The 111,516-nt window shown below is 73.6% G+C and carries 109 protein-coding genes, 1 tRNA gene, 1 other RNA gene, 1 pseudogene and 1 riboswitch (2 of these 113 only partly in view); of the genes and pseudogenes, 50 read left to right on the top strand and 62 right to left on the bottom strand.

All coding sequences use genetic code 11. The features are described 5' to 3' along the window. A protein-coding gene (locus tag ABIH81_RS16240; protein ID WP_349881123.1) for an LD-carboxypeptidase crosses the window boundary here: on the top strand, window positions 1-353 show its end. 577 nt of this gene lie to the left of the window's left edge; only the last 353 of its 930 coding nucleotides appear in the window; its start codon lies off the left edge, out of view; its stop codon occupies window positions 351-353. Between the two features lie 158 nt (window positions 354-511). Here ABIH81_RS16240 and ABIH81_RS16235 read toward each other — a convergent pair whose 3' ends face one another. Next, the gene (locus tag ABIH81_RS16235; RefSeq protein ID WP_349875795.1) at window positions 512-1,462 is read right to left on the bottom strand and encodes a virginiamycin B lyase; all 951 of its coding nucleotides are present in this window, start codon (window positions 1,460-1,462) and stop codon (window positions 512-514) included. Between the two features lie 180 nt (window positions 1,463-1,642). Between ABIH81_RS16235 and ABIH81_RS16230 the strand changes: the two genes are divergently transcribed. Further along, entirely contained in the window at window positions 1,643-2,164 is a 522-nt protein-coding gene (locus ABIH81_RS16230; protein ID WP_349875794.1) for a hypothetical protein, read from the top strand. Window positions 2,165-2,273: 109 nt separating this feature from the next. On the opposite strand, the gene ABIH81_RS16225 is transcribed toward ABIH81_RS16230, so the two are convergent. The 5 genes from ABIH81_RS16225 to glnA all read right to left on the bottom strand — a co-directional run bounded on the left by ABIH81_RS16225 (window position 2,274) and on the right by glnA (window position 8,675). Further along, the gene (locus ABIH81_RS16225; RefSeq protein WP_349875793.1) at window positions 2,274-2,645 is read right to left on the bottom strand and encodes a VOC family protein; all 372 of its coding nucleotides are present in this window, start codon (window positions 2,643-2,645) and stop codon (window positions 2,274-2,276) included. Between the two features lie 90 nt (window positions 2,646-2,735). Then, a complete protein-coding gene (locus tag ABIH81_RS16220) occupies window positions 2,736-5,762 on the bottom strand; it encodes an AAA family ATPase (RefSeq protein ID WP_349875792.1) in 3,027 nt (1,008 codons plus the stop codon). A gap of 332 nt (window positions 5,763-6,094) precedes the next feature. Next, a complete protein-coding gene (locus tag ABIH81_RS16215; protein WP_349875791.1) occupies window positions 6,095-6,787 on the bottom strand; it encodes a YafY family protein in 693 nt (230 codons plus the stop codon). A gap of 32 nt (window positions 6,788-6,819) precedes the next feature. After that, complete coding sequence (locus ABIH81_RS16210; protein ID WP_349875790.1) at window positions 6,820-7,245, bottom strand: DUF350 domain-containing protein; 426 nt, start codon at window positions 7,243-7,245, stop codon at window positions 6,820-6,822. Between the two features lie 80 nt (window positions 7,246-7,325). Continuing rightward, window positions 7,326-8,675, bottom strand: a complete 1,350-nt coding sequence (gene glnA, locus ABIH81_RS16205) for a type I glutamate--ammonia ligase (protein WP_121683520.1) — start codon at window positions 8,673-8,675, stop codon at window positions 7,326-7,328. Window positions 8,676-8,878: 203 nt separating this feature from the next. On the opposite strand from glnA, the gene ABIH81_RS16200 reads away from it, so the two are divergent. Then, window positions 8,879-10,639, top strand: a complete 1,761-nt coding sequence (locus ABIH81_RS16200; RefSeq protein WP_349875789.1) for an NAD+ synthase — start codon at window positions 8,879-8,881, stop codon at window positions 10,637-10,639. Between the two features lie 119 nt (window positions 10,640-10,758). Beyond that, window positions 10,759-11,604 (top strand): 3-methyl-2-oxobutanoate hydroxymethyltransferase, encoded by an 846-nt coding sequence (panB, locus tag ABIH81_RS16195; protein ID WP_349875788.1) that lies wholly within the window; start codon window positions 10,759-10,761, stop codon window positions 11,602-11,604. A 125-nt stretch (window positions 11,605-11,729) separates the two neighbouring features. Here the strand turns inward: panB and npdG are convergent, their stop codons facing one another. The 6 genes from npdG to ABIH81_RS16165 form a co-directional block, all read right to left on the bottom strand. Continuing rightward, window positions 11,730-12,428 (bottom strand): NADPH-dependent F420 reductase, encoded by a 699-nt coding sequence (gene npdG / locus ABIH81_RS16190; RefSeq protein ID WP_349875787.1) that lies wholly within the window; start codon window positions 12,426-12,428, stop codon window positions 11,730-11,732. A 66-nt stretch (window positions 12,429-12,494) separates the two neighbouring features. Then, the gene (locus ABIH81_RS16185; protein ID WP_349875786.1) at window positions 12,495-13,931 is read right to left on the bottom strand and encodes an RNB domain-containing ribonuclease; all 1,437 of its coding nucleotides are present in this window, start codon (window positions 13,929-13,931) and stop codon (window positions 12,495-12,497) included. 62 nt (window positions 13,932-13,993) lie between these two features. Further along, window positions 13,994-14,743, bottom strand: a complete 750-nt coding sequence (locus tag ABIH81_RS16180; RefSeq protein ID WP_349875785.1) for a histone — start codon at window positions 14,741-14,743, stop codon at window positions 13,994-13,996. A 78-nt stretch (window positions 14,744-14,821) separates the two neighbouring features. Continuing rightward, window positions 14,822-15,025 carry a hypothetical protein gene (locus tag ABIH81_RS16175; RefSeq protein WP_349875784.1) on the bottom strand — a complete coding sequence of 68 codons (204 nt, stop codon included), beginning with the start codon at window positions 15,023-15,025 and terminating at the stop codon, window positions 14,822-14,824. Between the two features lie 376 nt (window positions 15,026-15,401). Next, window positions 15,402-16,367 (bottom strand): hypothetical protein, encoded by a 966-nt coding sequence (locus ABIH81_RS16170; RefSeq protein WP_349875783.1) that lies wholly within the window; start codon window positions 16,365-16,367, stop codon window positions 15,402-15,404. Then, window positions 16,361-16,684 (bottom strand): PadR family transcriptional regulator, encoded by a 324-nt coding sequence (locus ABIH81_RS16165; RefSeq protein WP_349875782.1) that lies wholly within the window; start codon window positions 16,682-16,684, stop codon window positions 16,361-16,363. The genes ABIH81_RS16170 and ABIH81_RS16165 overlap by 7 nt, the downstream gene beginning before the upstream one ends. A 68-nt stretch (window positions 16,685-16,752) precedes the next feature. Here ABIH81_RS16165 and ABIH81_RS16160 point away from each other — a divergent pair, with 68 nt between their 5' ends. The 3 genes from ABIH81_RS16160 to ABIH81_RS16150 all read left to right on the top strand — a co-directional run bounded on the left by ABIH81_RS16160 (window position 16,753) and on the right by ABIH81_RS16150 (window position 18,885). Then, entirely contained in the window at window positions 16,753-17,820 is a 1,068-nt protein-coding gene (locus tag ABIH81_RS16160) for a crosslink repair DNA glycosylase YcaQ family protein (RefSeq protein WP_349875781.1), read from the top strand. 211 nt (window positions 17,821-18,031) lie between these two features. After that, the gene (locus tag ABIH81_RS16155; RefSeq protein WP_349875780.1) at window positions 18,032-18,403 is read left to right on the top strand and encodes a hypothetical protein; all 372 of its coding nucleotides are present in this window, start codon (window positions 18,032-18,034) and stop codon (window positions 18,401-18,403) included. Next, the gene (locus ABIH81_RS16150) at window positions 18,400-18,885 is read left to right on the top strand and encodes a roadblock/LC7 domain-containing protein (protein WP_349875779.1); all 486 of its coding nucleotides are present in this window, start codon (window positions 18,400-18,402) and stop codon (window positions 18,883-18,885) included. The genes ABIH81_RS16155 and ABIH81_RS16150 overlap by 4 nt, the downstream gene beginning before the upstream one ends. 130 nt (window positions 18,886-19,015) lie before the next feature. Here ABIH81_RS16150 and ABIH81_RS16145 read toward each other — a convergent pair whose 3' ends face one another. Continuing rightward, a complete protein-coding gene (locus ABIH81_RS16145; protein ID WP_349875778.1) occupies window positions 19,016-19,972 on the bottom strand; it encodes a threonine/serine dehydratase in 957 nt (318 codons plus the stop codon). Between the two features lie 203 nt (window positions 19,973-20,175). Beyond that, entirely contained in the window at window positions 20,176-20,571 is a 396-nt protein-coding gene (locus tag ABIH81_RS16140) for a VOC family protein (RefSeq protein WP_194801096.1), read from the bottom strand. Between the two features lie 64 nt (window positions 20,572-20,635). Between ABIH81_RS16140 and ABIH81_RS16135 the strand changes: the two genes are divergently transcribed. Then, window positions 20,636-20,866: a hypothetical protein gene (locus ABIH81_RS16135; protein ID WP_349875777.1), complete on the top strand. Its 231-nt coding sequence runs from the start codon at window positions 20,636-20,638 to the stop codon at window positions 20,864-20,866. A 57-nt stretch (window positions 20,867-20,923) separates the two neighbouring features. Then, a complete protein-coding gene (locus ABIH81_RS16130; protein WP_349875776.1) occupies window positions 20,924-21,631 on the top strand; it encodes an HAD-IA family hydrolase in 708 nt (235 codons plus the stop codon). 185 nt (window positions 21,632-21,816) lie between these two features. On the opposite strand, the gene ABIH81_RS16125 is transcribed toward ABIH81_RS16130, so the two are convergent. Further along, entirely contained in the window at window positions 21,817-22,071 is a 255-nt protein-coding gene (locus ABIH81_RS16125) for a hypothetical protein (protein ID WP_349875775.1), read from the bottom strand. A gap of 389 nt (window positions 22,072-22,460) precedes the next feature. Continuing rightward, window positions 22,461-22,869: RNase P RNA component class A (gene rnpB / locus ABIH81_RS16120), an RNA gene on the bottom strand. A gap of 250 nt (window positions 22,870-23,119) precedes the next feature. Between rnpB and ABIH81_RS16115 the strand changes: the two genes are divergently transcribed. After that, the gene (locus ABIH81_RS16115; protein ID WP_349875774.1) at window positions 23,120-23,881 is read left to right on the top strand and encodes a sulfite exporter TauE/SafE family protein; all 762 of its coding nucleotides are present in this window, start codon (window positions 23,120-23,122) and stop codon (window positions 23,879-23,881) included. A gap of 24 nt (window positions 23,882-23,905) precedes the next feature. Here ABIH81_RS16115 and ABIH81_RS16110 read toward each other — a convergent pair whose 3' ends face one another. Next, window positions 23,906-25,129 (bottom strand): MFS transporter, encoded by a 1,224-nt coding sequence (locus ABIH81_RS16110; protein WP_349875773.1) that lies wholly within the window; start codon window positions 25,127-25,129, stop codon window positions 23,906-23,908. 56 nt (window positions 25,130-25,185) lie between these two features. Between ABIH81_RS16110 and ABIH81_RS16105 the strand changes: the two genes are divergently transcribed. Continuing rightward, window positions 25,186-25,653 carry a MarR family transcriptional regulator gene (locus tag ABIH81_RS16105; RefSeq protein ID WP_349875772.1) on the top strand — a complete coding sequence of 156 codons (468 nt, stop codon included), beginning with the start codon at window positions 25,186-25,188 and terminating at the stop codon, window positions 25,651-25,653. A 55-nt stretch (window positions 25,654-25,708) separates the two neighbouring features. Here ABIH81_RS16105 and ABIH81_RS16100 read toward each other — a convergent pair whose 3' ends face one another. The 7 genes from ABIH81_RS16100 to ABIH81_RS16070 form a co-directional block, all read right to left on the bottom strand. Beyond that, window positions 25,709-27,361 (bottom strand): sodium:solute symporter, encoded by a 1,653-nt coding sequence (locus ABIH81_RS16100; protein ID WP_349875771.1) that lies wholly within the window; start codon window positions 27,359-27,361, stop codon window positions 25,709-25,711. Further along, window positions 27,361-27,603 (bottom strand): DUF3311 domain-containing protein, encoded by a 243-nt coding sequence (locus ABIH81_RS16095; RefSeq protein ID WP_349875770.1) that lies wholly within the window; start codon window positions 27,601-27,603, stop codon window positions 27,361-27,363. Before ABIH81_RS16095 ends, ABIH81_RS16100 begins: the two co-directional genes overlap by 1 nt. A 128-nt stretch (window positions 27,604-27,731) precedes the next feature. Further along, window positions 27,732-28,880, bottom strand: a complete 1,149-nt coding sequence (locus ABIH81_RS16090) for a bifunctional RNase H/acid phosphatase (RefSeq protein ID WP_349875769.1) — start codon at window positions 28,878-28,880, stop codon at window positions 27,732-27,734. Window positions 28,881-28,885: 5 nt separating this feature from the next. Then, window positions 28,886-29,623, bottom strand: coding sequence for a C4-type zinc ribbon domain-containing protein (locus ABIH81_RS16085; protein WP_349875768.1), 738 nt, complete (start codon window positions 29,621-29,623; stop codon window positions 28,886-28,888). Next, window positions 29,613-30,536 (bottom strand): Nif3-like dinuclear metal center hexameric protein, encoded by a 924-nt coding sequence (locus ABIH81_RS16080; protein ID WP_349875767.1) that lies wholly within the window; start codon window positions 30,534-30,536, stop codon window positions 29,613-29,615. The genes ABIH81_RS16085 and ABIH81_RS16080 overlap by 11 nt, the downstream gene beginning before the upstream one ends. Window positions 30,537-30,562: 26 nt before the next feature. Further along, on the bottom strand, window positions 30,563-31,144 hold the full coding sequence (locus ABIH81_RS16075) for a flavoprotein (RefSeq protein WP_349875766.1): 582 nt from the start codon (window positions 31,142-31,144) through the stop codon (window positions 30,563-30,565). Then, the gene (locus ABIH81_RS16070; RefSeq protein ID WP_349875765.1) at window positions 31,141-32,370 is read right to left on the bottom strand and encodes a helix-turn-helix domain-containing protein; all 1,230 of its coding nucleotides are present in this window, start codon (window positions 32,368-32,370) and stop codon (window positions 31,141-31,143) included. The genes ABIH81_RS16075 and ABIH81_RS16070 overlap by 4 nt, the downstream gene beginning before the upstream one ends. 248 nt (window positions 32,371-32,618) lie before the next feature. Between ABIH81_RS16070 and ABIH81_RS16065 the strand changes: the two genes are divergently transcribed. Then, complete coding sequence (locus ABIH81_RS16065) at window positions 32,619-33,290, top strand: bifunctional DNA primase/polymerase (RefSeq protein WP_349875764.1); 672 nt, start codon at window positions 32,619-32,621, stop codon at window positions 33,288-33,290. A 467-nt stretch (window positions 33,291-33,757) separates the two neighbouring features. Here the strand turns inward: ABIH81_RS16065 and ABIH81_RS16060 are convergent, their stop codons facing one another. From ABIH81_RS16060 to ABIH81_RS16040, 5 genes are read right to left on the bottom strand one after another with little or no spacing between them, the layout of a single operon-like run. After that, entirely contained in the window at window positions 33,758-34,483 is a 726-nt protein-coding gene (locus tag ABIH81_RS16060; RefSeq protein ID WP_349881122.1) for an FAD:protein FMN transferase, read from the bottom strand. 50 nt (window positions 34,484-34,533) lie between these two features. Beyond that, entirely contained in the window at window positions 34,534-35,133 is a 600-nt protein-coding gene (locus ABIH81_RS16055) for an FMN-binding protein (protein ID WP_349875763.1), read from the bottom strand. A 13-nt stretch (window positions 35,134-35,146) separates the two neighbouring features. Further along, the gene (locus ABIH81_RS16050) at window positions 35,147-36,562 is read right to left on the bottom strand and encodes a ferric reductase-like transmembrane domain-containing protein (RefSeq protein WP_349875762.1); all 1,416 of its coding nucleotides are present in this window, start codon (window positions 36,560-36,562) and stop codon (window positions 35,147-35,149) included. Beyond that, window positions 36,559-37,932 (bottom strand): DUF1501 domain-containing protein, encoded by a 1,374-nt coding sequence (locus tag ABIH81_RS16045; RefSeq protein ID WP_349881121.1) that lies wholly within the window; start codon window positions 37,930-37,932, stop codon window positions 36,559-36,561. Before ABIH81_RS16045 ends, ABIH81_RS16050 begins: the two co-directional genes overlap by 4 nt. A 14-nt stretch (window positions 37,933-37,946) precedes the next feature. After that, window positions 37,947-39,995, bottom strand: a complete 2,049-nt coding sequence (locus ABIH81_RS16040) for a DUF1800 domain-containing protein (protein WP_349875761.1) — start codon at window positions 39,993-39,995, stop codon at window positions 37,947-37,949. Window positions 39,996-40,451: 456 nt separating this feature from the next. Here ABIH81_RS16040 and ABIH81_RS16035 point away from each other — a divergent pair, with 456 nt between their 5' ends. Beyond that, entirely contained in the window at window positions 40,452-40,709 is a 258-nt protein-coding gene (locus ABIH81_RS16035; protein ID WP_013287797.1) for a DUF3040 domain-containing protein, read from the top strand. A gap of 51 nt (window positions 40,710-40,760) precedes the next feature. On the opposite strand, the gene ABIH81_RS16030 is transcribed toward ABIH81_RS16035, so the two are convergent. Continuing rightward, window positions 40,761-41,924 (bottom strand): SWIM zinc finger family protein, encoded by a 1,164-nt coding sequence (locus tag ABIH81_RS16030; RefSeq protein WP_349875760.1) that lies wholly within the window; start codon window positions 41,922-41,924, stop codon window positions 40,761-40,763. Then, on the bottom strand, window positions 41,921-45,277 hold the full coding sequence (locus ABIH81_RS16025) for a DEAD/DEAH box helicase (protein WP_349875759.1): 3,357 nt from the start codon (window positions 45,275-45,277) through the stop codon (window positions 41,921-41,923). Before ABIH81_RS16025 ends, ABIH81_RS16030 begins: the two co-directional genes overlap by 4 nt. Window positions 45,278-45,362: 85 nt before the next feature. Between ABIH81_RS16025 and ABIH81_RS16020 the strand changes: the two genes are divergently transcribed. Further along, the gene (locus tag ABIH81_RS16020; RefSeq protein WP_349875758.1) at window positions 45,363-46,223 is read left to right on the top strand and encodes a carbohydrate kinase family protein; all 861 of its coding nucleotides are present in this window, start codon (window positions 45,363-45,365) and stop codon (window positions 46,221-46,223) included. A 4-nt stretch (window positions 46,224-46,227) separates the two neighbouring features. Here the strand turns inward: ABIH81_RS16020 and ABIH81_RS16015 are convergent, their stop codons facing one another. Next, window positions 46,228-46,749, bottom strand: coding sequence for a DinB family protein (locus ABIH81_RS16015; RefSeq protein ID WP_349875757.1), 522 nt, complete (start codon window positions 46,747-46,749; stop codon window positions 46,228-46,230). 85 nt (window positions 46,750-46,834) lie between these two features. Between ABIH81_RS16015 and ABIH81_RS16010 the strand changes: the two genes are divergently transcribed. Beyond that, on the top strand, window positions 46,835-47,041 hold the full coding sequence (locus ABIH81_RS16010) for a hypothetical protein (protein ID WP_349875756.1): 207 nt from the start codon (window positions 46,835-46,837) through the stop codon (window positions 47,039-47,041). A gap of 9 nt (window positions 47,042-47,050) precedes the next feature. Here ABIH81_RS16010 and ABIH81_RS16005 read toward each other — a convergent pair whose 3' ends face one another. Together ABIH81_RS16005 and ABIH81_RS16000 are read right to left on the bottom strand one after the other, a co-directional pair. Next, on the bottom strand, window positions 47,051-48,196 hold the full coding sequence (locus ABIH81_RS16005; RefSeq protein WP_349875755.1) for a polysaccharide pyruvyl transferase family protein: 1,146 nt from the start codon (window positions 48,194-48,196) through the stop codon (window positions 47,051-47,053). Between the two features lie 82 nt (window positions 48,197-48,278). After that, window positions 48,279-48,857: a TetR family transcriptional regulator gene (locus ABIH81_RS16000; RefSeq protein WP_349875754.1), complete on the bottom strand. Its 579-nt coding sequence runs from the start codon at window positions 48,855-48,857 to the stop codon at window positions 48,279-48,281. Between the two features lie 92 nt (window positions 48,858-48,949). On the opposite strand from ABIH81_RS16000, the gene ABIH81_RS15995 reads away from it, so the two are divergent. Together ABIH81_RS15995 and ABIH81_RS15990 are read left to right on the top strand one after the other, a co-directional pair. After that, entirely contained in the window at window positions 48,950-49,525 is a 576-nt protein-coding gene (locus ABIH81_RS15995; RefSeq protein WP_349875753.1) for a dihydrofolate reductase family protein, read from the top strand. 41 nt (window positions 49,526-49,566) lie between these two features. Further along, the gene (locus tag ABIH81_RS15990) at window positions 49,567-50,499 is read left to right on the top strand and encodes a phosphotransferase (protein WP_349875752.1); all 933 of its coding nucleotides are present in this window, start codon (window positions 49,567-49,569) and stop codon (window positions 50,497-50,499) included. 131 nt (window positions 50,500-50,630) lie between these two features. On the opposite strand, the gene ABIH81_RS15985 is transcribed toward ABIH81_RS15990, so the two are convergent. Continuing rightward, entirely contained in the window at window positions 50,631-51,845 is a 1,215-nt protein-coding gene (locus ABIH81_RS15985) for an ROK family transcriptional regulator (RefSeq protein ID WP_349875751.1), read from the bottom strand. Window positions 51,846-51,984: 139 nt separating this feature from the next. Between ABIH81_RS15985 and ABIH81_RS15980 the strand changes: the two genes are divergently transcribed. Further along, entirely contained in the window at window positions 51,985-52,488 is a 504-nt protein-coding gene (locus ABIH81_RS15980; RefSeq protein ID WP_349875750.1) for a SigE family RNA polymerase sigma factor, read from the top strand. Further along, on the top strand, window positions 52,485-53,828 hold the full coding sequence (locus ABIH81_RS15975) for a hypothetical protein (RefSeq protein ID WP_349875749.1): 1,344 nt from the start codon (window positions 52,485-52,487) through the stop codon (window positions 53,826-53,828). Before ABIH81_RS15980 ends, ABIH81_RS15975 begins: the two co-directional genes overlap by 4 nt. A gap of 62 nt (window positions 53,829-53,890) precedes the next feature. Here the strand turns inward: ABIH81_RS15975 and ABIH81_RS15970 are convergent, their stop codons facing one another. Continuing rightward, window positions 53,891-54,739 carry a universal stress protein gene (locus ABIH81_RS15970; RefSeq protein WP_349881120.1) on the bottom strand — a complete coding sequence of 283 codons (849 nt, stop codon included), beginning with the start codon at window positions 54,737-54,739 and terminating at the stop codon, window positions 53,891-53,893. Between the two features lie 131 nt (window positions 54,740-54,870). Between ABIH81_RS15970 and ABIH81_RS15965 the strand changes: the two genes are divergently transcribed. Beyond that, window positions 54,871-55,329, top strand: a complete 459-nt coding sequence (locus ABIH81_RS15965; RefSeq protein ID WP_302907533.1) for a MarR family winged helix-turn-helix transcriptional regulator — start codon at window positions 54,871-54,873, stop codon at window positions 55,327-55,329. Window positions 55,330-55,403: 74 nt separating this feature from the next. Beyond that, a complete protein-coding gene (locus tag ABIH81_RS15960) occupies window positions 55,404-56,831 on the top strand; it encodes an MFS transporter (protein WP_349875748.1) in 1,428 nt (475 codons plus the stop codon). A 1-nt stretch (window position 56,832) separates the two neighbouring features. On the opposite strand, the gene ABIH81_RS15955 is transcribed toward ABIH81_RS15960, so the two are convergent. Together ABIH81_RS15955 and ABIH81_RS15950 are read right to left on the bottom strand one after the other, a co-directional pair. Continuing rightward, window positions 56,833-57,630, bottom strand: coding sequence for an alpha/beta fold hydrolase (locus tag ABIH81_RS15955; RefSeq protein WP_349875747.1), 798 nt, complete (start codon window positions 57,628-57,630; stop codon window positions 56,833-56,835). Window positions 57,631-57,687: 57 nt separating this feature from the next. Further along, window positions 57,688-58,272 carry an XRE family transcriptional regulator gene (locus ABIH81_RS15950; protein WP_349875746.1) on the bottom strand — a complete coding sequence of 195 codons (585 nt, stop codon included), beginning with the start codon at window positions 58,270-58,272 and terminating at the stop codon, window positions 57,688-57,690. Window positions 58,273-58,352: 80 nt separating this feature from the next. Here ABIH81_RS15950 and ABIH81_RS15945 point away from each other — a divergent pair, with 80 nt between their 5' ends. The 3 genes from ABIH81_RS15945 (at window position 58,353) to ABIH81_RS15935 (ending at window position 61,909) form a co-directional block, all read left to right on the top strand. Beyond that, window positions 58,353-59,318 (top strand): NAD(P)/FAD-dependent oxidoreductase, encoded by a 966-nt coding sequence (locus ABIH81_RS15945; protein ID WP_349875745.1) that lies wholly within the window; start codon window positions 58,353-58,355, stop codon window positions 59,316-59,318. 73 nt (window positions 59,319-59,391) lie between these two features. Beyond that, window positions 59,392-61,239: a glycoside hydrolase family 15 protein gene (locus ABIH81_RS15940; RefSeq protein WP_349875744.1), complete on the top strand. Its 1,848-nt coding sequence runs from the start codon at window positions 59,392-59,394 to the stop codon at window positions 61,237-61,239. Window positions 61,240-61,399: 160 nt separating this feature from the next. Next, a complete protein-coding gene (locus tag ABIH81_RS15935; RefSeq protein WP_349875743.1) occupies window positions 61,400-61,909 on the top strand; it encodes a DUF3592 domain-containing protein in 510 nt (169 codons plus the stop codon). Between the two features lie 25 nt (window positions 61,910-61,934). Here ABIH81_RS15935 and ABIH81_RS15930 read toward each other — a convergent pair. The 3 genes and pseudogenes from ABIH81_RS15930 to ABIH81_RS15920 form a co-directional block, all read right to left on the bottom strand. Then, a pseudogene (locus ABIH81_RS15930) lies at window positions 61,935-62,153 on the bottom strand (hypothetical protein); the annotation flags it as partial. Further along, window positions 62,150-62,329, bottom strand: coding sequence for a hypothetical protein (locus tag ABIH81_RS15925; protein WP_128138069.1), 180 nt, complete (start codon window positions 62,327-62,329; stop codon window positions 62,150-62,152). The gene ABIH81_RS15925 and the pseudogene ABIH81_RS15930, both read right to left, overlap by 4 nt. Window positions 62,330-62,799: 470 nt before the next feature. Next, on the bottom strand, window positions 62,800-63,996 hold the full coding sequence (locus ABIH81_RS15920; RefSeq protein ID WP_349875742.1) for a helix-turn-helix transcriptional regulator: 1,197 nt from the start codon (window positions 63,994-63,996) through the stop codon (window positions 62,800-62,802). A gap of 254 nt (window positions 63,997-64,250) precedes the next feature. Here ABIH81_RS15920 and ABIH81_RS15915 point away from each other — a divergent pair, with 254 nt between their 5' ends. Continuing rightward, window positions 64,251-64,457 carry a hypothetical protein gene (locus tag ABIH81_RS15915; protein WP_349875741.1) on the top strand — a complete coding sequence of 69 codons (207 nt, stop codon included), beginning with the start codon at window positions 64,251-64,253 and terminating at the stop codon, window positions 64,455-64,457. A gap of 290 nt (window positions 64,458-64,747) precedes the next feature. Further along, window positions 64,748-65,362, top strand: a complete 615-nt coding sequence (locus tag ABIH81_RS15910; RefSeq protein WP_349875740.1) for a hypothetical protein — start codon at window positions 64,748-64,750, stop codon at window positions 65,360-65,362. Window positions 65,363-65,603: 241 nt separating this feature from the next. Here the strand turns inward: ABIH81_RS15910 and ABIH81_RS15905 are convergent, their stop codons facing one another. The 7 genes from ABIH81_RS15905 to ABIH81_RS15875 form a co-directional block, all read right to left on the bottom strand. Beyond that, on the bottom strand, window positions 65,604-66,386 hold the full coding sequence (locus tag ABIH81_RS15905) for a transposase family protein (RefSeq protein ID WP_349875739.1): 783 nt from the start codon (window positions 66,384-66,386) through the stop codon (window positions 65,604-65,606). A 167-nt stretch (window positions 66,387-66,553) separates the two neighbouring features. Beyond that, window positions 66,554-67,483: a phosphotransferase gene (locus ABIH81_RS15900; RefSeq protein ID WP_349875738.1), complete on the bottom strand. Its 930-nt coding sequence runs from the start codon at window positions 67,481-67,483 to the stop codon at window positions 66,554-66,556. Window positions 67,484-67,857: 374 nt separating this feature from the next. Then, window positions 67,858-67,932 (bottom strand) — tRNA-Val (locus tag ABIH81_RS15895). A gap of 83 nt (window positions 67,933-68,015) precedes the next feature. Next, entirely contained in the window at window positions 68,016-68,483 is a 468-nt protein-coding gene (locus tag ABIH81_RS15890; RefSeq protein ID WP_349875737.1) for a peroxiredoxin, read from the bottom strand. Window positions 68,484-68,565: 82 nt separating this feature from the next. Further along, complete coding sequence (locus ABIH81_RS15885; protein WP_013287823.1) at window positions 68,566-69,000, bottom strand: DUF3052 domain-containing protein; 435 nt, start codon at window positions 68,998-69,000, stop codon at window positions 68,566-68,568. A 110-nt stretch (window positions 69,001-69,110) separates the two neighbouring features. Further along, window positions 69,111-71,591 carry a transketolase C-terminal domain-containing protein gene (locus ABIH81_RS15880; protein WP_349880985.1) on the bottom strand — a complete coding sequence of 827 codons (2,481 nt, stop codon included), beginning with the start codon at window positions 71,589-71,591 and terminating at the stop codon, window positions 69,111-69,113. Between the two features lie 62 nt (window positions 71,592-71,653). Beyond that, on the bottom strand, window positions 71,654-72,124 hold the full coding sequence (locus tag ABIH81_RS15875; RefSeq protein WP_349880984.1) for a MarR family transcriptional regulator: 471 nt from the start codon (window positions 72,122-72,124) through the stop codon (window positions 71,654-71,656). Between the two features lie 287 nt (window positions 72,125-72,411). Between ABIH81_RS15875 and ABIH81_RS15870 the strand changes: the two genes are divergently transcribed. Further along, a complete protein-coding gene (locus ABIH81_RS15870; RefSeq protein ID WP_349880983.1) occupies window positions 72,412-72,537 on the top strand; it encodes a hypothetical protein in 126 nt (41 codons plus the stop codon). Between the two features lie 41 nt (window positions 72,538-72,578). Here the strand turns inward: ABIH81_RS15870 and ABIH81_RS15865 are convergent, their stop codons facing one another. Then, window positions 72,579-72,983, bottom strand: a complete 405-nt coding sequence (locus ABIH81_RS15865) for a secondary thiamine-phosphate synthase enzyme YjbQ (protein ID WP_349880982.1) — start codon at window positions 72,981-72,983, stop codon at window positions 72,579-72,581. A 189-nt stretch (window positions 72,984-73,172) separates the two neighbouring features. Here ABIH81_RS15865 and aceE point away from each other — a divergent pair, with 189 nt between their 5' ends. Then, window positions 73,173-75,917 (top strand): pyruvate dehydrogenase (acetyl-transferring), homodimeric type, encoded by a 2,745-nt coding sequence (aceE, locus tag ABIH81_RS15860; protein ID WP_349880981.1) that lies wholly within the window; start codon window positions 73,173-73,175, stop codon window positions 75,915-75,917. Between the two features lie 144 nt (window positions 75,918-76,061). Here aceE and ABIH81_RS15855 read toward each other — a convergent pair whose 3' ends face one another. Then, the gene (locus ABIH81_RS15855) at window positions 76,062-76,508 is read right to left on the bottom strand and encodes an SRPBCC domain-containing protein (protein WP_349880980.1); all 447 of its coding nucleotides are present in this window, start codon (window positions 76,506-76,508) and stop codon (window positions 76,062-76,064) included. Between the two features lie 202 nt (window positions 76,509-76,710). Here ABIH81_RS15855 and ABIH81_RS15850 point away from each other — a divergent pair, with 202 nt between their 5' ends. From ABIH81_RS15850 to gltX, 3 genes are all read left to right on the top strand, one after another. After that, complete coding sequence (locus ABIH81_RS15850; protein ID WP_349880979.1) at window positions 76,711-78,024, top strand: GH1 family beta-glucosidase; 1,314 nt, start codon at window positions 76,711-76,713, stop codon at window positions 78,022-78,024. Continuing rightward, complete coding sequence (locus tag ABIH81_RS15845; protein WP_349880978.1) at window positions 78,021-79,298, top strand: MFS transporter; 1,278 nt, start codon at window positions 78,021-78,023, stop codon at window positions 79,296-79,298. The genes ABIH81_RS15850 and ABIH81_RS15845 overlap by 4 nt, the downstream gene beginning before the upstream one ends. A gap of 88 nt (window positions 79,299-79,386) precedes the next feature. After that, on the top strand, window positions 79,387-80,757 hold the full coding sequence (gltX, locus tag ABIH81_RS15840; RefSeq protein WP_349881119.1) for a glutamate--tRNA ligase: 1,371 nt from the start codon (window positions 79,387-79,389) through the stop codon (window positions 80,755-80,757). A 55-nt stretch (window positions 80,758-80,812) separates the two neighbouring features. Here the strand turns inward: gltX and ABIH81_RS15835 are convergent, their stop codons facing one another. Further along, a complete protein-coding gene (locus ABIH81_RS15835; protein ID WP_349880977.1) occupies window positions 80,813-81,418 on the bottom strand; it encodes a copper resistance protein CopC in 606 nt (201 codons plus the stop codon). Window positions 81,419-81,610: 192 nt separating this feature from the next. On the opposite strand from ABIH81_RS15835, the gene ABIH81_RS15830 reads away from it, so the two are divergent. Next, window positions 81,611-82,273 carry a hypothetical protein gene (locus ABIH81_RS15830; protein ID WP_349880976.1) on the top strand — a complete coding sequence of 221 codons (663 nt, stop codon included), beginning with the start codon at window positions 81,611-81,613 and terminating at the stop codon, window positions 82,271-82,273. Window positions 82,274-82,330: 57 nt separating this feature from the next. Here the strand turns inward: ABIH81_RS15830 and ABIH81_RS15825 are convergent, their stop codons facing one another. Next, window positions 82,331-82,666, bottom strand: coding sequence for a hypothetical protein (locus tag ABIH81_RS15825; RefSeq protein ID WP_349880975.1), 336 nt, complete (start codon window positions 82,664-82,666; stop codon window positions 82,331-82,333). Window positions 82,667-82,770: 104 nt separating this feature from the next. On the opposite strand from ABIH81_RS15825, the gene ABIH81_RS15820 reads away from it, so the two are divergent. The 5 genes from ABIH81_RS15820 to fabF all read left to right on the top strand — a co-directional run bounded on the left by ABIH81_RS15820 (window position 82,771) and on the right by fabF (window position 87,809). Then, window positions 82,771-84,045, top strand: a complete 1,275-nt coding sequence (locus ABIH81_RS15820; RefSeq protein WP_349880974.1) for a helix-turn-helix domain-containing protein — start codon at window positions 82,771-82,773, stop codon at window positions 84,043-84,045. A gap of 97 nt (window positions 84,046-84,142) precedes the next feature. Beyond that, window positions 84,143-85,312: an acyltransferase domain-containing protein gene (locus tag ABIH81_RS15815; RefSeq protein ID WP_349880973.1), complete on the top strand. Its 1,170-nt coding sequence runs from the start codon at window positions 84,143-84,145 to the stop codon at window positions 85,310-85,312. Further along, window positions 85,313-86,257, top strand: a complete 945-nt coding sequence (locus ABIH81_RS15810; RefSeq protein WP_349880972.1) for a beta-ketoacyl-ACP synthase III — start codon at window positions 85,313-85,315, stop codon at window positions 86,255-86,257. Between the two features lie 83 nt (window positions 86,258-86,340). Next, window positions 86,341-86,580 carry an acyl carrier protein gene (locus tag ABIH81_RS15805; protein WP_007072348.1) on the top strand — a complete coding sequence of 80 codons (240 nt, stop codon included), beginning with the start codon at window positions 86,341-86,343 and terminating at the stop codon, window positions 86,578-86,580. Between the two features lie 2 nt (window positions 86,581-86,582). Beyond that, entirely contained in the window at window positions 86,583-87,809 is a 1,227-nt protein-coding gene (gene fabF / locus ABIH81_RS15800) for a beta-ketoacyl-ACP synthase II (protein WP_349880971.1), read from the top strand. Window positions 87,810-87,898: 89 nt separating this feature from the next. Here fabF and ABIH81_RS15795 read toward each other — a convergent pair whose 3' ends face one another. The 3 genes from ABIH81_RS15795 to ABIH81_RS15785 all read right to left on the bottom strand — a co-directional run bounded on the left by ABIH81_RS15795 (window position 87,899) and on the right by ABIH81_RS15785 (window position 90,441). After that, window positions 87,899-88,120: a hypothetical protein gene (locus ABIH81_RS15795; RefSeq protein WP_013287840.1), complete on the bottom strand. Its 222-nt coding sequence runs from the start codon at window positions 88,118-88,120 to the stop codon at window positions 87,899-87,901. A 71-nt stretch (window positions 88,121-88,191) separates the two neighbouring features. Next, window positions 88,192-89,916, bottom strand: coding sequence for a glycoside hydrolase family 3 protein (locus ABIH81_RS15790; RefSeq protein ID WP_349880970.1), 1,725 nt, complete (start codon window positions 89,914-89,916; stop codon window positions 88,192-88,194). 33 nt (window positions 89,917-89,949) lie between these two features. Continuing rightward, a complete protein-coding gene (locus ABIH81_RS15785) occupies window positions 89,950-90,441 on the bottom strand; it encodes a DUF3145 domain-containing protein (protein ID WP_013287841.1) in 492 nt (163 codons plus the stop codon). A gap of 328 nt (window positions 90,442-90,769) precedes the next feature. Between ABIH81_RS15785 and ABIH81_RS15780 the strand changes: the two genes are divergently transcribed. Next, window positions 90,770-91,099, top strand: coding sequence for a hypothetical protein (locus ABIH81_RS15780; RefSeq protein ID WP_349880969.1), 330 nt, complete (start codon window positions 90,770-90,772; stop codon window positions 91,097-91,099). A gap of 37 nt (window positions 91,100-91,136) precedes the next feature. Here ABIH81_RS15780 and ABIH81_RS15775 read toward each other — a convergent pair whose 3' ends face one another. Then, window positions 91,137-91,766, bottom strand: coding sequence for a carbonic anhydrase (locus ABIH81_RS15775; RefSeq protein WP_349880968.1), 630 nt, complete (start codon window positions 91,764-91,766; stop codon window positions 91,137-91,139). 146 nt (window positions 91,767-91,912) lie between these two features. Here ABIH81_RS15775 and ABIH81_RS15770 point away from each other — a divergent pair, with 146 nt between their 5' ends. The 4 genes from ABIH81_RS15770 (at window position 91,913) to ABIH81_RS15755 (ending at window position 97,430) form a co-directional block, all read left to right on the top strand. Continuing rightward, the gene (locus ABIH81_RS15770) at window positions 91,913-92,827 is read left to right on the top strand and encodes an alpha/beta hydrolase (protein ID WP_349880967.1); all 915 of its coding nucleotides are present in this window, start codon (window positions 91,913-91,915) and stop codon (window positions 92,825-92,827) included. A 124-nt stretch (window positions 92,828-92,951) separates the two neighbouring features. Continuing rightward, window positions 92,952-95,069: an AAA family ATPase gene (locus ABIH81_RS15765; RefSeq protein ID WP_349880966.1), complete on the top strand. Its 2,118-nt coding sequence runs from the start codon at window positions 92,952-92,954 to the stop codon at window positions 95,067-95,069. A 91-nt stretch (window positions 95,070-95,160) separates the two neighbouring features. After that, window positions 95,161-96,075 (top strand): cation diffusion facilitator family transporter, encoded by a 915-nt coding sequence (locus ABIH81_RS15760; RefSeq protein WP_349880965.1) that lies wholly within the window; start codon window positions 95,161-95,163, stop codon window positions 96,073-96,075. Between the two features lie 143 nt (window positions 96,076-96,218). Next, window positions 96,219-96,349, top strand: a riboswitch (cyclic di-AMP (ydaO/yuaA leader). A gap of 4 nt (window positions 96,350-96,353) precedes the next feature. Continuing rightward, a complete protein-coding gene (locus tag ABIH81_RS15755; protein WP_349880964.1) occupies window positions 96,354-97,430 on the top strand; it encodes a hypothetical protein in 1,077 nt (358 codons plus the stop codon). Between the two features lie 28 nt (window positions 97,431-97,458). Here ABIH81_RS15755 and ABIH81_RS15750 read toward each other — a convergent pair whose 3' ends face one another. Together ABIH81_RS15750 and ABIH81_RS15745 are read right to left on the bottom strand one after the other, a co-directional pair. Then, entirely contained in the window at window positions 97,459-97,971 is a 513-nt protein-coding gene (locus ABIH81_RS15750; RefSeq protein ID WP_349880963.1) for an SRPBCC family protein, read from the bottom strand. Between the two features lie 41 nt (window positions 97,972-98,012). Next, window positions 98,013-98,372 (bottom strand): STAS domain-containing protein, encoded by a 360-nt coding sequence (locus tag ABIH81_RS15745; RefSeq protein WP_135241475.1) that lies wholly within the window; start codon window positions 98,370-98,372, stop codon window positions 98,013-98,015. Window positions 98,373-98,792: 420 nt separating this feature from the next. Here ABIH81_RS15745 and ABIH81_RS15740 point away from each other — a divergent pair, with 420 nt between their 5' ends. The 3 genes from ABIH81_RS15740 (at window position 98,793) to ABIH81_RS15730 (ending at window position 100,691) form a co-directional block, all read left to right on the top strand. Then, the gene (locus ABIH81_RS15740; protein WP_349880962.1) at window positions 98,793-99,197 is read left to right on the top strand and encodes a hypothetical protein; all 405 of its coding nucleotides are present in this window, start codon (window positions 98,793-98,795) and stop codon (window positions 99,195-99,197) included. 169 nt (window positions 99,198-99,366) lie between these two features. Next, a complete protein-coding gene (locus ABIH81_RS15735) occupies window positions 99,367-100,041 on the top strand; it encodes a BON domain-containing protein (RefSeq protein ID WP_349880961.1) in 675 nt (224 codons plus the stop codon). A gap of 95 nt (window positions 100,042-100,136) precedes the next feature. Continuing rightward, window positions 100,137-100,691, top strand: a complete 555-nt coding sequence (locus tag ABIH81_RS15730) for a DsbA family protein (protein WP_349880960.1) — start codon at window positions 100,137-100,139, stop codon at window positions 100,689-100,691. A gap of 7 nt (window positions 100,692-100,698) precedes the next feature. Here ABIH81_RS15730 and ABIH81_RS15725 read toward each other — a convergent pair whose 3' ends face one another. After that, window positions 100,699-103,407, bottom strand: a complete 2,709-nt coding sequence (locus ABIH81_RS15725) for a LuxR C-terminal-related transcriptional regulator (RefSeq protein ID WP_349880959.1) — start codon at window positions 103,405-103,407, stop codon at window positions 100,699-100,701. Window positions 103,408-103,562: 155 nt separating this feature from the next. On the opposite strand from ABIH81_RS15725, the gene ABIH81_RS15720 reads away from it, so the two are divergent. The 5 genes from ABIH81_RS15720 to serS all read left to right on the top strand — a co-directional run bounded on the left by ABIH81_RS15720 (window position 103,563) and on the right by serS (window position 109,006). Further along, window positions 103,563-104,006 carry a hypothetical protein gene (locus ABIH81_RS15720; RefSeq protein ID WP_349880958.1) on the top strand — a complete coding sequence of 148 codons (444 nt, stop codon included), beginning with the start codon at window positions 103,563-103,565 and terminating at the stop codon, window positions 104,004-104,006. Then, window positions 104,003-105,139 (top strand): alcohol dehydrogenase catalytic domain-containing protein, encoded by a 1,137-nt coding sequence (locus tag ABIH81_RS15715; protein WP_349880957.1) that lies wholly within the window; start codon window positions 104,003-104,005, stop codon window positions 105,137-105,139. Before ABIH81_RS15720 ends, ABIH81_RS15715 begins: the two co-directional genes overlap by 4 nt. 31 nt (window positions 105,140-105,170) lie before the next feature. Continuing rightward, window positions 105,171-106,346 carry a saccharopine dehydrogenase NADP-binding domain-containing protein gene (locus ABIH81_RS15710; protein WP_349880956.1) on the top strand — a complete coding sequence of 392 codons (1,176 nt, stop codon included), beginning with the start codon at window positions 105,171-105,173 and terminating at the stop codon, window positions 106,344-106,346. 31 nt (window positions 106,347-106,377) lie between these two features. Next, a complete protein-coding gene (locus ABIH81_RS15705; RefSeq protein ID WP_349880955.1) occupies window positions 106,378-107,505 on the top strand; it encodes a MerR family transcriptional regulator in 1,128 nt (375 codons plus the stop codon). Window positions 107,506-107,722: 217 nt separating this feature from the next. Next, complete coding sequence (gene serS / locus ABIH81_RS15700; RefSeq protein WP_349880954.1) at window positions 107,723-109,006, top strand: serine--tRNA ligase; 1,284 nt, start codon at window positions 107,723-107,725, stop codon at window positions 109,004-109,006. On the opposite strand, the gene ABIH81_RS15695 is transcribed toward serS, so the two are convergent. The 3 genes in view from ABIH81_RS15695 to ABIH81_RS15685 are tightly spaced (at most 16 nt apart) and all read right to left on the bottom strand, a layout consistent with a single transcriptional unit that may run on beyond the window. Then, window positions 108,993-109,928: a cytochrome c biogenesis protein CcdA gene (locus ABIH81_RS15695; protein WP_349880953.1), complete on the bottom strand. Its 936-nt coding sequence runs from the start codon at window positions 109,926-109,928 to the stop codon at window positions 108,993-108,995. The two genes, serS and ABIH81_RS15695, sit on opposite strands and share 14 nt — an antisense overlap. Beyond that, window positions 109,925-110,533 (bottom strand): redoxin family protein, encoded by a 609-nt coding sequence (locus ABIH81_RS15690; protein WP_349880952.1) that lies wholly within the window; start codon window positions 110,531-110,533, stop codon window positions 109,925-109,927. The genes ABIH81_RS15695 and ABIH81_RS15690 overlap by 4 nt, the downstream gene beginning before the upstream one ends. 16 nt (window positions 110,534-110,549) lie before the next feature. Beyond that, a protein-coding gene (locus ABIH81_RS15685) for an NADH-ubiquinone oxidoreductase-F iron-sulfur binding region domain-containing protein (RefSeq protein ID WP_349880951.1) crosses the window boundary here: on the bottom strand, window positions 110,550-111,516 show its 3' portion. 500 nt of this gene lie beyond the right edge of the window; the window shows 967 of its 1,467 coding nt (coding positions 501-1,467); the start codon falls outside the window, past its right edge; the stop codon is at window positions 110,550-110,552.

The following is a 111,516-nucleotide window of genomic DNA, read 5'->3' as shown; positions in this document are numbered from 1 at the left end:
TCACCGCGTCGATCGGCACCCCGGACATGCCCGACCTGACCGGGGCGATCCTGCTGGTCGAGGAGGTGCAGGAGCCGCCGTACAAGATCGACCGGATGCTCACGCACCTGCGCCGCTGCGGCGCGCTGGACGGGATCGCCGGGGTGGCGGTCGGCCAGTTCACCGAGTGTGCGGACGGCTGGGACACCACAGTCGTGGACGTGCTCACCGACCGTCTGGGCGACCTCGGCGTGCCGGTCCTCGGCGGCCTGCCCGTCGGCCACGGCCCCGGCCAGCTCACCGTCCCGGTAGGCACCCCCGCCGCCCTGGACGCCACCACAGGCACCCTCACCGTCACCCCCGCCGTCCGCTGACAGCTTTAGCCCCACCCGGCCCCGCCCGGTCCCCACCCCACCCCACCCCACCCCGCCCCGGCCCGGCCCGGCCCGGCCCGGCCCGTCGATCATGAAGTTGGCGGCGGTTTGGAGATCCACAACTGCCGCCAACCTCATGATCGACGCGGCACGGGCGATCAACGCGGTGCGGGCGGCGTGGGTGGGGTGGGTGGGGTGGGTGGGGTGGGTGGGGTGGGTGGGGTGGGTGGGGTTAGGTGGGCCACGGCGCCGATCTCCAGGGCGGCCCAGACCGCGCCGTCGGGGGTGACCGTCAGGCCGTGGGGTTCGGACGCCGGGGTCGGCAGGGCGTGGGCGGTGAGGTGGCCGTCGGGGTCGGCGTGCCCGATGCGGTTGGCGCCCCACTCGGTGAACCAGCAGCTGCCGGCCGGGTCCGCGACGATCGCGTGCGGGCGGGCCGCCCGGTCCGGCAACGGGATCTCGTCGATCCGCCCGTCCGGCGTGATCCGGCCGATCTGCCCGGCGGCGATCTCGACGAACCAGAGCGCGCCGTCACCACCCCGGGTGATGCCGACCGGTCCGGCCGCCTCGGTGGGCAGCGGATACACGGTCACCGACCCGTCCAGGCCGACCCGGGCGACCGCGTTCGCCTGGTTGAGCGTGAGCCAGAGCGCGTCGTCCGGCCCGGCGGCGAGCATCGACGGGAAGCCCTTCGTCACCGGCAGCGGGAAGGACGTGACCTCCCCGTCGACGCTCACCCGGCCGACCGTGTCGTCGCTCATTCCGGCGTACCAGAGCGCGCCGTCCGCACCCACCGCCAGCCCGCACGGGCCGCAGCCGGGCGGCAGCGCCACCGAGCCGGTCTCGCCGTCGACGGTGATCCGGCCGAGCCGGTCGTCGCCCGAGCGGGTGTACCAGAGCGCCCCGTCGGGGCCGCCGGCGATGATCAGCGGACGGCTGCCCGGCGGGTCGTCGCGGAAGGTCCGTACCTCACCGTCGAGGCCGAGCCGGGCGACGCCGCCGGAGCCGGCCAGCGTCAGCCAGAGTGCGCCGTCGGGCCCGACCGTGATCGAGTACGGCCCGGAGCCCGGCCCGGTGAGCGGGATCTCGCGGATGGCGGGCTGTGTCATCGAGTGGCCTTTCGTCGGGTTCGCCCAGCCTTGCGGGCGCTCCCGCGCTCCGGCAACACGAGTAAAGCGGGCTTTCCGGGCGGGATTGCCAGCTCGCTGACAGGTTCGCCACGGGTTGCCCTCAGTTCCGGCGACCACTGTCGGTGACGTCATCGCACCACCACCGAACAGGAGAATCGCATGATCCGCACGATGTCGAGGAAGCACCTGCTGGCCGGCCTGGCCGCGGCCGGTGTGCTCGGCGTCGGGATCGCCGCCCCGACGGTGGCGCTCGCCGACGACAAGAGCCCGAGCCCGTCTTCGAGCGCCAGCAGCACCACCGACCAGGGTGACGACCGCCGCCAGAAGCACGCCGACCGGCAGGCCGAGTTCGCCGCGGCGCTCGCCGGGGAGCTGGGCGTCTCGACCGACAAGGTCACCGCGGCGCTGGAGAAGCTGCACGAGCAGCGGCAGGGCGACCGCCCGGAGCGGCCCGAGCGGCCGTCGGCCGAGGACCGGCAGGCCGCGCTGAAGGAGCGGCTGAACCAGGCCGTCACCGACGGCAAGCTCACCCAGGAGCAGGCCGACGCGGTGCTCAAGGCCGCCGAGGCGGGCGTGTTCCCGGGCCCGGGCAAGGGCGGCCCGGACGCCAGGCCCGGCCACCACGGCAAGGGCGGCGACAGGGGCGCCGAGGCCGAGCAGGAGGGCCAGGGCGGCAACTGACGCGGTGGCCCCGCCACCCCTCACCGGCCGTTCCCTCCTCCTGGCCGGAGCCGAGCGGGGCCACCCCCGGTGGCGGTGCCCTCTCGGGCACCGCCACCGCACCGCGCTCTCAGCCCTCGGCGGGCGGGGTGAAGACGCCGAGCAGGTTGCCCGACGGGTCGCGCAGCCGGGCGTGCACCAGACCGGTCGGCGTGGTCACCGGTGCCGCCAGCACCGTGCCGCCGGCCGCCTCGGCGTGGCGGCAGGTCTGCGCGACGTCGGTCACCTGGGCGTAGAAGATCGCGTAGTTGTCGGTGGCGGAGCCGGTGCCCCGGATCGCGCCGCCGATCCCCCGCTCACCGCCGGCCGCCGTCTGCCGGTACGACCCACCCGGGCCGCCCTGCTCCTCGAAACTCCAGCCGAACAGCTCGGAGTAGAACCGCTGCGCCTCGTCCGGGCGGTCGGAGCCGATCTCGAACCAGGTCACGGGCGTGCTGGACATGCTTCCTCCTGCGATCCGCGCCGGCGGTCGCCGACGTCGTCGGGGATCAGCCTCGTACCGGACGGCGACAACGTCCCGTCGGTGTTTGGCCTACTCCACATCCGATCGATAGAGCAGCGGAGCCATCCGCTCCACCAGGTCCGGACGCGTGACGCCGTACCGTTCACGAAAGGCCGACAACTCGGCCTGGGACAGCGGAATCCGGCGGATGCCCAGTTCGTGCAGCAGGACCAGCACCTCGGCGATCGGAACCGTCAGCACTTCGGTTCGGGGTACCGGTCGATTGTCGAGCAGGCGGTCGACGAGGACGGCAAGCCGATCGTTGATCGTCTCGTTCGCGCCGAAAGTGGCAGGGATGGACCGGAACACCGCCTGGAAGAGATTCCAGTCGGTCTCCGCCTGCTCGCAGCGTGACAACACCTCCTCCCGCAGGCCGGCCGCAACCTCCGGATCACCGGCCAGCCGGTCGAGCAACAGTCGCAGGTAGGCGGCGGAGTCCTCGTCCGAGACCTCCGTCCGGTCGCGGGCCACCCTCGCGGTACGGAGATAGACCCGCTCGCGCTCCGCATCAGTCGCGGGCCGGACCGGCATGAGCCAGACGTCGGTCAGGGCGTGCGCCGGCGACCGGACCACTTCCGGCTCGGTGACGGTGAACGCCCCGAGCGCGCTCGGCAGCCTGTCGGACCACGGCTCCAGAGCGTGTGCGAGCACATCCTGATCCGCATCACAGGCCAGGTGCATGGACCGCCTGAGCCTCTTCAACCGCTGAGACGGCCAGACCGGGACCGCCTCGGCCGAACTCACACCGTGCGTCCAGCGGAGGTCCACGGCGGGGGGCACGCCGGGCCGGTCGCTCCAGCGGAGCCGGATGTCCCGATCAGCGCCGTCCCAGAACCGCTCCAGAGCCAGTGCGTCGCTCAGGCTGTCCCACTCCTCCGGCTCGAGTTGTGAGCGCCAGAGACCGACAAGAGCCTGCCAGGACCGGATCACGTCCGCCGCTGCCGGAAAGAGCGTCCGCCCGGTGACCTCGGGAGCGGCCACCAGTGCGAGCAGCAGCAGGTTGGCGGTGTACGCGGCGTGCCGCGACGGGATCGGTACCCGCCTCGGCCGGTAGTCGTCGAATCGCCTCGGCCCGCCACGATGAGGTGCGACGCGGAGCAGGCGAAGCGCGAGATCTGCCCACGCGCGGCGATGATCCTCGCTGGAGCCGTCCAGCCGCTCGGCCAGGAACGCGAGCACGGTTGCCCGTGTACTCAGCACGGCATAGGAGAGAAGCGCGTTGAGCAGGTCGTCGTCGATCCGGTCGCCGTCCCAGGAGAGACTGGCCGCTGCCTGCTTGGCCACCAGGTCGTCCACGATCTGGCCGATCAGCCGGGCCACCAGATACTCGCCGAAGGTCGCGTGCAGGAACTCGTACGTCTCGCGTCTGCGCTCGTCGCCGGACGTGCGCGCGCGGTGGATGAAGAAGAACCTGCCGAGCAGCCGCTCCGCGGCCAGGAGCGGTGTCCGCAGCCCGACGTCCTCCCGTGTCGTTCCGCCGAACGGCAGGACGGCCAGGTCCTGGTCGAGTTCGGTCTCGGTGGCCCACTGCACACGCCGGTTGAACATCGCGAACGCGACCACCGCCAGGCGGCACAGCTCCTCCTCGACGGCGAGCGCCAGGTCGCGGGCGGATGCTCCGTCCCGTTGCTTCACCACCTCGCGCCTGGCGAACCTGCGCAACAGCCGCTCGTACAGTTCGCCGCGGCTCAGCTCGCCGGCGCGACGCAGTTCGCTGCCTTCGGCGTCGTAGAGGGCGAGCATGAGCAGCAGCAGGGGTTGCTCGGCCAGCTCCCGGTGGCTCAGGACCGTGGCCGGGTCGAGATCACGCCGGCCCTCCGAACCGAACAAGACGGCGTTCGCGCGGTTCCAGATCCGGACCCACGTCCGCACCCGGACGCCGTCGAAGGGTTCCAGCCGGACGGCGACAGTGTCCGGTGGCGACTGGGCGCGGTCGGCCACGCTCGTGCGGCTGGTCACCAGCACGGCCACCGGCCTGCCCTGGTCCGCCTCGCGGCGCTGGAAGGCGGCGACCTTGAGCAGGTAGTCGGTCTGGCTGACGCCCGTCGCCTGGAGCAACTCGTCGAAGCCGTCCAGCAGCACCACCGGCAGTGCGTCGCCTGCGGACCGGGCCAGGGCCGGCCAGTCCAGACGTTCCCCGGTGTCCTTGCGGATGGCCTGCTCGATCTGGTCCTGGATCTCACCGGCCGTGAAGACGTCACGAAGGACCACCCGGACGACCAGGAAGTCAGCTGCCGGCAGTTGCGCGGCGATGATTCTCGTCAGCACCGACTTGCCGGAACCCGGTTGTCCCAGGATCAGCAACGGCGACCGGAGCGCGCCCGGAGACGTGAGGTGCACGACGAGCGACTGCCAGAGGTCGTCCCGGACCGGCTTGTCCTCCCACCACGTCTCATCGCTGGGCCGAGCGGCGTTGTCCAGCTCGGCGATGCGGCACAGCGGGGGGATGTATCCCTCACCCAGCGACGGCACCGTCAGTCCCGCCGGCACATCACCGGACGTGATGATGGGCCGGCGCAGGGCGGCGGTGTAGGCGGCGTTGAGTGAACTGCGGCGCTCGTCGGGAGCGCGGCCGGTGGAGAATTCGGCGAGGGCGTGACGCATCTCGTCGAGCCCGACGGACAGACGGCGAATCTCGCCACGGGTCGCCTCGTGCTCGTGCAAGGCTGCCCAGAAGGACACTTCGGGAAAGTCGGCCGCGAGCTGGGACAGCAGGTCCCGGTGCCGATTCACCGCGGACTGCGGCACTCGCGCCAGCATCGACTCGGTGAGATGCCACTGCCGGTCGGACAGCGCCTCGCCGGCGGACAGCCCTTTGAGGAACGAGAGGGTCGCCACGACCAGCTTCTGATAGAACTCGACGAGGCTCGCGGTATACGCCGCATAGGGCAGTTGCGGGCCCGGCAGGGGAGCCGCGGTGCCGAACAGGGCCGAGACGACATCGCCGGTCACCGCGCCGGCGCCGGCCAGGCTCAACTCCTCGGCCCCGCTCAGCCGCACGTCAGCCAGCTCTGACGGCAGGGCCGACTCGCCGAACGCCTCGAAGAACGCGGTCACCGCGATCACCGCGTGCGCGGCCTCCAGCCGCTGTGTCCGCCCGTACCGGGACAGCCCGGAGCGCTTCTCCGACACGCCGCGCACCAGCTCGTGGCCGAGCCGGACGAACTCCGCCTTGGCGTCGAAGATGCCGAGCAGCGCCGGCACCGGCACCGACGCGGCCAGCAGCACGCCGCCGGTCAGCTTGTCGAACCAGTCGACGACCTTGCTCTTCTCCCCGCCCAACAGGCGTACAGCGTCGGCGTAGCTGAGCGTGTCGGACACGCGCGTTCCTCCCCGGCGACGGCAGACCCGTCAGCCTCCCTCAGCCGAACCGGAAACGCTGTCGGGTTTCAGACCAGGCTGAGCGGGCGCACCCGGTCGACCGGCACGTCGAGGTCGCCGGGACGCAGCTCCCGGGTGACCGGCTCGGCCAGCGGACGCACCGAGCGGATCCGGTCGGTGCGGAAACAGCGCAGACCGTCGCGCAGCCGGCACCAGGCGACCAGATACCAGTGCGCCGAGTTACCCAGATAGGCCAGCGGCTCCACGTCGCGCGCCGAGTCGGCGCCGCCGCGGTCGGCGTACCGCAGGCGCAGCACCCGCCCGGCGGCGACCGCGTCGGCGACGGCGGACGGGACGGGCGTGCCCGGCCCGTCGCCGACCAGGTGCACCCGGCCGGCGAGCCGGTGCGCCTCGGCCACCGCTGCGGGCGGCATCACCGCGACCAGCTTGCGCAGCGCGGCGCCGGCCGCCGGGGCGAACGGGGAACCGCCGAGCCGGTGCAGCGCGACGGCCATCGCCACCGCCTCGGCCGGGGTCAGGTTGACCGGCGGCAACGTGCGCGCCCGGTCGACCACGTAGCCGCCGGTGCGGCCCGGCTCGGCCCAGATCGGCACCCCGGCGCCCTGCAACGCGGAGATGTCACGCTCGACCGTGCGGGTGCTCACCTCGAAGCGGCGGGCCAGCCAGCTCGCGCTGCGCGGGCGCGGCGAGACCGCCCGCAGCTCCTCGACCAGGGCGTAGAGACGGTCGGTGCGGTTCACCCCGGGAAACTAACCCCGGGGTACGACACCGCTCAGGCGATGCAGGCGCAGACGATAAGCGCGGCGCCGAAGTGGGTGGCGGCGCTGACCCGGGCCGCCGGGTGCGGCTCCTCCGCGGCGATGACGTCGCCGAGCCGGCCCGGGGTGAGCAGGTCCAGCACCAGGAACGCCAGCGCCATCACCAGCAGGCCGACCAGCCCGAACACCACTGTGGACGCGAGCCCCTTGGTGAACGAGCTGTAGCTGGTCAGCACGGCGGTGAAGACGATGCCGGCGATGCCGAGCTGGTTGGCGGCGAGCAGCAGCGCGGCGTTGCCGTTGCGGCGTACCCAGATCAGCTCCCGCAGCTTGCCCGGGGTGAGCAGGTCGACGAGCAGGAATCCGGCGGCCATCAGCGCCACCCCGACGATCCCGAACACGATGCTCTGCCACGCCCCGTCGAGCAGATCTAACAGCACCAACGCCTCCCCGGCTCACGCCGCCCGGCGGAGGTGCCGGCGCGGTGCCGCAGACGATAGCGGCACCGCGCCACAACGATCTAGAGCGACAGGTAGCGCTGCCGCTCGTACGGGGTGACCTCGCGGCGGTACTGCTCCCACTCGGAACGCTTGTTGCGCAGGAAGAAGTCGAAGACGTGCTCGCCGAGCACCTCGGCCACCAGCTCGGAACCGGCCATCACGTCGATCGCCTCGGCCAGGTTCTCCGGCAGCGCTTCGTACCCCATGGCGCGGCGTTCCGCGCTGCTCAGCGACCAGACGTCGTCCTCGGCGCCCGGGGGCAGCTCGTAGCCCTCCTCGATGCCCTTGAGGCCGGCGCCGAGCATCACCGCGAACGCCAGGTAGGGGTTGGTCGCGGAGTCCAGCGAGCGGACCTCGACCCGGGCCGAGTTCGGCTTGCCGTACGCGGGCACCCGGACCAGCGCGGACCGGTTCAGGTGACCCCAGCAGACGTACGCCGGGCTCTCGGTGATCCGGTCCGGCAGCGCCTGCGGGAACAGCCGCTTGTACGAGTTGACCCACTGGTTGGTCACGGCGGTGTACTCGCGGGCGTGGGTGAGCAGCCCGGCGATGAACGACTTGGCGACCTTGGACAGTTTCATCGGGTCGCCGGCGTCGTGGAACGCGTTGCGCTCCCCCTCGAACAGCGACAGGTGGGTGTGCATGCCGTTGCCGGGCTGGTCGGTGAACGGCTTCGGCATGAAGCTGGCCTGCACGCCGGTGGAGAGCGCCACCTCCTTCACCACGTGCCGGAACGTCATGATGTTGTCGGCGGTGGTGAGCGCGTCGGCGTAGCGCAGGTCGATCTCCTGCTGGCCGGGGGCGACCTCGTGGTGGCTGTACTCCACCGAGATGCCGATCCGCTCCAGCGCCAGCACGGCCTGGCGGCGGAAGTCCCGCGCCACGGCGTGCGTGGTGTGCTCGAAGTAGCCGCCGGTGTCCACCGGGATCGGCACCGAGCCGTCCTGCGGGCCGTTCTCCAGCAGGAAGAACTCGATCTCGGGGTGGGTGTAGAAGGTGAAGCCCTTGTCGGCGGCCCGGGAGAGCATCCGGCGCAGCACGTGCCGCGGGTCGGCCCAGGACGGGCTGCCGTCGGGCAGCGAGATGTCGCAGAACATCCGGGCGCTCTCGCCGCTGACCCCGCCCTCGAACGGGAAGACCTGGAACGTGGTCGGGTCGGGCATCGCCACCATGTCCGACTCGAAGACCCGGGCGAAGCCCTCGATCGCGGAGCCGTCGAACCCGATGCCCTCGTCGAAGGCCGCCTCCAGTTCCGCGGGGGCCACCGAGACGCTCTTGAGCGTGCCGAGCACATCGGTGAACCACAGCCGGACGAAACGGATGTCCCGCTCTTCCAGCGTACGGAGGACGAACTCCTGCTGACGGTCCACTTCCACCCCTCGTGACACGTACGTCCGCACCGGTCGGGCCGGCGCGGCCTGACCGCCCAGTTTCCACCGGGCTCGTTACGCCGACGTTACGCCCTCCCCGGCCGGCCGTCCCGCCGTGTCCGGGTGGCCGGGACGGCGCTCGGCCGCCCCGCTCTCCCGCGACCTGTCGGATTCGGCCCGGACGGCTGGGGGAAGATGGAGGCATGCCCACCCTGCGTCTCGCCCTGTGCCAGGTCAACCCGACGGTAGGCGACCTCGCCGGCAACGCCGGCCTGGTCCGCACGTGGACCCGTCAGGCCGCCGACGCCGGCGCCCAGCTCGTCCTGTTCCCCGAGCTGATGCTCACCGGTTACCCGGTCGAGGACCTGGTGTTCCGCCGCTCGTTCGTCGCCGCCTCCCGCGCCGCGCTGCACCGGCTCGCCGCCGACCTGGCCGCCGACGGCCTCGGTGACCTGCCGGTAGTGGTCGGCTACCTGGACGCGGACGGCCCCCCGCAGGTCAGTTCCGACGCGGAGCCGGGCAAGGGCGCCCGCAACGCGGCGGCGGTGCTGCACCGGGGCGAGGTGGTGGCCACCTACTTCAAGCACCACCTGCCCAACTACGGCGTCTTCGACGAGGACCGCTACTTCGTCCCCGGCGACACGCTCACCGTGGTGCGCGTGGGCGGGGTGGACGTGGCGCTGACCATCTGCGAGGACCTGTGGCAGGCCGGCGGCCCGTTCGCGGTGGCCCGCCAGGCCGGCGTCGGGCTGGTGCTCAGCATCAACGCCTCGCCGTACGAGCTGGACAAGGACGACGTGCGGCTGCCGCTGGTGCGCCGGCGCGCCACCGAGGCCGGGGCCGCCATCGCGTACGTGAACATGGTCGGCGGCCAGGACGAGCTGGTCTACGACGGCGACTCGATGATCGTCGCCGCGGACGGCACGCTGCTGACCCGGGCGCCGCAGTTCGTCGACCACCTGCTGGTGCACGACCTGGAGCTGCCGGCGGCGGCCGAGGCGCCGGGCGAGGCCGGCGCACCGGCCGGCGGGATGCGGGTGGTCCGCCACGAGATCCAGGCGATCCCGGCCGCCCCGTCCGGCCCGGCGGTCCACGGCGGGATCATCGAGCCGGTCGCCGACGAGGCCGAGGTGTGGCACGCGCTGGTGCTGGGCCTGCGCGACTACGTCGACAAGAACCGTTTCCCCTCCGTGGTGCTCGGCCTGTCCGGCGGCATCGACTCGGCGGTGGCGGCCGCGATCGCGGTGGACGCGGTCGGCCCGGAGCGGGTCGTCGGCGTCTCGATGCCCAGCCAGCACTCCTCGGAGCACTCCCGCACCGACGCCGAGGACCTGGCGAAGCGGACCGGCCTGGACTACCGGGTCGAGCCGATCCAGCCGATGGTGGACGCGTTCCTGGCGAACATGTCGCTGTCCGGGGTGGCGGTGGAGAACCTCCAGGCCCGGGTACGCGGCGTGATCCTGATGGCGCTGTCGAACCAGGAGGGCCACCTGGTGCTCACCACCGGCAACAAGAGCGAGCTGGCGGTGGGTTACTCGACGCTCTACGGCGACTCGGTGGGCGGCTACAACCCGGTCAAGGACGTCTGGAAGACGCTCGTGTGGCGGCTGGCGAAGTGGCGCAACGCGGACGCGGCGCGGCGCGGGCAGACGCCGCCGATCCCGGAGAACTCGATCGGCAAGCCGCCGTCGGCCGAGCTGAGCCCCGGCCAGCTCGACAGCGACACGCTGCCCGACTACGACGTGCTCGACCCGATCCTGATCGGCTACGTCGACGGCGACCTGGGCCGGGACGGCCTCATCGAGTCCGGCCACGACCCGGCCGTGGTGGACAAGGTGCTGCGGATGGTGGATACCGCCGAGTACAAGCGACGGCAGTCCGCGCCCGGCACCAAGATCTCGATGAAGGCGTTCGGGCGGGACCGGCGGCTGCCGATCACCAACCGGTGGCGCGAGGACGGCTGACCGCTCCCCCGGCCGGGAAGTGACATCCTCCACTCCGACCTGCCCGCGGCCCGCCGCCCGGTGCGACGATCGCGGGGAACCCGGGGACCGCGTGCGCGGCCTCGAGGAAGGAGATTGTCATGGTGGAGTCCACTCCGGCCGAGGTGACCGCCCTCTACGGCGGGCCGGCCACCCGGCGGGTACGCACCCGCGACCTGATCGCCGCCAAGGAGCGCGGCGATCGGTGGGCGATGCTGACCTCGTACGACCAGTACACGGCCTCGATCTTCGACCAGGCGGGGATCCCGGTGCTGCTGGTCGGCGACTCGGCGGCGAACAACGTCTTCGGCTACGAGACCACGCTGCCGGTGACCGCCGAGGAGCTGCTGCCGCTGGTGCGTGCCGTGGTACGGGCCACGAAGCACTCGCTGATCGTCGGTGACCTGCCGTTCGGCTCGTACGAGGAGGGGCCGGCGCAGGCGCTGCGCACCGCGGTGCGGTTCATGAAGGAGGGCGGCTGCCACGCGGTGAAGCTGGAGGGCGGGCGGCGCTGCGCCGCCCAGATCGCGGCGATCACCGGCGCCGGCATCCCGGTGATGGCGCACATCGGCTTCACCCCGCAGAGCGAGCACACGCTCGGCGGCTACCGGGTGCAGGGCCGGGGCGAGGCCGCCGAGGAGGTGCTCGCCGACGCCCGTGCGGTGGCCGAGGCGGGCGCGTTCGCGGTGGTGCTGGAGATGGTGCCGGGTGAGGTGGCCAAGCGGGTCACCGCCGAGCTGTCCGTCCCCACCGTCGGCATCGGGGCCGGCCCGGACACCGACGCGCAGGTGCTGGTCTGGCAGGACATGGCCGGGCTGCGTACCGGCCGGGCGCCGCGCTTCGTCAAGCGCTACGCCGACCTGGCGGGCGCGCTCACCGACGCCACCCGCCGGTTCGCCGACGAGGTACGCGGCGGCGAGTTCCCGGCGGCCGAGCACACGTTCTGAGATGTAAGGAAGGGCCCCTTCTTAACGCCTGGCGTAGAGGAGGGGCCCCCTATTAACACGCGCCACCGCGCGCGGGCGCGCCGCGCCCGCGCGCGGGCGCGCGGGGCGACGGCGCGCCGCGCTCGTCAGAGGTCGGTGACCCGGATGCCGGCGTGCGCCTTGTAGCGCTTGTTGATCGCGATCAGGTTGGCGGTGAACGCCTCGATCTGGTGGGCGTTGCGCAGCCGCCCGGCGTAGATGCCCCGCATGCCGGGGATCCGCTCGGCCAGCGCGCCGACCACGCCCACGAGTTCCCGCTCCTCGGTGCAGATCAGCACGTCCAGGTCGATCCGGTCGATCTCCGGGTCGGCCAGCAGCGGCGCGCTGACGTGGTTGAACGCGGCGCACACCCGGGACTCGGGCAGCAGCGCGGCGGCCTGCTGCACGGCGCTGCCCTCGGGCACGTCGAGCGCGTACGGGCCCTGCTTGTCGAAGCCGAGCGGGTTGACGCAGTCCACCACGATCTTGCCGGCCAGCGGTCCGGCGAGCGCGGCGACGGTGGCCGCGTGCCCGTCCCACGGCACCGCCACGATCACCACGTCACTGCGCCGGGCGACGTCCTCGTTGTCGCCGCCGGAGACGACGGCCCCCTCCGGTACGTGCGGCAGGGCGACGATCTCGGCGGCGGCCTGGTTGGCCCGCTCCGCGGTGCGGGAGCCGATCAGCACGGCCTGCCCGGCCCGGGCGAACCGGTAGGCGAGACCCCGTCCCTGGTCGCCGGTGCCACCGATGATGCCGACGGTCAGCCCGGAGACGTCGGGCAGGGTGGTCGCGTCGTAAGCCATGGGCTCATCCTCGCAAAGCGGGGGCGCGTGCGGTGCATCCCGCTGCTGTGACAATGGCCGCGCTGGTCACGCCCGTTCGAAGGCGACCCGGCGCGTGGCCGGGTCGGCGACCGTGAGCCGTACCCGGACGCGTTCGCCCAGCGGCAGCTCGCCGGTGCAGCGGGCGCGCACCGGCGGCTCGTCGAGCGCGATCGTGCCGCCGGGCGGGCGGCCGGGGCGGCCGTTGCCGGCCGGGCGCGGTTCGTCCACGTCGAGCACCGCCGCCTCGAACGTCTCCCCCACCCGGTGCGCGAGCAGCACCGCCTCGGCCAGCTCCACCGCGCCCCGGGTGGCGGCGCCCGCGGTCCGGTCGGTCGCGGCCATCACCTCGGGCAGCTTCGGCAGCGCGGCCCGGACCTGCTCGGGCACCTCCCGGCCCTCGTGCAGCGCCAGGCAGACCTCGGTGGCGTAGCGGTCGGCCAGCCGCCGCAGCGGCGCCGTGACGTGCGCGTACGCGGCCGCCACCCCGCCGTGCCCGGGCTGCTCGGGCAGTTCCCCGTCGAAGGCGGTGTACGCCGCGCCGCGCATCAGCTCGGCGGCCTGGTCGACGAAGGCGGCCACCCGGGGCTGGGAGGTGTCCAGCCCGTCGAGCACCTGACCCACGGGTGTGCCGTCCGGCCAGGGCACGCCGAGCGGGCCGGCGGCGAGCCGCAGCCGCTCGACCGCCTCCGGGCGGGGGCGGGGCATGGTGCGCAGCAGCCCGATCCGGCCGGCCAGCATGATGTCGGCCGCGGCCATGCCGGTCAGCAGCGAGATCTGCGCGTTGTGCTCCTCCATCGGGCCGGGGCCGCGCAGCACCAGCCGCCACCCGTCGCCGTCGGGCTCGACGTCCTGCTCGGGCAGCGGCAGGTTGATCGCGCCCCGGCTCAGGCCGCGCGCGGTGAGCAGCGCCCCGATCTCGGGCAGCAGGGCGATCGGCTCGGGCAGCCGGCCGGCGTCGGCGTCGCGCTGCACGCCGCCGTAGTCGAGCTTGGCCCGGCTGCGCACCAGCGCCCGCTCCAGCGTGACCGCAACGGTGCCGCCGTCGGCGTCCAGGTCGACGGTCCAGAGCACGGCGGCCCGGTCGGCGTCGGGCAGCAGGCTGGCCGCCCCCTCGCTGAGCGTGTGCGGGTGCAGCGGCACGTTGCCGTCGGGCAGGTAGACCGTCTGCCCCCGGCGCCACGTCTCGGCCTCCAGGTCACCGCCGAGGCGTACGTGGGTCAGGACGTCCGCTATCGCGTACCGGACGCGGTAGCCGCCGCCGGGACGGCGGGTGAGGTGCATGGCCTGGTCGAGGTCGCGCGAGGTCGCCGGGTCGACGGTGACGAACGGGATGTCGGTCCGGTCGGCGACCGCCGGTGGCGGCGCGGCGGCGGCCGCGTCGGCCTCGCGCTGCGCCGCGGCCGGGAAGCTCTCGGGCAGTCCCAGCTCGCGGCGCAGCGCGCCGAAGTCGATACGGGGCGCCAGTACGCGTCGGATCACCACGCGGTCAATCCTGACAGCGCCCCGCACGTTCCGCTCCCCGGGAGGCAGCGGTGTCCGCGGCGTCAGGCGCGCCGGGCCGGCGCCTTACGCGCGGTGGTGCTCTTGGCGGCGGTGCTCTTGCGGGCCGGCGTCTTCTTCGCGGCGGTGGTCTTCTTCGCCGTCGTGGTGCTCTTGCGCGCGGTCGTGGTCTTGCGCGCGGGCGCCTTCTTCGCCGCCGCCTCGCGCGCCGTGGGACGCGTCGAGGCGGTGGTCTTCTTCGCCGGCGCCTTCTTCGCCGCGGCGGTGGTCTTCTTCGCCGCCGGGGTGACCTTCCGCGCGCCGGTGGTCTTCTTGGCCGCCGTCGTCTTCTTCGCCGCCGTCGTCTTGCGGGCCGGCGCCTTCTTCGCGGTCGCCGTGGTCCGGGCCGTCGTGGTCTTCCGGGCCGCGGTGTTCTTCTTCGCCGCCGCCGTCTTCTTGGCCGCCGTGGTCTTCTTGGCCGCTGTGGTCTTCTTCGCGGTCGTCTTCCTCGCCGTGGTCTTCTTGGCCGGCGCGCTCTTGGCGGCGGCCCGGCCGGCCGGCGCCGTACGGGCCGCGGTCTTCTTCGCCGCCGTCCTGCTGGTGGTGGCCTTGGTGGCCGGCGCCTTGCGGGCCGCCGACACGACCTTCCTGGCGGCTGCCTTCTTGGCCGCCGCCTTCTTCGCCGGTGTCCGTCCGGCGCCGGCGCCCGAGGCGTTCGGCGACGCCTTGGTGACCGTGGCCGTCCTGCCCGCGGCGGTCCTCTTCGCGGTCGTCCGTTTCGCGGCCGGGCGGGTGGCCTGCTGTGCTTCGGCCATCTCGGTTCCCTTTCCTGGGGACGTACTCCCGCCCTCGCGGGAGCACGGATCACCTCGACGCGGGCCCTCCCGCGCCGTCTAGCGGCCCTCCCCGGCCCAACGGGCGTCCTCGGCGTCCCACGCGTCGTTACGCTCCCGCACCGTCTGCAGGGCGTTGTCCGCGTCGGCGGCTGAGGCGTACGGTCCGAGAACGTGCTTGGCGGGGCACACGTCGGCATCGGTCTCGACCCGGTGGTGTCGCGTGCACCAGTAGTAGTGCCCACCACGTCCGTCGTCGCTCATGCGATCACTGTGCACCGGGAACCGCCCGGCCGCCACCGGAACGGCACAAATAGTCACGTCCTTCTCCACATTAGACCTGGTCGGGGCGGTTGCGGCGGGGAACGGCGGAAGACCCGGAGATGCCCGCCCTCGGCCGAACGGCCGGTACCGGCGCGGGCGGGGACCGGACAGGATCGGCGCTCGTGATCACCACGACGACGGGCACGGGGGCCTGTCCGCGATGCGGCGCGACGCCGGTGTCGCTGGACGGGGCGTTGCCCGGCCCTGGCGGGATCCGGCGTTGACGCTCACCGGGGAACGGGCCGCGCGGATCGACGCCGAGCTGGCCGGGCACTACGAGCGGGCCGGCCGGGCGCTGAGCTGGAACGCCTGACCGTCAGGCGGGGGCCGGGACGGGCTCCGGACCGGGTACCGCGGCAGGCGCCGGGCGGGCCGCCGCGATCGCGTACGCGAGGGCGTACGGCGTGCACGCCAGGTGGAACATCGGCTCGACGAGCACCCGGTCGGTGATGAGGAACCGTTCCCACTCGGTCGGCCGGGGCAGCCCGAACGACGAGTCGGTCCAGCAGGTGAACAGCCAGAGCGGCGCGGAGATCCGGTCCACCGAGTCCGGCGGCAGGCCGTCCGCCACCGGTGCGGTGGCCGGGATCGAGGTGACCACCGCGAGCACCACCGCCGCGTCGGCCGCCACCAGCGCGCCGAGCAGCCCGGCCAGCCACGCGGCCCGGACCCGGCCCCGGCGCGCCAGCACCCCGGCCGCCCAGAGCGCCGGCGTCAGCAGCGCCAGCCAGAGCAGCAGCCCCGGCACCGGCTCCCCGATCCGGCTCTCGCCCCGGGCGGCGAGCAGCGCCAGCGTCGCGGTCACCGTCACGGCGATCGGCAGCACCACGCCGAGCGCGGTGGGCAGCGCCCCCACGCGTACGGTCCGGCGCGCGGCCCGGGTGACGACGAGTGCGAGCGCCACACCGAGCAGCGCGGTCAGCGCCGACCAGGTCGGCAACTGCGCGGCGGCGGCCCACGGCACGCGCATCCCCAGCCACCCGTACGTCAGGCCCATCACCGCGCCCGCGAGCACGAGAACGGCGACGCAGGCCGGCGGCGCGAGCAGCAACACCCCTGCGGTACGCCCCAACCGCCGCGAAACGGCCCGGCCGGTCAGTGGTGTGGCCGCCCGGCTGGCGGCCAGGCTCGCGGCGAACCGCAGCATCGGCCACCGCCGGCCGGTCCGGGCCAGCTCGTGCAGCTCGGCGGCCCACTCCCGGGCCAGGTCGGCACGCAGCTCCGCCGGCCAGCGGCGCACCGCGACCCGCAGCAACAGGGCCGCCACCCGCCGGGTCACCACGCCGGCGCCCCGGCCGGGTCCGCGCCGGCACGTTCGACGGGTACGAGGGCACGCAGCTCGGCCAATGCCAGCCGGGCCGACCGGATGCCCTCGCCGGTGAGGCGGTAGTAGCGGCGGGCCGGGCGGCCGGCGGCGACCGGGTGGACGTCCTCCCAGTCGGCGGCGAGCCAGCCGGCTGCCTGAAGGCGGTGCAGCACCGGATAGAGCGTCCCGCTGGGCAGGTCGGTGAGCCGCATCAGGTCGAGGCCGTAGCGCGGCGCCTCGGGCTCGGCGAGCAGCGCCGAGAGCACCTTCGCCACCGGGATGGTCAGTCGCACATCCGTACTCTATCGGAACTCTACATAGGGTGCGGTCCTCGACGGGCCGACGGACTAGCCTCGCGGCTGTGACCCCGCACCTGCTCGACCGCGCCACCGCCCGCCGGATCGCCGTCCGCGCTCAACTGCTCGACGCCCACCGGCCGGCCGACCTGCTGTCGACTGTGGACCGGCTGACGTTCCTGCAGATCGACCCGACCGCCGCGGTCGCACCCAACGCCGACCTGGTGGCCTGGACCCGCCTGGGCGGCGGCTACCACCCGAGCGACCTGGTCCGCGCCCTCGAACAGGAGCGCAGCCTCTTCGAGCACCGGTCCATGATCAGGCCGATGGCCGACCTGGCCCTGCACCTCGCCGAGATGGCCGCCTGGCCCCCCGACGCCCGACGCCGGGACTGGCTGGCCGCCAACGACAGCTTCCGCCGCTACGTGCTGGACGTGCTGCGCGACGCCGGCCCCCGGCTCAGCCGGGACATCGAGGACCGCAGCGTGGTGCCGTGGCCGTCCACCGGCTGGACGAACAACCGCAACGTCACCCAGATGCTGGAGTTCCTCGCCGCCCGGGGCGAGGTCGCCGTCGCCGGGCGGGCCGGCCGCCAACGTACCTGGGATCTGGCCGAACGGGTCTACCCGGCCACCGCCGCGGTCTCCGCCGAGGAGGCCGCGCGGCGACGCGCCGAACGGCGGCTGGATTCGCTCGGCGTAGCCCGGGCGGCCGTGGTCGGCGACGCGGGCGAGCCGGCGCGGATCGAGGGTACGTCCGGCGTCTGGCGGGTCGCCCCGGCCGCGCTGGACGACGCGCCGTTCACCGGCCGCACCGCACTGCTCTCCCCCTTCGACCGGCTCGTGCACGACCGGGTCCGCGCCAAGGAGCTGTTCGACTTCGACTACCGGCTGGAGATGTACGTGCCGAAGGCGCAGCGGCGCTGGGGCTACTTCGCCCTGCCGGTGCTGCACCACGACCGGCTGGTGGGCAAGGTCGACGCGACCGCCGACCGCAGGGCGTCGGTGCTGCGGGTCGACGCGATCCACCCGGACGTGCCCTTCACCCCGGAGCTGACCGCCGCCGTGCACGCCGAGATGGCCGCGCTCGCGTCCTGGTCGGGCCTGCGCGATCTGCGCCTCCCAACCCGCTGAGGACGGCGTCGTAGCAGCCCAGCCGGGAATCGGCCGGCCATCGGACGGCGCGTCCCCTTTGCGGGGACCGGTGGCCGGTCCGGGAGGGACCGCTCAGCTGGATCACCAGCGGCCCGGATGCAGGCCGGAACTCCATGTGCGAGCCTCGACGGACCGCATCCGCTGCCCGCCCGCTCCGGCGGTCAGCGGCCCGAGCTGGGGAGAGAAAATCGTGGGCAACCTTGACATCGCGCTGAAGAACGCGATGAACATCGACGGCGCGATCGGGGCCGCGCTCGTCGACTACACCAGCGGCATGACACTCGGCGTCGCCGGGGGCACCGGCGAGATCGACCTGACCGTCGCCGCCGCCGGCAACACCGACGTCGTACGCGCCAAGCTGCGCACCATCGAGATGCTCAAGCTCGACGACGAGATCGAGGACATCCTGATCACGCTCGGCAGCCAGTACCACCTGATCCGCCCGCTGAGCATCCGCACCGGCAAGGGCCTGTTCCTCTACCTGATGGTGAGCAAGAGCCGGGCCAACCTCGCGATGGCGCGGCACCAACTGCGCATGATCGAGGAGAGCCTGGAACTGTGAGCCGGGTGGACGACCTCCCCCGCCGTACGCGCGCCCAGGCCGGCACCCTGCCGCCACCACGGGCGCTTCCACAGTCGCTGGCCGGCAACCCGGCGCTGCCGTACCCGGCCATCAGCCAGGAGCTCTCCGCGCTGCGGTTGCAGATCCCCGGCGTGCACGGCTGCGTCCTCGGCGGCGTCGACGGCCTGCTCGTCACCCACAACCTGCAGAACGGCGCCGACCCGGAGGACCTGGCCGCGCTCGCCGCCACCATGTACGGGCTCGGCCGCCAGGTCGGGATCCGGCTCGGACAGGGCGACTTCCAGCAGTCCACAGTGCGCAACGCGGGCGGCTACCTGAGCGTGTACGCCGTCAACGGGCAGGCGCTGCTCGCCGTGATCGGCACGGACAGCATCAACGTGGCGCGGTTGCACCTGCACGCCCCGGCCACAGCGGCCCGGCTCGCCGAGCTGCTCGACGGGGTCAGCCCGGCCACGTCCTGACGTACGCCGGTCGTCGCGGTCCCACCCGTCCGGACCGCAGACGGCGGGCGTACCTCGGGGTCTGTGGTTGTCGTGGCGCGGCGGCCCGCAGGTGCGGTCGTGCGCGTGGTGCGGCGGCGGGCGCGGTCGGTCAGACGCCGAAGCGGCCGGCCCACGCGGTCACGTCGGCCACAGTGGCGTTGCCGCCGCAGACCACCAGGCCCAGCCGGGCGTCGCCGCCCACCCGCTCGATCACCCGGCGGGCTGCGGGCAGCAGGCACCCGGCGGCCGGTTCGGCCCACACCTTGGCGTGCTCGGCCAACTCCAGCGTGCCCCGCACCGCCTCGGCGTCGGAGACCACGAGGACGTCGCTGACCAGCGCCGTCACATGGTCGTAGGTGAGCTGCGAGGCACTCGGCGCGCTGAGCGTGGTGACGATCGACGACAACGGCACCTCGACCGGGCCACCCTTGGCCAGCGCCTGCGACATCGCCTGCGCGCCCTCGGTCTCCACGCCCCAGACGCGTACCCCCGGCCGCCGCGCCCGCAGCGCCGCCGCCACGCCCGAGATCAGCGCGCCCCCGCCGATGCTGACCAGCACGTCGGTCAGCTCACCGGCGTCGTCGGCGAACTCCAGCCCGACAGTGCCCTGCCCGGCGAGCACGATCGGGTCGTCGAACGGGTGCAGCAGCGTCGCGCCCTCGTCCCGCAGCCGGTTCATCAGCGCGAACGCGCCGGCCATGTCCTCGGTCAGGCGTACGTCCGCGCCCGCCGCGCGGGCCACCTCGACCGCGCGCGCCGGCGCCGTGCGGGGCATGACCACTGTCGCCGCCACCCCGAGGGCGCCCGCCATCACCGCGACCGCGATGCCGTGGTTGCCGCCGCTGACCGCCACCACCCCGGCCGCCCGCTCCGCGTCGTCCAGCGCGAGCAGCTTCGCCGCCGCACCCCGGGCCTTGAACGATCCGGTACGTTGCAGCAGCTCCAGCTTGGCGGTGACCGGTACGCCGAGCAGCTCGGTCAGTCCCGGGCTGGGCAGAGTCGGTGTGTGGATCACGACGTCGGCGATCCGGTCGGCGGCCGCCTCGATGTCCGCAAGCTCGATCACCACCGCAGCGTGCCACACCAGCCCTCGCCACCGCGCCGTCCCCGCCGCGCGCGCTCGCCACCGCGCCTCGTCGGCCCCGCCCTCGTCGGCTCCGCTTGTCGATCTTGGAGTTGTGGCGCCCGGAGCGCCCCATCCGCGACGTTCGAGAGGTGCCACAACTCCAAGATCGATCGCTGGAGCCGGGGGCGGCCGTCCGGTCGCGGTCACGATCGGGTGGCGGCCACCTCGGCGTCGCTGCGGAGGATGCAGAACTCGTTGCCCTCCGGGTCGGCGAGCACCACCCAGCCGGTGCCGTCGGACTCACGCCGGTCGGCCACCACGGCCGCACCCAACCCGGTCAGCCGGGCCAGCTCCTCGTCGCGCGTCCCCTCGACCGGGCGCAGGTCGAGGTGGATGCGGTTCTTGACCTGCTTCGCGTCCGGCACCTCGATGAAGAGCAGGCGGTGCCGCCCGTCCCGCGAGTAGATCATGCACTCCTCGTGGCCCGGCTCGTTCGGGTCGTCCGGATCCTCGCGGTAGTCGAGGACGGACGCCCACCAGCGGGACAGGGCGTAGGCGTCGGCACAGTCCACGGTGGTGTGGGACACGTAGGAGGTCATCATCGGATCATCGCAAGGTCTGGCGGGAGATGTTCCACCGCGCCGAGGGCGGGTACTCCCGATCGTGCGTATCGACATCGACGAGCCGAGGGCCGCGGAACTGTTCTGGGAGGGCATGCGGGAGGTGGCAGCCGGCGCCGCCCGGCATCAGGACGACGACCTGTACCGGGCGATCGTCAAGATCGGCCGCTCAGGGCAGCCAGTTGGTGCCGCAGTGCGGCCTGTTTCTCCAGCATGGCGCTACGGGGAGAAGCGCCGCTTCCTCCGCCACTGCGGGATGACTGAGGTGGTTTGAGGCGAACGGCGCCGCGACCACTCACCGGCGCGATGGCGGCGGTCTAGGCTCGTGCTCGTGATCCAGGCCGTAATTGTCGATGTCGATGACACTCTGTGCCTTACCGAGGCCGTGTGCTTCGATCTTGAAAACGAGGTGTTGACGGCCATGGGACGCGACCCGATGTCCCGGGCCGTGCATCTGGCAACCTGGGGTGAGCCCCTTCTCGATGCAATGCTGAAGCGGTCGCCGGGGCTGGATCTCGATCGGTTCGCCATGACCTACCGGCAGGTTTTGAGGCGGTACGTCGTCGATGGCCGTCTCGACGAGATCGCGCCCGAGAACCTACACGCGCTGGACCAGATCGTCCTTGATGGCCGGACGGTCATGCTCCTGACGTCGCGTACCGAGGCTGAGGTCGAACACATGCTGGTGCCGGATCACGTGCTGGCACAGCGGGTGAGTGCGGTTTACCACGCCGACAACACTCGGTTCCGCAAGCCCGACCCTCGAGCGTTTGACGAGTTGCTGGCGGCCACCGGGCTCGATCCAGAGCAGTGTGTGTACGTGGGCGACTCGCCAGGAGATGCCCAGGCTGCCGGCGGTGCGGGCCTGCATTTCATCGCATGTCTGCAAAGCGGTGTGCGTATGCGCGAGGACTTCGACGTCCGCCACGTCAGCGCCTTCATTCACACCTTCTCGGAGCTTGTCGACATGGTGCGGCGACTTGACGCCGCCCGCTTGCCCCCGTCGTCGCGCACAGCGGAATACGAGCCGTCCCCGTAGAGCTGCGGGCAACAGCCCGTGGCTGATTCCAGCAAAGCTCGCGCCGCCCGGGTGTTAGCCGCGGCCGCTGGCTAGGCCGAGGTGTCACGGACGTCCTGATACCGATCTGTCGCGCAGGTCTCGAGACTCGACAGATCGTCGAGGCGGTTGGAGCGTAGGGCTGCTGCTGTTGCCTCTACCGGCCCTCAGTCCTCGTCAAGGAGGCCAAAGCTCTCCGGCAGCTCTTCCAGGAGCTCACGCACGGCACCGGTCGCCTGGATCGCCCGCTCCCGCACGAGTCTGGTAAGCACCTCACGCTCGTCCGGGCCCAGAGCATCGAGAATGCCGGCCACTCGATGTTGGACTGACGCAGCCTCATCCGGATCGACGACATCGTCATCGCTCAGCTCCAGGAACACCAGACACTCAAGTAGGGCATCCAGAAGCACGCCAGTCAGCATCGGGCGATCGTAGCGCCGGGGTACGGAAGCCGACGCGGATGGCGTTCGTCGCGGCCGGGGCTTCCATCTGCCGCGCCAGTCCAACCCCGGGACTGGCTTGCCACCGGATCACCGGGTCGCGGCACCAGTTCCACCGCCAGGACGTGCCCGACCTCCACGACAGCCGGTGACAGCCCGGCAGAGCCCACGCGCACCGAAAGGCCGTCAAGACGACGGCGGGGCGTAGGCCGGATCCGAGTTTTGGCTGAGCCAGCACTCAGGCCGTCTCCCGGCCGTCCCAGGCCATGGACAGGCCGTCAAACGCCACCCAACGATGACCAAGGCCAACCAACGGCACCCGATAAACGACCAGCTCAGAGCCTTGATCGCGGCTCTGAGCTGGTGGGCGACGGACGAGTCGACCTGTACGCCGGATTCTGTGACCGGCACGCCCGTAGGCGCACCGGCGGCGGCCATCCATCTCGGCCTGCCGTCGCCGGCAGGCTCCAGCGGCCTACCCGCAGACATCGGGCGGGCAGCCCTCAAGCGTCTGCGCGGGTCGTCATCTTGCGGTGACGGCCCTTTCTTGGCCTTGCTCCGGGTGGGGTTTACCGAGCCACCCCGGTCACCCGGGGTGCTGGTGGGCTCTTACCCCACCGTTTCACCCTTACCGTCCCGTTACGGGCCGGCGGTCTGTTTTCTGTGGCACTGTCCCGCGGGTCGCCCCGGGTTGCCGTTAGCAACCACCCTGCCCTGTGGAGTCCGGACGTTCCTCGGCGACGGGCCGGAGCCCGTCGACGCGACCGCCCGGTCGACTCGTCCGTCGCGTACTCATCCTAACGACGCACCCGCCGCGCCCATTTCCGCCCCGGCCAACCCGAGCAGCCGCCCGGCCCACCCGAGAACCCGCCCGGCCGGCCCGAGCACGAACCAGCCAGGGCAGCACACAAGCCGGGTGGGGCAGCACCACAAGCCAGGCCGGGCGGCACACAAGCCAGGCCAGACCACGAACGGGACGAGCAAGGGCAGCGCGGCAACCAGTCCGGCACCGTACTAGCCTCGGGGAACCATGGATCTCTCCGACGCCGCGCTCCTGCTCGCCGCCGGTCTCGCCGCGGGCACCGTGAACGCGGTGGCCGGTGGTGGCTCGCTGATCACGTTCCCGGCGCTGATCGCCACCGGCCTGCCGCCGGTGGCGGCCAACGTCTCGAACTCGGTGTCGGTCTTCCCGGGGTACGTGGCGAGCGTGGCGGGTAGCCGGGTGGACCTGCCGCGGGGGCGGGAGCTGTGGTCGCTGCTGCCCACCGCCGTGCTCGGCACGATCGCCGGGTGCGTACTGCTGCTGGCTACCCCGGCCCGCGCGTTCGAGGTGGTGGTGCCGTTCCTGGTGCTCGGCGCGACGGCCGTACTCGCGTTCCAGGGTCCGCTGCGCCGCCTGGTCGGTCACCCGGAGCGGTTGGGCGCCCGCCGCCGTACCGTCACGATGCAGACCATGGTCGCGGTCGGCACTGTGTACGGCGGCTATTTCGGCGCGGCCCTCGGGGTGATGCTGGTGGCCGGGCTGGCGCTGGTGCTGGACGCGACGCTGGCCCGGGTGTCGGCGGTGAAGAACCTGCTCTCGGCCGTGGTGGGGCTGACCACGCTCGTGGTGTTCGCCCTGTTCGGCCCGGTGAACTGGGCGGCCGTCGCGGTGGTCGCGCCGGCCACCCTGTTCGGCGGGTACGCGGGCGCGCGGCTGGCCCGCCGGCTTCCGCAGGTGGTGCTGAAGACGGTGATCGTGGTGTTCGGCACGGCCATCGGGTTCTACCTGCTGTGGCGGGCGCTGACCTGACGCCGCCCGGCAAGACCGGACCCGTCAGTACGCCTCCCCCACCGGCTCCTCCGGTGCGTGTTCGGCCCGGCGGGCGGCCCGGTTCCAGATGACCCGTTCGCCGTAGCCGGCCGCCATCAGGTGACCGAACGCGAGGTACGCGAGCACACCGGCGGCGAGCACCCCGAAGCCGACCCAGAACGGCAGCGCCAGACTGTGCTCGGCCAGCTTGCCGGAGATGATCGGTGCGGGCGCGGCGGCGCCCCAGCGGACCAGGTTGAACGCGCCGGTGGCGACGCGCCGGTCGGCGGAGCCGAGCCCGAGCGCCAGGTCGGTCAGGTTGGCGTTCGCCAGGCCCATGAACAGGCCGGCCACGACCAGGACGACGAGCGACATGGCGGTGCCGGTGGAGGTGGCGAACAGGACCATGCAGACCAGCAGGCCGAGCAGTGCGACGCCGACGGTCTGCACCGCGCCGATGCGGTGGGCGAGCCGGTGCCCGATCAGCAGGATGCCGGCGGCCAGGCCGAGGCCCCAGCCGGTGAACGCCAGGCCCAGCGGGATGACGTCGAGGCGCAGGAACAGCGGCGTGTAGCCGAGCACGACGAAGAAGACGAAGTTGTACGCGGCGGTGACCACGCACAGCGTCACGAACGCGGGTTTGCGGTACGTGGCGAAGATCTGGCCGAGGCGTACCGGCTGTTGCCTGCGGGCGGGCTCGCGCAGCTTGCGGGCGGCGACGCCGAGCGCCAGCACCATGAACACACCGCAGACGAAGAACGGCAGCCGCCAGCTCACCTCGCCGAGCAGGCCGCCGATCAGCGGGCCGACCGCGAAGCCGAGGCCGAGCGCGGTCTCGAACAGGCCGACCACCCACTCGCGGTCGTCGGCCAGGTTGACCAGCACCACCATGGCGGTGGCGAAGAACATCGCGTTGCCCAGGCCCCAGACGCCGCGCAGCACGGAGAGCTGCACGATGTCGTTGCTGAACGAGGCTCCGATCGCGGCCAGGCCGACCACCGAGACGCCGGCGACGAGCACCGGCTTGAACCCGAACCGCCCGCTGGCGAGCGTCGCCGGGATCATGCCGACGGCCATGACCGCGATGTACGCGGTGAAGAGCAGCTCGACCTGCCAGGCGGTGACGCCGATCGCCTCGCCGATGGCGGGCAGGATCGGGTCGACAACGGCGATGCCGGCGATGGCGAGGAACGCGACGAGCGTGGTGGCGTAGATGGCACTGCGGTTGGGCTCGGATCGGCGATCCACTCCGCAACCTCCCAGATAGCTGTATCGTACAGGCACTTTTCTTGTATCATACAGCTATGAGCGACGACGTCCACGGCACCGAGGTCACCCTCGGCCGGATCGAAACCGAGGTGGCGCTGCTGATGCGCCTGGGCGAGGCCACCCGCCGGGGCACCGGCACGATGGAGCACCGGCTGCTGGACCGCGCCGCGTACGTGATCCTGCGCCACCTCGACGCGGCCGGCCCGCAGAACGTCTCGGCGCTCGCCGCGCGGCTGAACCTGGACGGCTCCACGGTCACGCGGCAGGTCTCCGCGCTCCAGCGTGACGGGCTGATCTCGCGTACCCCCGACCCGGCCGACGGGCGCGGCACGGTGATCTCCGCGACGGTGGCCGGGCTCCAGCGGATGGCCGCCGTCCGGGCGGCCCGCACCCGGCTGTACGGCGACATCCTCGCCGGCTGGCCCGAGGCGGACCGGGAGACGCTGGCGGACATGTTGCACCGCCTCAACGAGGCGCTCGACGCGCGCAACCGCCGCCGCTGAGGCGTTAGGAAGGGCCCCTTATTATGCAGAATGCGTTAATAAGGGGCCCTTCCTTTCATGCGACCGGTTCCGGGGCGGAGTCGGCGCGATCGGCGGTGGGCGTGACGCGCGGGTCGCCCTCGTCGGCGAAGTAGTCGTCGGGCGTGGTGCCGTCCGGCCCGTCGGCCACCTTCGCGGCGCGCAGCACCAGCGTGAGCAGCGCGGCCACCACCAGGTTCACCAGCACCGCCACGATGCCGACGTAGATGGTCTTCGGCGTGTCGAAACCGAACTTCTCCAGCGGGAACGCCGAGCCGGCGAAGTGCTTCTTCCCGGTCACCGGGTTGCCGATCTGGTACAGCATCCACATGCCCAGACCCATGCCGGCCGCCCAGCCGGCGATCAGCGCGCCCCTGTGGAACCAGCGGGTGTAGAGGCCCAGCGCCACCGCCGGCAGCGTCTGGAGGATGATCACGCCGCCGATGAGCTGGAGGTCGATGGAGAACTGCGGGTCGAGGAAGACGATGCAGGCCACCGCGCCGACCTTCACCACCAGCGAGGTGATCTTCGAGACGTTCGCCTCCTGCGCCGGGGTGGCGTCCCGCTTCAGGTACTCCTTGTAGATGTTGCGGGTGAACAGGTTCGCCGCCGCGATCGACATGATCGCCGCCGGCACCAGCGCGCCGATGCCGATGGCCGCGTACGCCACCCCGGCGAACCAGTCCGGGAACTGCTGGTCGAACAGCAGCGGCACCACCGTGTTGCCGTCGGTCGTGCCCTCCTTCGCACCGGGCAGCGGTTTCACGTTCGCCGCGATGGCCATGTAGCCGAGCAGCGCGATCAGACCGAGCAGCAGGCTGTACGCGGGCAGCGCGGACATGTTCCGCTTGATCACGTCGCGGTTCCGGCTGGCCAGCACACCGGTGATGCTGTGCGGGTAGAGGAACAGCGCCAGCGCCGAGCCGAACGCCAGCGTCACGTACTGGATCTGGTTGTTCTGGTTGAGCAGGATGCCGTCGCCGGGCGCGGGTGACGCCTGGAACTTCGCGTCGGCCGCGTCGAAGATGGCGCCCCAGCCGCCGAGCTTGTACGGCAGCCAGATCACCGCGACCAGGATCACGATGTAGATCAGCGAGTCCTTGACGAACGCGATCAGCGCCGGGGCGCGCAGCCCGGACTGGTAGGTGTACGCGGCCAGGATCGCGAACGCGATGATGATCGGCAGGTGCCGGGCCAGCGCGCTGTCCCCGGTCACGCCCATCGTCTTGAGCACCGCCTCGATGCCGACCAGTTGCAGCGCGATGTACGGCATGGTGGCGACGATGCCGGTGATCGCGACCAGCAGCGCCAGGATCGGCGAGCCGAACCGGTTGCGGACGAAGTCGGCCGGGGTGACGAACCCGTGCCGGTGCGAGACCGACCAGAGCCGGCACAGCACCAGGAACACCAGCGGGTAGATGACGATCGTGTACGGCACCGCGAAGAAGCCCGCCGCGCCGGCCCCGAAGATCAGCGCCGGGACCGCCACGAACGTGTACGCGGTGTAGAGGTCACCGCCGACCAGGAACCAGGTGATCCAGCCGCCGAAGCTGCGCCCGCCCAGCCCCCACTCGTCCAGGTGGGCCATGTCCTTCGGTCTGCGCCACCGGGCCGCCACGAAGCCCATGGCGCTGACCAGCAGGAACAGCAGCGTGAAGACGATGATCTCGGTGAGGTGGTCCCGCCACATCAGTGGTCACCCCGCTTCTTGGTCATCTGGTAGACCAGCGTGGTGGTACCGACGCCCAGCAGGATCCAGGCCAGTTGCAGCCAGTAGAAACGCGGGAACCCGAACAGCCGGGGCGAGTCGGCGTTGAACAGTGCCGGGATCAGCGGCACCACGATCGGGATGAAGAGCAACCAGTTCCAGGGACTCTTGTCCTTCGCCCTGGATCGCGCCGTGTCAAGCGCCTCCGGTTCCGGTGCGGTCATGTGACACCCCCTCCGGGCATTCGTAGCGGGCCATGTGACGGCCGGAGGCTACGACCCTGTGACGGGGGTCACGTCCGATCGGAGGATGTCATTGCGCCGAACGGCCGCCGGCATGCGCCGAGCGGCCGTCAGACGTCCGTGAGGTGCGAGGTGTCGTTGACCGAACGGACCGCGACGCCGCCGTCCGGGTACAGGTCCAGCACCGAGATGCCCGCCGTGTCCAGGTAGAGCCGGTGCAGGAACGCGTCGCCGGCGGCGAGCGCGTCGCGCAGCACCAGCTTGATCGGCGAGACGTGGGAGACCACCACGACCGTCTCCCCCGGGTACGCCGACCGCAGCCGGTCGACCGCCCGCCCGGTCCGCTCGGCGACTGTCACGAACGACTCGCCCCGCGGCGGCGCGACCCGGGTGGAGGCGAGCCAGGCGTCCAGCTCGGCCGACCAGCGCTCACGTACCTCGGCGAACGTGTGCCCCTCCCAGACCCCGAAGTCGCACTCGATCAGGTCGTCGTCGGTGCGTACCGGCGGGTTTCCGACCTGCGCGGCGACCGCCTCGGCGGTGGCCGTGCACCGGGACAGCGGGGAACTGACCACGGCCGCGACGGACGGCGCCAGCGCGGCCACCCGGGCGGCGGTGGCCCGGGTCTGGGCCCGGCCCCGCTCGGTGAGCGGCACGTCGCTCCGGCCGGAGTAGCGCTTCTGCACGGTGCGCTCGGTCTCGCCGTGCCGCACCAGGATGAGCCGGGTGGCCTCCTCGGTCGGGCGCGGCTCCCAGGAGGCGGGCGTGGTGGCCGGGTCGGTGCCGGTGGCCCGGACGACAGCCGCCTCCCGCACATCGGGCGCCGGGGCTCCCGGTGCGACGCCGGAGGCGGCGGCGTCCATCGCCGCGTTGGCGAGCGCGTCGGCGTGCCGGTTGCGTTCGCGGGGCACCCAGGTGAACCGTACGGCGGCGAAGCGGCTGACCAGCCCGGCCGCCTGGGCGGCGAGCGGACGCAGCCCGGGGTGCTTGATCTGCCAGCGGCCGCACATCTGCTCGACCACCAGCTTGGAGTCCATCCGCGCCTCGACCTCGGCCGCGCCCAGCTCGGCGGCGGCCTCCAGCCCGGCGATCAGGCCCCGGTACTCGGCCACGTTGTTCGTCGCCGTACCGATCGACTCGGACCGCTCGGCCAGCACCTCGCCGGTCTCCGGATCCCGGACCACGGCGCCGTAGCCGGCCGGACCGGGGTTGCCCCGGGAGCCGCCGTCGGCCTCGACCACCACTGCGCGCACCGCCACGACGGCTACAGTCCCGACTCGTTGGTCCGGACCATGATCCGCCGGCACTCCTCGCAGCGGACCACGTCGTCCGGGTCCGCCTTGCGGATGCGGGCCAGGTCGGCGCCGGACAGGTCCAGCCGGCAGCCGCCGCAGCGGCCACCGGTGAGCAGCGCGGCGCCCATGCCGGTGTCCTCGCGGATCTTGTCGTAGAGGCCGATCAGGTCCGCCGGGAGGTCACCGGCGAGCGGCTGGCGGGCCGTGCGCTTGAACTCCTCCTCCCTGGCGATCTCCGCCAGCGTCTCGTCGCGGCGCTGCTCGGTCGCGGCACGCCGCTCCCGGGCCTCGGCGATCCGGCTCTCGACACCGTCGAGGACGCCCTGCGCGGTCTCCCGCTGCTCCATCAGCTCCAGCTCGGCGTCCTCCAGGTCGCTCTGCCGGCGGTTCAGCGAGACCAGCTCGTGCTGGAGCGCCTCCAGCTCCCGGGCCGGGCCGCTGCCCGAGGCCAGCCGGGCCTCGTCCTTGTCCTTGCGCGCCCGCACCTGGTCGACGTCCTTCTCGATCCGGGCGATGTCCCGATCCAGGTCGTCGACTGCCACCTGGGCACGGACCCGCTCGTCCTCCAGCGCGGACAGCTCACGCGCCAGGGCCTCCAGCTCGGCGCGCTCCGGCAGGCTGCGGCGGCGGTGCGCGAGCTGGGCCAGCGCGGTGTCGATCGCCTGGAGGTCGAGCAGGCGGCGCTGCACCTTCGGGTCAGCCTTCACGTCGGGGCTCCTTGTCGTCCGGCCGGGGCGCGGCGGCGTGCACGGTCCACGGGTCGGTGTCCAGGTCGGACACCACGGTCTCGACGTCCAGCTCGGCGGCCAGGTAGGCGGCCAGGTCGTCCAGCCAGGGTCGCTCCGTCGCCCAGTGGGCGGCGTCCAGCAGCGCCGGGCCACCGGCGGCGAGGTGTTCCCCGGCCGGGTGGTGACGCAGGTCCGCGGTGAGGAACGCGTCCACCCCGGCCGCGGTCGCCTCGGCGAGGAAACCGTCCCCCGAGCCGCCGCTGACGGCGAGGGTACGAACCATACGCCCGGGATCCCCGGCGGCGCGAACTCCCCAGGCGGTGACCGGGAGCACGGCGGCGGCCAGCCGGGTCAGCTCGGCGAGCGTCATCGGGGTGGGCAGCTCGCCGATGCGGCCGATGCCCCGGCCGGGCCCGGCGGCGGGCGAGCCGGGGCGGGGCGGGTGCAACGGGCGCAGCCCGGTCAGCCCGAACCGGGCGGCGAGCGCGTCGGACACCCCCGGGTCGGCCACGTCGGCGTTGGTGTGCGCCACGTGCAGCGCGACGTCCGCCTTGATCAACCGGTGCACGATCCGGCCCTTGTACGTGGTGGCGGCCACCGAGGAGACTCCGCGCAGCAGCAGCGGGTGGTGCGCGACGATCATGTCCGCGCCGGCGTCGAGCGCCTCGTCCACGGTCTCCGGGACCACGTCCACCAGGCAGGCGACCCGGCGTACCGGGCGGTCGGGCTCGCCCAGCACCAGGCCGACGCGGTCCCACTCCTCGGCCCAGGCGGGCGGATAGCGACGGTCCAGGGCGGCCACGACGTCGGCGACGGTTGTGCTCACGGGCGGCCAGCTTACCGGCGTCCGGGCCGGTACACGCCGACCATCGCCGGGCGAGGCCCCCGGCATCTGCCGGGGGCCGTGCCCATCCCGCCTCAGCCGACCGGGGCGACCGGCCGGTCCGCGCCGCGCAGGGCGGCCAGGCCGGCGTCCCAGGGGAAGGCGTCCGCGCGCCGCTCCCCCGTGCCGGGCGGGTGCAGGCGTACGACGTGGTCGCCGAAGACCACCCGGACGCCCCACTGCCCGAGCCGGTCGAGGCTGGCCCGGAACGCCGGGTGCGCGGCCATCGCCTCGTTCGTGTACGGGACGGCCGCGATCGGCACCCCCATCCCCTGCGCCTCGACCAGCAGGCCCAGCGCCAGGGTGTCGGTGATGCCGATCGCCCACTTGTTGATCGTGTTGACGGTGGCCGGGCACACCAGCATCGCGTCGGCCGGGGGCAGCACGTCCGGGTCACCCGGGTTCTTGTAGTGCGTACGGACCGGATGGCCGGTCTGCCGGGCCAGCGCCGTCCGGTCGACGAACTTCGCGCCGTCCGGCGTGGTGACCACGCAGACCGTCCAGCCCTCCCGCTGGGCGAGGTCGACCAGCCGGCCGACGTGACGGGCCAGCGGCGAACCGCAGGCGATGACGTAGAGCACCCGCCGGTGCCCGTTGGCGGTCTCCGGACCGCTCATACTCCGACTCCCATGTGTTCAGCCAACTCCGCGATCGGCGGAGGCGGCGCACCACGTGTGCGACGGAGAATCTCGGACATCAATTCGTGTGCGATCGGCCGGCACCGGATCTCGGAGGGCGCGAGCCGGTCGCCGCGCAGCAGCATGTCCCCGGCGTTGGCGACGTCACCGATCTGGGAGTAGCCCCGGGCCAGGTCGAGCAGGTGGTGCGCGCGCCGCTCCGGCAGCAGCGCGTTGAACGCGGGCTCGGCCAGCCGCATGTGGGTCTCCACCGCCCGGCCGCCGTCGCCCAGCTCGACCGCCGCCGCCGCGCGGTGCAGTTCCAGGTTGGTCGGGCCGAACGAGGTCCAGTAGTGGTTGTGGTCGCCGCCGAGCATGGCGGCCGCCTCACCGGCGCCGGCGAGCAGGTCGTCCACTGTCGCCGAGTCGCCGATCCGGGCGGCCGCCATCGCGCCCTGGAGCAGCAGCATGCCGTACACGGAGAGCCGCTCCGGCCGGACGTCGTTGTCGCCGCCGGGCGCGAGCCGGCCCGCGATGCGGACGTTCAGCTCCAGCGCGGGGCGGGGGCGGCCCATCGCGACGAGCGCGTTGCAGACCCGCGTGGTGGCGATGCCGGCCAGCAGCGGGTCGTCGGCCCGCTGGGCCACCGCCATCGACCGGTCGGCGGCGAGCCAGGCGAGGTCGCACTCGCCGAGCTTGCGCAGCACCGAGGAGGCGATCTGGTAGACCTGCCCGAGCAGGTGGGCGGCCTCGCGTACCTGGTCGCCGGCGGCGTAGCCGGCGTCCGCCGCCTGGGCGTCGCGCAGCAGCTTGGGCAGCGCCCGGGTGAGCATGCCGTAGCGGCCGTACTGGTAGGTCAGCCAGGCGTGGTTCACGGCCTTGCGCATGTCGGCCAGCGGCGGGGGGTAGGGCGCCGCGTCGAAGTAGGCGCTCATCGAGTCGTACCGCTCCAGGGCGGTGCGGATCTCCTCCACCTCGACCTGGTCGATGCAGTTGAGCGCGTCGGTACGCCGCTCCGGATCCTTGCCGTGCAGCAACTGCACGTCGATCTGGAGGATGTCGGCGATCTCGTAGAGCACGGAGAACTTGTCGAGCCGGCGGACGCCGCGCTCCACCTTGTCCACCCAGCTCTTGGACTTGCCGAGCCGGTCGGCGAAGACCTGCTGGGACATCTTGCGGCGGCTCCGCCAGTACGCAACCCGCCGGCCTATCGGCAGCTCGTCCATTCCTGCTCCCTCCCCCTCACGGCGCCGGCCGGTCCCCCCACGTCCCTCAGGCTCGCGCCGATCGCACAGGTTGTGCGTCCACCGTCCAGCCAGTTCTCGTAGTTTTCGTGCAAGTTGCACCGACCGTTAGTCACCTCAACGAGCGTGGGTTACGGCAGTGACGGCTTTCGACGTGTGGCTTGTGGACGGTTCGGCTTGTGGACGGTCCGCTTGTGGACGGTTCGGCGGGACCAGAGGGGACGGCAGGCATGTGGAGGAACGTCCGACCGCGCGTCGCTCACCTGTCGCCGCTGGAACGGGTCCGGCTGCGCCGGGTCGCGGTCCGGTACGCGCTGCACGGCTGGCCGGTCACCCCCGGCGCCTGCCTGGCCAACAGCCGGTTCGTCTGCGGCCGGGCCGGCTGTCCCACAGTGGGCTGCCACCCGGCGCTGGAGGACTGGGAACACGCCGCCAGCGCCGACCCGGCCCGGGTGGCCACCTGGTGGCGCAGCCGCCCGCACGGCATCCTGCTGCCCACCGGCCGCGCCTTCGACGTGCTCGAGGTCGCCGCCCACCTGGGCCGACAGGTTCTGGACGCGGTCGCCACCCATCCCGCCGGCTTCGGCGTACGCGGGCCGGCGCTGGTCACCCCGACCGGCCGCTGGATGTTCCTGGTCCGGCCCGGCGACCCGCTGCGGCCCGAGCTGGAACACTGCTTCCACGTGGTACGCCACGGACCCGGCTCGTGGATCCCCGCCCCACCGACCCGGCTGCCCGAGGGGACGGTGCGCTGGGTGGTCGCCCCGGAGCAGGCCCGCTGGCAGCTACCCGACTCCTACCTGGTGCAGAACGCGCTGATCGCCGCGTTACGGGCGGCCGGCGTGACGCTCGGCGCCGACCTGTTGCCCGGCCACCTCCCGCTGCCCCGCCGGGGCCGCTGACTTCCCAGCGCCCGGCCGGTGCTGCCGCAGCGAGTGGCCGACGCCGAGCGTCCTCCCTGGTCACGGCGGCCCCCCGTGACCCGGACGGGTGCCCGACAGCGACCTCCCCGGCACCGGACTCGTTGTTCCTGGCGAAGGCGCGTGTGCGCCAGAGCGGGGGTTTGACCATGTCCAGGGACGACGCTGCCCGCCACACCGGCGGTACCGAGCCGGCGCGGCCCCGCCGCCGCCTGCACCCGTGGGCCTTCACCCGTCCTCTGGGCGTCCGCCCCGGCCGCCCCCGCCCGACGGGTTCCCGCCCCGCCATCCTCCACCGCCCCCTCCGCTGACCCACAAACCCCTTCCGCCCCACCCACCCACCGCGCCTGGACCGACGCACCGTTGATCATGAAGTTAGCGGTGCGACACGCCGTGCGACGGTGCCGCTAACTTCATGATCGACGGGGCAAGGGGGGCGGGGGCGGGGATCAGGTGAGGGTGGGGAGGGTGCGGGAGTGGTGCAGGTGGGCTTCCTCCGTCACCACGGCGTGCTGCCAGGGGGACGGTAGGCGGTCCAGCCACGCCAGGCCGGGTTCGCCCATCGCCACCGCGGCTGTCGCGTACGCGTCGGCTACGCCCAGGTCCGGGCCCACCACTGTCACCGAGCGCAACCCGGTCGCCGGTACGCCCCGGCGCGGGTCCAGCACGTGGTGGCCGCGCTCGTACACGCCGGAGGTGGCGACCGCGATGTCGGTGCCGGTCAGCACCAGACAGGTCGCCGCCGCGTCCCAGGGATGCCGCACCCCGATCCGCCACGGCTCGCCGGTCGCGTCGTGGCCGCGTACCCGCACGTCGCCGCCCGCGTTCACGCAGTGGTTCGGCGCGCCCGCGGCCGTCAGCCGGTCCGAGGCGACCTGCGCCGCCCAGCCCTTCACGTAGCCGGACGGGTCGAAGCGGCCGGTCGCGTACGCGTCGAAGAAGCCGTCGGTGGCGGTCCACAGGTCGGCGCAGGCCGCCAGCACGGCCCGCAGGTCGGCGGAGGCGTCGGCGGGCCGCATCTCGCCCCGGTCGACCCGGCACACCTCGCTGTCGTCGCGGTACGTGCTGAACCGCGCGTCCACCTCGCGCAGCCAGCCGAACGTGTCCTCGGCCAGCTCGTGCAGGGTCTCCAAGGGCAGGTCGTCGGCCAGGTCGAGGCTGATCGCCGTACCCATGATGTGCGCGACCAGGCGCAGGCCAGGACGAACCGCGGCGGCCGGCACGGTCACGCCTTGTCCAGCGCGGCCTGCAACGACTGCTTGTACGCGGTGCTGGTGTAGGTGGCCCCGGACACGGTGCTCAGGTTCGCGCTCTGCCGGGCCACCACCTCGCCGGAGGTGCCGCTGTAGCGGGCCTGCACGTCGTCGCTGCGCTGCCCGGACTGCCCGCCCAGCGGCAGTCCGATCGCTGTGGCGTCGACGATCCGGCTGCCGCTGAGCGTGATCCGGACCTGGAGCGAACCGTACTCGTAGGTGACCGACGGCCCGGTCACCGTGCGGGTGGTGACCTTCGGCGCGCTGGTGGTGGTCCGCGGCGCGGCGGGTGCGGTGCTGGTGCTGGTGCGGGTGCCGCCCCGGCTGGCCGCGCTGCGGTCGGCGGACGGCTTCGGTGTCGGCTTCGACGAGGCGCGCGGCGACGGGGTGACGCCGGGCGCGGAGCCGGTGGGCGACGGCGGCTCGGGCGCGGCCGAACCGCCGGGGGCGACCGGGGCCAGCGCGGCCGGTACGTCCGGCGTGGCCTGCCCGGCGCCCGGCGCGCCCTTGAGCACCACCAGTGCGGTGGTGCCGGCGGCCAGGCCGGTGATCGCGAGCAGCGCGCGACGCATGGCGGTGCCTCTCCTACAGCTCGAACGCGGTCAGGTGGATCTGGCGGCGGGGCACGCCGGCCGCCCGCAGCGCGGCGACTGCCTCGTCGACCAGGCCGCCGGGGCCGCACAGGTAGACGTCGCGGCGGGTCAGGTCGGGCACGAGGCGGCGCAGGCCCTCCGGGTTCATCACCTGGCGGGGGCCGGGGTCGTCGCGGCGGCCGACGACGTACCAGACGGAGGTCTGCCGGGCCTGCGCGAGCCAGTCCAGCTCCTGGTGCAGCAGCACGTCGGCGGGGGTACGCGCCCGGTAGATCAGCGCCGCGCCGGGCGGCAGTTCCTCCAGCATCGCCCGCAGCGGCGCGATGCCGCTGCCCCCGGCGATGAGCAGCGCCCGTTCCCGGGTGCGGTGCGCGGCGGTGAACGTGCCCGACGGGCCCTGCGCCCAGACCCGGGTGCCGGGCGTGAGGTCGCGCAGCTCGGCGGTGTACCCGCCGACGACCTTGACGGTGATCCGCAGCCAGCGGTCGTTGGCGGCGGCGGAGACGGAGAACGGGTGCGACTGCCACCAGCAGCCGGGGTTGAGGAAGCGCCAGCGGAAGAACTGCCCGCCGAGCAGGTCGATCTGGTTGAGCCGCTGCCCGGTCAGGTAGACCGAGACGGTGTCCGGGCTCTCCGCCACCACGTCGGCGACGCGCAGCCGGTGCCGCAAGTTGAACACCAGCGGCGCGAGCACCCGGCCCCACACCAGCGCGGCCACGACCAGCAGGTACGCGGCGATCCAGCCGGTACGCACCGGGCCGGGCTCGTAGAGCTGCGCGCCGTTGCTGAACTGGTGCGCGTACCCGAGCAGCAGGGTGAGGTAACTGGCGGCGTGCAGCAGGTGCCACAGCTCGTACGGCAGGCGGCGGCGCACGGCGCGTACCGCGGTGAACGCGACAGCGACCAGGATGCCCGCGGCGACGAACGCGGAGACCATGTCCTCGTAGTCGGTCAGCAGCGCGCCGACCTCGCCGAGCACTGTCTTGCGCTCCTGGCGGGAGTAGCCGACCACCAGCAACGCCATGTGCGCGAGCACCGCCACCAGCAGCGTCGCGCCGAGATCCCGGTGCAGACGGGAGATCCGCTCGCCGCCGAGCGCGCGTTCCAGCACGCCGAGCCGGCTCATCATCAGCACCTGCACCAGCAGCAGGTAACCGGCGATCAGCCCGGTGATCCGCCCGCCCGCGGTGAGCAGGTCGGCGGTGTCGGCGAGCGAACCGGCCGGGGTGTCCAGCCACCACGGCAGGACCGCGGCGACCAGGCCCAGCCAGAAGACCGCGACGAGGGCACGCCGGCCGCCGGGTCCGCGGCGCGGGCGACCCGGGGGTACGGGGGCAGCCGGACGGCCGCCGTACGGGGCGGGATGCCCGGTACGGCGGCCGGCGGCGTGGGTGTCCTGGTACGTCACGCGTAGATCTTGACCGGGGTGAACTTCTGCCGGGGGAAGACCTTGTCCACCTGGGCGGTGGTCAGGCCGAAGCGGCCCTGCGCGACGGATCCGTAGACGTTGAACATGTTGTTGTATTCCGGCACGTCGCCGCTGTCCAGCTTGTCCAGTCCGTTCCAGGTGCCGAGCAGCGAACCGGCGAGCTTGCGGCCGGACAGCACGGTGACCACGCCGCCGTGCCCGTGGTCGGTGCCGCCGCCGTTGGAGCCGACCCGGCGGCCGAACTCGCTGGACACCATGATCGTCACGTCCGCCGCCCGGTCGCCCAGGTCGGTGAAGAACGCGGCCATGGCGTTCGCGAGTTCGTTGAGCCGCCGCCAGAGCTGGCCGCCCTCGCGGGTGCCCTGGTTCTCGTGGGTGTCGTAGCCGCCCATGCCGACGGTGGCCACCCGCACGTTCGCGCCGCCCTTGATGAGCTGGGCGAGCTGCTTGAACGCGTTCCCGACGCCCTGGTACTCGACGCCCTCGGCGGCGGCGTACGGCTTGGCGGCGAGCTTCTGGGCGGTGGCGAGCGCGCCCATGCCCTCGATGACCGCCTCCTCGACCGGGTGGTTGATGCCGGTGAACAGGCCGCGGATCGCCTTCTCGGTGGCCGCGCGGTACTTTTCGTCGCCGTTGAGCCGCAGGTCGCCGACGCTGTTGAGGGAGATCGCGCCGTTCACGCCGACCAGCGAGCGGGGCAGCGTGCTGCCGATGCCGACGCTGCGGAACGCGGTGCCCTTGCCGAGCGAGTCGACCAGGCTGTCCAGCCAGCCCCGGCCGCCGGTCTCACCCGGCAGGCCGCCCAGGTTGCAGGCGTCGGCGGCCTGGAAGTGGCTGCGGGACAGCCGCGGGTCGGACACGGCCGGCACGAAGCCGAGCTGACCGGCCGTGAGCCACTTCTCCAGCGGCGCGAACGCGCTGGTGAGCTTGAAGCCGCGGGCCAGCGCCAGCGAGTCCTCGCCGAGCAGCAGGTCGGGGCGGGCCTTGGCGAGCACCGGGTCGTTCGCCGGTGCGACCAGGCTCAGCCCGTCCAGCCCGCCGTAGAGGAAGACGTGGATCAGCGTGCCGGTCTTGGTCGCGGCGAACGACGCCGACGTGGTGACGAACTGCGCGGTCGCGAGCGCGGTCGCGGTCGCGGCGGCGCCGGCCACGAAGGTACGCCGGGTGACGCCCCGGCCGTCCTGCTGCGCCTCCTCGACCTCCTCCAGCCGGCGGTACCGGTCGGCCTCGGCCGCGTTCTCGGCCGCGACGATGTCCGCCTCCGCGCGCAGCAGCGCCTCGGCCGGGTTGTCGGCCAGCCGCCGCAGGTCGGGGCATTCGGGGTGCAGGGGGTACGGGTTCACGGTCATCTCCATCGAATGCCTCACCGGAGGTGGTGCTGGGGGGACGCGAGGATCGTCCGCGCGACAGCGGCGATGGCCCCGTTGAAGGTGGCGTCGACCTTGGCGGTCTCGGCCACGCCGGCCACGGCGAGCACGAGCTTCTTCTCCTTGGCGCTGAGCTTCTGCTGCACCAGCCGCTGGGCCAGCGCGTCCACGTACGCCCCGGCGGTGGCCGGCGGCTTGGCCACCAGCTTCTCCGGCTTGGCGAAGGTGAACTGCTTGCGGTAGCCGGCGATCAGGTCACCCGCCTCGTTCCAGCCGTCGATCATGGTGCCGGCCGAGGTCCAGGCCAGGTAGACGTCGGCGTAGCCGTCCGGGGTGGGCTTGCCCATCGGGTACTGCCCGAGCTCGCGCATCTTGTCCTGGATCTGCCGCAGGCCCTGCGCGAACGGGGTGCGCCGCTGGTCGCCGGTGAAGCCGGGGGCCGCGTCCGGCGAGACGCCGAGCGCCCGGTACGTGGCGACCAGGTACTCCATCGGGCGGCGTACCTTCTGGCCGATCGCGGCCCAGAACTCCGACGAGCTGAACAGCGTCGCCAGCACCGGCCGGATCTGGCCCTTGTTCGTGGTGTACGCCTTGGCCAGCCGGTCCACCACGGACTTCGGCGGGGTGTCGGAGACGAACCGGGTGGCGAGGTTCTGTGCCACGTACCGCGCGGTCGAGGGGTGCATCGCGATGTAGCGGATGTACGAGTCGATAACCTTGTCGGCGGCGACCGGATCGTCGGAGTTGTTGGCGTGGCTGAACCCGAGGATCTTCACCTTGCCGAGGTAGTGCCGCTCGGCGAAGAACTTGTACTTGCCGTCGGCGACACCGCGTCCGGTCTGGAGCAGCGCGGCCTGGCGGACGTCCTTCTCGGTGTAGCCGCCGTCGACGCCGACCGAGTACAGCTCCAGGTTCTCCCGGGCCAGGTTCTCGTTCACCGCGTCCTTACGCGAGTCGACCTGGTTCAGGTAGAGCAGCAGCGCCGGGTGCTTGTTCGCGGCGACGAGCATCTCCGGGTAGCTGCCCAGCGCGTGCTTGCGGATGACGTCCCGGTCGAACGCGTTGCGGTAGTTCTCCCCGCCGTCGAAGTCGGCGGCGACGTGCAGGAAGTCGTTCCAGAAGTCGACCATCACCTCGAACAGCTGCCGGTCGGACCAGATCTGCCGGGCGATGGTGGCGTCCACCGTCTCCCGGGCCGGGTCGACGCCCTTCTCGTTGAGCTGTTCGCGTTGGTCGCGGAGCTGCGTCGGGTTGAGCTTGAGCGACTGCAGCTCGGCCAGCTTCATCTCGGCCTTCGTCGGGGCGATTTTCTCCGGCTGGAGCTGCTCACGCAGCCAGTCGTCGATGCCGACGCGCTTGACCTCGGCCATCATCTTCGTCGTCGGACCGAAGGTGGTCCGGCTCAACAGGTGCCGGATCGGATCCTTGGCGAGGACCGTCTTCACCGTCACCTTGGTCGCCGCGGCGGCTTCGGCCGGGCTGCCGTAGAGCCGGCCACCGGACGGGACGTTGCGCTTGAGCGCCTCGCCGGCCCGGGAGCCCATGTAGCTCTCGTTCTGCTCGGTGTAGGTCCGTACCGTGCTGGGCTGCTGCCCGCTGGGCCGGGCCGCGTTGCCGTCGGTGGTGACCGTGCCGGTGGCGTCACCGGCCGGCGCGTCACTGAACAGGCCGCGCACCTGCGGGGACATGGCCAGGGCGGCGCCACCGGCGACCACCACGGCGCCACCGAGGGTGGCGAGCGCCCGGCGGCGGCCCCGCTTCGGGGCCTCGTCGCCGTCGTCGTCCAGGTCGGGCAGTCCGCCGCCGGGCGGCGGACCGTACCCGCCGGCGGGCTGGGCGTAGCCGCCGGGCTGGGGGTAGCCGGCGGGGGCCGGCGCGGCGGGGGCGAAGCCGTTCGGCCCGACCCACTGCGGGCCAGGGGCGGGGTGACCGCCGGCGTACGGCGCGGCGTGCGGGTCGCGGTACCCGTCCGGATGGGGGTGCTGGTATCCGTCCCAGCCGCTGTCGTCCCGGGGTCGACGCGGTGGCACGTTCAGGTCGGCCATGTACCTATCCCGTTTTCTTCGAGCGCCGGCACGCCTGCCACCCGGGGGGTCGGGTGGCGCAGGGGCGGCGACGGTTGCCGGAGAGTTGCCTACGGGAAAGTAACCATGCCGTCCCGGCCGCTCAAGGCGCGCCGATCGCGCTCGTGAGCGCACTTAAGACGGTGCTCAGGCCCGCCCGGAAGGGTCCGTCGCGGCGGCGGGGGCGCGGCGGCCTCCGGAGCAGGGCCGACCCGGGAGCGCTCGGCCCGGATGCGAGGTTTCGCACCCCGGCGGCACCGCCGGGCGCGTTCACCACCTCACCGAAACTTAAGGTACGGATAAGTGTGCGCTGAGGTCTGCGCGTGTGTGCGTCCACGCCTGTCCGGTCCGGCGAAACAGCAGCAGCGGCGGCGCGTGACCGGCCTCCGATCCGGGTATGCCGCCGAACCGCTGAAGCCGTGAGGGGAAGGCACCGCCATGCTCAGCCAAGAGGATCAGCGCAGGTTCGAACAGATCACCCGCCATCTGCGGGAGAGTGATCCGCGGTTCTTCGCCCGGTTGGACAACCGGATCAAGGGCCGCCGGGGCCGGTACATGATGCTGCTGACGATCGTGCTGTGGGCCTCGCTGCCGGCGATGACAGTGCTCGTCGGACGGCTGGCCGGGGCTATCTGCGCGGTGGTGCTCGTCGCCAACGCCGCGGTGATGTGGCGCTTCCGCCGCCGGCTGCTGTAGGTGTAAGGAAGGGCCCCTTCTTAACGCATTCGGTAGAGGAAGGGCCCCTTCTTAACGCTCGCCGTCGCCGCGACCGAACTCCCTGGGTGGCGCGGCTCCGCCGCGACCGAACTCCCTGGGGGGCGCGGCTTCGCCGCGACCGAACTCCCGGTACGCCCGGCGCAGCCGTTCGGCCAGGCCCGGCCCGCCGACCGCGGCCCCGGGCGGTCCGAGCTGGCGCAGCAGCAGCTCCGGGCCGGTGGCGAGCGTGGGCGGCCGGTCCGGCAGCGCCACCGGCGCCAGCCAGAATCGGTCCAGCTCGGCGTCCGGCTCGACGGCCGGCAACCCGGCCAGGGCCCGCGCCGCGCCGACCACCGGCACACCGTTCGTCGCGCCCGTGCCCGCGCCCGCGGCCGGCTCCGGCCGGGCGCCCGCGTCGCCGCGTCCCCTGCGGTCCGTCGCCGGGCCGCCGGTTGCGTCCACGTCGCCGGTCCGGTCCGCGCCGCCGGTCCCGGACGAGCCACCGGTCCCGGACGAGCCACCGGCCCCGGACGAACCGCCGGCTGCAACCGCGCCGCCGGTCCCGGACGAGCCGCCGGTTGCGGCCGCGCCGCCGGTGGCGGCCGGGCCGCCCGGGTGGGCGCCGCGCAGCGTACGCAGCCGGTCGAGCAGCTCCGCGCGGGACCGGCCGCGCCAGTGCAGCAGGTGGAACGGGTCCGCGTCGAACGCCTCGGCGAGCAGGTAGAACGTGGCCGCCAGATGTTTGCACGGCACCGCGAAGTCGGGGCAGCCGCAGCTCTGGTCCAGCTCGCCGATCTCGGCCGGGAACAGCGGCGCGCCCGCGTCGGCGAACAGCTCCTCCAGTTCGGCCGGCAGGTCACCGGCGAGCAGCCGGGCGCTGAAGAACGCCTGCCCGGCCAGCTCGGCCTCGATCCGCCGCCACGTCTTCTCCGGGTACGCGGCCAGCCCGATCCGTACCGGGTAGGGCCGCGGCCGGGAGCCCTGCACCTCGGCGGTGACCGTCCCCGGCGACACGTCCAGCCGGAGCACCTGCCCCCGGCGCGCGTACGCCCGGCCGCGGGTGAGCCGGGAGCCGAGCGCGAACGACTCCAGCACCTCCACGAACCGCCGGGACCACCAGGACTGCCCGATCGCGCCCCTGGTGCTGCGCGCCCGCAGGCCGCCCTCGACCCGTACCGGCGGCCCGTAGTCCTCGAAGCGGCCGGCCGGGCTCACTCGACCACCGCCCCGGACTCCAGGGTGAACAGGTCGCGCAGCGTCTCGGTGGACAGCTCGGTGACCCACTGCTCGCCGCTGCCCACCACCGACCGGGCCAGGCTGCGCTTGTCGGCGATCATCGCGGCCACCTTCTCCTCGACCGTGCCGGCGCAGACGAACTTGCGTACCTGAACGCGGCGGCGCTGTCCGATGCGGAACGCCCGGTCGGTGGCCTGGTCCTCGACGGCCGGGTTCCACCACCGGTCCACGTGCACCACGTGGTTGGCGGCGGTCAGGGTGAGCCCGGTGCCGCCGGCCTTGAGCGAGAGAACGAACAGCGGCGGCCCCTGCGGGGACTGGAACCGGGTCACCATGTCGTCCCGTTCGGCCTTGCCGACGCCGCCGTGCAACAGCAGCACCTCCCGCCCGGTACGCGCCGACAGGTGCCCGCGCAGCATGCCGCCGAACTCGGCGTACTGGGTGAACAGCAGCGCCTTCTCCCCGGCCGCGAGCACCTCGTCGACGATTTCGTCGAGGCGTTCCAGCTTGCCGGACCGGCCGTCCAGCGTGGAGCCGTCGTGCAGGAGCTGGGCGGGATGGTTGCAGACCTGCTTGAGCCGGGTCATGGTGGCCAGCACCAGCCCGCGCCGCTCGATCCCGTCGCTGGACTCGATCTTCGCCATCATGTCGTCCACCACGGCCCGGTAGAGCGCGGCCTGCTCGGCGGTGAGGTTGCAGACCACCTCCATCTCCAGCTTCTCCGGCAGGTCGGTGATGATCGTCGGGTCGGTCTTGAGGCGGCGCAGCACGAACGGGCCGGTGATCCGGCGCAGCCGCTCGGCCACCTCGGCGTCGCCGTGCCGCTCGATCGGTTCGGCGAAGCGCTTGCGGAACGTGGCGGCCGGTCCGAGCAGCCCGGGATTCGCGAACTGCATGATCGACCAGAGGTCGGCGAGCCGGTTCTCCACCGGCGTACCGGTGACCGCGACCCGGTGCCGCGCGGGCAGCGACCGGACCGCCTCGGCCTGCCGGGTCGCGGCGTTCTTGATCGCCTGCGCCTCGTCCACCACCACCCGGTGCCAGTCGACGCCGGCCAGCTCGAACGCGTCCCGGGCGGCCACCGAGTAGGTGGTGAGCACCAGGTCCGCCTCGCCCACGGCGGTGGCGAAGCCCTCGCCCCGGGCACGTTCGGCGCCGTGGTGCACGTGTACGCGCAGCCCGGGCGCGAACTTCGCCGCCTCCCGCTGCCAGTTGCCGACGAGCGACATCGGGCACACCAGCAGCGTGGGCCCGGCCTCCGGCGGGTCACCGGCGAGCAGCGCGAGCAGTTGCACGGTCTTGCCCAGCCCCATGTCGTCGGCGAGGATCCCGCCGAGCCCGAGCGACTGGAGGAACGCCAGCCAGGCCAGCCCGCGCCGCTGGTACGGCCGCAGCGTCCCGGTGAAGCCCGGCGGCGGGTCGGCCGGGGTGAGCCGCCGCTCCGCCTCACCGGCCAGCAGCTCGCCCAGCGCACCGTCGGCGACCACGTCCAGCACCGGCAGCTCACCGGCCCGGTCGTCACCGGACAGTCCCATCCGCAGCAGGTCGGCCACGCTCAGCTCGCCGGAGGACCGCAGCAGCTTCAGTCCGGCCTCCAGCCGCTGCGGGTCCAGCTCGACCCACCGGCCGCGCAGCCGGACCAGCGGGGACTTCAGGTCGGCCAGCGACGCCAGTTCCTCGGCGGTCAGCGGCTGGTCGCCGAGCGCCAGCTCCCAGCGGTAGTCGACGAGCGCGTCCAGCCCCAGCTTGCCGGCGGTGGTGGCCACCGCGCCCGGCGCGGTACGGCTGCGCGCCCGCAACCGCGCCCCCAGCCGTGACGAGGAACGTCGCCACCACGACGGCAGCAGCACCCCGAACCCGGCCGCGTGCAGCACCGGCGCGCCCTCGCGCAGGAACCGGTGCGCGCCCTCGGCGTCCAGCTCCATTCCTTCGGGGGCGGCGGTACGCAGCGCGGCGTCCACCTCGGGCCACAGCCGGCTGGCCCGGCCCAGCTCGGCCAGGAGCGTCTCCTGTGGCTCCACGCCACGGGCGGCGAGCGCCGGCGCGGGCCGCTGCCAGATGTGCGCGGCGTCCACCACGAGCCCCGGCTCGTCGGCCGGGTGCAGGCCGAACTCGACCCGCCAGACGGCGTCCTCGACCAGTTCGGCGACGGGGTCGACGGCCGGCTCGACGAGGCGGAACGTGGCCCGTACCGCGCCGCCCGCGGCGTCGCGCTGCCACGCGTCCAGTTCCTCGCGCAGCGTCTCCAGCGCGGCCGGCTCGGCCGGGAAGGCACGCTCCGGGCCGGTGAGCGCGGCCAGCCAGCGCGGTACCGCGCCGACCGGGCGCATCCCCCGGTGCAGCCGGGTGCCGGCGAGCGCCACCCGGGCGGCCGCGTCGACGAGCCCGTCCAGCGCCTCCGCCACGAGCGCACCGGCCCCGGCGTCCTCGGCCTGCCCGGCCCACGCGTCGTCCGCCGGATCGCTCGCCTCGCTTTGCCGGGCGGCCCCTCCCGGCGAGCGCCCGGCGCCGCCGCCCGTCCGTGCATCCGTCGGCCCCGGGACGACGACCGCGCCGCCGAGGGCCGCCGCGACGGCAGCCGGCGCATCCGAAGCCTCGGGTCGCCACTCGCGAGCGGCACGGGCCGCCGGTGGCAACGCGGTCGCCAGGTCGCGAGCCCAGGCCGCGTCGGTGCCGGTGAGCAGTGGCCGCCAGAGCGCCCACCCGGTCGCCACGTCGTCCGCCCCCACGGCCCGCAACCACCGCCCGGAGCCCGCGACGCCCGAGGCCGCACCGGCCGGCCCCGCCCCGCCCGGGTCAGCCGCGCCCGGGGCCGCCGAGGTCCGCCGGCCGGCCGCGGCCGGTCCACCGTCCGCGTCGGGCGCGCCACCTGCGGGGTACGCCTCGAGCGCGACCGGCAGCAGCCGGCCGCGTACGACCAGGTCGGCGGCGAAGCCGGCCAGCTCGCACAGATGACGCAGGCTCGCCCCGACCGGGCCCGGCATCGGCGCGCGCAGCAGCGCGTACGCGTCGTCCGGGGCGTACCCGAGGGCGGGAGCCCGCCATCCGGCGCGGGTGACCGGGCCGCGGACCGGTTCCCCGACGGTGGCCCGGACCAGTTCCGGCGAGTCCAGCGGCGAGCCGGCCCGGGTCGGCAGGTCCAGCAGTACGGAGATCGGCTCGCCCGGCACGCCGAGCGCGGCGGCGAGCGCGGCGTGACCGGCGGCGAACGGGTGCGGGCGCTCGCGCGGAACGCGGCCGGGACGGCGGGGCGCGCGGGCCGGGAGTGTGCTGTCCTCGGCCCACAGGGCGAGCCCGGCGCCGGGCAGCCACAACCCGTGGATGACCAGCACTGCTCCCCCTCGCCGACGCCTGGGGGCCGGAAGACGGCGCCCGGGGAGTCAGGATAGGCCGCCGGGCACCGCTATCGTCGGCGCCATGGTCGACCTTCTCGTGATCGGCGGGCTCGGCGTGGACGTCCGTGCCCGCGTACCCGCCCTGCCGCCGCCCGTCGCCGACTCGCTGCTGGTGCCGCCGATCGACCTGCGGATCGGCAACACCGGCGCCGGGGTGGCCCTGGCCGCGCACGCGCTCGGCCTGCGGGTGGCGCTCGTCGACGTGCTGGGCGCCGACCCGGCCGGTGACGTGGTGCGGGCGGCGCTGGCGCGTACCTCGATCCGGACCACGCTCGCCGACGCGCCGGCCGGCACCCGCCGCTCGGTGAACCTGGTCGACCCGGCGGGGCGGCGGATGTCGCTGCACGACCCGCGTCCGTGGTCGGGGCCGGCGCCGTTCGGCGAGGCGGAGCTCTCCGCGCTCGTCGCCGAGGCGACGCACGTCCACCTGTCGATCATGGATTGGGCCCGGGACTCGCTGGCGGTGCTGCGCGCCGCCACGTCGGTCTCCACGGACCTGCACGACTGGGACGGCGAGAACGACTACCACCGCCCGTTCGCCCGGATCGCGGACCTGGTCTTCGTCAGCGACACGCGGCTCGGCGAGCGGGCCGCGAAGGAGGCGGCCCGGCTGGCGCCGCGCACGGTGCTGGTCACCGGCGGGGCGGCCGGCGCGACGCTGCACACCCCTGGCATGCCGCCCGCGCACGTGCCCGCCGCCACCCCGCCCGGGCCGGTGGTGGACACCAACGGCGCCGGGGACGCCTTCGCGGCCGGGGTGATCGCCGCCCGGCTGCGCGGCGCGGGCGTCCTCGACGCGGCCCGGTACGCCGCCCGGGTGGCGGCCGCCGCGTGCACGCACGACGGGATGGAGTACCCGGACGGGCTGCTGCCCCGCGAGTGACCCGTCAGATCGAGCCGGTCTCGCCGTCGGTCAGCTCGCGCAGGATGTCGGCGTGCCCGGCGTGCCGGGCGGTCTCCTCGATCAGGTGCACCAGCACCCAGCGCAGCGACACCTCGCCGAGCTGCGGGTGCGGCACCACGTGGTCGAGGTCGAACCGCGCGGCGACCTGGCGGGACCGGTCGCAGGCCGCCTCGTACGCGGCGGCGAGCGCCTCGACCGTCTCGCCGGGGCGGAGCGTGAAGCTGGCGTCGGCGTCGGCCTGGGAGGTCAGGTAGACGTCGCCCGGCTCGGGAGCGAACAGGCAGCGGAACCAGTTCCGCTCGACCAGGGCCAGGTGCTTGAGCAGCCCGGCCAGGGTGGTCAGCGAGGGCACCAGGCGCCGGGCGGCGTCGGCGTCGGTCAGGCCGCGCACCTTGCGCAGCACGGTGGCACGGTGGAAGTCGAGGAACGCGTCGAGGATCGCCCGTTCGCCGCCCGTGCGGGCGAGGACCGGACCGAGAGTCGGATCGATCGTCGGGTGCGCCATTCCCGGACCCTAGTACGCGCTGTGCCCGGCCCGCAGCCCCGCGTGATCCCCTGCGCGGGTGGGCCGGCCGGTGCAGGATGGGCGCATGGCTTCCACGGTGCAGATCCCTCTGGTGGGCGGCGCGGCCGACGGCGAGACCGTCACCGTCGAGCTGGACAGCAACGGCCGTCCCCCGCTGACCCACCATCACCTCGGTTCGAAGGGACTCGCGGAGGCACAGATCTACGAGCTGGAGTCGGACGATCAGCCGGGCCGGGAGTGGGTCTACTCCTGGCGCGGCCCGGCGGTCTGACGGCCCGGCTCACACCGCCGGCGTCAGCGTGCGGGCCCGGATGCTGTCCAGCACGCCGCGGGTCACATGTGAGGTGCCGCGCGCCTGCTCGCAGACCTCCGCGACCCGGCGCGCGGTCGCGTCGGCCCGCGCCGCCCGCTCGTCCCACAACCGGTCCACCTCGGCCAGCAACGGGCCCTCCACCTCGCGTTCCACGCCGCGCAGCGCCGGCACACCGAGCCGCTGGGCCAGGTCGAAGACCTTCCCGGCGTACGGCAGCGGCAGGAACGGCGTGCCCATCATGGCCGCGAAGATCAGGAAGTGCAGCCGCATGCCGACCGCGAGGTCGAAGTGGCGCATCAGCCCGAGGACCTGCGCCGGACGGTAGTCGCCGTGCAGGATCCGGCCCCGGTCGGCGGCGGTCATGTGCGACAGCACGCCGTGCGAGTGCCGGATGTCGTCGCGCTCCATCGGCACGAACAACACGTACGCGTCGATCCGGTGCACCAGGAAGTCACCGATCTGGGCGAGCAGGCGGTGGTAGCCGTCCACGTCCAGCCGCTCGGCCGCCCGGCCCGGCTCGCGCACGCTGAGCCCGACCAGCCGGGATCCGGCCGGTACGCCCTCCTCGCGCAGCCACTGCTGGGGGAACTCCTCCGGTTCGAGCAGGAACGCCGGGTCGGCGGTGACGGTGATCGGGTTCACCAGGCCGGCCTCCTCCAGCACCATCCGCGACTCCTGGTCGCGGACCGTCACCTCGACGGCCTGCGCCAGCGTCTCGCGCACCATGCCGCTGTCCAGCGTGTCGGTGAGCGGCCCGGCCCCGACCGCGTACGTGAGCAGCGGCAGCCCCCGCTCCTGGGCGACCCGGACCACCCGCAGGTAACGCCGGGCCTCCTTGTCGTAGAGGATCCCGCCGCCGCCGAGGATGAGCAGGTCGAGCTGGTTGAGCACCGGGGACGAGTCGACCCGGCTGACGCCCTCCCACGGCACCGCCTCGACCTCGGGGTGGGCCAGCGTGGTGTGCGCCGGGTTGCGGGAGAAGACGATGATCCGGGCGTCGGGCTCGTGCCGGCGCAGATCGTCCAGCAGACCCGTGAGGATCGCCTCGTCGCCCAGGTTGCGACCGCCGTAGGAGCCGAGCACGCCGATGGTCAGTCCGGTGCGTTCCCTCATCCGTTGCTCCTTCCAGGGGCGTCCGCGCCAGCGTTCCCGCTGGCCGCCCCCGCTTAACGTGCGCCGGGAGGGGCGAGGACCCTCAGCCGGTGGCGTCACCGACCAGACGGGAGACGAGGTCGGAGACCACCTGATCGGTGTCGAACCCGGCGTCGATCGAGGTGGTGAGCAGGTCGAGCAGGAGCCCGTCGACCGCGTAGTGCAGCAACGCCACCTCGTACGCGCCGCCGGGCAGTCCGGCGGCGACGTGGTGGGCGACGTCGTCGGCGTACCCCAGGCGCAGCACGCCGCCGAGCGCGGCCCGCAGCTCCGGGCGGCGCGCGGCCTCCAGCCGCAGCTCGAACAGCGCCCGGGTGAGGCCCGGCTCGCGTGTGGTGCGCGCGACGATGTCGCGCAGGTAGTCGGTCATCAGCGCGAGTGACGGCTCGCGGCGGCCGAGGTCGGCGAGCACGGCCGGGTCGGGCGCGATCCGGTCGAAGATCCGTTCGGCCAGGCCGGCGAGCAGCGCCGCGCGGGACGGGAAGTAGTTCGAGGTGGTGCCGGTGGGCACGCCCGCCTCGGCGTCGACCGCACGGTGGGTCAGCCCCCGCGCGCCCGCGTCGGCGAGCACCCGCAGCCCGGCGTCGGCGAGCAGGGTACGGCGTTCCGGATTCCTGGCCACGCGAACACACTAGCAACAACCACGACAGATGTTGTACATTCGTCGCCGAACCACGACAGCCGTCGTGGATCACCTCGGACATCGGAGCCGGTTTGCGCAAGCTCGTGTACTTCGTCGCCAGCACCCTCGACGGCTTCATCGCCGCGCCCGACGGGACGTTCGACTTCCTCCCGCTGACGCCCGACCTGGCGCCCCACCTGGTGGCCGAGTGGCCCCAGACGCTGCCCACGTTCGCCCACGCCCAGCTCGGCGTCAACTCCCCGCCCACCGGCCGCTTCGACACCGTGCTGATGGGCCGCGGCACCTACGAGCCGGGCCTGAAGATCGGCGTCACCAGCCCGTACGCCCACCTGGAGCAGTACGTGTTCAGCCGCTCGCTCCCCCCGGCCGACTACCCGGACGTGAACGTCGTCGACGGTGACCCGGTGGCCCTCGTCCGCGAGCTGAAGACCCGCCCCGGGCGCGACATCTGGCTCTGCGGCGGCGGGCAGCTCGCCGGCCGGCTCCTCGACGAGATCGACGAGCTGGTGGTCAAGCTCAACCCGGTGGTCGCCGGCAGCGGTATCAAGCTCGTCGACAGCGGCTTCGATCCGCGCCGGCTCACGCTCACCTCGGCGCGCCCGTTCGAGGCCGGCGTGGTCGTCCTGCACTACACGCGCAACGGTTAACCCGGTTGCCCCGGACCGCGGGCGGCACGCACCGTGGGAGCGTGACGAAGACCCGGCTGCACTGGCACGAACTTCCCGGGCACGTACGCGACGGCGTCGAGGCCGTCCTCGGCGACCGGGTGGTGGCGGCGGTGTCGCAGCCGGGCGGCTTCTCCCCCGGCACCGCCGACCGCGTCCGTACCGCCGGTGGTGGCCGGGCCTTCGTCAAGGCGGTCAGCCCGGCACAGAACGACCGCAGCCCCGACCTGCACCGCGCCGAGGCCCGCATCGCCGCCGCCCTGCCGCCGGACGCGCCCGCACCCCGGCTGCTCGGCAGTTACGACGACGGGCACTGGATCGCGCTCGTCTTCGCCGACGTGGACGGCCGGCACCCGGTCACCCCGTGGCGGGCCGGCGAGCTGAACGCCGTGCTGTCCACACTGGAGACGATGGCCGCCGCGCTCACCCCGGCGCCCGCCGCCGCGACCACCCCCACCGCCGCCGGACGGCTCGCCCACGACTTCGGCGGCTGGCGGCGTCTCGCCGCCGACCCGCCGGCCGGCCTCGACCCGTGGGCCCGGTCCCACCTGTCCGAACTGTGCGCCGCCGCCGACCGGGGGCTGGCCGCGCTCGTCGGCGACACGCTCTGCCACGTCGACGTGCGCGCCGACAACCTCCTGCTCGGCCCGGACGGATCGGTCACCGTCGTCGACTGGCCGTGGGCGTGCCGCGGGCCGGCCTGGCTGGACACGCTGCTCACCGTCGTCAACGTGCAGGTGTACGGCGGACACGACCCCGACGCGCTGCTGGCCGGCCGGGCGCTGACCGCCGACGTGGACCCGGCCGACCTGACCGGAGTGCTGGCCGGGTTCACCGGGTTCTTCCTCGACGGCGCCCGCCAGCCACCGCCACCGGGCATCCCGACGGTGCGGGCGTTCCAGCGCCTGCAGGGCGAGTCCCTGCTCCCCTGGCTGACCCACCGCCTGACCCCCTGACCCGGCCCGGCCCGGCCCGGGCCCCGGCCCCGGCCCCGGGGATCTTGCAGTTCCGGCCCCCGGGATGCCCCTTTGGCGCACTTTGCCAGGGCCGGAACTGCAAGATCAACGCGCTCAGGGACGGCGCGGGCTCACCCGGCGGCGGGGACGCCCAGGGGGTCGGCGAACAAGGGTGAGAAGCCCAGTTCGGCGGCGCCGATCAGGGTCGCGTCGTAGCCGAGCGCGGAGACCCGCAGCCGGGCCTTGTCGCGGGAGATGGGCAGCACGTTGGCGGCGATCCGGCTGCGGACGTGACTGGCGCAGACCGGGAAGACCTCGCTGAGCGTGCCCCCGAAAATCACCACGCCGGGGTTGAACAGGTTGATCACGTTCGCCACGCCGATGCCCAGCCAGTCACCGATGTGCCGCAGCGCGTCCTGCGCGGCCGGTTCTCCGCGCCCGGCGGCGGCGACCACAGCCCGTACCGCCTCGCGCCCCTTCTCCTGCGCCGGGCGGCCCGCGACGTCGAGCAGCGCCCGCTCGCCGACCTCGGCCTCCAGGCACCCGCGGGAGCCGCAGCCACAGGCCCGCCCCTGGTACGGGTTCACCAGCATGTGCCCGACCTCGGAGGCGTACCCGCCGTCGCCGTCGAGCAGTTCCCCGCCCACGATGATCCCGCCACCGACACCGACGTCACCGTGCAGGTAGACCAGGTTCTGCACGCCGACACCGGCACCACGCTGATGCTCGGCCAGCGCCCCGAGGTGCGCCTCGTTGCCGACCAGGACCGGCAGGCCCAGGTCCAGCCGCCCGGCCAGCTCGGCGCCGAACGCCTGGTCCACCCACCCCATGTCCGGTCCGAACCGGACCATCCCGTCGCCGGGACGGATCATCCCGCAGTAGGAGGCGCCCACGCCGACGCACACCGACCCGGTTGGCGCGGCGTGGTGCAGCGCCCGCCCGAAGTCGGCGAGCACCGAGACCACGGAGTCGAGGTCGGCCCCGGCCCGTGGCCGCTCCGCCTCCAGCCGCGCCGACACCACACCGCCGAGCCCGACGCGGGCCGCCACGAGCCGGTCCACGGCGATGTCGAACGCGAGGACGTAGACGGTGTCGGAGGCGGGACGCACCACACGGGAGGGACGCCCGGCCCGCCCGCTGCCGCCTGCCGTCATCTCCCGCACCAGGCCGGCCGCCGCCAGTTCCGCCGTGAGTGCCATGACCGTGCTGCGGTTGACGCCCATCCAGTCGGCCAGCTCGACGCGCGTGACCGGACCGGTCAGGTGGACACGCCGAAGCAGCGCGCCGAGGTTGGCCCTGCGGCTGTCCCCCTGCGCGTGCCGGTCTGCTGCCAGACCTTTCAGCATCGACCACTCCGTCGGATGGCGACTGGCTTGTGGCCCGAGGATAGTTCCCGCACATCGACGGGTGCCAGCGCCCGCCGCCGGGACGGCCGTCTCAACCATCGAGGGCCCGACCGGCGTTCATTGCGGTGAGGGGGTGGGCATGTCGGAGTCGTTCCGCGAGTTCGTGGTGCAGCGGTCACCCGCGTTGTCGCGGACCGCGTACCTGCTGACCGGCGATCACCAGCTCGCCGAGGATCTGTTGCAGAGCGCGCTGGCCCGCAGCTACCGCCACTGGCGGCGGATCCGGGAGGGGGATCCGGAGGCGTACGTGCGCCGGGTCATGTACCACCAGCAGGTCTCCTGGTGGCGCCGCCGGCGGGTGGCCGAACGGCTGGACGCGACGCCGGCCGAGCGCGGCGGCGGCGACCACACCGACGACACGGCGCTGCGGCTGAGCGTGGTGGCGGCACTGCGGCGGCTCACCGCGCGGCAGCGGGCCGTGGTGGTGCTGCGGTACTACGAGGATCTGACCGAGGCGCAGGTGGCCGAGGTGCTCGGCTGCTCGGTGGGCACTGTGAAGCGGCACGGGCACGACGCCGTACGCCGCCTCCGGGACCTGGTCCCCGACCTTCTGGAGCGAACGCCGGAGAGGAGCGAGCGGTGAGCGTACGGCTGCGGGAGGCGTTGCGGGAGGCGGCGGCCGAGGTGCCCGCGTACCCGGTGCACGACCGGGCGGTGCGGACCGCGCGGCGCACGCGGTGGCGGGCCGCCGCGGCGGTCACGGCGGTGCTGGCGCTGGTGGCGGCCGTGCCGCTGACGGTACGCGGGGACGGCCGGACCGCGCCGGCGGGCTCGGGCGGGGCGGCGCTGCCGGACCGGCTCGGGCTGCCGCCGTTCGGCGCGTTGCGGGCCACCGACCGGCCCGCGCTCGGCCCGGCGTCGGTGGTGTTCAGCGGGCAGGCGCGAGGGCTGACCGGCCTGTTCGACGAGAACGGCACCGTGGGCATCGTCGGGGCGGACGCGGACCGGTACCGGACGTGGACGGTGGGCTTCGAGGTGCCGGCCGGGGAGGGGGCGCTGCTCTCCCCGGACGGACGGTTCCTCGCGGTGCCGAACGGGTCGCCCACCAGCCCCGGCGTGAACGTGATCGATCTGGCCGGCGGCACGGTCCGGCGGTTGCCCAGCCCTCGGCCGGGCAGTGCGGGGACGGCGCCGGCCGGGTGGGCGCCGGACGGGTCGGCGCTGGTGATCGTGGACACCACACAGGCGAATCCGGAGGGCAGCTCGTACGTCAACACGCTCAGCCTGGTGCGGCTGGACACCGGCCGGGCGGTCCGGCTGCTGGAGACCACACAGGTGCCGGGATTCGGCTCGCCGGTGGCGTTCGCCGCCGACGGGTCGCGGCTGGCCTTCCAGGTCGGCACGAAGGTGCTCGTGAGCAGCCCGGACGGGCGGCAGCTCTCCTCGTTCCCGCTGCCGCCCGACACCGCGCTGGCCGGCAAGGGGGCCTGGCTGCCGGACGGCTCGCTGGCGCTGGTCGGGCACGAGGTGGCCGCCGACCGGTGGCAGCTGCGCCGGGTCGACACCGACGGCCGGGAGCTGCCCGCGCCCCCGCTGGCCGCCGTCTCGGGCGTGACGACGGTCCGGCTGCTCGGCTGGCTGCCGGACGGGACCGCGTGGGTGGTCGCGTACCGGCCGGAGCCGAGCGCGCCGAGCTGGTACGCCGACGGGCTGGCGATGGACCAGCGGACCGCGTACGGCAACGTGCGGTCGATCCGGGTCCTGGCCCTGACGCCGGGCGCCACCGCGCCGGTCACGGTGCTCACCGCGCCGGACCAGGTGCTCGCCGTCGACGTGGCGGACTCGGTGGTCCGCGCCGGCCGGGTCCGCGAGGCCGATCCGCCGTCGGGCCCGGGCGGCCGGGTGTGGTGGGGGGCAGGCCTGGTGGCGCTGGCGCTCGGCGGCCTGGCGGCGTACCGGAGGCTGCGCCGCGGGCATCGGTGACGCGGGTGGAACGTCACGGGTGCCTCCCGGCCCGGGAGGCACCCGTGACGTTCGAGTGACCGCTACTCGGCTTCGCGGACCGGGCTATGCGGCACCACCATCACCGGCCGGTGGGCGCGGTGCAGCGTGGCCATGGCGACGCTGCCGAGCAGGATCTTGCGGACGGCCGTCCGGCCGCGCGAGCCGACCACGATCAGGCTCGCCTTGCGCTCGGCGGCGACGGCGGAGAGCGCGTCGGCCACCGCGCGGCCGGGAGCGCCGCCGCCCGCGCGTACGCGCACTGTGGTCACCGGCCGCCCGTCGACCGTCTCCGGCGTGTCCCCCTCGTCGCCGTCGACGGCGACCAGGACGATCTCCCGCTCGGGGAAGAGGCGACCGGTGGCGGCGAGCGCGGCCTCGGATCCGGCCGAGGCGTCCCAGCCGACCACCACCGGTCCGGCGGCGAGCGCGTCGTACTCGTCGGTCAGCAGCGGGTGCGGCACGACCAGCACGGGACGGGGGCTGTAGTGCACGGCCATGTCGGAGACGCTGCCGAGCACCGCGCGGGCGCCGCCGAGACCCCGCGAGCCGAGCAGCAGCACGTCGGCCTGCTTCTCGTCGGCCAGTTCGGCGAGGCGGAGCCCTTCGCCGCCGTAGCTGCGGCACACGAGCGGCTCGGCGTCCCAGCCGGCGGCGCGGGCCAGCATCACGCCGACGGAGGTCATCCGGTGGGCCTCCCGGGCGCCCTCGCGCTCGATCGCCTCGACGAACATGTTGATGTCGCGGGTGCCGGTCCAGAGCCGCTTGCGCAGTTCCTCGCTGGCGAACGGGGGCGTCCACAGATGCCCGATCCACGCGTGCGCGCCGGGGATCAGCAGCGCGCCCGCCTCGATGGCGGCGCTGGCGGCCGGAGACCCGTCGTAACCCACCATCACTTGCCTGCCGTGCTCGTCGCTCACCGCACCCAACCTCTCTCGCCGACGACATCTCACAAGATCGTATCCGGGTCCGGACCGGGTCCGAGCCGGATCATCCGCCACGGAATCGTCGGTACGCTGGGCGGATGAGCACCCCGGACCTGTCGTACCTACTCGACCACACCAGCCACGTGTTGCGTACCCGGGTGGCGGCGGCGCTGGCCGAGATCGGGCTGACCGCCCGGATGCACTGCGTGCTCGCGCACGCGCTGCCCGAGGAGCGTACGCAGATCCAGCTCGCCGAGATGGGCGACATGGACAAGACGACGATGGTGGTGACGGTGGACGCGCTGGAGCGGGCCGGGCTGGCCGAACGGCGTCCGGCGCGTACCGACCGGCGGGCTCGGATCATCGCGGTGACCGAGGAGGGTGCCCGGGTCGCCGCGCGCAGCCAGGAGATCGTCGACCGGGTGCACGCCGAGGCGCTCGCGAGCCTGCCGGAGGACGAGCGGGAGGTCTTCCTGCGCGCGCTGCGGCGCTTGGCCGGCGGCCACCTGGCCACGCCGGTGCAGAGCCCGAAGCCGGCGCGCCGGGCCCGCCAATAGTCCCTCAATAGATTGTCTGTAACGGAACTGTCCGTTACGGTCTCTCCTGTCGCACCTCTCGACAGGAGGACTCCATGTCCGCTCCCCGTTCCCGCCGGCTCGCCCTCGGCGTGCTCGCCACCGGCGCCCTGATGACCATCCTCGACGGCAGCATCGTCACCGTGGCGATGCCGGCCATCCAGCGCGACCTGCGCTTCTCCCCGGCCGGCCTGAGCTGGGTGGTCAACGCGTACCTGATCGCGTTCGGCAGCCTGCTCCTGCTCGCCGGCCGGCTCGGTGACCTGATCGGGCGCCGGGCGATGTTCCTCGGCGGCACCGCGCTGTTCACCGCCGCGTCGGCGCTGGCCGGGCTCGCGGAGAACAGCGCCACGCTCGTCGCGGCCCGCTTCCTCCAGGGCGTCGGCAGCGCGGCGGCCACAGCGGTGAGCCTCGGCATCCTGGTCACGCTCTTTCCCGGCACCGCCGAACGGGCGCGGGCGTTCGCCGTGTTCGCCTTCACCGGCGCGGCCGGGGCGGCCATCGGCCAGGTCGCCGGCGGCCTGCTCACCGACGCGCTGGGCTGGCACTGGATCTTCCTGATCAACCTGCCGATCGGCCTGGCCACGATCGCGCTCGCGGTCCGCACGCTGCCCGCGGACCGGGGTCTGGGCCTGGCCGCCGGAGCCGACGTGGCAGGCGCGCTGCTGGTCACCGCCGGTCTCGTGCTGGGCATCTACACGGTGGTCACGATCGAGCGGTACGGGGCGACGTCGGCGCACACGCTCGGCCTGGGCGCGCTCGCCGCCGCGCTCGTCGCCGGTTTCGTGGTCCGGCAGGCCACCGCGCGCCGCCCGCTCATGCCGCTGCGGCTCCTGCGCTCGCGCGGCGTCGCCGTGGCGAACGTGGTCCAGATCCTCACCGTGGCCGCGACGTTCGCGTTCCAGGTGCTCGTCACGCTCTACCTCCAGCAGGTGCTCGGCTACGGCGCCACGCGCACCGGGCTGGCGCTGCTCCCGGCCGCTGTCGTCATCGGCACGGTGTCGCTCGGCGTCTCGGCCCGGCTCAACGCCCGCTTCGGCGAGCGGGCCGTGCTGATCGCCGGACTCGTGCTGCTCGCCGCCATGTTCACGCTGCTGGCCCGGGTGCCGGTGGACGGCCGGTACCTGCGCGACGTGCTCCCGGTGATGCTGCTCGCCGGCGGGTTCGGGCTGGTGCTGCCGGCCCTCACCGCGCTCGGCATGTCCGCCGCCCGCGCCGAGGACGCCGGTCTCGCCTCCGGGCTGTTCAACACCACCCAGCAGCTCGGCATGGCGTTCGGCGTCGCGGTGCTGTCCACGCTGGCCGCCGCCCGTACCGCGGACCGGGTCTCGCTCGGCGACGACCGGGCCGCGGCGCTGACCAGCGGCTTCCACGCGGCGTTCACGGTCGGCGCGGGGCTCGTGGTGGTCGCCGTCGTGCTCGCGTACGCGCTGCTGCGCCCCCGCACGACGGAGCGCGCCGACGCCCCGGCGCTCGTGGGGTGAGTCAGCCGGGGGCGCGCGCCGGATGGGTGAGGAACGGCAGCACCGCCGCCGGCAGCGCCGGCGAGGCCACCACGTCGTAGTGGGTGAGCCCGGGCAGCACCGCGAGCCGGGACGCGGGACGGCCGGCGCCGTCGCCGCCCGCGTCCCGGTGGCCGCCGCCCACCAGGCCGAAGAACTCCGCCACATGGCTCACCGGGATCTCGTCCGCGTCGGCGAAGACCAGCAGCACCGGCATCGGCAGCGCGGCCACCTCCGCCGACCAGTCGTAGTCCCGCCGCAGCAGTTCCCCGCTGCGGGCCCAGAGCACGGGCCAGTCCTGCGGGCGGGGCGCGACCCGCGCGTACCGCTCGTACGGCGGGGTGCCGCGCATGCGTTCGGCGGCGCGCTCGTCGTGGGCGGACATCGCGGCCAGTGTCTCCGGGTACCAGCCGCGCCGCCGGAACGGCGTGGAGACGAGCACCAGGCGGCGGACCAGGGCGGGGTGCTGGATCGCGGTACGCAGGGCCACCCCGCCGCCGAGCGAGTAGCCGAGCACGTCTGCGCGCGGCAGGCCGAGGTGACACAGCAGCCCGGCGACGTCGTCGGCCATCGACTCGTACCGCAGCGGCCGGTCCAGACCGCCGGTGCGGCCGTGGCCCCGCAGGTCGACGGCGATCAGCCGGCGGCGCGCGGCCAGCGCCTGCCGGACCGGCGCGAACGTCTCCACCGACCCGTATCCGCCGTGCAGCAGGACCAGCGGCTTGCCGGTGCCGTGCTCCTCGTACCAGATCCGCAGCCCGCCGACGTCCGCATAGGTCACCTGCCGATCGTCGCGCCGCCGGCGCCGCCGCGGGTGCGTTTACCGCCCGCGCCGGTCTCAGCGGGACGCGCGGGGGCGGGCGCGCAGGTGGGCGCGTTCGCCCTGGCTGCCGAAGAGGCTGAGGAACTCCACCCCCTCGCTGTCGGCGCGGCCGAACCAGTGCGGTACGCGGGTGTCGAACTCGGCCGCCTCACCGGGTTCGAGCACCAGGTCGTGCTCGCCGAGCACGAGCCGCAGCCGCCCGTTGAGCACGTAGACCCACTCGTACCCCTCGTGGGTCTTCGGCTCGGGCTCGGACCGGCCGCCGGCCGGGATGATCAGCTTGTACGCCTGGATGCCGCCGGCCCGGCGGGTGAGCGGCAGCATGGTCATCCCGTACGCGGCGACCGGCCGCAGGTGGATGCGGGGGTCGCCGGTCGGTGGGGCGCCGACCAGTTCGTCGAGCGTGACGCCGTGCGCGCGGGCCAGCGGGAGCAGCAGCTCCAGCGTGGGCTTACGACCGCCGGACTCGAGCCGGGACAGCGTGCTCACCGAGATGCCGGTGGCGGCGGAGAGATCGGTGAGGGTGGTCTCCCGCTCGCGGCGCAGCGCGCGCAGCCGGGGGCCCACCGCGTCGAGGGCCTGGTCGAGGTCGTCGTCCATGCCCGCCAGTTTGCCACATCAGCAACAGAGTTTGCAGTTTTGCCGGACCCGGACGCAGGCTGGCCGCGGAGGTGGTCACGATGACCGAGCTACGCGAGGACTACGAGGTACTGGTGATCGGCGGCGGCGCGGCCGGACTCAGCGGCGGGCTGATACTGGCCCGGGCACGCCGGTCGGTGCTGGTGGTGGACGGGGGCGAGCCGCGCAACGCGCCCGCCGACGGCGTGCACGCCCTGCTGGGGCACGACGGCGTGCCGCCGGCCGAGCTGCTGGCGCGCGGCCGGGACGAGGTGCACCGCTACGGCGGGCACCTGACCGGGGGCCGGGTCGAGACGGTGGACCGCGACGGCACCGGGTTCGAGGTGGCGCTCGCCGACGGCCGCCGGGTACGCGCCGGCCACGTGCTGGTCGCCACCGGCCTGGTCGACGAACTGCCCGAGGTGCCCGGCCTGCGCGAGCGCTGGGGGCGGGACGTGGTGCACTGCCCGTACTGCCACGGCTGGGAGGTGCGCGAGCGGCCGATCGGGGTGATCGGCAGCGGCCCGATGTCGGTGCACCAGACGCTGCTGTTCCGGCAGTGGAGCGACGACGTGGTCTACCTGCGGCACACCGCGCCGCCGGTCACCGACGAGCAGGCCGAGCAGCTCGCCGCACGCGACGTGCCGGTGGTCGAGGGCGAGGTCGCGGCGGTCGAGGTGGACGGGGACCGGCTGACCGGGGTACGTCTGCGCGACGGCCGCACGGTCGACCGCGAGGTGCTGACCGTCGCGCCCCGGATGGTGGCGCGCACCGGGTTCCTGGCCGGACTGGGCCTGCGCCCGCAACCGCACCCCAGCGGGATGGGCGAGTACCTGGCGGCCGACGAGTCGGGGCGTACCGATGTGCCGGGGGTGTGGGTCGCGGGCAACGTGACCGACCTGTCGGCGCAGGTCGGGGCCGCCGCGGCGGCGGGCGCCCGGACCGCGGCGATGATCAACGCGGACCTGGTGAACGAGGAGACCCGCCGGGCGGTCGAGGCGCGGCGCAACGCGCGGGAGGGTGGGTGACCAGGAATCACCTCTAACCTGACAATTCTTCCCTTAGGTTGAAGCGCAGAGGCGGCGGACACCGGGGGGCGACGTGAAGGGCTATCCGGCGATCGAGGATCACGGGCTCATCGGCGACCTTCAGACCGCGGCGCTGGTGACCTGTGACGGGACGATCGACTGGTTCTGCGCGCCGCGCTTCGACTCGCCGAGCATCTTCGCCGCACTGCTGGACAAGGACAAGGGCGGCTTCTTCCAGATCGCCCCGCACGAGGTCCGGTACGTCACCAAGCAGCTCTACCTGCCCGGCACGCCGATCCTGATCACCCGGTTCATCAGCGCGGACGGCGTCGCCGAGGTGATGGACTTCATGCCGGTCACCGGCGAGCGGGTCACCGACTCGCACCGCATCGTGCGCATGGTCAACATGGTGCGCGGCAGCATGCGCTTCCGGGTGGAGTGCCGGCCCCGGTTCGACTACGCACGCCAGAGCCACGAGCTGGAGCGGCACCGCAACGGCTTCCTGTTCCGCAGCCCGTCGGCGACGCTCACCTTCAACCCGATCGACCCGGTACGGCAGCTCTGGGCCCAGACCGGCGAGATCCGGATGGAGGACGGCGACCTCATCGCGTACGGCACGCTCAACGAGGGCGACACCGGCGGGGTGATCCTGGAGACGGGCAGTGAGGAACCCCGGATCATCCCGCCGGAAGAGGTCCAGGGCATGTTCGAGTGGACCCGGGACTACTGGCGGCGCTGGGTCGAACGCTCCCGCTACACCGGCCGCTGGCGGGAGATGGTCGAGCGCTCCGCCATCACGCTCAAGCTCATGACGTACGCGCCGACCGGCGCGATGATCGCCGCGCCGACCGCCGCGCTGCCCGAGCTGGTCGGCGGCTCCCGCAACTGGGACTACCGCTACACCTGGGTACGCGACACCTCGTTCTCGGTGCACGCCCTGCTCGGCCTCGGGTTCACCGAGGAGGTCAGCCGGTACATGGACTGGCTCGACGAACGCATCCGCGAGGCCGGCGACCACCAGGATCCACTGAAGATCATGTACCGGGTGGACGGCTCCTCGGACCTGCACGAGGAGGTGCTCGACCACCTGGAGGGGTACCGGGGCTCCCGGCCGGTACGCATCGGCAACGGTGCCGCCGACCAGCTCCAGCTCGACATCCACGGCGAGGCGCTGTACGCCATGCACCTCGCCGACGAGCAGGGCATCCGGGTGTCGCACCAGGTGTGGAAGAGCACCGTGCGCCTGGTCGACTGGCTCTGCCACAACTGGGACAAGCGCGACGCCGGCATCTGGGAGAGCCGGCACCACCCCCGCAACTACACGTTCGGCCGGGTGATGTCCTGGGTTGCGCTGGACCGGGCGATCCGCCTGGCCAACCGGACCGGCCGGCCCGGGGACATGAGCTGCTGGACCGAGCAACGCAACCGGATCTACAACCAGGTCATGGCCCGCGGTTTCCACCGGGAACGCGGCAGCTTCGTGCAGGCGTACGACGAGAACGTGCTCGACGCCGCACTGCTCTACATGCCGGCGGTCGGGTTCGTCACACCGAGCGACCCGCTGTGGCTGTCCACGCTGGAGTCGATCGAGCGGGATCTGGTCTCGGACAGCCTGGTCCACCGGTACGACCCGATGCACTCCCCCGACGGGCTGCCCGGCCACGAGGGCACGTTCAACATGTGCACGTTCTGGTACGTGGAGGCGCTGGCCCGCTCCGGCCGGCTGGACGACGCCCGGCTCACCCTGGAGAAGATGTTCACCTTCAGCAACCACCTCGGCCTCTACGCCGAGGAGATCGCCTCCACCGGTGAGCAGATCGGCAACTACCCGCAGGCGTTCAGCCACCTCGCCCTGATCAACTCGGCGCTGGCGGTCAACGACCTGCTCGACGCCGAGGCCTCCGCCCGCCTCCGCCGATGACTCCGGCGTCCTGGCGTTCCCGCCGGGTGGTGTCCTCGCACGGGCCGTCCGGTCACACACGCCGTCCGCGCCATTGCCGGGGCGGCCTCGCCAGCCGGATGCCGGGCTGGACCGGCTGGCTACTGTGGGATCTTGGGACAGTCAGCGAAGGGGCGGCGGGATGGCTGTCGACGGAGCGGATGCCGGGCACGTCGGCCGCCCCTCGCGCTACGAGGAGGCCGTCCTCGGCCTGCTGCGGGGCGACGGGGCGACCGTGCTGACAGCCGGCCTCTGGCTGCTCGTCACGTCCCTGTTCACCGGGCTGTTCCTGACCTTCGCCGGCTGGCAGGTGTGGGAGAACCGCATGCTGGAGACCAGGGGCCGGATCGCCGAGGCGCAGGTGGTGCGCGCCAACTACGAGGGGCGCGGCAAGTCCCTGAACGTCGTCTACGTGTCGGGACCGGTGGGCACGACGGCGATCCTGGAGAACCCGGCGCACCGGCCGGCCGCGGGCGACGTGATAGCGGTCCGCTACGACCCCCGGCACCCCACCCACCTGCGGGAAGCCGACGCGCCGATCTGGCGGTGGCCGGACTTCCTGGTGACCGTGCCGCCGGCGGTGGCGGGCTGCCTCGTCGTACCGGCCGAGTGGATGCGGTTCCGGCGGCGGCTGCGGGAGCGGCGCGGCTGAGCAGTCACCGCCCCCGCGGACCGGCCTCCCGGGTCCACCCGACGAAGCGGCGGTGCAGCGCGCCGGCAGGCGCCCACGGCATGTCCTCGGAGGCCTGCACGAGGTAGGCGCCGAGGTAGAGGGCCAGCGACACGGGCGCACCGGCGTACTCCGCGCGCAGCTCCCGTCTCCGCGTGGGACACGGCCAGGGCAGGTCGCAGCCACCGCAGCTCCAGACCGGCATGACCGGGCCGTGGGTGGTCACCGCGCACCCTCCAGGAACCGCGCGGTGACCGCCCGCGCCTGCCGGCTGGTCGCCCATTCCACCTGCCAGCAGGGGTACGGCGTGAGCCGCGCCCACCACACTCGGCAGCCGGCACACATGCCGTCGAGTCCTCGGACGTGTACCGCGAGGATCGTCTCCTCCGGCCCGCCGGTCACTCGTCACTCCCCTGCGGCCAGTGACCACGATTGATCGGTATCCGGTGCCGCGAATGACAGGGCAGATCAGCGCCGCACCGGCAGACCCGTCTCCACCGCCGCCAGCACCACACCGGCCGGTGCCGCCGGGCGAACGTCAACGCGGCGGCGGACAGGTACGCGTCGTACGAGACGCGGCGCTCCCGCGAGGCATCGCCGTCCGGGGACCGTTGCCCGCCTCGCGCCTGGTCCAGCAAACGGCGTCGGGCGATCTCCTGCTCCAGCGCCTGGATGCGCTCGCCCAATCCGGAGACCGCCGACGACGGGAGGTATCGACCGACGAGCCGCCGCAGGAGCCCAATAGGCACCGTCATCTGTCCGGCCCTCCATGGTGAGGGCACGGAGGACTTCTGCTGATGTGCCTCGATCCGCGCCCGGTGGAGATCCAGCGTCACTCCGCGCGCGTCCACGATCCAGAAGGTGACTGTCCGCTAACCAGGTGTGCTGTCCGCTGTTGATCGGCGGGCGGGTGCGTACTCGACGCACAGGTCACGCAACATCGCGGCCTCCGGCACTCCGAGATCCTCAACCTTCGCGAGCAGTTCCGCAGCTCGCCACCAGTTCGACGGCACCACCCGCCCGGACGCCACCGCCTGCGCCCCGAGCGCAACCGCCTCGTCCGGCTGACCGGCGGCTACCAGGGCAAGTCCGAGGTCGAGGCGGGCCGACGCGGACCGGCGAGGACGCGCTCCCCCGTCGCCGTGCGGGTCCAGATCGGCCAGTACCGCCCGCGCCATCTGCTCGGCACCCGGGTCACCGGCCCACGCCAACGTCGTGGCCATATAGGCGGCGGCCTTGGCGGGGTCGTAGCGGTAGTGATGCTCGGCCCGTTCCGGAACGGGCAGATTCGCCGTCAACCGCTCCACCCGGTCCAACGCTCGCCGGGTGGCGGCCACATCACCGATACGCGCCCACGCACGGGCCTCCTGAGCAGTCGCCTGAATCCTGGCAGAGCTGCCTTTCGGCGCGACCCGTTGAGCTTGACGGGAGAGATCGAGTGCCGTCCGGTAGTCGCCTTGCGTCAACACGTCCCAGGCCCGGGTCTCCAGGCACCACGCCTGGATCTCGGCATGCTCGGCATGTTCGGCAAGATCACGAGCGGCTCGCAGATGAGCAGCCGCCGCACTGCGCTGCCGCAGGTCGATGTGAACGGTGGCCCGCAGCGCCGCCAGCCAACCGCCGGCGACCAACAGCCGACGCTGCTGAGCAAGCGTGACCCGCCCGTCCAGCAGCCGCACCACATAGGCCAGGTGCCGCCGCACCAGCGGCAACAGCTCCGCCGGAGCCATCGTCGGATAGGAGCTGGCGAGGTCGTCGACGCCCTGCTCGATCCGTTCGAGCACCTCGCCGCTGACATCACTGGCGGCGACCCTCGCCCGCAATTCACCCGCCTCGGCGGCATGATCGATCGGCGCATCGACCAGACGGGCGAGCACACCCCCGGCGTCGAGAATCCGGTCCAGATGACGCCCCGTGTCGACCGTCGGCGCCTTGAGCCCCGCCTCCAGCTCGTGCAGATGGCTCTTGCTCCGATGAGCGAGTTGCCCCAAGGACCGAAGCGACAGACCACGCCGCTCCCGAAACTCACGCAGAGCTGCCCCGAAGCGCGGATCGACGGATGAAGCCATAGCCAGCTCCAAGCTCAAGAGGCCGGGCGAACTCGCCCGGCCACCATACCGTCGACGGTACCCCGAAACGTCGCCCGTCGATGACCACCACCGGCTGGCCGTTCGGACCGCGCCGATCCCCTCTGCCGGACCAGTGGCAACACCTGCGGACACGGCGGCTCCCGCGAGTCTCGCCAACAGCGGTGATCGCGCGGAAGCGAGCCCTTGACCGGCTGCGGACACTGGGGGCAGGCATCTGACCCGGGGAGGTCGACATGCGCTGGGTGATCCTCATACTCGTCATCGTGGCCGCCGTGTTCGTCGTCGGCCTGCTGCGTCGTCGTCGGCAGACACGCCTGGACGGCCGCCAGGTACGTGACCTCCGGGCATCCGCCGAGGCACGCCGCCGGCTCGACGACCATCGGAATCGTACGGACGGCAGCAACACCGGCAGCGGCGGCGTGGGCGGCTGGAGTTCCTGACCTCTCCGGCAGACCACAGACGGTCCGCGCTTCTCCCGCGCTTCAGATGACGGAACCTTCGCCGGGGACGGCACGGGCAAACGCCGGACGTGATGAGCAATATGCTGCACCCCGACTGGAAGCGGGGATTCGTGAGGATCGTTGACCGGGTTCGCGGCGGAACATTTGTCGCCGGCGTACTGGTGGTACTGGGCCTTGCCGGCTGCGTCACACGAGCCGACCCGCCACCGCCTCCGACACCCTCCGTGGATCCGGCACCGTCGGCATCGCCCACCGAGCAGGAGACGCTGATGGCGACGATTCGGCAGCTGGTCGAGCGGGCCGACGTCGGCGACGACATCCGGGAGCGCACGATCGAGGTCGGCGAGCCCTATGAACCCTGCGACCTGCTCATTGCCGACCCCGACCGGTCGAACGGGGGCGGGTTGGAATTCGATCAGGTGTGGGGCGCGGGCCTGGAGGTCAACCCCGTAGGGACCTTCGTCGACGTCCAGCCCCCGACAACCCTACTGAACGTCACAGTGGTCGGTCTGCGCGATGCCCCGGCGGCCGCTGCGGCCGCACGTACGGCGCGCACCGCACGTTGCCCGAGTAAGGATTTCCGGCTCAACATCGGGATGGCCACCGCGCGGTGGGGCGCACGCACGATGACCATCGGGTCGACGAGCGCGCGGCTGACCACGGCGACGGTGAGCCGGGTGAACCCGGAAAGCGCCGAAGGAATGCCGTTCCTGCCCGGCAACGCGCGGCTGATCTTCGCGCACGGCTCGCTGCTCATCAGTGTCGAGGCGCTCACCTTCTGGCCGCCCAAACTGAGTACCGCCACCGACGTCACCGCAATCGCTCAGGAGAAGGCGACGTCCCTGGCAACGGCGATCGTCAAGACCGTCCCCACACCAGGTTAGGACCGAGCCGCTCCCGCCGGCTTCGGCACCCGCTTCTCGATTCTGGGCACCTAGCGCGGTTGGGATCCGTATGCATCCGCGATCTTATGCGGTTGTCCTCGGCCGGTCGCCAGCGCTCAGAAGGCGAGACTGCTGCCACGCTGGCGGGGACATCCCCTCGTGGAATGCCACCAGCTCGCCCCGGCCGCGCCCGAGGTCAAATCCCGTCAGCGCCGAGAGCTGTTCGAACAGTGAGCCATTTTCATCTTGGGTAGCGGTCGGCTTCGAGGTGGTGCAGGACGAGGATGGCCTGCACGATCGCGGTCGCTCGGTGTGGGCAGCAGCGCAGCTTGGTCAGGATCTTCCAGGTCTTGAGTGTGGCGATCGCGCGTTCGCCACGGGCGCGGATCTTCGCGTGGGCCCGGTTGACGGCCTTCTGCCGGCGTGACAGCTTCGGCCGGAAGCGGCGCCGCTTGAACGGGGTGCGCACGCTGCCGCTGGCGCCTTGATATCCCTTGTCCGCGAAGGTCATCACGTCGGCGCTGGTCAGGGCGTCGATGATGCCGTGGGTGCGGGCGGCGGTCAGATCATGCGTCGAGCCGGGCAGCGCGGCCGAGGCCCAGACGAGACGCCCGGCCGCGTCGGCGATGACCTGCACGTTCACTCCGTGACGCTTGTGCTTCCCGGAGTAGTACGGCTTCTGGTTGGCGACCCGGTCGATCGGGATCAGGGTGCCGTCGAGGATTGCGTAGGCGAGCAGCCGGATCCTGGTCATGGCCGTGGCCAGGTCGTCGGTGGTCGCGGCGAGGAGGTCGATGGCCTCGCGGACATAACGCCAGGCCGTCGTGACGCCGATCTCGAATCCGGCGGCCAGGCGGGTCAGGGTGTCGCCATTGCGCAGGTGGGCCAGGGCGAGCAGGGCTTGCCGGCCGGGGTCGAGGCGTCGCCACCGGGACCGTCGCTGCTGGCGGCGGGTTCGGATGAGGGCAGCGAGGTGGTTCAGGCTGGCGGTGGACAACGGAATCGCGGCAGGGTAAGACAGCACAGCGAGGCTCCCGGTTGGGGCATCTGATCTTGGTCGATTGCTGTCTTACCGGGAGCCTCGTCCTACATGGACATCGACCTCCCGCGCCGCCCGTGACCTGCACCGTCACGATGAAAATGGCTCAGTCCACCGAGTCCGGGGAGTCCCCGTGGCCGGTTGCCGACGTTTCACCTTGTCTTGTGGTCCATGTGCATCCCGGAGGGCTCCTCGGCTCCCAGACGACCGAGCCATCGGCGCGCATTCTCCAGGCCCATCTCGTTGTCGGACGCGCTCGTGACTCCGGTCAGATCGTCGGTGACGAGGCGGTGGGCGAAGTAGTCAGCCTGCACCGCCCAGCGAAACCGGAGCATGGTCGGCAAGCCGTATTCCACCTCGGCGCGCGTCATCGTCTTGCTCTCCAGGTATGCCTCCACCATGTGATCGGCCTGATCGATGCCTCCTACATACATCACTGCCGAAGCGAGGTCGTACAACAGCGGACCGTTCATCGCGATACTCCAGTCGATCAACCCGCACTCTCCCGTCATGCGGTCGAGCCGGAATGCCTCTGGAGCCGGATCGGTGTGTAGCAGACCCCACGACAAGGATCCGGCATCAAGCGCCTCGTACCCCGCAAGGGCGGCCGCCACTGAGGCTCGGACCCAAGGACGAACCGCCAGATGAGGCGCCTGCGTCTCAACCCAGTGAAACCGGTCAGCATCCTTGATCGTCACGCCGCTCAGTGCTGCGTGCACTCGCGCCAGGGTCGCCCCGATCAGCCGTTGCTCGTCCGGGTTCCCGCCGCGTAACCCGGTGCCCGCGACCCAGTTCAACAATCCGAGCGGCACTCCATCGACATCGGCGACGAGGCTTCCGTGCCTCGTCACTGCCGGGGTGCCCGCTGGAACGCCTGCCGCCTCGACGTGAGCCGCGACCTGAAGGCCGCCGATGAAGGAACGGCGTGATCCCGGCGCGACTGCCTTGGCCACCCATCGTTCGCCGCCCTCGGAGACGAACCACGTCGCCGAGTTCATTCCGCCGTTGTGCACCTGAACCGTCGCGTCCGCCAGTCCCCAATGGGCCGCGATACAGGCACGCAGGTTCCCGTCACTGATCACCGGCAAGAGTCAAACACCATCCACCGGAACCGGCCACGGATTTCCGACCTCACCGCGTGCGTCACCTCACCATCCGGGCCTGTCGATGTCAGTGCACATTCGATGCCTCGATGATGCTGGCCGTTCCTAACACGGGCCGACCCTCGTGCATGGTGATCGTCATACCCGGCTGCAGGTGACGCCAGAGGGCCGGGGACAACGGACCCAGGCGGACCGGCCCGGTGGCGCCTGGTGGCAACGCCGGCGCGGGCTCCGCCCAGATGCGTGCCACTCAAGAGGCTCGACGGAATGCTTTCGTGAGCGCTACTGCTGTCGCCGTTGCTGTCACCGCCCTGGGGAGTGATCTTGCTGGGGCGGTATTCGCTGCTGGTGGATGGTGGGCGCGGCAGGTTTCGAACCTGCGACCCCTCGCTTGTAAGGCGAGTGCTCTCCCACTGAGCTACGCGCCCGGAACGCCCGTACGGCGGGCCGGAGCGGCCAGCTTACCTGCCCGCCTCCGGCCCCGCGCAACGACGTGCCTGGGGTGTGGGACTCAGGCGGCGACAGCCTCGGCCAGCGCCTTGCGCCAGCCCTGCTGGTCGCGCGCCTCGCCGGGCATGTTCATCTCGGCGAACCGGACCACGCCGGCCTTGTCGATGACGAAGGTGCCCCGGTTGGCGATGCCCGCGACCTCGTTGAAGACGCCATACGCCTGCGCCACCGCGCCGTGCGGCCAGAAGTCGGCCAGCAGCGGGAACTGATAGCCCTCCCGGTCGGCCCAGATCTTGTGGGCGTACACGGAGTCGACGCTGACGGTCAGCACCTGGACGTCGTCGTTGACGTACTCGTTGAGGTTGTCCCGCACCTCGCACAGTTCGCCCTGGCAGATGCCGGTGAAGGCGAGCGGGTAGAAGACCAGCAGCACGGTCTTGCGACCGCGGAAGTCGGAGAGCCGGACCTCCTGGTTGTTCTGGTCCTTGAGCAGGAAGTCGGGCGCCTCGGCGCCAACCTCGATGGGCATGCGTGCTCCCTCGGGGATCGGGTCTGGAGATGATCAGCCTGCCACACCCGGCGACCGCGGCCGCCGGGTGTGCGGCGCCGCCCTACTTCTTGCTCTTGGACCCGCGCCGCATGACGAGGCGGGCGCCGCTCCAGTCGCGGCCGGCGTTGATGGTGGAGGTCTGCTGAAGCCCGGCGGTCTGCGCGCTCTCCGCGACCTCGCTCGGCTCGACGTGGCCGTCGCGCCCGGCCTTCGGGGTCAGGAGCCAGACCACGCCGTTGTCCGCGAGCGGCCCGAGGGCGTCGACGAGGAGCTCGAACAGGTCACCGTCGCCGTCGCGGTGCCAGACCAGAACCGCGTCGACCACCTCGTCGGTGTCCTCGTCGACGAGTTCGCCACAGCGGTCGGTCAGGGCGTCCCGGAGATCGGTGTCGACGTCGTCGTCGTAGCCCATCTCCATGACGACCATGCCCGGCTCGATACCGAACCGGTCCGCCAGGCTGCGTACCCCGTCGGCCTGGCCAGCGGTCGCGCTCACTGTCGAGTGCCTCCTCATCTATCCCTGCTCGTGGCGTCGGGTGACACCGTCGGGCTCAGTCCACACAGTTGCGGCTCGCCGCGCAAGTGGCGCACCGGGTGGAACGGAATTTACCGTGCCAGCAGCGTACGGGCACCCTGGGTGATGGCTTCCGCGGAGACCAGTACCTGACGGGCAGCCGGACCTAATGGTACAAACGAGTCAAGTGCGGCTACGCGGCGCGCGGCGCCCACGTATCCGGTGTCGACGAGCGCGGACAGCACGCCCTCGCCCACCCCGCCGGTCCGCCGCGTCTCGTCCACCACCAGCACCCGGCCGGTCGCCGAGGCCTCCCGGATGATGTCGGCCACCGGCAGCGGGGCCAGCCAGCGCAGGTCCACCACCCGGCTGCCCACGCCCTCCCCGGCCAGCGTGGCCGCCGCGCGCAGCGACATCCGCACCCCGTTACCGAACGTGATGATGGTGAGGTCCTCGGCGGAGCCGATCCCGTAGACGCGCGCCCGCCCGATCGGCACGTGCCGGTCCGCCCAGGTGCCCGGCTCGGCGTACTCGGCGGCCCACTCGTCGTCACCGTCGGTGTACAGGTCACGGACGTGGTAGAGCGCGATCGGCTCCACGAAGACGCAGACGCTGCCGTCCACCCGGGCCGCCGCCAGGCAGGTACGCAGCATCGGCGCGGCGTCGTCCGGCCGGGCCGGCACGGCCACCACCAGCCCCGGTACGTCCCGCAGCGCCCCCAGCGAGCTGTCGTTGCGGTCGTGCCCGCCGAGTCCTTCCGCGCTCGCCAGGCCGGGCACCCGCACCACCATCGGGTTGCGGAACGCGCCCCGGGACAGGAACCGCATGGTGGCCGCCTCGCCGCGGAGCTGGTCCTCGGCGCCGAGCAGCGACGTGAGGTGGCGGATCTCGGGCACCGGCAGCAGTCCGGCCAGCCCGGCGCCCAGCCCGAGCCCGAGGATCGACGTCTCGTCCGGCAGCGTGTCGACCACGCGTGCCGCCCCGAACCGGTCCCGCAGCCCCTCGGTCACCCCGTACACCCCGCCCCGGGCGGCCACCTCGTGGCCGAACACCGCCGTACCGGGATGGTCGAGCATGCCGTCGGCGAGCGCGCCGTTGATGCTCTGCGCCAGCGTCAGCGGGCCGGTCAGCTCCGGCGGCTTGCCGCCGAACGCCTCCGCCCGCGCCCCGGCGCCCGGCCCGGCCGCGTGTGCCGCCGCCTCGGCGACCGCGCGGGACACCCGGACCGGCCGGCGCGGCGCCAGTTCCCGCACGATCTCGACCGGGGACGCGAGCTTCGGCTCGTCCAGCACCTCCTCGGCGACGCGGCGCAGCTGCCAGCCCCGCTCGTCGTAGCGGGCAAGCAGTTCCTCGCCACCGGCGTACCCGGAGGTCACCAGCAGCCGCGCGGTGGCCAGCAGCGGGTCGTGGGCCGCGTCGCCGTCACCCTGCTCCATCAGCCGGACCGCGCTCAGGTGCAGCACGGCGGGCCGGCGCTGCCGGCGTACCCAGTCCGCCGCCTCCGCCGCGACCCGGTAGGTCGCGGCCACGTCCGTGCCGTCGGCGGCGAAGTACCGGATGCCGGGCCGGGACCGCAGCGCGGCGGCCACCCAGCCCTCGGCGGAGGCGCCGCTGTCCGCGCAGACGAACAGCACCGGGATGCGCAGGCCGGCGTGGTCGTACCAGCCGGTCGTGTGCAGCGCGGCGGCGGTGGTGGCGTGGTCGACCGCGCCGTCGTCGAAGGAGCAGACCACCACGGCGTCGGCGGGCCAGGGCGCCGCCTCGGCCTCGCCGTCGGACGCCCGCGTGCCGCGGCGCAGCCGCTCCAGCGCGAGCCCCAGGCCGACGGCGCGCGGCAGGTGCGAACCGGCGGTCGAGGTGGTCGGCACGACCGCCAGGCCGGCGCTGCCGAAGACCTTCGCCCGCCCGCCGGCGGCCGGCTCCTCGGCGGAGGCGACGATGCCGCGCAGCACGTCGCGCGCCGCCGCCGCGAACGCGTCGCCGGGCGCGGGCTGCGGCAGATCGGGTACGACGACAGTCGCGCCCCCCGGGTCAGCGTCGAGATCTTGGTAGGAAACGGCCCCCATAGGGGCACTTTCGCTCCAAGATCTCTCCGTGTCCCGATTGGTGGAACGCATCTCCCGGGAAGTGGTATCGGGTGAGGTGCCGAGGTCGGCAGCACCGGGAGCGGCGTCCGGCACAGCGGTGAAGGCGGTGTCGGCAGCGGGGGCGGGTGGCGACGGGGCGGGCGGGAAGGCGCCGGCGGCCTGGGCGGCGCGCAGGCAGTAGAACGCGCCGGAGCGGGCGTGCAGCAGCGCGGGGTCGGTCGGCCGCAGCGCGGCGGCCACCGCGGCGTCGCCCTCGTGACCGGCCGACTCGACGGTGAAGTACCCCTCGCCGAAGCCGGACAGCCACCGCCCGGCCAGGTCGAGCAGCCGGCTGGTCACCTGCGCGTCGAACAGGGCCAGCGCCTGCGCCCCGGTCAACGGCCCGCCGTCGGGCAGCGGTTCGCCCAGGTCGCGCCGCTGGTCGGGCGCCCCGAGCGCGGCCAGTTCGGCTCGGAGCCGGTCGTCGAGATCGTGCGGGGTGGTCACGCGGACAGCATTACCGACTCGGGCCCGTCTCGCCCAGTCGGACACGTTCCGCCCGGCGCGGCTCAGACCTGGCCACACTCCTGCGGGCAGCCGCCGTCGGAGACCTTCAGCACCAGATCCCGCAGTGTGGCCAGTTCGTCGGTGCTCAGTCCGTCGAGGAGTCGGGAGTCCGACATCACCTGGCGGATCCGGTCGCGTACCTGCCGCCCCCGCCCGGTGACCACGAGCGCCTTCTGCCGCCGGTCGGCCGGGTCGGTACGCCGTTCCACCAGCCCGGCCTGCTCCAGCTTGTCGGCCAGGCCGGTGACGTTGGACCTGTCGCAGCCGAGCTGCTCGGCGAGGTCACGGGCCGGGAGCGGGCGGTCCGGGTCCAGCTGGTGCAGCGCCCGGGCGGCCGCCGGGGTGAGGCCCAGTGCCGCGATCCCCTCGTCCTGGTGGTGCCGCATCGCGGCGGCGACGTGCAGGATCCGGCGCACGGTCTCCCCGGCCAGGTCCGCCCGGTTGTGGACGGTGGGAGCGGTGGATTGCGCCATCAGGTCATCGTATGGGCGAGTCGATCTTCGATCAGCCGAACGGTCAGGCACCTCGTGCAACCGATTGCCGATCATGAAGCGCTGTTCGGCGGAAATTCCCGGCCGGTCGTCCGCGCGTCACCTTCTGGCCATCGACGTCCGTGAGGCTGCCCGGAGTCGACGAACCGGACTCCGGGGAGGAAAACCGTGGCTCTGTCCCGACGTACCATCCTGCTCAGCGGCGCGGCGCTCGGCGCCGCCGGCGCGGCAGCCGGCCGGACGCGCCCGCGTACACCCGGGCCACGTTCGTGATCGAGGACCGCGTACCCGGGTTGAACCTGACCCACGACCGGCCGCCGGCCGCGGCGCGCACCGCCGCCCCCGGCGTCGACCAGGGCCGGCAGACGGTGGAGGCGGAGACGGTCCGCCCGTGACGGCGCGGCCGGGCCGGGCGCGCGGCGCCCGGTCCGGCCGGTCAGCCGGCCAGGAACGAGAGGCGCACCTGACGGTCGGGGTTGTCGCCGTTGGTGTCGACCAGGCAGATCGACTGCCAGGTGCCGAGCTGGAGCCGCCCGCCGAGCACCGGCAGCGTCGCGTACGGCGGCACGAACGCCGGCAGCACGTGGTCGCGGCCGTGCCCGGGTGAACCGTGCCGGTGCCGCCACCTGTCGTCGGTGGGGAGCAGGTCGTCGAGCGCCCGCAGCAGGTCGTCGTCGGACCCGGCGCCGGTCTCGATGATCGCCAGCCCGGCGGTGGCGTGCGGGACGAAGACGTGCAGCAGGCCGTCGCCGGCCCCGGACACGAACCGCTCGGCCTCGCTCGTGATGTCCCGGACGGTCGGCCGGGAGCCGGTCCGGACGGTGATCACCTCACTGCGCATACGGCGCATTCTGCCGCAGTGCCCGGTTCGCCGCCGCGTGCGCCGATAGCGCACCCGGTGATCGCGCAAAGTTACTGATGGGTACCTGTGTTCAGCGTCGCGTCTGGGGGTGGGAGAGGTGACGACACGCGCCACCAGGGGGCAGGATGGCGCTAGAGACCTATCCCACACGAAACCGAGGGAACGCCTGTGGCTACGGAACGCAAGCGCCCGGTGATCACCGCTGGTCTGCCGAGCCAGCTTCCGGACATCGACCCTGAAGAGACCAGCGAATGGGTCGAGTCGCTCGACGGTGTCATCGACGAGCGCGGGACAAAGCGAGCCCGGTACGTCATGCTGCGCCTGCTGGAGCGGGCCCGCGAGCGGCAGGTCGGGGTGCCGTCCCTGACCACCACCGACTACATCAACACGATCCCGCCGGAGCGCGAACCGTGGTTCCCGGGTGACGAGCACGTCGAGCGGCGGCTGCGGGCGTACATCAGGTGGAACGCCGCGATGCTGGTGCACCGGGCGCAGCGCCCGGAGATCGGCGTCGGTGGGCACATCTCCACGTTCGCCAGCTCGGCGTCCCTCTACGAGGTGGGCTTCAACCACTTCTTCCGGGGCAAGAACCACCCGGGCGGCGGGGACCAGATCTTCTACCAGGGTCACGCCTCCCCCGGCATGTACGCGCGGGCGTTCCTGGAGGGCCGGCTCAGCGAGAGCCAGCTCGACGGCTTCCGGCAGGAGCTGTCGCACCCCGGTGGCGGGCTGCCGTCGTACCCGCACCCGCGGCTGATGCCGGACTTCTGGGAGTTCCCCACGGTCTCCATGGGCCTCGGGCCGCTGAACGCCATCTACCAGGCGCGGTTCAACCGCTACCTGCACCACCGGGGCATCAAGGACACCTCCCAGCAGCACGTCTGGGCGTTCCTCGGCGACGGTGAGATGGACGAGGTCGAGTCGCTCGGCGCGATCGGCGTGGCCGCCCGCGAGGAGCTGGACAACCTCACCTTCGTGATCAACTGCAACCTCCAGCGCCTGGACGGACCGGTCCGCGGCAACGGCAAGGTCATGCAGGAGCTGGAGGCGTTCTTCCGGGGCGCCGGCTGGAACGTCATCAAGGTGGTCTGGGGCCGGGAGTGGGATCCGCTGCTCGCCGCGGACACCGACGGCGCGCTGGTCAACCTGATGAACACCACGCCCGACGGTGACTACCAGACCTACAAGGCGGAGTCCGGGGCGTACGTGCGGGAGCACTTCTTCGGCCGCGACCCGCGGACCCGCAAGATGGTCGAGCACCTGTCCGACGACGAGATCTGGAACCTCAAGCGGGGTGGCCACGACTACCGCAAGCTCTACGCGGCCTACAAGGCGGCGATGGAGCACACCGGGCAGCCGACCGTGATCCTCGCCAAGACGATCAAGGGCTGGACGCTCGGCTCGCATTTCGAGGGCCGCAACGCCACGCACCAGATGAAGAAGCTGACGCTGGAGGACCTGAAGCTCTTCCGCGACCGCCTCTACCTGGACATCCCGGACAAGCAGTTGGAGGAGAACCCGTACCTCCCGCCGTACTACACCCCGGGTGAGAAGTCGGACGAGATCACGTACCTGAAGGACCGGCGTCAGCAGCTCGGCGGCTACCTGCCCACGCGCAGCACCGCGCGCAAGACGCTGGCCATCCCGGGCACCGAGCGGTTCTCCGACGTCAAGCGCGGGTCGGGCAAGCAGAAGGTCGCCACCACCATGGCGTTCGTCCGCCTGCTCAAGGACATCATGAAGGACAAGGAGTTCGGCAAGCGCTGGGTGCCGATCATCCCGGACGAGGCCCGTACCTTCGGTATGGACTCGCTCTTCCCGACCCAGAAGATCTACTCGCCGCACGGCCAGCGCTACACCTCGGTGGACCGGGAGCTGTTCCTGTCCTACAAGGAGTCGACCACCGGCCAGATCCTGCACGAGGGGATCAACGAGGCCGGGTCGGTGGCCTCGTTCACGGCCGCGGGCACGGCGTACGCCACCCACGGCGAGCCGATGATCCCGCTGTACATCTTCTACTCGATGTTCGGCTTCCAGCGCACCGGCGACGGTTTCTGGGCGGCGGCGGACCAGATGGCGCGGGGCTTCGTGCTCGGCGCGACCGCCGGCCGGACCACGCTCAACGGTGAGGGCCTCCAGCACGAGGACGGCCACTCGCTGCTGCTCGCCGCCACCAACCCGGCGGTGGTCTCCTACGACGCGGCGTTCGCCTTCGAGCTGGCGCACATCGTGGAGAACGGCCTGCACCGGATGTACGGCGAGGCGCAGGAGAACATCTTCTACTACCTCACCGTCTACAACGAGCCGATCTTCCAGCCGGCCGAGCCGGAGGGCGTGGACGTCGAGGGCATCCTCCGGGGCATCCACCGCTACTCCCCCGCGCCCCAGGTCGGCGACGACGCGCCGAAGGCGAACATCCTCGCCTCCGGCACCGGCATGCAGTGGGCGCTCAAGGCCCAGCAGCTGCTCGCCGAGGACTGGGGCGTGTCGGCCGACGTGTGGTCGGTGACGTCCTGGACCGAGCTGCGCCGCGACGCGGTGGAGTGCGAGGAGCACAACCTGCTCAACCCGGGCGAGGAGCCGCGGGTGCCGTACATCGCGCGGAAGCTGGCCGGCGCCGACGGGCCGAAGGTCGCGGTCAGCGACTGGATGCGCGCGGTACCGGACCTGATCGCCCGCTGGGTACCCGGGGACTACACCTCGCTCGGCACCGACGGCTTCGGCATGTCGGACACCCGCCACGCGCTGCGCCGCCACTTCCACGTGGACGCCGAGTCGGTCGCGGTCGCCACGCTGCGCCAGCTCGCGCTGCGCGGCGTGGTGCCGGCCCACGTGCCGGCCGACGCCGCCCGCAAGTACGCGCTGGACGACGTCAACGCCGCCCCGGTCGGCGAGACCGGCGGCGACAGCTGAGTGAGTAAGGAAGGGCCCCTTCTTAACGCCTCCGGTAGAGAAGGGGCCCCTTCTTAACACCTCGGGTGGAGACGACGACGGCCCGGCGTCCCTGGCGGGGACGCCGGGCCGCCACCATCGCGGGCGACGCCGGGACGGGCTCGGTCAGCCGACGGCGGCCAGGTCGGTCAGCCGGGCCAGCGAGTCCTCCAGGTCGGCGCCGACCCGGCGCAGGCCGAGCCGGAGCAGGGCCGCCTTGACGGGTCCGGCGGGCCACCGCACGACGATCAGGCGTACGACGGTGCCGCCGTCCTCCTCGTCCGGGGTCAGCTGGACGTAGATCTCGGTGCGCGCCTCGGCCCGGGCGCCGGCGCCCTTCGCGCGTTCGCGCCAGCCGATCAGGGTCGGCTCCTGGAAGGCGATCACCTCGGCCTCGTGCGCGGCGCCGCGTCCGGCCTGGACGAGCTGCCGCCGCCCGAATCCCTCCCCGGACAGGACCTCGGCCGCGCGGACTCCCGCCAGCCAGGCCGGCAGCTGCTCGGCGCGCTGCACGACGTCCCAGACCACTTCCACCGGCGCCGCCACGTGTGCGCTGCGTTCCACGAGGATCATGAGTTATCTTTCCCCCACTTAAATCACATCCGCGATATTCGGCACTCTATGTGTAAATCGGACTTAAGCGGACGTGTTCGGAAAAGACACGCCGAACTCCCTTGCGCCACCCAGCCATCCCGGCCTATGGCGCAGCGGTCCGCGGAGCCCTAGAGTCGCGAGCACGCTTCACGTTCTGGAGGGTGACTTGACGACCTCGCCGATGCCCGAGTTCCCCGCCGGCTTCCGCTGGGGGGTCTCCACCTCCGCGTACCAGATCGAGGGCGCGACCACAGTCGACGGCCGCGGCCCGTCCATCTGGGACACGTTCGCCCACTCCCCCGGCCGGATCGCCGACGGCAGTACCGGCGACCAGGCGTGCGACCACTACCACAGGTACGCCGAGGACACCGCGCTGCTGGCCGGGCTGGGGGTGTCCGCGTACCGGTTCTCGATCGCCTGGCCCCGGATCCAGCCGGCCGGCACCGGCCCGGGCAACGCCGCCGGGCTGGACTTCTACGACCGGCTGGTGGACGGGCTGCTCGCCGCCGGCGTGGACCCGGTCGCCACGCTGTTCCACTGGGACCTGCCGCAGGCGCTGGAGGACGCCGGTGGCTGGCTGAACCGGGACACCGCCGCCCGCTTCGCCGAGTACGCCGACCTGACCGCGGCCCGCCTCGGCGACCGGGTGAAGCTCTGGATCACGCTCAACGAACCGTTCATCCACATGAGCCTCGGCCACGGCGTGGGCGAGCACGCCCCCGGCCGGACGCTGCTGTTCGACGCCTTCCCGGTGGCCCACCACCAGCTCCTCGGGCACGGTCTCGCGGTCGCCGCGCTGCGCGCCCGCAGCACGTCCCCGGTGGCGATCGCCAACAACTACTCCCCGGTGCGGCTCGCCGGCGACACCGACGCGGACCGGGCCGCCGCCGCGGCGTACGACGCGCTGCACAACCGGCTGTTCACCGATCCGCTGCTCGGACGCGGCTACCCCGACGCGCTCGGCCCCGACCCGGGCGTGGTGCGCGACGGCGACCTGGACGTCATCGCCGCCCCGATCGACGTCCTCGGCGTCAACTACTACAACCCGACGGGCATCCGGGCGCCGGAGGCGGACTCGCCGCTGCCGTTCGAGATCGTGCCGCTGGACGGCTACCCGCGCACCGCGTTCGACTGGCCGGTGGCCCCGGACGGGCTGCGCGAGCTGCTGCTCCGGCTGCACGAGCGGTACGGCGACGCGCTGCCGCCGATCCAGGTCACCGAGAGCGGCTGCGCGTACGACGACGCACCGGACGCCGACGGCCGGGTGCACGACCCGGAGCGGATCACGTACCTGGACGGGCACGTCCGCGCGGTGCGCCAGGCGATGGCCGAGGGCGTGCCGGTGACCGGGTACTTCGTCTGGTCGCTGCTGGACAACTGGGAGTGGGCCGAGGGCTTCACCAAGCGGTTCGGCCTGGTGCACGTCGACTTCGACACGCAACGGCGGACGCCGAAGTCGTCGTACACATGGTTCCGGGACCTGGTGCGGCGATGACCACCGTCGACCCGACGCCGGCCTCGCTGCCGGCGGCGCTCGCCGAGCCGTCCGTCCCGGTGCGGCGGGGCTGGATCGCGCTGATCTTCGCGGCCAACCTGGGCGTCTGGATGGCGTTCTTCACCCCGATCCAGGTGCTGCTGCCGCAGCAGGTGGAACGGATCGCCCCGGCCGACAAGGAGGCCATGCTGGCGGTGGTCACCGGCCTCGGCGCGCTCGCCGCGGTGCTGGCGAACCCGCTGGCCGGGGCGCTGTCCGACCGCACCTCGCTGCGGCTGGCGAACCGGCACTTCGGCCGCCGGCACGTCTGGACCGCGTGCGGCGCGGTGGTCGGCGCGCTCGCCCTGGTGCTGCTGGCCCGGCAGAACACCATCGCCGGGGTGGCGGTGGCCTGGGTGGCCGCGCAGGTCTGCTTCAACGCGATGCTCGCCAGCCTCACCGCCGCGATCCCGGACCGGGTGCCGGTGGCGCAGCGCGGCGGCGTGTCCGGCTGGGTGGGCATCCCGCAGGCGCTGGGCCTGGTGCTCGGCGCGGTGCTGGTGACCGCCGTGGTCACCGGCAACGCCGCCGGGTACGCGGCGATCGCGCTCGCCGTGCTGCTGCTGTCGCTGCCGTTCGCGCTGCTGACCCAGGACGACCCGCTGCCCCGGGAGCACCGCTCGCCGCTGCGGCTGCGGTCCCTGTTCGCCTCGATGTGGATCAGCCCGCGCCGCCACCCCGACTTCGCCTGGGCCTGGTTCACCCGGTTCCTGGTGCAGACCGGCAACGCGCTGGGCACGCTCTACCTGCTCTACTTCCTCACCGACGGGGTACGGGTGGCCGACCCCGAGGGCTCGCTGCTGGTGCTGATCCTGCTCTACACGGTCGGCATGATGCTCACCGCCGTGGTGGCCGGGCGGATGTCCGACCGCTCCGGCCGGCGCAAGGTCTTCGTGATCGCCTCCGGGCTGATCATGGCGGTGGCGGCGGTGCTGCTGGCGGTGGCGCCGACCTGGCCGATGGCGATGGTGGCGGCGCTGCTGCTCGGCGCCGGGTACGGGGTCTACCTGTCGGTGGACGCCGCGCTGATCACGCAGGTGCTGCCCGCGGCCACCGACCGGGCCAAGGACCTCGGCGTGATCAACATCGCCAACTCGGCGCCGCAGGTGCTCGGTCCGGCGCTGTCCGCGCCGATCGTCGTGCACCTCGGCGGCTACCCGACGCTGTACGCGGTCACCGCGGCGGTCACCCTGCTCGGCAGCGCCCTGGTCGTGAAGATCAAGGCGGTGCCCTGACCCGGCCCCCTGCCGGAAACCCGTCGCGGTCCGCCGTAGGCTGGGGGGCGTGACGGTACGTGTACGCTTCGCCCCTTCCCCGACCGGTATGTTCCACGTCGGCGGCGCCCGCTCGGCGCTGCAAAACTGGATCTTCGCCAAGCAGCAGGGCGGGGTGTTCGTGCTGCGCATCGAGGACACCGACGCGGCACGTAACCGGCCCGAGTGGACCGAGGGCATCCTCTCCGCGCTCGACTGGATCGGCATCGCCCGGGGCAGCTACGAGGGCCCGTACTTCCAGTCCTCGTACGCGGGCGAGCACCGGGCCGCCGCGCAGCGGCTGTACGAGGGCGGCCGCGCCTACTACTGCGACTGCACCCGCGAGGACGTGCAGGCGCGTACCGGCCCGCAGCAGCGCGGCTACGACGGCTTCTGCCGCGACCGCGGCCTGGGGCCGGGCGAGGGCCGGGCACTGCGCTTCCGTACGCCGGACGAGGGCGAGACCGTGGTGGTCGACCTGGTCCGCGGCGAGCCGACGTTCGAGAACAAGCTGATCGAGGACTTCGTCATCGCCCGCGGTGACGGCTCCCCGGTGTTCCTGCTGGCGAACGTGGTCGACGACATGTCCATGGGGATCACCCACGTGATCCGGGCCGAGGAGCACCTGCCGAACACCCCGAAGCAGCAGCTGCTGTGGGACGCGCTCGGCGTCAAGCCGCCGGTCTGGGCGCACGTGCCGGTGGTGGTGAACGAGAAGCGGCAGAAGCTGTCCAAGCGGCGGGACAAGGTCGCGCTGGAGGCGTACCGGGACGAGGGCTACCTCGCCGACGCGATGCGCAACTACCTGATGCTGCTGGGCTGGGCGCCGTCGGGCGACCGGGAGATCGTGCCCTGGTCGGTGATCGAGGAGGAGTTCCGGCTGGACGAGGTCAACCCGTCCCCGGCGTTCTTCGACGAGAAGAAGCTGCGCGCGTTCAACGGCGACTACATCCGGGCGCTGCCGGTGGCGGACTTCGTCGAGGCGTGCCGGCCGTGGCTCACCGGCACCGAGACCATCGCCCCGCCGCCGTGGCAGCCCGGCGAGTTCGACCCGGCCGCGTTCGCGGCGGTGGCCCCGCTGGCGCAGACCCGGATCGCGGTGCTCAGCGAGATCGTGCCGAACGTCGACTTCCTGTTCCTGGCCGACCCGCTGATCGACGAGGCGGCCTGGGCGAAGGCGATGAAGGAGGGCGCCGCCGACCTGCTGGACGCGGCGATCGTCGCGTTCGAGGCGCTGGAGTCCTGGGACGCCGAGTCGCTCAAGGCCACGCTGGAGGCGGTCGGCGCGGAACGCGGGCTGAAGCTGGGCAAGGCGCAGGCGCCGGTACGCGTCGCGGTCACCGGTCGCACCGTCGGCCTGCCGCTGTTCGAGTCGCTGGAGGTGCTCGGCCGCGACCGTACGCTGACCCGGCTGCGCGCCGCCCGCGTACGCCTGGTCTGAGCGGCGGGCCACGCAGAGTGGTCCCGCTGGCCGACTCCCGCGCGCTGGGCCGCGGTCAGCGGCGGGCGCGGCGGCGCAGCAGCAGTCCGCCGCCCAGCGCGGCCAGCACCACCACGGCCCCGGCCGCCCACAGCCAGCCCGTACCCCCGTCGTCGTCCGTCCCGGCGGCGGCCGGGGTCGGGCTCGCCGGGGACGGCGCGGCGCTGGTCGGGACCGCGCTGGGGGTCGGGACCGCGCTGGTTTGCGGCGCGCTCGCCGACGGCGCCTCCGCCGGGGTGCCCGTGGTCAGGGTGAACCGGATCTCCCCCTTGACCGGATGGCCGTCGTCGGAGGCCAGCCGGTAGGTCACGATGTAGAGGCCGGCCGCGCCCGGCCGGAACGGCACGGTCACGCGCTTGCCGGCGAAGGCCGGCGCGCCACCCGTCGCGGCCACGTTGTCCGGGCCGGTGACGGTGACCTCCGTCGTGGCCTCCTTCGGCGTGGCGAGGAACCGCAGCTCGATCCGCTCCGGTGCGGCGGCCAGCCGGGCCCCGTCGCGCGGATCACTGCCGGTCAGCGAATTGTGCGCGGCGGCCGGCGCGGCCGGCAGCAGCGCGGACGCCGCGACCACCCCGAGCACCACCGCCCAGGTACGCGCCACACGGGCGACCCTGCCCCCCATGGTTCCCTCCGTCCGGGTAGGATCCGGCCGATGATCATCGACCGTTCATTGGTCGGTCTCAGCTCGCAGATAGTTCCAAATACTCTTCCACCAGCTGCAACCGAGCGCCGTTCTGCGGAGTCTTTGTGGTGGACACCGGTCCAGTGTGACCTGCAGCGGAAGCCAGCCATCGAACGGGGCGAGGAGGCGGCGATGATCCGAAGGGTGAGACGGCTGCTGGTCGCCGTGACCGGGAGCGTGGCGGCCCTGGCGTGCACGCTGGCCCTGGCCGGCACGGCGGCGGCCCAGGCGGCGCCCAAGCCGAAGCCGGCTACGACCGGCGTCGACATCAGCGGCGAGCGGCTCGACGCGCCGCTGAAGCTGCGCGCCGACACCAGCCCGAACGAGGTCAACCTGGTGATCGACCAGGTCAGATGGCTGGGCACGACCGGCCAGCTGCGCGGCCCGGCCGCCAAGGATCTCGGTCCGAAGTACACGGTGGTGGTGCTCGCCGCCGCCGGTCCGCAGCGCACCTACGACCTGTTTCCGCTGGCCAAGGGCGGCCCCCGGATCTACCGGCCGGGCAAGCAGCCGGACCTGAGCAGCACCCGGGCCGGCTGGTTCTTCGGGCGGCTCAACATGCCCGAGACGCTGCGCTCGGTCGGCGTGCCGATGCCGGCGCAGTTCGACACGCTCGCCGGCGGCATCGGCGGCGGCGAGCGGGTGCTTCCGGAGGAGGCGCTCGACCCGGTGCAGAACATCGACACCGCGCTCGGCGAACTCCAGCGGCTGCTGCTGCTCAACGTGGGCATCGTGCTCGTCATCACCGCCGGGCTGGCCGGCATCGCACTGCTGGTCCGCCGCCGCACCCGCTGAACCCGGGTCCGCGCCCCTTCCGCCCGGCGCCCGCCCGTCAGCGCCGGCCGGCACCCGTCAGCACCAGCGGCGTGGCGGGCGCTCCCGGCGGACGGTGCGGTTGCGCGGGCGTACCGCGCCGTGACGGTGGGCGCCCGCCCAGCCCGCCAGTCCGCTACGGCAACTCCGGTCGTCCGGTTCCTCGTCGGCCGGGTGCGCCGGCTCCGCCGCCTCCGCCCGCTGCCGGGGCACCCCCAGCTCGTCCTCGGCACGCTCCGGCGCCCGGCCGGCCGGCTGCTCCCCCTGCTGGTTCAGGCACGGCCGGCGCGGATGTGTGGCAGTCGCCGGCTGGTCGTGGCCCCGCCGGCAGGCTTCACCCTGGGCGCAACCGTGCTCGGCCTCCCCCTGCGCCATCCCGGCCCCCCTCACGCGTCGCCCTCGCCCGCCCGGCCGGAGTCTGGCCCGGCGTGCCCTGACACCGTACTGGCCCGGCCGAACAAGATCGTCAGCGCGTACCGGTGGAGATCGTCACGCGGCGGCGGGCGCGTCGCCTCGAAGTGGATCCGCTGGTCACGCCGTGTCAGGCTGGTGCGGTGAGCGAACCGGGCGGAACGGAGACGTCGGCGACGCTGCGCCGCATCGAACGGGCGGCGGGCAGCCTGGCCACCGCCAGCGTGGCCCGGATGGACGAGACGCTGCCGTGGTTCCGTGAGCTGCCCGCCGACCAGCGCTCCTGGGTCATGCTCGTCGCCCAGGCCGGCGTGCGCTCGCTGGTGCAGTGGCTGCGCCAGGGCGGCGGCGCGACCGACCGCACCCAGGAGGTGTCGGACGAGGTCTTCGCCGCCGCGCCGCAGGCGCTGGCCCGCTCGATCAGCCTCCAGCAGACCGTGGCGCTGATCAAGGTGACCATCGACGTGGTCGAGGAGCAGGTGTCGGAGCTGGCCGTGCCGGGCGAGGAGCAGTCACTGCGGGAGGCGGTGCTGCGCTTCTCCCGGGAGATCGCGTTCGCCGCCGCCCGGGTCTACGCCCGGGCCGCCGAGAGCCGCGGCTCCTGGGACGCCCGGCTGCAGGCGCTGCTGGTCGACGCGCTGCTGCGGGGCGACTCCCCGGACGTGCTGGCCAGCCGGGCCGCCGCGCTGGGCTGGACGGACGCGCCGCCGGTGGCGGTGGCGGTGGGCCGCTCCCCCGGCGGCGAGGTGGCCGCCGTGCTGCACACCGTCTACCGGCAGGCCCGGCGGATCGGCGTCGAGGTGATCGGCGGCGTGCACGGTGACCGCCTGGTCATCGTGCTGGGCGGGGCGGCCGATCCGGTGGCGGCGACGGAGAAGCTGCGTACCGCCTTCGGCGAGGGGCCGGTGGTGGTCGGCCCGGCGGTGCCCAGCCTGGACGAGGCCACCGAGTCGGCGCGGGCGGCGCTGGCCGGGTTCCGGGCCGCGCCGGCCTGGCCGACCGCGCCGTGCCCGGTCGCCGCCGACGAACTGCTCCCGGAACGCGCGCTGGCCGGCGACACCGAGGCCCGCCGCCGGTTGCGCCACGACGTGTACGCGGCACTGGCCCGCTCCGGCGGCGAGCTGCTGGAGACGCTCGACGCGTTCTTCGCCGCCGGCGGCACGCTGGAGAGCGCGGCGCGGGCGCTGTTCGTGCACCCGAACACCGTGCGCTACCGGCTGAAGCGGATCGCCGAGGTGACCGGCTTCTCGCCGCTGGCCCCGCGCGACGCGTTCGCGTTGCAGGTCGCGCTGACAGTGGGACGCCTCGACCCGGTGGTGCCGACGGCCTCCGACCGGCGATGATCACCGACGATCTTTGTAGGTTTCCTCTAAAGGTTCTAGTGCGGTTTGGTGCCGTACGTTACAGCGCGGCACGCCGGTATCCGTCAGAGTCGTACACGTGCTCGCCGTACTCTCTCCCGGACAGGGTTCACAGAAGCCCGGCTTCCTCGCGCCGTGGCTCGACCTCCCCGGCGCCGAGGCGCGTCTGCGCTGGTGGTCGGCGCTTGCCGGGGTGGACCTGATCCACCTGGGCACCCGGGCGGACGCGGACGAGATCAAGGACACCGCCCGTACCCAGCCGCTGCTGGTCGCCGCCGCGCTGCTCGCCGCCGAGCACCTGCCGATGCACGACGTCGGGCTGGTCGCCGGGCACAGCGTCGGTGAGCTGGGCGCCGCCGCGCTGGCCGGGGTGCTGCCGGCCGAGTCCGCCGTGACGCTCGCCGGCGTACGCGGGCGGGAGATGGCCGCCGCCTGCGCGCTGGAGCCGACCGGGATGGCCGCCGTGCTCGGCGGCGGCCCGGACGAGGTGATCGCCGCGCTGACGGCGCACGGGCTGCACCCGGCCAACCGCAACGGGGCCGGTCAGATCGTGGCCGCCGGCGCGGTCGACGCGCTGGACAAGCTGGCCGCCGAGCCGCCGGCCCGGACCCGGGTCATCCGGCTCCAGGTGGCCGGCGCGTTCCACACGCCGTACATGGCACCCGCCGAGACCGCCCTCGCCGCGGTGGCCGCCGGTGTCCCGGCCTCCGCCCCGGCCCGGATCCTGCTGTCCAACCTCGACGGCGCACCGGTCACGCACGGCCCGGAGACGGTACGGCGGCTGGTCCGGCAGGTGACCGCGCCGGTCCGCTGGGACCTGTGCATGCGGACGCTGGCCGGCCTCGGCGTCACCGGCGTGATCGAGCTGCCGCCGGCCGGCACCCTGGCCGGGCTGGTCAAGCGGGAGCTCAAGGGCGAGGGCGAACCCGAGATCGTCACCCTGAACACCCCGGCCGACCTGCCCGCCGCGCGCCGCCTGATCGCCCGGCACGCCGGCCCCGCCGCCCGCCCGGCCGCGCCGTCGTTCCGGGTGGTCGTCTCCCCCGCCGCCGGCCGCCTCGACCGGTCGGCCGGACCGGCCGAGGGCGCCGAGGTACGCGCCGGACAGGTGCTCGGCCACGTCGCCACCGGCCGGGGGCCGGTCGAGGTGACCGCGCACGACAACGGGCCGCTCGTCGAGTGGCTCGCACACCACGACGACCCGGTCGCACCGGGCCAGCCCCTCGTCCGTATCGGAGGAACGCACTAAATGGCCGGCAGCCGGATCGTCGCGATGGGGCACTACCAGCCCTCCCGCGTCGTCACGAACGACGAGATCGCGCAGATGGTGGACACCAACGACGAGTGGATCCGGGACCGGGTCGGCATCGTCACCCGGCGGATCGCGGGCGACGAGACGGTGGCCGACATGGCCACCGCCGCCGCCGGCAAGGCGCTCGCCAACGCCGGGCTGACCGCCGCCGACATCGACCTGGTCGTGGTGGCGACCTGCACGTCCGTGGACCGCAGCCCCAACGTGGCCTGCCGGGTCGCGGCCAAGCTGGGCATCAACGCCCCCGGGGCGTACGACCTCAACACCGCCTGCTCCGGTTTCTCGTACGCGCTGGGCACGGTGGACCACGCGATCCGGGCCGGCGCGGCGCGCAACGCGATCGTCATCGGCGCGGAGAAGCTCTCCGATTTCACCGACTGGACCGACCGCTCGACCTGCATCATCTTCGCCGACGGCGCCGGGGCGGCGGTGGTCAGCGCGACCGCCGACGACGAGCCGGCCGGTATCGGGCCGGTGGTCTGGGGTTCCGCGCCGGAGAAGGGCGACGCGGTCCGGATCGAGGGCTGGCAGCCGTACATCAGCCAGGAGGGGCAGTCGGTGTTCCGCTGGGCCACCACCGCGCTGGCCCCGCTCGCGCTCCAGGCGTGCGAGCGCGCCGGGGTGGCCCCGTCGGAGCTGGCCGCGTTCGTGCCGCACCAGGCCAACGCCCGGATCATCGACGGCATCGCCAAGCGGCTGAACATCCCGGACGCGATCATCGCCAAGGACATCGTCGAGTCCGGCAACACGTCGGCGGCGAGCATCCCGCTGGCCCTGTCGAAGCTGGTCGAGCGGCGGGAGGTGCCCTCGGGCGCCCCGGTGCTGCTGTTCGGCTTCGGCGGCGGCCTGACCTACGCCGGTCAGGTCGTGCGCTGCCCCTGAGACCCCCTCGGGCGCGAACGCGCCGAGGTGTGTGACCGGCGACGCCGGTCACACGTGACCCCCGATGAGAGGAACCAACCGCAATGACCCGTGACGAGATCACCGCCGGCCTCGCCGAGATCCTCGAAGAGGTTGCCGGCGTGAACCCGGACGACGTGGCCGAGGGGAAGTCCTTCACCGACGACCTCGACGTCGACTCGCTCTCCATGGTCGAGGTCGTGGTGGCGGCCGAGGAGAAGTTCGGCGTCAAGATCCCGGACAACGAGGTGCAGAACCTCAAGACCGTCGGGGACGCGGTCAGCTACATCGAGGCGCAGTCCTGATCATGAGTCGTCCCGACGTCGTCGTCACCGGGCTCGGCGCGACGACCCCGCTCGGCGGGGACGTCGCGTCGACCTGGGACGCCATGCTCGCCGGCCGCTCCGGGGTGAGTGCGCTCACCCAGGAGTGGGCCGCGCAACTGCCCGTCCGGATCGCCGCCGAGCTGGCGGTCGACCCGTCCGAGGTGCTGGACCGGGTGAAGCTGCGCCGGCTGGACCGCTCGGAGGCGATCGCCATCATCGCCGCCAGGCAGGCGTGGGCCGACGCCGGCCTGGCCGACGCCGGGCCGGACCCGGAGCGGCTGGCGGTCAGCGTCGGCTCGGGCATCGGCGGCGCCACCACCCTGCTCGCCCAGGACGACATCCTGGAGGCGTCCGGACCGCGGCGGGTCTCCCCGCACACCATCCCGATGCTGATGCCGAACGGCCCGGCCGCCTGGGTCGGCCTGGAACTGGGCGCCAAGGCCGGCGTGCACACCGTGGCCAGCGCCTGCGCGACCGGCGCGGAGGCGATCGCGCTGGGGCTGGACATCATCCGCGCCGGCCGGGCCGACGTGGTGGTGGCCGGCGGCACCGAGGCGGTCATCCACCCGCTGCCGATCGCCGGCTTCAGCTCGATGCGGGCCATGTCGACCCGCAACGACGAGCCGGAGCGGGCCTCCCGGCCGTGGGACTCGGGTCGCGACGGCTTCGTGCTCGGTGAGGGCGCGGGCGTGGTGATCCTGGAGCGCGCCGACCACGCCGCCGCCCGGGGCGCCCGGGTGTACGCGCGCCTGGCCGGCGCGGGCATCACCTCGGACGCGTACGACATCGTGCAGCCGCACGCCGAGGGTGAGGGCGCCATCCGCGCCATCGCCCGGGCGGTCGCCGACGCGGACGTGGCCCGTACCGACATCGTGCACGTCAACGCGCACGCCACCTCCACCCCGGTCGGGGACATGCTGGAGATCGGCGCGCTGCGTCAGGCGGTCGGCGACCACCCGGTGCTGACCGCCACGAAGTCGATGACCGGGCACCTGCTCGGCGCGGCCGGCGCGCTGGAGTCGATCGCCACCATCCTGGCCATCCGGGACGGCGTGATCCCGCCGACGATCAACCTGGACGACCCGGACGAGGGCCTGACGCTGGACGTGGCCGCGCACAAGGCGCGTCACATGGAGATCCCGGCGGCGCTGAACAACGCGTTCGGCTTCGGCGGGCACAACGTGGCGCTGGTCTTCACCCGCCCCTGATGCAAGGAAGGGCCCCTTGTTAACAGGCGACTGTTAACAAGGGGCCCTTCCTCTACCGCAGGCGTTAATAGGGGGCCCTTCCTTACACCTCAGCCGCGGTTGCGGGGGTGCTGCCGGGCGGTCCGCTCGTTGCCCCGCCGGTAGTTGCCGGTCCACCGGGCCATGGCCAGCTGCGGGTCGTCGCCGACCTCGGCCAGGAACTGCGCGGCCCGGCCGCCGCGCAACGTGCCGGCGACCCGGCCGTGATGCGTGATGACCACCGTGCCGTCGGCGCGCTCGACGTAGCGGAAACCCTGTGCTGCCTCTCCCATGGGCGCCACCCTGCCAGCCGGGGCCGCCCGGACGCACCCGGGTTTCGGCGCGGCCGGGGCGGGCGGCCGGGTCAGGTGCGGCAGGTGGTGGCCGGCAGGCCGGAGACCGGCACCGGGGAGCGCCCGGCCGGGCGGGCCTTGCCGGCGAGCACCGCGGCGAGGCCGGTCATCGAGGCGCGGGTGGACGAGTAGGTCGCCATCAGCGTCGGAGACTTCGCCCCGGACAGCACGTACGGCGTGTCCATGGCCACCGTCACGGCGGCGTCGGCGCGCAGGTCCTTCGCGCCGTCGCCGTACCCGACCAGGTGCACCACTGTGCCGCCGGAGGGCACCACCTTGACCCCGGCCGCGGTGAGCGCCTCGGTCAGCAGCTTGCGGGTGCGCTCCCGGCCGCCGGAGGAGGTGACGCTCACCGGTCCGCTCACCGCGCCGCCGCACTTGCCGCGCAGCACCGTCACGGCGGCGGTGGCCAGGTCGTCGGCGGCCTTGCGGTGTGCGGCGCCGTCGAGCGTGGACAGCGCGGGCGTGTCCCGCCCGGCCAGCCGGAACTTCATGGTCAGCACCCGGGTGACCGCCTCGACCAGGCGGGCGCGGGGCAGCGAGCCGTCCTTGAGCGCGGCGCGCAGCCCGTCGTACGCCTGTTTGACGTTCGGCGTCATCAGGATGAGGTCGTTGCCGGCGTTGAGCGCGCGCACGGCGGCCTCGCCCGGCGACCACTTCTTCGCCGGGGCCATGTTCATCCCGTCGGTGATCACCACGCCCTGGAAGCCGATCTGGCCGCGCAGCACGTCGGTGAGCAGCTTGCGGGAGAACGTCGCGGGGGTGCCCGGGTCGACGGCCTTGACGTCCAGGTGGGCCGACATCACCGCCATGGCGCCGGCCCCGATCCCGGCCCGGAACGGCGGGAACGCGAGGCGGTCCAGCTCGGCGCGGGACTGCTTGATCACCGGCAGTTCGGTGTGCGAGTCCTCGGCGCTCAGGCCGTGCCCGGGGAAGTGCTTCACCGCGGCGCCGACGCCCTCCGCCTGCAGGCCGCGTACCGCGCCCGCCACCTGGGGGGACGCGGTCGCCGGGTCGGCGCCGAAGGACCGGGAGCCGATCACCGTGCTGCGGGCCGCCAGCACGTCGGCGACCGGGGCGAAGTCGAGGTTGATGCCCATCGCGGCCAGCTCGGCCCCGGCGGCCCGCCACGCGGCCTCGGTCAGCGCCGGGTTCCCGGCGGCACCGGCGGCGAGCGGGCTGGGCAGCAGCGTCACCCCGTCGGTGATCCGGGTGACCACGCCGTGCTCCTGGTCGGTGCCGATCAGGAACGGCGCGGCGCCGGCGGGCAGCTTGCCGGCGGCGGCGCGCAGCCCGTCGGTGAGCGCACGGACCTGCTTCGGGTTGTCCACGTTCGTGGTGGCCTGGTTGCCCGAGGTCGGGTCGTCGGCGCTGAAGCCGACCAGGATCACGCCGCCGAGCCGGTACTTCGCCACCATCTCGGCGGGGGTGTCGACCCCGGCGAGCGCCCGGTTCCCGGCCGCCGACCCGGCCGAGACCTCGGTGGCCGAGCTGCCGTACGCGTACGGCATCAGCACCTGCCCGACCAGGTCCTCGTCGCTGAGCGTGCCGACGAGCGCGGCGGCCCGGGCGGCCGGATCGGCGGCGGGCGGGTCACTCGGCGCGGGCGCGGCCGACGACGGCGCCGGGCTCGACGGGGCGGGCCGGGGCCGGTCCGGCCCGTCCGAGCACCCGGAGACGAGCAGCGCGGTCAGTGCGGCGAGCGCGACGGCGGAGCGCCGCGGGGAAATCGACACGCGGCCCACCGTATCGGGGCAACTCGGCCGCCGTCACCCGACCCGGGTGAGCAGCGTCACCGGCGCGCCGTCGCCGGCGTACCGGTAGGGCTCCAGCTCGGCGTCCCAGGCGGTGCCGAGCGCCTTGTCCAGGGCGTGGGCCAGCGCCTCCGGGCTGCGCGCGGCGGCCATCAGGCTGCGCAGCCGGTCCTCGCCGAGCTGGATGTCACCGGCCGCGCCGACCGCGGCGCGGAACAGGCCCCGGCCCGGTACGTACATGAAGCGCTCGCCGTCGACGCCGGGACTGGGTTCCTCGGTGACCTCGAAACGGATCATGGGCCACTGCCGGAGGGCAGCGGCCAGCTCCGCGCCGGTCCCCGGGCTGCCGGTCCAGCCGCACTCGGCGCGACGGGCGCCCGGATCGGCGGGCTGCGCCGTCCAGTGCAGGTTGACCGGCGCGGCGAGGACGCGCGCGATCGCCCACTCGACGTGCGAGCACACGGCGAGCGGGGTCGAGTGGACGTATACGACGCCACGCGTTGGCACGGTGACCTCCCGGTGAGCCGAGGTGCGTCTTCCCCTACGACCTCGTCCTACCGAGTGGTACCTGGCACACATGATGACCGGTGTGACTGGTGGTGCGCCAGCGAATCGGAAAATTCGCCGGGCCCGGGGGCGGGAAATACCCGGGTGGTGGACCCGGTTATGCCCTCTGACGCCGCGACGACCAGCCAGGTGTCGTGGTCGTGTACAGTTCTCTGGGCGGTTCTCTGTGCCGCCGTACATCTTCGCGGGCCGGCGCCCACCCGGGCGTCACTCGCACAGCCCCCGGACGGCCTTCCGTCCCCACCGTACGTCTGCAAGGAGTACCTCCGTGGCGAGCAACACCTCTAAGACCGCGCGCGCGTCCGTCCGGGCCGGCCAGGCTGGCCAGGGTGGCGCCCTCAGCGTGCTGGGCGAGTTCAAGTACCTGATCCCGCTCAACGGCGGCAAGCACGCCTACGTGCGCAACCTGACCAACGGCAAGACCGCGCACCTGCGCACCGACTCCGACGCCTTCGTCGAGGAGATCCGGGTGCTGGCCGCCGCCGGCCACGCCGCCAAGATCCGCGCCGAGATCCACGGTCTGGCCGCGTCCTACCCGGACCACGGCTGGGACGCCACCGAGAAGCGCCTGGTCGAGGCCGGCGTCTTCGAGGGCTGAGCGCCCTCACCCGCACCACCGCGACCGCCCGCCGGGATCACCCCGGCGGGCGGTTTCGCGTCTGCTCCTGTGGCAGCAGCGTGACCCCGCCCGTGGCCAGGTCGTAGAGCGCGCCCTCCACCGCCAGCTCACCGGCCTCCACCGGCCCGGCCAGCCGGTCGTCGCGGCGCAACGCGGCCACGGTGCGCCGGACGTGACGGCGGATCGCCAGCGGGTGCGCGTCCGGGTCGTCCACCCCGACGTCGGTGACCGCCGGGGCGATCCGGTCCACCACGTACGCGAGGTCCCCGCCGGGGCGCAGCCCGGTGCGCAGCGCCTCGACCGTCGAGCCGACCGCGCCGCAGCGCTCGTGGCCCAGCACCATCACCAGGCGTACGCCGAGCTGCTCCACCACGTACTCGATCGAGCCCCGCACGGCCCGGTCCAGCACGTGCCCGCCGGTACGGATCACGCAGATCGAACCGAACGTCTGGTCGAAGATCGCCTCCAACGGGACGCGGGAGTCGATGCAGCCCAGCACCACCGCGTACGGCTGCTGGTCGCCGGAGGCCACCGCCGCGGCGGCGGTGACGTCGTGCCCGTGCACCGGCTGCCCGCTGACGAAACGCCGGTTTCCGGCGAGCAGCTCGGCCAGCGCGGCGCGCGGACTGCGGGCGTCGGACGGCATGCCTCCCAGCCTGGTCACCGATCCGATGCCGTGGGGCCGGACCGGAATCTTCTCCCCGGGCCGGTTGCCGTGGTCTCATGGCGGGTAACGCCGGTGTCACCGCCGGGTCATCCGGTGGACACACCGGCGGGCCCGGGAGGTGGACGATGCCGGACCTGGAACTGCGGCTCCCCGACGACGTACGCCTGCACGTCACCGTCACCGGGCCGGTCGACGCCGAGGTCACCGCCGTCCTGCTGCACGGCTGGACGCTGGACGGGCGCAGCTGGCACCGCCAGGTCGCCGAGCTGCGGGAGCGCTTCGGCGGCCGGGTCCGGGTGGTCACCTACGACGCGCGCGGCCACGGCCGGTCGAGCTGCCTGGCGCTGCGCGACGCCACCCTCGCCCAGCTCGGCGACGACCTGGCGGCGGTGGTCGACGAGATCGTCCCGTCCGGTCCGATCGTCCTGGTCGGGCACTCGATGGGCGGGATGACGGTGATGGAGTACGCCCACCGCCACCCCGGCCGGTTCGCCGCGCGTACCGCCGGGCTGGTCTTCGTCTCCACCACCGCCGAGGGGCACACGCACACCGCGTACGGCCTCTCCCCCCGGATCACCCGGCTGATCCGCCTGGCCGAGACCACCGGCGCCGGGGTGCTGGCCCGCTGCGGCGGCTGGCGGCCCCCGCACGCGCTGCTGCGCGCGCTGCGCCCGAGCATCCGCTGGATGCTGTTCGGTGACCGCTGCGACCCGGCGGACATCCGGCTGGTCACCTCGGCGGTGGCCCGGGCCACGCTGCGCTCGATCGGCGGCTTCCGCGCCTCGATCGGCGCTCAGCACCGGCTGGAGACGCTCGCCGCGCTCGGCGGGCTGCCGGCCGCCGCGCTGGTCGGTGACCGGGACCGGCTCACCCCGCCGCCCTGCGCCGAGTCGATCGCGGCGGCGCTGCCCACCACGGAGCTGACCGTCTGCCCGGGCGCCGGGCACATGCTGATGATGGAGCGCCCCGACGAGGTGAACGCCGCCCTCTCCGGCGTGCTGGACCGGGTGCTGGCCGGCCGACCCGCGACCCGCCTCTGAGCGTCCGGCCCCCGCGAGCGGCACCGACGTACGCCACGTGCGCGGCATGCCCCGGCGTGCCGGTTGCCGGCGGCCCGTACCCTCATTCAGCCCGTCGTGCCCTCCGAACACAGGAGCATCCGCGTTGACCGACCAGACCACGCTGGACCGGGAGATCGCCGCCGAGCAGCGCCACCTCGACCGGGTGTACGCCCGGCTGGCCGAACTGCGCCGGTCGGCGGCCGACGCCGAGCGGGAGGGCTATCGCCTGGCCCGGGTAGGCAACTTCGGTGCGCTGGTCGAGCGGGACGCGATGGTCTTCCACGCCGCGCAGCGCCGGCACGTGCTGGACGCCGAGCACGAGGGGCTGGTGTTCGGCCGGCTGGACCTGCGTACCGGGCAGGTGCTGCACGTCGGCCGCCTCGGCGTGCGGGGCGTGGACGCGGAGACGCTGGTGGTGGACTGGCGGGCACCCGCCGCCGCCGCGTTCTACCAGGCCACGCCCGCCGAGCCGCGCGGCGTGGTGCGCCGGCGCACGATCCAGTCCGCGGCCGAGAAGGTCACCCGGATCGAGGACGACCTGCTGGACCCGGAGGCCGCCCCGCCGGACATGGCGGTGGTCGGCGACGGGGCGCTGCTGGCCACGCTGTCGCGGGCCACCGGCCGGGGCATGCGGGACATCGTCGCCACCATCCAGCGCGAGCAGGACGAGGCGATCCGCTCCCCCGGCAACGGCGTCACGATCGTCTCCGGCGGCCCGGGCACCGGCAAGACGGCGGTGGCGCTGCACCGGGCCGCGTACCTGCTCTACTCCGACCGGGCCCGGTACGCCGGCGGCGGCATCCTGGTGGTCGGCCCCTCCGGCGTGTTCGTCGAGTACATCGCCTCGGTGCTGCCCTCGCTGGGCGAGGAGACCGCCACGCTGCACTCGCTCGGCTCACTGTTCCCCGGCCTGTCCGCGTCCCGGACCGACCCGCCGGACGTGGCGGCGGTGAAGGGGTCGCTGCGGATGCGCCGGGTGCTGGAACGGGCGGTACGCGACGCGGTGCCGGATTCCCCCGCCGAGCTGCGCCTGCTCTACCGGGGCGAGCTGCTGCGCCTGGAACGCCCCGCGCTGGACGCGGTCCGGGATCGGACGCTGGCCCGGGGCGCGCGCCGCAACGAGGTACGCCGGGCGGCGTTCGACGCGGTGCTCGCCGCGCTCTACGCGCAGGCCCGCACGCTGCGGGTGGGCCGGCTGCCGGAGCAGCCCGCGTTCGAGGACGAGATCATCGAGCGGCCGGAGTTCCGTGAGTTCCTCAAGGCCTGGTGGCCCCGGCTGCACCCGCGGCACGTGCTGGACTGGCTGGCCCGCCCGGACCGGCTGCGCCGCTACGCCGGGGGGATCCTCTCCTCGGCGGAGATCCGGCTGCTCGGCGACGCGTACCGGAGCCTCGCGACCGAGGGGCTGACGGTGGCCGACATCGCGCTGCTGGACGAGCTGGACGCGCTGCTCGGCAAGCCGGTGCAGCGGGCCCGGCCCAAGCGTGACCCGTACCGGCTCGCCGGTGGCGTGCGCGAGCTAAGCACGTACGCCGACCGGCAGCGCGCCGCCCGCGCGGCGGCGCGGGAGCGTCCGGCCGACTACCGCGACTACGCGCACGTGGTGGTGGACGAGTCGCAGGACGTGTCGCCGATGCAGTGGCGGATGATCGGCCGGCGCGGGCGGCTGGCGTCCTGGACCGTGGTCGGCGACCCGGCGCAGACCGCCTGGACCGGCGACCCGCAGGAGCTGGACCGGGCCCGCGAACAGGCGCTGGGCCGCCGCCGGCGGCACCGCTACGAGCTGACCACCAACTACCGCAACTCGGCGGAGATCTTCGCGGTGGCGGCGGCGGAGATCCGCCGGCTCTACCCGGACCTGCCGCTGCCCGACGCGGTCCGGTCCACGGGCGTGCCGCCGATCGAGCGCACCGTGCCCGCCGCCGACCTGCCGGCGGCCACCGTCGACGCGGCCGAGGCGCTGCTCGCGCAGGTGGAGGGCACTGTCGGCGTGATCACGCCGGTGCCGCGCCGGGACGAGGTGGCCGGCTGGCTGGGCGCGCTCGGCGCGGGCCGGCTCCAGGTCGTCACCAGCCTCCAGGCCAAGGGCATGGAGTACGACGGCGTGGTGCTGGTGGCACCGAGCGAGATCCGGGCCGACCCCGGCTCGGGCGTACGCACGCTCTACGTGGCGCTGTCCCGGGCGACCCAGCGCCTCACCACGCTCGACCCGGTGGGGTGAGTGGTCTCGCCGCCACTCGCAGTTCACTTGCATACATAGCGATGTGAACATACATTAGGCCGGGCCGGTACGCGGCAGGGAGGGTGTTGGCGTGGGCGCAGGTCATGACCACAGCGGCGCGGTGGCCAACGCGGCGCACCGCCATCGGGGCCGGCTCTGGGCCGCCTTCGCGCTGCTCGCCGTTCTGATGGTGGTCGAGGCGGTGGCCGCCTTCACGACCGGCTCACTGGCGCTGCTCTCCGACGCCGGGCACATGTTCACCGACGTCCTCGGCATCGGCATGGCGCTGGCCGCGATCACCGCCACCCGCCGCGCCGCCACCGATCCGCAGCGCACGTTCGGCCTCTACCGGCTGGAGGTGCTCGCCGCCCTCGCCAACGCCGTGCTGCTCGGCGCCGTCGCGATCTACGTCCTGGTCGAGGCGGTTCGCCGCTTCGGCGAGCCGCCGGAGGTGCTGGCCGGCCCGATGCTCGTGGTGGCGGTGCTCGGCCTGCTCGCCAACATCGTCGCGTTCGCGCTGCTGCGCGCCGGGTCGAAGGAGAGCATCAACCTGCGCGGGGCGTACCTGGAGGTGCTCGGCGACCTGCTCGGCTCACTCGGCGTGATCGCCGCCGCGCTGGTCATCGCGGTGACCGACTGGTGGTGGGCGGACCCGCTGGTCGCCGTCGGGATCGGCCTGTTCATCCTGCCGCGCACCTGGCGGCTCGGCCGGGCCGCGCTGCGCATCCTGGTGCAGGCCGCGCCGGAGCACCTCCAGGTGACCGCCGTGCACGACCGGCTGGCCGCGGTGCCCGGCGTGGCCGAGGTGCACGACCTGCACGTCTGGACGCTCACCTCGGGCATGGAGGTGGCGTCGGCGCACCTGACCACCGACCCGGGCGTGGACCCGGGCGTGGTGCTGGCCGCCGCGCGGGCCGCCCTGCACGAGGACTTCTCCATCGATCACGCCACGTTGCAGGTCGAACCCGGAGCGTCGACCGGCGTGTGCGGACAGACCGAGTGGTGATTAGGACACACTTAAATCACTGTGCCTAATGTAGTCTTATGCCGGTTTTGCCCCGCCTAGTGGCACTGCTCCACGGAGCCGTGCCCGGGCAGCGCCGGTAGTCTCGGTCGCGGCCGCACCCGCGGGCGCCACCGGTCCCGGTGGGGCGGCCGTCGCCTAATCGTCCGAAGGGACGAGCCGGGGAACCACGTACGTGGGGTGCATCCGCGTCAGCGGTAGGGATCTTCCGTCCCGAACCCGTCAGCTAACCCGGTCGGCGTTGACGGAAGGACGTGTGAATGCCCCCAGTGGCACCTGTACGACGGACGGCCGCCCGGTTGGCGGCCCTGCTCGTCGCGACGCTGACCCTCGGCGTCGCGACCGTTCCGGCCTCCCCCGCCTCGGCGGCGCCGCCGACCGGCCTGCTCGCCGCCGCGCCCGGCGACGACGAGGGCGGCACGCCCGAACTGCGTGCCCAGCTCGACGCGGCCGGCAAGGGCTGGCTGGAGGCGAAGGCGGCGCTGAACCGGTCGGTGAGCCGCCAGAAGCAACTCGACGAACAACTCAAGACGGTCGGCGCCGAGCTGGCCGTCCGGGACGCCAAGGTCGGTGAGATCGCGGCTGTGGCGTACCGCAACGGCCGCCTGGGCACCGCCGGGGCGCTGCTCGGCAGCAGCAGCCCGGAGGGCTTCATGGACCGGGCCGCCGCGCTGGAGCAGGTCGCCGCGCACGAGGACCGAACGCTGCGCGACCTGATCGCCACCCGGGACGAGGCCACCCGCACCCGCGCCCAGCTCGACGGCGAGATCCGCGAGCAGCGCAAGCAGGTGGCGGTGATGGGCAAGCGCAAGGAGCAGGCCGAGCGCGCCCTGGAGGTGGCGAACGACCGGCCCTCGCGCAGCAGCAGCAGCGGCGGTGGCAGCGTCCAGGGCACCTCCAGCAAGAACGCGAAACCCGCGCCGCGCAACTCGGACGGCTCCTGGCCGTCCGAGTCGTGCAGCGTCAACGACCCGACCCCGGCGAACGGCTGCATCACCCCGCGCACGCTGCACGCGCTGCAACAGGCCAAGGCGGCGGGCTTCACCCGGTACGTCTCGTGCCACCGGCCCAGCGGCTCGGGTGAACACCCGAAGGGGCGGGCCTGCGACTTCGCCGCGCAGAAGAACGGCTTCGGCGGCGTGGCCACCGGCGGCGACCGGACGTACGGCAACAACCTGGCCGCGTACCTCGTGCGCAACGCCGACCCGCTCGCCGTGCTCTACGTGATCTGGTTCAAGCAGATCTGGCTGCCCAGCAGCGGGTGGAAGTCGTACAGCGGCGGCAACGGCGACCCGTCCAGCGACCACACCAACCACGTGCACCTGTCGGTGTACTGAGCGCGCCTGAGAGGGCCGGTCGGCCGGATCAGGCCGGGCGGTCCTCCAGGGTCGCTCCGAGACGCGCCGCCAGGCCCAGGTGAGCCGCCCGGGCCTGGCGGAACGCGTACCCGAACAGTGGCGGCGGCGCGGTGAGCGTGATCTCCACGTCGATGCGTACCGTGCCGTCGGGCTCGTCGCTCAGCCGGGTGTGGTTGCGTACCGTCGTCGCGGGCTGCTGCCGCGCCACGGTGACCACCTCGTCCTCGCTGGCGATCAGCACGTCCGCCTGGTACGTGACCGGGAAGTGCAGCGGGCCGAGTTGCAGCCGGTCGGTGATCGCGTAGCTGGCCAGCGCGCCCGGCCGGGACGGCAGCTTCCGGACCCGGACGATCAGCGGATGCAGCTCACCCTGGCGACTCAGGTCACCCAGCAGGGCCACCGCTTCGGCCCGGCTGCACCGGGCCTGCACGGTGTAGCTGAAGCTGTCGCTGCTCTGCAAGCGGGCCCCCTCGCCGTCGTACGTCGCGACGATCGTCCCGTACCGGCGCCGGACTGGCAACGGGTAGAAGGTCCCCTGGCCGCAGGGGGTGTGAACGGCGCTCAGGCGCCGGGCAGCACCTCGGGGGTGTCGTCGGCGAACCACGGCTCGGGCGCGCCGAACAGGCCGAGCAGGCCGGTCACCCAGAGCTGCCGGTGCACGAACCGGCTCGGCTCGATGACCACGAGCTTGACGCCGCTGACCTCGCAGGTCTGGAAGCCCGCGACCATGGCGCTGATGCCGACCGAGTCGATGAACGTGACGAGCCGCATGTTCAGCTCGATCCGCGAGGGTCGGCCCTTCGCGAGCACTTCGGCGATCGCTTCCCGCACCTCGTACGCGGTGTCGACGTCGATCTCCCCACGGGGCGCGATCTGGACGACACCACCCGGCCGCACCGACTTCACGATCGACAGGCTCACGCGAGCACCTCCACTCGCCCATGACGGGCGCCTCATCAGTACGCGGGCCGCGACCGAGCGTATTCCTCCAACGGCCCGGTCGCCACCCCCCGGGATGAGCAATTCGCAGACTGGGCACACCTGGGCGTACCCAATCCGGACTTCCGGGTTCCAGTTTCCCCTTCAAGGCGGGTCGCGGCCAGCCGTGCGGCCGGGCGGGCCCGCCGATCCGCCGACCAGGGTAGCGGGCGCACGCACGTCCCGTGAGCACCGGTCCCGGCGCGTTCGGGTGGTTCGTCCCGATCGCCGCCCGGATCGCCCGTGACCCGGGCATGGTTTGGCGGGCGCGCCGGTGGGGCACTGCCCGAGACAGTGAACCCGCCGGATGAACACCGGAGTCCGAAGTGGCCGCCGGCCTTCGGCACCCGAGGAGGTAGAACGATGTTCGGATCCAACCTGCTGGACCGCCGGGGCAAGGCCGAGCGGGTCGCCGACCAGGCGTGGCAGCACCTGGTCTCCGCTGTCGGTTCCGCCGGTGACAGCGTGCGCGACGCCACCCGTACCGCCCGCCGCAGCTCCTCCGGCCTGGCCGACGACGCCACCGACCTGGTCGGCTCCGCCGCCGACGAGGCACGCCGCCGGGCCGGTCTCGCGTTCGACGCGCTCGCCGGCCGCCGGCCCGCGCTGCCCTGGACGCTGCTGATCGCGGCGGCGCTCGCCGGCGCGGCGATCGGCTGGGCCGCCGGCACCGCGGCGCGCGCCGCCGGCAGCCGGGACCGGGCCGCGGACGAGATCGAGTTCGTGGACGTGGACCGGCCGAACACCCCGGCCGGCCTGGACGGCTGACCCGCACACGACGGCACGGTGGCCGCTCCCGGGACTCCCGGGGGCGGCCACCGTCGCGTCGGCGCGCCGCCTCACCCGGACCGGGTGAGGGCCGCTCACCCGGGAAACGCGAAGGATCGCGGGTGCGGGACCACACGCCCGCGCCGCGATCGACGGGAGGGAGAGCCGGATGGCCACCGACACGGTCACGCGTATCGACCGGGACATCCAGTCCGCCGTGCTCGACGAGCTGACCTGGGAGCCGCGGGTCGGCCCGGACGAGATCGGGGTGACCGTCACCGAGGGCGTGGTGACGCTCACCGGCCGGGTGGACAGCTACGCCAAGAAGTGGGCCGCCGAGCGGGCCGCGCACCGGGTCGCCCGGGTCCGCGCGGTCGCCAACGACCTCGCCGTCCGGATCGGCACCGCGGCCGGACGGGAGGACCCGGAGATCGCCGTCGCGGCCGTACGGGCGCTGGAGTGGGACGCGTTCGTGCCGATCGAGGCGTTGCAGGTGACGGTGTCCGACGGCTGGGTCACGCTGCACGGCGAGGTCGAGTGGGAGTACCAGCGGCGGGCCGCCGAACGGTCGGTCGCCCGGCTCACCGGCGTACGCGGGGTGAGCAACGGGATCGCCGTGCGCCCGGCGGTGCACGCCGACGGCCACGACCTGGCCGAGCGGATCGTGGACGCGCTGGCCCGCAACCGCGCCACCGCGGCCGAGGCGGTCGACGTGCGGGTGCACGGCGACACGGTGCTGCTGGACGGGCAGGTCCACTCGGCCGGCGAGCGCGAGGAGATCGAGCGGGTGGTGTGGAACGCCCCCGGCATCCGGGAGGTGCACAACCACCTCGCCGTGCGATGACGGAACCACCCCGCCCGGGTGAGCCCGCCTCACCCGGGCCGCGGCCATGGTGGGAGGCATGAGTGATCCGACTCGGATCGGCGGGTGAGTGCCGGATGACCACGCCTCTCCAGGTCACCACCGCACGTCTGCGGATCCCGGTGACCGAACGCGACCATGTCCGCGGGCCGGTGGACGCGCCGGTCACGATCGTCGAGTACGGCGACTTCCAGTGCCGGTTCTGCGGCGCCGCGTACCCGAACCTGACCGAGGTGCTGCGCCAGCGGGCCGACACGGTGCGGCTGGCGTACCGGCACTTCCCGATCACCAACGTCCACCCGTACGCGGAGAGCGCCGCGGAGGCCGCCGAGGCCGCCGCCGCCCGGGGCCGGTTCTGGGAGATGTACGACTGGCTCTACCAGCACCAGGACCAGCTCGACCCGGTACACCTGTCGCTGGGCGTCGAGCAGATCGGCCTGTCGCCGGAGGAGATCGCCGCGGAGGTCGGCCGGCAGGCCTACGCCGACCGGGTCCGGCAGGACTTCGTCGGCGGTATCCGCAGCGGCGTCCACGGCACCCCGACGTTGTTCGTCAACGACGTCCGCCACGACGGCGGCTACGACCTGGCCGAGCTGCTCGCAGTGGTGGACGCCGCCACCGACGACGGCTGAGAGACGGTCAGATCAACCGCAGCTCGCGCGCCCGCCGGACGGCGTCCCGCCGGCGGGTCGCGTCGAGCTTGCGGTAGATGTTGCGCACGTGCGTCTTCACCGTGTTGACCGACAGCGACAGCTCGGCGGCGATCTCCACGTTGGACAGGATGCTCTGCAGGTAGCGCAGGATGGTCAGTTCCCGCTCGGTGAGCGGCTCGTCGAGCGTCCGGGCCGGACCGTCAGCCGTCGCCGTGACCGGCTGCGCGTCCACACCCCGGACCAGCTCGCTCACCGTGGCCCAGTACGCGGTGCCGGTGTCCAGGTGCGCGGCGAGCAGATCCCGTACCCCGGGGTCGGCGCGGGTGAAGACGCGCCGGAAGCCGTCCGGCTCGGCGAGCGCCAGCACCTCCTCCAGCAGCCGGCCGGCCCGCCGGGCGTCACCGGACGCGCCGGCGAGCGTCGCGTCGAGCAGCCCGGCACCCAGCCGCACGGGCAGCGGCCAGTCCGCCGCGCCGGCCGCGGTCCAGTCGGGCAGCGCCCGCTCGGCGGCGCGGGCGTCACCGGCGCGCAGCCGCAGCCGCGCGGCCGCCAGCGCCGGTGCCGGCCCGTCACCGGCCGCGTCGAGCAGCGCCCGGGCGCCGTCGGCGTCGCCGACGACGGCGCGTACCTGTGCCTCGTCGGCGGCGAGCCGTTCGCCCAGCTCCGGGCCGGGCGCGACGGTCCGCGCCCCGGCGAGCGTGCGCAGCGCGCCGGCCGGGTCGCCGCCGTCGGCCAGCACCCCGGCCCGGCACAGCGCGGTGAGCGCGGCGCCGCCCGGCTCCGCGCCGGCCGGCCCGGCGAACGCCAGGTGGGCCGTGGCCTCCGCCGGCCGGTCCCGCTGCCAGTCCACGAGCGCCAGCGCCAGGTACGCGTAGCCGCAGTCGGACCGGGACGACCAGCCCTGGCAGGATGGCATCGCCAGCGCCTCCCGGGCCAGCTCCTCGGCGGCCCGCAGCGCGCCCCGGGCCGCCTCCAGCAGCGCGGAGCGGCTGACGCAGAGCAGCTCGGTACGTGGCCGCCCGGCCCGCCGCGCCGCCTCCCGCGCGGTGGCGAACCGGTCCCGGGCGGTGGACAGCTCCCCCTCGGCCAGCGCCGCCAGCCCGTGCGCGGCACCCGCCACCGCGCGCACGTCGTCCCGCTCGGCCGTCCCGGCGCGCGGATCGCCGGCATCACCGGCAACGGCACTGTCGGCGTCCGGGCCGCTCGGGGACTCGTCCGCCGCGATGGTGGCCAGCAGGCGGTCGGCGGCCCGGCGTACCTCCTCGTGGTCGCCGCCGAGCCGGGCGATGCTCAGCTCCACGGCGGCGGCCAGCCGGCCGAACCGGTCGCGGCGCGGCGCGGGCAGGTCGGCGGCGTCGGCCAGCGCCCGCCGCAGCTGCACGTCGGCGGCGGCCCGATCCCCGGCGTACGCCCGCTCGGCGGCCGCGGCCAGCGCCAGCTCCGGATCCCGGCGGACCGCCTCGGCGGGCGGCTCGGGTGGAGCCGGTACGGCGGCCGGTTCGTCCGGCGCCAGCTCGGGCCAGCGCGTGACCAGCAGCTCGGTGGCGTCGGCCCACTCACCGGCGAGAAGCACGTGCCGCAGCGCATCGGCCGGACGGTCGTGGGTGCCGTACCAGCCGGCGGCCCGCCGGTGCAGCTCGCGCACCTCGTCGGCGGGCAGCCGGTCCAGTTCGTCACGCAGCACGTCGGCCAGCAGCGGGTGCGGCCGGTACCACTGCGGGCTGCCGCCGTCCTGGTGGACGAAACCGCCCTCCCGGGCCGCCTCGGCGAGCAGGTGCCCGGCGTCGGGCCGCCCGGTCAGCGCGGCGGCCAGGTCGGCGTGGACCGCGACGGCCACCGCCACCCGGCGCAGGACGTCGCGGGTCGCCGGTTCCAGCGGGGCGAGCACCTCGTCCCGCAGGTACGCGGCGACGTCCGGCTGGTCACCGGCGAACCGTTCCACGGCGCGCGCCGGGTCGGCGCCGTCGCCGAGCGCGAGCGCGGCGAGACGAAGCCCGGCCGGCCAGCCGGTGGTGCGCTCGGCGAGCCGGGCCACGGCCGGGGCGGGTACGGCCACGCCGTGCGCGACGAGCAGGTCGGCCACCTCGTCGGCGGTGAACGCCAGGTCGTCGGCGCCGATCACGGTCAGCTCGCCGGCCAGCCGCCAGCGGTGCAGCGCCAGCGGTGGTTCGCTGCGCGCGCCGGCCACCAGCCGCAGCCGGCCGTCGGTGTGCCGGAGCAGGAACTCCAGCCCGGTCAGGGCGGCCGGGTCGGTGACCCGGTGCAGGTCGTCCAGGACCAGCAGCACGTGTCGTTCCCGTGCGGCGAGCGCGGCGGCGAGCGTTTCGAGCTGCTCGGGCCGGGGCGGTCCGTCCGGCACCGGCGGCGGCCCGTCGTCCGGGTCGTCGGCGGCGGCGGTACGCAGGGCCGCCGCGAGGTAGCCCCAGAACCGCCGGGTGGTCTCGCCCTCGGCCACCGTCACCCAGGCCGGTGCCGGCCCGTCCCGCTCCCCCCGCGCCCAGGTCGACAGCAGCGTCGTCTTGCCCCAGCCGGCCGGTGCGCAGACGAGCGTCACCGGCCCGGACGCGCCCTGTTCCAGCCGGTCCAGCAGCCGGGGACGCAGCAGGACCGGCTCGGGCGGCGCGGGCGGCGTCAACCGGGACGCCAGCAACGGCGGGCCGGGTGCGGCGACGACCTGGTCTGCCTCCTCCAGCATGCGTCCCTCCCCCCGTCGGTGCGGGCAGCGGTTACCCGGACCGCGCCGGTTCACCCCTTCCGGGCGAACCCCGCTCACCCGGGCGGCCCGCACGCTGTAGGCACGCGGGGCGGCCGGCCTGATGCGCCGGCCGCCCGGGGACGGCGGGAGGTCGGGTGGCGCGGAGCAGACGGCTGGCGGCCGGCGCGCTGGCGCTGGCGGGGGCACGGGTGCTGGCTCCGGCGGGCGCGCGGGTGCTGGCCCGCCGCCGGGCGCGTCGGGCCGGTACCGATCCGCGGCCGGGCCGGTGGCAGGTGGTGACGGTGGCTGCGGCGCCCGAACGGGTGCTCCCGGCCGGGCGGTGGCCCGAGCCGCTGCGCCGCCTCGACGGCGCGGTCGAGGTGTGGGCCCGTCCGGCCCCCGGCGGTCGCGGCACCGAACTGGCGGTCCGCCCGCTGGGCGGGGAGTGCACGCTCCCGGGATTCGCCGCGCACCTGGTCGGTGACGACCCGGGCCGGTTCCTGCGCCGGGTGCTGCGGCAGGCCAAGCAGCTCCTGGAGACCGGCGAGGTGCTGCGGGCGGACCGTTCGCCGCTGGACCGGCCGGGGACCGTGACGTGAGGGCGCTGTGCTGGGCCGGGGCCGGCCTCGTGGAGGTGCGCCGCGTCCCGGACCCGGAGCTGCGCAACGCCCAGGACATGATCGTCCGGGTCCGGCGAAGCACGACCTGCGGCGCGGACCTGCCGCTGCTGGCCGGGCGGGTGCCCGAGGCGTCCGCCGGTGAGGTGCTCGGACGCGAGTTCCTCGGCGACGTGGTCGAGGTCGGTCCGGAGGTACGCCGGCACCGGGTCGCCGACCGGGTGGTGGTGGGCGCGGCGGTGGCCTGCGGGGCGTGCTGGTTCTGCCGGCAGGGGCTGCCGGCCTGCTGCGACAACGGCACGAGCGGCGTGGCGGACGAGCCGGAGTGGGGGCAGCCGCCGGCCGGCGGTTACGGCCGGCCGGCCCGGCTGGGCGGCTTCGCCGGTGGTCACGCCGAGTACGTGCGGGTGCCGTACGCCGACGTGGGCGCGTTCGCCGTGCCGGAGTCGGTGAGCGACGAGCGGGCGGTGTTCGCCGCCGACGCCGCGCCGGCCGGCTGGTACGGCGCCGAGCTGGGCGAGGTCGCCCCCGGCGACGTGGTGGCGGTGTGGGGCGCGGGTGCGGTCGGCCAGCTCACCGCCGACGCGGCCGTGGCCCGGGGCGCGGACCGGGTGGTGGTGGTCGACGACCGCGACGACCGGCTGCGGATGGTCACCGGGCACGACGGCGTGGAGGCGCTCAACCACCGGTACGTGGACGTGCTCGCCGAGCTGCGCGAACGCAGCGGCGGCCGGGGGCCGGACGTGTGCGTCGACGCCTCCGGCGTGCCGGCCGCGCCGGGCCGGTGGCCGGTGGCCGAGGCGGACGGCGGGGCGGCGCTGCGCGAGGCGGTGCACGCCTGCCGCAAGGGCGGCGTGGTGGTGGTGCTCGACGCCCGGCCCGGGTTCGTGGACCGGTTCCCGCTCGGCGCGCTCGCGGACAAGGGGCTCGCGGTCCGCGCCGCCCGGCGCCGGGGCGGGGCCGCGATACCGGCGCTGCTGGACCGGATGGCCCGCGACGAGCTGGTCACCGAGCATCTGGCCACGCACCGGATGCCGCTGGAGCGCGGCGCCGAGGGGTACGCGTTGTTCCGGGACCGGGCCGACGGCTGCGTCCGGGTGGTCTTCACCCCGTGAAGGTGAGCGCTGTGGATGGCACACTCGGCGGATGCGCGCAGACCGTCCGTACGACCTCGTCCTGTTCGGCGCCACCGGTTTCACCGGCGGCCTGACCGCCGAGTACCTGGCCCGGCACGCGCCGGACCGGCTGCGCTGGGCACTCGCCGGGCGTAACCCGGACAAGCTGGCCGCGGTGCGGAACCGGCTGGCCGCGATCGACCCGGCCCTGGCCGAGCTGCCGCTGCTCACCGCCGACGTGACCGACCCGGCGTCGCTGCGGGCGGTGGCGGAGTGCGCCCGGGTAGTGGCCTCGACCGTCGGCCCGTACGTGCACCACGGCGAGCCGCTGGTGGCCGCCTGCGCCGCGGCCGGCACCGACTACCTCGACATCACCGGCGAGCCGGAGTTCGTCGACCGGATGTACGTGCGCCACCACGCCGAGGCGGTGCGCACCGGGGCGCGGCTGGTGCACGCCTGCGGCTTCGACTCGATCCCGCACGACCTGGGCGTCTGGTACACGGTCAAGCAACTGCCGGCCGACGGGCCGATCGCCGTGGACGGGTACGTCCGGGCCGGTGGCCGGTTCTCCGCCGGGACGTACCACTCGGTGCTCACCGCGTTCTCCCGTACCGGTGAGACGAGCCGGGCGGCGCGGGCCCGCCGGGCGATGGAGCCCGGCCCGGACGGACGCCGGGTCCGCGCGGTGCCGGGCAAGGTCGGCCGGGTACGCGAGTTCGGCCAGTGGGCCGTGCCGCTGCCCACCATCGACCCGCAGGTGGTCCGCCGGTCCGCGGCAGCCCGCCCCGAGTACGGCCCGGACTTCCGCTACCGGCACTTCGCGGCGATGAAGCGGCTGCCCACGGTGCTGGTGGCCGGCGTCGGGCTGGCCGGTGTGGTGGGGCTGGTGAAGGTGGCGCCGACGCGGCGCTGGCTGCTCGGGCGGCTCGCCTCGGGGCAGGGTCCGACCGCCGAGCAGCGGGCCAAGTCGTGGTTCCGGCTGCGGTTCGTGGGCACCGGCGGCGACCGGCGGGTGGTGACCGAGGTGGCCGGCGGCGACCCGGGTTACGACGAGACGGCCAAGATGCTCGCCGAGTCGGCGCTCTGCCTGGCGTTCGACGACCTGCCGGAGACCGCCGGGCAGGTCACGCCGGTCGCGGCGATGGGGGACGCGCTGCTGGACCGGCTGGTACGCGCGGGCATCACGTTCCGCACCCTGCCGGCGTGAGGTTGACCCTCGACCCGCTTGAGGTCACAGGATGACGGCCGTGGAGAGCGAGCTTCGCAGCATCGGGGAACTGGCCCGGACCAGCGGGTTGACGGTCAGCGCGCTGCGGTTCTACGACCGTTCCGGCGTGCTGGCCCCGGCCCGGGTGGACCCGGTGACCGGCTACCGCTGGTACACCGAGGAACAGGTGGGCCCGGCCCGGCTGGTGGCCGGGCTGCGCCGGGTGGGGATGCCGCTGGCCGGCATCGCCGAGGCGCTGCGGCACCGGCACCGGCCGGCCGAGGTGCACCGGCTGCTGGACGCGCACCTGCGCCGCCTGGAGGACGGCCTGGCCGACGCGCGTCGCGAACTCTCCCGGATCCGCAGCCTGATCGACCCGGAGGAGACCATCGTGACCACCCGCCTCGTGCTGTCCCGCACCGACCTCGCCGCCGCCGTGGACGCCGTACGCTTCGCCGTCGGCACCGACCCCGACCTGCCGGTCCTTTCCGGCGTGCTGGTGGAGGTCGAACCGGACGGGGTCCGGCTGGTCGCCACCGACCGGCACCGGCTCGCCGTGGCCCGGGTCGCCGGCACCGTCGACGGCCCGCCGGTGAGCGCGCTGCTGCCGGTGGCCGCCGTCGACGAGTTGCGGTCGTTGCTGGACCTCGACGGCGCCGACGCCGCCGAGGTCGTCGTGGCCACCGGCCGGGTGACGGTCACGGTGGCGGGCCGGCCGCTGACCGCCGTCCCGCTGCCGTACGACTTCCCTGATTACCGGCGGCTGCTGCGGGCGCAGCTCGGCGACGTGCCCACGTACCGGATCCCGTTCGACGGCGCGGCGCTGCGCGCGGCGCTCACCGCCGACGGCGTCCCGGTCTGCCACCGCGCGCACGAGGGTGTCGAGCACGAGGTGGTGGCGCTCGGCCTGGACGGCCGGGGTGAGCTGCGCCTGGTCGACCCGAACGGTGTGGTCGACGCCGGCGGCGCGGGCGGCGCGGATGGCGCGGGCGGCCCGGATGCGCTTCGGGTGGCGGTGAACCGGGAGTACCTGCTGGACGCGCTGGGGTCCGGCGACGGCCAGCTCGTGCTGGAGCTGGACGGCCCGATCGCCCCGCTGGCCGTGCGGCGGGCCGACGACGCGCACGCCTTCTCGGTCCTGATGCCGGTACGCCTCTGACGCCCCGGTCTCAGGCCCGCGCCCGCCGGTCCCGGCACCGCACCCCGGCAGCAATCAGTGACGGTGCGTGACGCCGCCGCCGTCCCCAACCCGTCACCCCGTGCGGACTTTGCTCTGCAGCCATGGCGGGCTGCGCGGGCCGGGCCGGGGCGGCGGGGGCGCGACGGTAACATCTGGAGGTCCCACCTGACTGCCTGGACGGAGGCGTACGAGCAGCATGCTCGACATGGAGTTGATCCGGAAGGATCGCGAGGCGGTGGCGACCGCGCTGGCGAAGCGTCTGGATCCCGCCGAGGTCACCCGGGCGCTGGACGACATCCAGCGGCTCGACCAGGAGCGGCGCGCCCTGATCACGGAGATCGACGCCGAGCGGCAGCGCCGCAAGGCCGAGGCGCGCGCGTACGCGGAGGCGAAACGGTCCGGCGGCACGCCGCAGCCGGTCGCCCCGGAGGCCGAGCGCAAGCAGCTCGCGGAGCTGGAGTCCCAGCTCGACGAGGTGCAGTCCCGGCTCCGTTCGGCGATGAGCGAGCTGCCGAACCTGCCCGCCGACGACGTGGTCGCCGGGGGCAAGGAGGCCAACCGGGTGGTGCGGACGTTCGGCGAGGCGCCGGCCATCGAGAAGGTACGCGACCACGTCGAGCTGAGCCGCGCGCTCGGCCTGGTCGACCACGAGCGGGGCGTGAAGCTCGGCGGCTCGGGCTTCTGGATGTACACCGGTCTGGGCGCCCGGCTGGAGTGGGCGCTGGTGAACTGGCTGATCGAGCAGAACATCCAGGCCGGTTACGAGTTCCTGCTCCCGCCGCACCTGCTGCTGGAGAGCGCCGGTTTCGCCGCCGGGCAGTTCCCGAAGTTCCACGACGACGTCTACCACATCGACAAGCAGTCGTCCTCGCGCGGCCAGTTCCTGCTGCCCACGGCGGAGACGGCGATCCTCGGCGCGTACCAGGACGAGATCCTGGAGACGCCGAAGCTGCCGTTGAAGGCGTTCGCGTACACGCCGTGCTACCGGCGTGAGGCGGCCGGTTCGCATTCCGACGAGCGCGGCACCGTGCGTGGCCACCAGTTCAACAAGGTGGAGATCTTCCAGTTCACGCTGCCGGAGCAGGCGGGCGCGGCGCTGGAGGCGATGGTCGGGCACGTCGAGGGCCTGGTCGGCAAGCTCGGTCTGCACTTCCAGACCAGCCTGCTCGCCGCCGGCGACTCGAGCGCCTCGATGAAGAAGACGCTCGACGTCGAGGTGTGGATGCCGAGCACCGGCAAGTACAAGGAGGTGTCGTCGGTCTCCTGGGCCGGCGACTACCAGGCCCGCCGGGCGGCGATCCGCTACCGCGAGCCGGGCGCGAAGCAGACCCGGTTCGTGCACACGCTCAACGGCTCGGCGCTGGCCACCAGCCGCCTGTTCCCGGCCATCCTGGAGCAGTACCAGCAGCCCGACGGCTCGGTGGTGGTCCCCGAGGTCCTGCGCGACAAGCTCGGCACCGACCGCCTCACCCCGCGCTGACCCGCTCCGTCCCCGCCGCACCCGCCTCTCCCCCGCGATCTTGCACTTCCGGCCCGCGAGAAGTCCGCTTCACCCCTTCCGCCCTGGCGCCAAGTGCAAGATCGCGGGAGCGAGGGCGGGTGAGGGCGGCGAGGAGGAGCAGGAGCAACGCCAGTGCGGCGGGGCCTGCGGTGTCGAGGGTGCTCACCAAGGTCTGCTGAATACCGGCGGCGGTGCGGATGACCGGGTCGGTGAAGGCGTCGTAGCGGCCCTCGGCCAGGCGTACCTCGTACCAGCCGTACCAGGCGACGTAGCCGCCCGCGACCAGCAGCACCAGGCCGCTCAGTCGCGGCACCCACGCGCCGGCGCCGCGCAACCGGGCCACGACCCGCCCGCGCAGCAGCGCCACGGCGAGCGCGGCCACCCCGGCCACGAGCGCCATCCCGAGCGCGTACGCCCCGAACAGCGCCAGCCCGCGCAGCGGCGACCCGGCCCGCAGGCTGGTCACCACGATCGCCAGGAACGGCGCGATCGCGCAGGTCAGCGACGTGAGCGCGTACGCCGCGCCGAACAGCGCCATGGACGGCCAGGTGCGGGTGAGCCGGGGCGCGACGCGCAACGGCCGGGGCGCGGGCAGCCGCCGGCCGGCGAGCAGCCAGCACCCGGCCAGCGCCAGCAGCACGCCGAGCGTCACTGTGAGCCACGGCAGCCGGGGCCGCAGCCAGTCCGCCGCCGGTGCCAGGGCCAGCCCGAACGCGCCGAACACCAGCACGTACCCGAGGGTGAGCCCGGCCGTCGCGGTGAGCGCGCGGCCGACCGCGCCGCGCCCGCCGCCGGGGCCGGCGACGAGCAGCGAGAGGTACGCGGGCAGCATCGCGAAGCCGCACGGGTTGACCGCGCCGAGCATGCCCGCGGTCAGGGCGAGCAGCAGCGCGCCGGTCATCCCCGGGCCAGCGTCCCGACCTGCCGGGTCAGCGCCTCGCCGTCCAGGAATCCCTGGTGGACGACCCGGCCGGTGCGGTCCAGGACGACGAACGTGCTCTGCTCGGCCACCTTGAACCGGCGCCACAGCGCGCCCGCCCGGTCGTCGATCTGGGTCGTGCCGCCCAGGTCGAACTCGGTGACGAACGACTTCATCGCCTTCTGCTCGCCGAGCCCGGCGACGCCGACGATCGGGACCGTGTCGCGGTAGGCCGGGGCGATCTCGGCCACCGTCCACGCCTGGCTGGCGCAGGTGGCGCACCAGGGCGCCCAGAACCACAGCACGACCGGCCGCCCGGCCAGGGCGGCGGCGTCGAACGCCGTACCGTCGAGGGTCTTGCCGGTGAACGACAGCGCGGCCGGCACCGGGGCGGGTGACGCGGACGCCGGCGCGGCGGCCGGCGACCCGGCGGCCGAGGGCGTGAGAGCCGGGGACGCAGGAGCCGGGGAAGCGGGGGCCACCGCGCCCGCCGGTGCGCCGCCCCCGGGTCCGGCCGCGCAGGCGGTCGCGGCGGCGAGCGTGGCGGCCAGCAGGGCGGCGGCGGTCACACGAACGGCGGTACGCATCGGCGGCTCCTCGGTTCTACTCGGCCCGGACCAGGCGGAGCGCGAGTTCGGGACAGACCTTGACCGCCTTGAGCGCGCCCTCGCGCAGCCACGTCGGCACCGGGGTGGGCGGGAACGCCGGGTAGCCGTTGCCGTCGAGCCGGATGAAGTCCGGCACCACGTGCGCGCAGAGCCCGTGGCCGTCGCAGCGCGACCAGTCCAGGGTGAGCTTCTGCGGGTTGGCGTCCGGCGCGCCGGGCAGGCCCATCATGCCCTTGACCCGCTTGCCGCAGCCCTCGCCGGTGGCGTGCAGCCGCAGGTCGTCGGCGAACACCTCCATCGCGGACAACGCGAACCGGGCGGTGCCGTCGGGGTGGCTGCACGCGCCGCGTCCCTTGACGTCGCCGGCCGCGGCCCGGACCAGCTCGACCGGGGCGCTGCCGGAGACCGCGAGGTCGACCGAACGGGCCAGGTCGGGCAGGCCCATCTTGCAGGGGCCGCACTGCCCGGCGGACTCGCCCGCCAGGTACCGCACCACCTGCGCGGCCTCGCCGAGCGGGCAGGTGTCGGCGCCGAGCGGCACGATGATGCCGGCGCCGAGCGTGCCGCCCACGGCGGTGAGCCCCTTGCGGGACACCTCGGCGCGGTCCGCGGCCGCCGCGGTGATCCACTTGCCGTGGTAGCCGCCCAGCAGGATGCCCGGGCCGGGCGGCACCTCGCACAGGTCGAGGATCTCCCGCAGCGGGGTGCCGGCGGCGCACTCCACCACGGCGGGGCGCTTCGCCGACCCGGTGACGGTGAGCAGCACGGTGCCCGGCTCGTCGTCGGTGCCGAGCGCGGCATACTCGTACGGGCCGATCCGGGCGGCGACGGCGAGCTGGGAGTACGTCTCGGCGTTCGACAGCAGCGTGGGCAGCCCGCCGACGCCGGAGTCGCTGGAGCGCTTCTTCGTGCCGGGCGGGATGTGCGGCAGGCCGTTGATGCCGTTGACGAGCGCGCCGCCC

The organism is Micromonospora sp. HUAS YX12, from assembly GCF_040215685.1.
GTDB classification, from domain to species: Bacteria; Actinomycetota; Actinomycetes; order Mycobacteriales; family Micromonosporaceae; genus Micromonospora; species Micromonospora tulbaghiae.
Note: the sequence above shows the minus strand (reverse complement) of the source record. Positions and strands in the feature narration are given on the sequence as shown.

What these genes read in the sequence shown, in the direction of transcription:
- ABIH81_RS15855 (WP_349880980.1), bottom strand. Translation starts at nt 76,508, where the DNA reads ATGATCCTCGTGGAACGCAGCGCACACGTGGCGGCGCCGGTGGAAGTG.
- ABIH81_RS15705 (WP_349880955.1), top strand. Translation starts at nt 106,378, where the DNA reads ATGACGGCCGTGGAGAGCGAGCTTCGCAGCATCGGGGAACTGGCCCGG.
- ABIH81_RS15960 (WP_349875748.1), top strand. Translation starts at nt 55,404, where the DNA reads ATGTCCGCTCCCCGTTCCCGCCGGCTCGCCCTCGGCGTGCTCGCCACC.
- ABIH81_RS15795 (WP_013287840.1), bottom strand. Translation starts at nt 88,120, where the DNA reads ATGGGAGAGGCAGCACAGGGTTTCCGCTACGTCGAGCGCGCCGACGGC.
- ABIH81_RS16055 (WP_349875763.1), bottom strand. Translation starts at nt 35,133, where the DNA reads ATGCGTCGCGCGCTGCTCGCGATCACCGGCCTGGCCGCCGGCACCACC.
- ABIH81_RS15835 (WP_349880977.1), bottom strand. Translation starts at nt 81,418, where the DNA reads ATGGGGGGCAGGGTCGCCCGTGTGGCGCGTACCTGGGCGGTGGTGCTC.
- ABIH81_RS15865 (WP_349880982.1), bottom strand. Translation starts at nt 72,983, where the DNA reads ATGCGCAGTGAGGTGATCACCGTCCGGACCGGCTCCCGGCCGACCGTC.
- ABIH81_RS16225 (WP_349875793.1), bottom strand. Translation starts at nt 2,645, where the DNA reads ATGTCCAGCACGCCCGTGACCTGGTTCGAGATCGGCTCCGACCGCCCG.
- ABIH81_RS15690 (WP_349880952.1), bottom strand. Translation starts at nt 110,533, where the DNA reads ATGCGTACCGCCGTTCGTGTGACCGCCGCCGCCCTGCTGGCCGCCACG.
- ABIH81_RS16005 (WP_349875755.1), bottom strand. Translation starts at nt 48,196, where the DNA reads ATGAGGGAACGCACCGGACTGACCATCGGCGTGCTCGGCTCCTACGGC.
- ABIH81_RS16180 (WP_349875785.1), bottom strand. Translation starts at nt 14,743, where the DNA reads ATGGCCGAAGCACAGCAGGCCACCCGCCCGGCCGCGAAACGGACGACC.
- ABIH81_RS16095 (WP_349875770.1), bottom strand. Translation starts at nt 27,603, where the DNA reads ATGACCGCACCGGAACCGGAGGCGCTTGACACGGCGCGATCCAGGGCG.
- ABIH81_RS15890 (WP_349875737.1), bottom strand. Translation starts at nt 68,483, where the DNA reads ATGCCCATCGAGGTTGGCGCCGAGGCGCCCGACTTCCTGCTCAAGGAC.
- ABIH81_RS15850 (WP_349880979.1), top strand. Translation starts at nt 76,711, where the DNA reads ATGCCCGAGTTCCCCGCCGGCTTCCGCTGGGGGGTCTCCACCTCCGCG.
- ABIH81_RS16235 (WP_349875795.1), bottom strand. Translation starts at nt 1,462, where the DNA reads ATGACACAGCCCGCCATCCGCGAGATCCCGCTCACCGGGCCGGGCTCC.
- ABIH81_RS16105 (WP_349875772.1), top strand. Translation starts at nt 25,186, where the DNA reads ATGAGCGACGACGTCCACGGCACCGAGGTCACCCTCGGCCGGATCGAA.
- ABIH81_RS16100 (WP_349875771.1), bottom strand. Translation starts at nt 27,361, where the DNA reads ATGTGGCGGGACCACCTCACCGAGATCATCGTCTTCACGCTGCTGTTC.
- ABIH81_RS16040 (WP_349875761.1), bottom strand. Translation starts at nt 39,995, where the DNA reads ATGGCCGACCTGAACGTGCCACCGCGTCGACCCCGGGACGACAGCGGC.
- ABIH81_RS15810 (WP_349880972.1), top strand. Translation starts at nt 85,313, where the DNA reads ATGGCCGGCAGCCGGATCGTCGCGATGGGGCACTACCAGCCCTCCCGC.
- ABIH81_RS15980 (WP_349875750.1), top strand. Translation starts at nt 51,985, where the DNA reads ATGTCGGAGTCGTTCCGCGAGTTCGTGGTGCAGCGGTCACCCGCGTTG.
- ABIH81_RS15920 (WP_349875742.1), bottom strand. Translation starts at nt 63,996, where the DNA reads ATGGCTTCATCCGTCGATCCGCGCTTCGGGGCAGCTCTGCGTGAGTTT.
- fabF (WP_349880971.1), top strand. Translation starts at nt 86,583, where the DNA reads ATGAGTCGTCCCGACGTCGTCGTCACCGGGCTCGGCGCGACGACCCCG.
- ABIH81_RS15935 (WP_349875743.1), top strand. Translation starts at nt 61,400, where the DNA reads ATGGCTGTCGACGGAGCGGATGCCGGGCACGTCGGCCGCCCCTCGCGC.
- ABIH81_RS15965 (WP_302907533.1), top strand. Translation starts at nt 54,871, where the DNA reads ATGAGCACCCCGGACCTGTCGTACCTACTCGACCACACCAGCCACGTG.
- ABIH81_RS16140 (WP_194801096.1), bottom strand. Translation starts at nt 20,571, where the DNA reads ATGACCTCCTACGTGTCCCACACCACCGTGGACTGTGCCGACGCCTAC.
- ABIH81_RS15710 (WP_349880956.1), top strand. Translation starts at nt 105,171, where the DNA reads ATGCGCGCAGACCGTCCGTACGACCTCGTCCTGTTCGGCGCCACCGGT.
- ABIH81_RS15725 (WP_349880959.1), bottom strand. Translation starts at nt 103,407, where the DNA reads ATGCTGGAGGAGGCAGACCAGGTCGTCGCCGCACCCGGCCCGCCGTTG.
- ABIH81_RS16015 (WP_349875757.1), bottom strand. Translation starts at nt 46,749, where the DNA reads ATGGCGCACCCGACGATCGATCCGACTCTCGGTCCGGTCCTCGCCCGC.
- ABIH81_RS15910 (WP_349875740.1), top strand. Translation starts at nt 64,748, where the DNA reads ATGGCGACGATTCGGCAGCTGGTCGAGCGGGCCGACGTCGGCGACGAC.
- ABIH81_RS16200 (WP_349875789.1), top strand. Translation starts at nt 8,879, where the DNA reads ATGCCCACCCTGCGTCTCGCCCTGTGCCAGGTCAACCCGACGGTAGGC.
- ABIH81_RS15970 (WP_349881120.1), bottom strand. Translation starts at nt 54,739, where the DNA reads ATGGTGGGTTACGACGGGTCTCCGGCCGCCAGCGCCGCCATCGAGGCG.
- ABIH81_RS16035 (WP_013287797.1), top strand. Translation starts at nt 40,452, where the DNA reads ATGCTCAGCCAAGAGGATCAGCGCAGGTTCGAACAGATCACCCGCCAT.
- ABIH81_RS15950 (WP_349875746.1), bottom strand. Translation starts at nt 58,272, where the DNA reads ATGGACGACGACCTCGACCAGGCCCTCGACGCGGTGGGCCCCCGGCTG.
- ABIH81_RS16115 (WP_349875774.1), top strand. Translation starts at nt 23,120, where the DNA reads ATGGATCTCTCCGACGCCGCGCTCCTGCTCGCCGCCGGTCTCGCCGCG.
- ABIH81_RS16125 (WP_349875775.1), bottom strand. Translation starts at nt 22,071, where the DNA reads ATGCTGACTGGCGTGCTTCTGGATGCCCTACTTGAGTGTCTGGTGTTC.
- ABIH81_RS15915 (WP_349875741.1), top strand. Translation starts at nt 64,251, where the DNA reads ATGCGCTGGGTGATCCTCATACTCGTCATCGTGGCCGCCGTGTTCGTC.
- ABIH81_RS16045 (WP_349881121.1), bottom strand. Translation starts at nt 37,932, where the DNA reads ATGACCGTGAACCCGTACCCCCTGCACCCCGAATGCCCCGACCTGCGG.
- ABIH81_RS15825 (WP_349880975.1), bottom strand. Translation starts at nt 82,666, where the DNA reads ATGGCGCAGGGGGAGGCCGAGCACGGTTGCGCCCAGGGTGAAGCCTGC.
- ABIH81_RS16065 (WP_349875764.1), top strand. Translation starts at nt 32,619, where the DNA reads ATGTGGAGGAACGTCCGACCGCGCGTCGCTCACCTGTCGCCGCTGGAA.
- ABIH81_RS15740 (WP_349880962.1), top strand. Translation starts at nt 98,793, where the DNA reads ATGTTCGGATCCAACCTGCTGGACCGCCGGGGCAAGGCCGAGCGGGTC.
- ABIH81_RS15735 (WP_349880961.1), top strand. Translation starts at nt 99,367, where the DNA reads ATGGCCACCGACACGGTCACGCGTATCGACCGGGACATCCAGTCCGCC.
- ABIH81_RS15945 (WP_349875745.1), top strand. Translation starts at nt 58,353, where the DNA reads ATGACCGAGCTACGCGAGGACTACGAGGTACTGGTGATCGGCGGCGGC.
- ABIH81_RS16070 (WP_349875765.1), bottom strand. Translation starts at nt 32,370, where the DNA reads ATGGACGAGCTGCCGATAGGCCGGCGGGTTGCGTACTGGCGGAGCCGC.
- ABIH81_RS16020 (WP_349875758.1), top strand. Translation starts at nt 45,363, where the DNA reads ATGGTCGACCTTCTCGTGATCGGCGGGCTCGGCGTGGACGTCCGTGCC.
- ABIH81_RS15755 (WP_349880964.1), top strand. Translation starts at nt 96,354, where the DNA reads ATGCCCCCAGTGGCACCTGTACGACGGACGGCCGCCCGGTTGGCGGCC.
- ABIH81_RS15830 (WP_349880976.1), top strand. Translation starts at nt 81,611, where the DNA reads ATGATCCGAAGGGTGAGACGGCTGCTGGTCGCCGTGACCGGGAGCGTG.
- gltX (WP_349881119.1), top strand. Translation starts at nt 79,387, where the DNA reads ATGTTCCACGTCGGCGGCGCCCGCTCGGCGCTGCAAAACTGGATCTTC.
- ABIH81_RS15695 (WP_349880953.1), bottom strand. Translation starts at nt 109,928, where the DNA reads ATGACCGGCGCGCTGCTGCTCGCCCTGACCGCGGGCATGCTCGGCGCG.
- ABIH81_RS15805 (WP_007072348.1), top strand. Translation starts at nt 86,341, where the DNA reads ATGACCCGTGACGAGATCACCGCCGGCCTCGCCGAGATCCTCGAAGAG.
- ABIH81_RS15845 (WP_349880978.1), top strand. Translation starts at nt 78,021, where the DNA reads ATGACCACCGTCGACCCGACGCCGGCCTCGCTGCCGGCGGCGCTCGCC.
- ABIH81_RS16175 (WP_349875784.1), bottom strand. Translation starts at nt 15,025, where the DNA reads ATGAGCGACGACGGACGTGGTGGGCACTACTACTGGTGCACGCGACAC.
- npdG (WP_349875787.1), bottom strand. Translation starts at nt 12,428, where the DNA reads ATGGCTTACGACGCGACCACCCTGCCCGACGTCTCCGGGCTGACCGTC.
- ABIH81_RS16060 (WP_349881122.1), bottom strand. Translation starts at nt 34,483, where the DNA reads ATGGGTACGGCGATCAGCCTCGACCTGGCCGACGACCTGCCCTTGGAG.
- ABIH81_RS15875 (WP_349880984.1), bottom strand. Translation starts at nt 72,124, where the DNA reads ATGGCGCAATCCACCGCTCCCACCGTCCACAACCGGGCGGACCTGGCC.
- ABIH81_RS16010 (WP_349875756.1), top strand. Translation starts at nt 46,835, where the DNA reads ATGGCTTCCACGGTGCAGATCCCTCTGGTGGGCGGCGCGGCCGACGGC.
- ABIH81_RS16230 (WP_349875794.1), top strand. Translation starts at nt 1,643, where the DNA reads ATGATCCGCACGATGTCGAGGAAGCACCTGCTGGCCGGCCTGGCCGCG.
- ABIH81_RS15730 (WP_349880960.1), top strand. Translation starts at nt 100,137, where the DNA reads ATGACCACGCCTCTCCAGGTCACCACCGCACGTCTGCGGATCCCGGTG.
- ABIH81_RS15985 (WP_349875751.1), bottom strand. Translation starts at nt 51,845, where the DNA reads ATGCTGAAAGGTCTGGCAGCAGACCGGCACGCGCAGGGGGACAGCCGC.
- ABIH81_RS15770 (WP_349880967.1), top strand. Translation starts at nt 91,913, where the DNA reads ATGCCGGACCTGGAACTGCGGCTCCCCGACGACGTACGCCTGCACGTC.
- ABIH81_RS15775 (WP_349880968.1), bottom strand. Translation starts at nt 91,766, where the DNA reads ATGCCGTCCGACGCCCGCAGTCCGCGCGCCGCGCTGGCCGAGCTGCTC.
- panB (WP_349875788.1), top strand. Translation starts at nt 10,759, where the DNA reads ATGGTGGAGTCCACTCCGGCCGAGGTGACCGCCCTCTACGGCGGGCCG.
- ABIH81_RS16080 (WP_349875767.1), bottom strand. Translation starts at nt 30,536, where the DNA reads ATGCCGGGGGCCTCGCCCGGCGATGGTCGGCGTGTACCGGCCCGGACG.
- ABIH81_RS16075 (WP_349875766.1), bottom strand. Translation starts at nt 31,144, where the DNA reads ATGAGCGGTCCGGAGACCGCCAACGGGCACCGGCGGGTGCTCTACGTC.
- serS (WP_349880954.1), top strand. Translation starts at nt 107,723, where the DNA reads ATGCTCGACATGGAGTTGATCCGGAAGGATCGCGAGGCGGTGGCGACC.